Source organism: Streptomyces mauvecolor (assembly GCF_039532965.1).
Classification (GTDB): domain Bacteria; phylum Actinomycetota; class Actinomycetes; order Streptomycetales; family Streptomycetaceae; genus Streptomyces; species Streptomyces violascens.
Window position 1 is genome coordinate 111,265 of the sequence record NZ_BAAASQ010000005.1, and the last position, 112,002, is coordinate 223,266.

Annotated in this window: 104 protein-coding genes, 2 pseudogenes and 1 riboswitch (2 of these 107 cut by a window edge); of the genes and pseudogenes, 53 read left to right on the plus strand and 53 right to left on the minus strand. The window is 71.0% G+C overall.

Annotation, left to right across the window (positions count from 1 at the left end; all coding sequences use genetic code 11):
• Together ABD346_RS05975 and ABD346_RS05980 are read right to left on the minus strand one after the other, a co-directional pair.
• Positions 1-1,380, minus strand: the 5' portion of a protein-coding gene (locus ABD346_RS05975) for an alpha,alpha-trehalose-phosphate synthase (UDP-forming) (RefSeq protein WP_344372450.1). It extends 93 nt beyond the left edge of the window; only the first 1,380 of its 1,473 coding nucleotides appear in the window; the start codon lies at positions 1,378-1,380; the stop codon falls past the left edge of the window.
• A gap of 74 nt (positions 1,381-1,454) precedes the next feature.
• Positions 1,455-2,402: a glucosyl-3-phosphoglycerate synthase gene (locus tag ABD346_RS05980; protein WP_344372453.1), complete on the minus strand. Its 948-nt coding sequence runs from the start codon at positions 2,400-2,402 to the stop codon at positions 1,455-1,457.
• Positions 2,403-2,538: 136 nt separating this feature from the next.
• Positions 2,539-2,698: riboswitch (SAM riboswitch) on the plus strand.
• A 17-nt stretch (positions 2,699-2,715) separates the two neighbouring features.
• Between ABD346_RS05980 and thrC the strand changes: the two genes are divergently transcribed.
• From thrC to ABD346_RS06035, 11 genes are all read left to right on the plus strand, one after another.
• Positions 2,716-4,014 (plus strand): threonine synthase, encoded by a 1,299-nt coding sequence (gene thrC / locus ABD346_RS05985; RefSeq protein ID WP_344372455.1) that lies wholly within the window; start codon positions 2,716-2,718, stop codon positions 4,012-4,014.
• Between the two features lie 67 nt (positions 4,015-4,081).
• Complete coding sequence (locus ABD346_RS05990; protein ID WP_189965133.1) at positions 4,082-4,357, plus strand: MoaD/ThiS family protein; 276 nt, start codon at positions 4,082-4,084, stop codon at positions 4,355-4,357.
• Positions 4,358-4,780: 423 nt separating this feature from the next.
• Positions 4,781-4,984: a cold-shock protein gene (locus ABD346_RS05995; RefSeq protein ID WP_005315736.1), complete on the plus strand. Its 204-nt coding sequence runs from the start codon at positions 4,781-4,783 to the stop codon at positions 4,982-4,984.
• An 827-nt stretch (positions 4,985-5,811) separates the two neighbouring features.
• Positions 5,812-7,434: a chaperonin GroEL gene (gene groL / locus ABD346_RS06000; RefSeq protein WP_344372460.1), complete on the plus strand. Its 1,623-nt coding sequence runs from the start codon at positions 5,812-5,814 to the stop codon at positions 7,432-7,434.
• Between the two features lie 290 nt (positions 7,435-7,724).
• A complete protein-coding gene (locus ABD346_RS06005; protein ID WP_344372462.1) occupies positions 7,725-8,213 on the plus strand; it encodes a hypothetical protein in 489 nt (162 codons plus the stop codon).
• Positions 8,213-9,751, plus strand: a complete 1,539-nt coding sequence (locus ABD346_RS06010; RefSeq protein ID WP_344372465.1) for a translation initiation factor IF-2 — start codon at positions 8,213-8,215, stop codon at positions 9,749-9,751. The genes ABD346_RS06005 and ABD346_RS06010 overlap by 1 nt, the downstream gene beginning before the upstream one ends.
• Before the next feature lie 164 nt (positions 9,752-9,915).
• A complete protein-coding gene (gene mycP, locus ABD346_RS06015) occupies positions 9,916-11,091 on the plus strand; it encodes a type VII secretion-associated serine protease mycosin (protein WP_344372468.1) in 1,176 nt (391 codons plus the stop codon).
• A gap of 1 nt (position 11,092) precedes the next feature.
• Positions 11,093-11,521 (plus strand): hypothetical protein, encoded by a 429-nt coding sequence (locus ABD346_RS06020; RefSeq protein WP_344372471.1) that lies wholly within the window; start codon positions 11,093-11,095, stop codon positions 11,519-11,521.
• A 15-nt stretch (positions 11,522-11,536) separates the two neighbouring features.
• Positions 11,537-13,861 carry a hypothetical protein gene (locus tag ABD346_RS06025; protein WP_344372473.1) on the plus strand — a complete coding sequence of 775 codons (2,325 nt, stop codon included), beginning with the start codon at positions 11,537-11,539 and terminating at the stop codon, positions 13,859-13,861.
• Positions 13,858-14,862 (plus strand): hypothetical protein, encoded by a 1,005-nt coding sequence (locus tag ABD346_RS06030; RefSeq protein WP_344372476.1) that lies wholly within the window; start codon positions 13,858-13,860, stop codon positions 14,860-14,862. Before ABD346_RS06025 ends, ABD346_RS06030 begins: the two co-directional genes overlap by 4 nt.
• 296 nt (positions 14,863-15,158) lie before the next feature.
• Positions 15,159-15,905 (plus strand): DUF4097 family beta strand repeat-containing protein, encoded by a 747-nt coding sequence (locus tag ABD346_RS06035; RefSeq protein WP_344372478.1) that lies wholly within the window; start codon positions 15,159-15,161, stop codon positions 15,903-15,905.
• A gap of 113 nt (positions 15,906-16,018) precedes the next feature.
• Here ABD346_RS06035 and ABD346_RS06040 read toward each other — a convergent pair whose 3' ends face one another.
• The 5 genes from ABD346_RS06040 to ABD346_RS06060 form a co-directional block, all read right to left on the minus strand.
• Positions 16,019-16,597 (minus strand): Uma2 family endonuclease, encoded by a 579-nt coding sequence (locus ABD346_RS06040; protein WP_344372479.1) that lies wholly within the window; start codon positions 16,595-16,597, stop codon positions 16,019-16,021.
• A gap of 56 nt (positions 16,598-16,653) precedes the next feature.
• Complete coding sequence (locus ABD346_RS06045; RefSeq protein WP_344372482.1) at positions 16,654-17,502, minus strand: hypothetical protein; 849 nt, start codon at positions 17,500-17,502, stop codon at positions 16,654-16,656.
• Between the two features lie 413 nt (positions 17,503-17,915).
• Positions 17,916-18,071 (minus strand): hypothetical protein, encoded by a 156-nt coding sequence (locus ABD346_RS06050; protein ID WP_344372484.1) that lies wholly within the window; start codon positions 18,069-18,071, stop codon positions 17,916-17,918.
• Positions 18,068-18,271 carry a DUF397 domain-containing protein gene (locus tag ABD346_RS06055; protein WP_344372487.1) on the minus strand — a complete coding sequence of 68 codons (204 nt, stop codon included), beginning with the start codon at positions 18,269-18,271 and terminating at the stop codon, positions 18,068-18,070. The genes ABD346_RS06050 and ABD346_RS06055 overlap by 4 nt, the downstream gene beginning before the upstream one ends.
• Positions 18,255-19,094: a helix-turn-helix domain-containing protein gene (locus tag ABD346_RS06060; RefSeq protein ID WP_344372490.1), complete on the minus strand. Its 840-nt coding sequence runs from the start codon at positions 19,092-19,094 to the stop codon at positions 18,255-18,257. Before ABD346_RS06060 ends, ABD346_RS06055 begins: the two co-directional genes overlap by 17 nt.
• A gap of 115 nt (positions 19,095-19,209) precedes the next feature.
• Between ABD346_RS06060 and ABD346_RS06065 the strand changes: the two genes are divergently transcribed.
• A complete protein-coding gene (locus tag ABD346_RS06065; RefSeq protein WP_344372493.1) occupies positions 19,210-19,473 on the plus strand; it encodes a hypothetical protein in 264 nt (87 codons plus the stop codon).
• 359 nt (positions 19,474-19,832) lie between these two features.
• Here the strand turns inward: ABD346_RS06065 and ABD346_RS06070 are convergent, their stop codons facing one another.
• Positions 19,833-22,139, minus strand: a complete 2,307-nt coding sequence (locus ABD346_RS06070) for an LPXTG cell wall anchor domain-containing protein (RefSeq protein WP_344372495.1) — start codon at positions 22,137-22,139, stop codon at positions 19,833-19,835.
• A 203-nt stretch (positions 22,140-22,342) separates the two neighbouring features.
• On the opposite strand from ABD346_RS06070, the gene ABD346_RS06075 reads away from it, so the two are divergent.
• Positions 22,343-22,855, plus strand: a complete 513-nt coding sequence (locus tag ABD346_RS06075; RefSeq protein ID WP_344372497.1) for a hypothetical protein — start codon at positions 22,343-22,345, stop codon at positions 22,853-22,855.
• Here ABD346_RS06075 and ABD346_RS06080 read toward each other — a convergent pair.
• From ABD346_RS06080 to ABD346_RS06095, 4 genes are read right to left on the minus strand one after another with little or no spacing between them, the layout of a single operon-like run.
• Entirely contained in the window at positions 22,844-23,191 is a 348-nt protein-coding gene (locus tag ABD346_RS06080; RefSeq protein ID WP_344372500.1) for a helix-turn-helix domain-containing protein, read from the minus strand. The two genes, ABD346_RS06075 and ABD346_RS06080, sit on opposite strands and share 12 nt — an antisense overlap.
• A 51-nt stretch (positions 23,192-23,242) precedes the next feature.
• Positions 23,243-24,748, minus strand: a complete 1,506-nt coding sequence (locus tag ABD346_RS06085; RefSeq protein ID WP_344372503.1) for a PTS transporter subunit EIIC — start codon at positions 24,746-24,748, stop codon at positions 23,243-23,245.
• 37 nt (positions 24,749-24,785) lie between these two features.
• A complete protein-coding gene (gene murQ, locus ABD346_RS06090; RefSeq protein ID WP_344372505.1) occupies positions 24,786-25,715 on the minus strand; it encodes an N-acetylmuramic acid 6-phosphate etherase in 930 nt (309 codons plus the stop codon).
• Positions 25,716-25,746: 31 nt separating this feature from the next.
• A complete protein-coding gene (locus ABD346_RS06095; RefSeq protein ID WP_344372508.1) occupies positions 25,747-26,664 on the minus strand; it encodes a MurR/RpiR family transcriptional regulator in 918 nt (305 codons plus the stop codon).
• A gap of 116 nt (positions 26,665-26,780) precedes the next feature.
• Between ABD346_RS06095 and ABD346_RS06100 the strand changes: the two genes are divergently transcribed.
• The 3 genes from ABD346_RS06100 (at position 26,781) to ABD346_RS06110 (ending at position 27,881) form a co-directional block, all read left to right on the plus strand.
• On the plus strand, positions 26,781-27,140 hold the full coding sequence (locus tag ABD346_RS06100) for a hypothetical protein (protein ID WP_053724152.1): 360 nt from the start codon (positions 26,781-26,783) through the stop codon (positions 27,138-27,140).
• The gene (locus tag ABD346_RS06105; RefSeq protein WP_344372510.1) at positions 27,137-27,403 is read left to right on the plus strand and encodes a DUF4031 domain-containing protein; all 267 of its coding nucleotides are present in this window, start codon (positions 27,137-27,139) and stop codon (positions 27,401-27,403) included. The genes ABD346_RS06100 and ABD346_RS06105 overlap by 4 nt, the downstream gene beginning before the upstream one ends.
• A 274-nt stretch (positions 27,404-27,677) precedes the next feature.
• Positions 27,678-27,881, plus strand: coding sequence for a cold-shock protein (locus ABD346_RS06110; protein ID WP_053724154.1), 204 nt, complete (start codon positions 27,678-27,680; stop codon positions 27,879-27,881).
• Positions 27,882-28,086: 205 nt separating this feature from the next.
• Here the strand turns inward: ABD346_RS06110 and ABD346_RS06115 are convergent, their stop codons facing one another.
• The 3 genes from ABD346_RS06115 to ABD346_RS06125 form a co-directional block, all read right to left on the minus strand.
• On the minus strand, positions 28,087-29,292 hold the full coding sequence (locus ABD346_RS06115; protein ID WP_344372865.1) for a Cmx/CmrA family chloramphenicol efflux MFS transporter: 1,206 nt from the start codon (positions 29,290-29,292) through the stop codon (positions 28,087-28,089).
• A gap of 227 nt (positions 29,293-29,519) precedes the next feature.
• On the minus strand, positions 29,520-30,065 hold the full coding sequence (locus ABD346_RS06120; RefSeq protein WP_344372517.1) for a GNAT family N-acetyltransferase: 546 nt from the start codon (positions 30,063-30,065) through the stop codon (positions 29,520-29,522).
• Positions 30,066-30,132: 67 nt separating this feature from the next.
• On the minus strand, positions 30,133-30,768 hold the full coding sequence (locus tag ABD346_RS06125; protein WP_344372519.1) for an HD domain-containing protein: 636 nt from the start codon (positions 30,766-30,768) through the stop codon (positions 30,133-30,135).
• A gap of 215 nt (positions 30,769-30,983) precedes the next feature.
• Here ABD346_RS06125 and ABD346_RS06130 point away from each other — a divergent pair, with 215 nt between their 5' ends.
• Together ABD346_RS06130 and ABD346_RS06135 are read left to right on the plus strand one after the other, a co-directional pair.
• Positions 30,984-32,216 (plus strand): hypothetical protein, encoded by a 1,233-nt coding sequence (locus ABD346_RS06130; protein WP_344372522.1) that lies wholly within the window; start codon positions 30,984-30,986, stop codon positions 32,214-32,216.
• Positions 32,217-32,365: 149 nt separating this feature from the next.
• Positions 32,366-32,911: pseudogene (locus ABD346_RS06135) on the plus strand (sigma-70 family RNA polymerase sigma factor); the annotation flags it as partial.
• An 85-nt stretch (positions 32,912-32,996) separates the two neighbouring features.
• On the opposite strand, the gene ABD346_RS06140 reads toward ABD346_RS06135, so the two are convergent.
• Positions 32,997-35,303 carry a heavy metal translocating P-type ATPase gene (locus ABD346_RS06140; RefSeq protein ID WP_344372525.1) on the minus strand — a complete coding sequence of 769 codons (2,307 nt, stop codon included), beginning with the start codon at positions 35,301-35,303 and terminating at the stop codon, positions 32,997-32,999.
• A gap of 321 nt (positions 35,304-35,624) precedes the next feature.
• Between ABD346_RS06140 and ABD346_RS06145 the strand changes: the two genes are divergently transcribed.
• On the plus strand, positions 35,625-36,314 hold the full coding sequence (locus ABD346_RS06145) for a copper homeostasis protein CutC (RefSeq protein ID WP_344372527.1): 690 nt from the start codon (positions 35,625-35,627) through the stop codon (positions 36,312-36,314).
• Positions 36,315-36,657: 343 nt separating this feature from the next.
• On the opposite strand, the gene ABD346_RS06150 is transcribed toward ABD346_RS06145, so the two are convergent.
• Positions 36,658-37,326, minus strand: a complete 669-nt coding sequence (locus ABD346_RS06150) for an alpha/beta fold hydrolase (protein WP_344372529.1) — start codon at positions 37,324-37,326, stop codon at positions 36,658-36,660.
• Between the two features lie 345 nt (positions 37,327-37,671).
• Here ABD346_RS06150 and ABD346_RS06155 point away from each other — a divergent pair, with 345 nt between their 5' ends.
• The gene (locus tag ABD346_RS06155) at positions 37,672-38,451 is read left to right on the plus strand and encodes an oxygen-binding di-iron domain-containing protein (protein ID WP_344372532.1); all 780 of its coding nucleotides are present in this window, start codon (positions 37,672-37,674) and stop codon (positions 38,449-38,451) included.
• A 15-nt stretch (positions 38,452-38,466) separates the two neighbouring features.
• On the opposite strand, the gene ABD346_RS06160 is transcribed toward ABD346_RS06155, so the two are convergent.
• Both ABD346_RS06160 and ABD346_RS06165 read right to left on the minus strand, forming a co-directional pair.
• Positions 38,467-40,449, minus strand: a complete 1,983-nt coding sequence (locus tag ABD346_RS06160) for a HelD family protein (protein ID WP_344372535.1) — start codon at positions 40,447-40,449, stop codon at positions 38,467-38,469.
• 773 nt (positions 40,450-41,222) lie between these two features.
• On the minus strand, positions 41,223-42,122 hold the full coding sequence (locus ABD346_RS06165; protein ID WP_344372538.1) for a sigma-70 family RNA polymerase sigma factor: 900 nt from the start codon (positions 42,120-42,122) through the stop codon (positions 41,223-41,225).
• A gap of 188 nt (positions 42,123-42,310) precedes the next feature.
• On the opposite strand from ABD346_RS06165, the gene ABD346_RS06170 reads away from it, so the two are divergent.
• On the plus strand, positions 42,311-42,508 hold the full coding sequence (locus tag ABD346_RS06170; protein ID WP_344372541.1) for a hypothetical protein: 198 nt from the start codon (positions 42,311-42,313) through the stop codon (positions 42,506-42,508).
• Between the two features lie 124 nt (positions 42,509-42,632).
• On the opposite strand, the gene ABD346_RS06175 is transcribed toward ABD346_RS06170, so the two are convergent.
• The gene (locus ABD346_RS06175) at positions 42,633-44,276 is read right to left on the minus strand and encodes a DNA repair helicase XPB (RefSeq protein WP_344372544.1); all 1,644 of its coding nucleotides are present in this window, start codon (positions 44,274-44,276) and stop codon (positions 42,633-42,635) included.
• Positions 44,277-44,492: 216 nt separating this feature from the next.
• Between ABD346_RS06175 and ABD346_RS06180 the strand changes: the two genes are divergently transcribed.
• The 3 genes from ABD346_RS06180 to ABD346_RS06190 all read left to right on the plus strand — a co-directional run bounded on the left by ABD346_RS06180 (position 44,493) and on the right by ABD346_RS06190 (position 46,440).
• On the plus strand, positions 44,493-44,873 hold the full coding sequence (locus tag ABD346_RS06180) for a hypothetical protein (protein WP_344372546.1): 381 nt from the start codon (positions 44,493-44,495) through the stop codon (positions 44,871-44,873).
• Positions 44,874-44,964: 91 nt separating this feature from the next.
• A complete protein-coding gene (locus ABD346_RS06185) occupies positions 44,965-45,216 on the plus strand; it encodes a hypothetical protein (RefSeq protein ID WP_189965201.1) in 252 nt (83 codons plus the stop codon).
• Between the two features lie 24 nt (positions 45,217-45,240).
• Positions 45,241-46,440, plus strand: coding sequence for a flotillin family protein (locus ABD346_RS06190; RefSeq protein ID WP_344372551.1), 1,200 nt, complete (start codon positions 45,241-45,243; stop codon positions 46,438-46,440).
• A 550-nt stretch (positions 46,441-46,990) separates the two neighbouring features.
• Here the strand turns inward: ABD346_RS06190 and ABD346_RS06195 are convergent.
• Complete coding sequence (locus tag ABD346_RS06195) at positions 46,991-49,507, minus strand: helicase-associated domain-containing protein (protein WP_344372554.1); 2,517 nt, start codon at positions 49,505-49,507, stop codon at positions 46,991-46,993.
• Between the two features lie 122 nt (positions 49,508-49,629).
• Between ABD346_RS06195 and ABD346_RS06200 the strand changes: the two genes are divergently transcribed.
• Positions 49,630-50,640 carry a hypothetical protein gene (locus ABD346_RS06200; protein ID WP_344372557.1) on the plus strand — a complete coding sequence of 337 codons (1,011 nt, stop codon included), beginning with the start codon at positions 49,630-49,632 and terminating at the stop codon, positions 50,638-50,640.
• Between the two features lie 332 nt (positions 50,641-50,972).
• On the opposite strand, the gene ABD346_RS06205 is transcribed toward ABD346_RS06200, so the two are convergent.
• The 4 genes from ABD346_RS06205 to ABD346_RS06220 are packed head-to-tail and all read right to left on the minus strand — an operon-like array spanning position 50,973 to position 54,792.
• Positions 50,973-51,920: an ABC transporter substrate-binding protein gene (locus tag ABD346_RS06205; protein WP_344372560.1), complete on the minus strand. Its 948-nt coding sequence runs from the start codon at positions 51,918-51,920 to the stop codon at positions 50,973-50,975.
• Positions 51,917-52,729 (minus strand): ABC transporter ATP-binding protein, encoded by an 813-nt coding sequence (locus tag ABD346_RS06210; RefSeq protein WP_344372563.1) that lies wholly within the window; start codon positions 52,727-52,729, stop codon positions 51,917-51,919. The genes ABD346_RS06205 and ABD346_RS06210 overlap by 4 nt, the downstream gene beginning before the upstream one ends.
• The gene (locus tag ABD346_RS06215) at positions 52,730-53,788 is read right to left on the minus strand and encodes a FecCD family ABC transporter permease (protein WP_344372566.1); all 1,059 of its coding nucleotides are present in this window, start codon (positions 53,786-53,788) and stop codon (positions 52,730-52,732) included. It abuts the gene before it with no gap.
• Positions 53,785-54,792 carry a FecCD family ABC transporter permease gene (locus ABD346_RS06220; protein ID WP_344372569.1) on the minus strand — a complete coding sequence of 336 codons (1,008 nt, stop codon included), beginning with the start codon at positions 54,790-54,792 and terminating at the stop codon, positions 53,785-53,787. Before ABD346_RS06220 ends, ABD346_RS06215 begins: the two co-directional genes overlap by 4 nt.
• A gap of 114 nt (positions 54,793-54,906) precedes the next feature.
• Between ABD346_RS06220 and ABD346_RS06225 the strand changes: the two genes are divergently transcribed.
• Positions 54,907-55,539, plus strand: a complete 633-nt coding sequence (locus ABD346_RS06225) for an HAD family hydrolase (RefSeq protein WP_344372572.1) — start codon at positions 54,907-54,909, stop codon at positions 55,537-55,539.
• Between the two features lie 58 nt (positions 55,540-55,597).
• On the opposite strand, the gene ABD346_RS06230 is transcribed toward ABD346_RS06225, so the two are convergent.
• The gene (locus ABD346_RS06230) at positions 55,598-55,885 is read right to left on the minus strand and encodes a hypothetical protein (protein WP_344372867.1); all 288 of its coding nucleotides are present in this window, start codon (positions 55,883-55,885) and stop codon (positions 55,598-55,600) included.
• 135 nt (positions 55,886-56,020) lie between these two features.
• Between ABD346_RS06230 and ABD346_RS06235 the strand changes: the two genes are divergently transcribed.
• Positions 56,021-56,404 carry a cold-shock protein gene (locus tag ABD346_RS06235; RefSeq protein ID WP_114039113.1) on the plus strand — a complete coding sequence of 128 codons (384 nt, stop codon included), beginning with the start codon at positions 56,021-56,023 and terminating at the stop codon, positions 56,402-56,404.
• A gap of 7 nt (positions 56,405-56,411) precedes the next feature.
• On the opposite strand, the gene ABD346_RS06240 is transcribed toward ABD346_RS06235, so the two are convergent.
• The 4 genes from ABD346_RS06240 to ABD346_RS06255 form a co-directional block, all read right to left on the minus strand.
• Positions 56,412-57,269: a 1,4-dihydroxy-6-naphtoate synthase gene (locus tag ABD346_RS06240; RefSeq protein WP_344372576.1), complete on the minus strand. Its 858-nt coding sequence runs from the start codon at positions 57,267-57,269 to the stop codon at positions 56,412-56,414.
• On the minus strand, positions 57,259-57,966 hold the full coding sequence (locus tag ABD346_RS06245; RefSeq protein ID WP_344372580.1) for a futalosine hydrolase: 708 nt from the start codon (positions 57,964-57,966) through the stop codon (positions 57,259-57,261). Before ABD346_RS06245 ends, ABD346_RS06240 begins: the two co-directional genes overlap by 11 nt.
• 17 nt (positions 57,967-57,983) lie before the next feature.
• Entirely contained in the window at positions 57,984-58,478 is a 495-nt protein-coding gene (locus ABD346_RS06250) for a DUF2771 domain-containing protein (RefSeq protein WP_344372582.1), read from the minus strand.
• Between the two features lie 89 nt (positions 58,479-58,567).
• On the minus strand, positions 58,568-59,923 hold the full coding sequence (locus ABD346_RS06255; protein ID WP_344372584.1) for an MFS transporter: 1,356 nt from the start codon (positions 59,921-59,923) through the stop codon (positions 58,568-58,570).
• A 338-nt stretch (positions 59,924-60,261) separates the two neighbouring features.
• Here ABD346_RS06255 and ABD346_RS06260 point away from each other — a divergent pair, with 338 nt between their 5' ends.
• Both ABD346_RS06260 and ABD346_RS06265 read left to right on the plus strand, forming a co-directional pair.
• On the plus strand, positions 60,262-61,176 hold the full coding sequence (locus ABD346_RS06260) for a DUF3027 domain-containing protein (protein WP_344372587.1): 915 nt from the start codon (positions 60,262-60,264) through the stop codon (positions 61,174-61,176).
• 883 nt (positions 61,177-62,059) lie between these two features.
• The gene (locus tag ABD346_RS06265) at positions 62,060-65,161 is read left to right on the plus strand and encodes a sacsin N-terminal ATP-binding-like domain-containing protein (protein WP_344372870.1); all 3,102 of its coding nucleotides are present in this window, start codon (positions 62,060-62,062) and stop codon (positions 65,159-65,161) included.
• 54 nt (positions 65,162-65,215) lie between these two features.
• On the opposite strand, the gene ABD346_RS06270 is transcribed toward ABD346_RS06265, so the two are convergent.
• Positions 65,216-67,633 (minus strand): cation-translocating P-type ATPase, encoded by a 2,418-nt coding sequence (locus ABD346_RS06270; protein ID WP_344372590.1) that lies wholly within the window; start codon positions 67,631-67,633, stop codon positions 65,216-65,218.
• A gap of 106 nt (positions 67,634-67,739) precedes the next feature.
• Positions 67,740-68,030 carry a DUF2530 domain-containing protein gene (locus tag ABD346_RS06275; protein WP_344372593.1) on the minus strand — a complete coding sequence of 97 codons (291 nt, stop codon included), beginning with the start codon at positions 68,028-68,030 and terminating at the stop codon, positions 67,740-67,742.
• A 204-nt stretch (positions 68,031-68,234) separates the two neighbouring features.
• Between ABD346_RS06275 and ABD346_RS06280 the strand changes: the two genes are divergently transcribed.
• Complete coding sequence (locus ABD346_RS06280) at positions 68,235-69,689, plus strand: NCS2 family permease (protein ID WP_344372596.1); 1,455 nt, start codon at positions 68,235-68,237, stop codon at positions 69,687-69,689.
• Positions 69,690-69,792: 103 nt separating this feature from the next.
• Here the strand turns inward: ABD346_RS06280 and ABD346_RS06285 are convergent, their stop codons facing one another.
• Positions 69,793-69,975 (minus strand): ribbon-helix-helix protein, CopG family, encoded by a 183-nt coding sequence (locus tag ABD346_RS06285; RefSeq protein ID WP_053724844.1) that lies wholly within the window; start codon positions 69,973-69,975, stop codon positions 69,793-69,795.
• A gap of 157 nt (positions 69,976-70,132) precedes the next feature.
• Between ABD346_RS06285 and ABD346_RS06290 the strand changes: the two genes are divergently transcribed.
• Positions 70,133-70,576: a MarR family winged helix-turn-helix transcriptional regulator gene (locus ABD346_RS06290; protein WP_053724836.1), complete on the plus strand. Its 444-nt coding sequence runs from the start codon at positions 70,133-70,135 to the stop codon at positions 70,574-70,576.
• A 28-nt stretch (positions 70,577-70,604) separates the two neighbouring features.
• Positions 70,605-71,942, plus strand: coding sequence for an MFS transporter (locus tag ABD346_RS06295; protein ID WP_344372600.1), 1,338 nt, complete (start codon positions 70,605-70,607; stop codon positions 71,940-71,942).
• 65 nt (positions 71,943-72,007) lie between these two features.
• On the opposite strand, the gene ABD346_RS06300 is transcribed toward ABD346_RS06295, so the two are convergent.
• Positions 72,008-73,213, minus strand: coding sequence for an FG-GAP repeat domain-containing protein (locus tag ABD346_RS06300; protein ID WP_344372603.1), 1,206 nt, complete (start codon positions 73,211-73,213; stop codon positions 72,008-72,010).
• 116 nt (positions 73,214-73,329) lie between these two features.
• Here ABD346_RS06300 and thpR point away from each other — a divergent pair, with 116 nt between their 5' ends.
• Positions 73,330-73,899: an RNA 2',3'-cyclic phosphodiesterase gene (gene thpR / locus ABD346_RS06305; RefSeq protein ID WP_344372606.1), complete on the plus strand. Its 570-nt coding sequence runs from the start codon at positions 73,330-73,332 to the stop codon at positions 73,897-73,899.
• Between the two features lie 130 nt (positions 73,900-74,029).
• On the opposite strand, the gene ABD346_RS06310 is transcribed toward thpR, so the two are convergent.
• From ABD346_RS06310 to ABD346_RS06320, 3 genes are all read right to left on the minus strand, one after another.
• Positions 74,030-75,022: an aldo/keto reductase gene (locus tag ABD346_RS06310; RefSeq protein ID WP_344372609.1), complete on the minus strand. Its 993-nt coding sequence runs from the start codon at positions 75,020-75,022 to the stop codon at positions 74,030-74,032.
• Positions 75,023-75,100: 78 nt separating this feature from the next.
• Complete coding sequence (locus ABD346_RS06315; protein ID WP_344372612.1) at positions 75,101-76,108, minus strand: aldo/keto reductase; 1,008 nt, start codon at positions 76,106-76,108, stop codon at positions 75,101-75,103.
• Between the two features lie 46 nt (positions 76,109-76,154).
• Entirely contained in the window at positions 76,155-76,724 is a 570-nt protein-coding gene (locus tag ABD346_RS06320; RefSeq protein ID WP_344372615.1) for a MarR family winged helix-turn-helix transcriptional regulator, read from the minus strand.
• A 48-nt stretch (positions 76,725-76,772) separates the two neighbouring features.
• On the opposite strand from ABD346_RS06320, the gene ABD346_RS06325 reads away from it, so the two are divergent.
• Entirely contained in the window at positions 76,773-77,288 is a 516-nt protein-coding gene (locus ABD346_RS06325; RefSeq protein ID WP_344372618.1) for a carboxymuconolactone decarboxylase family protein, read from the plus strand.
• A gap of 25 nt (positions 77,289-77,313) precedes the next feature.
• Here ABD346_RS06325 and ABD346_RS06330 read toward each other — a convergent pair whose 3' ends face one another.
• Entirely contained in the window at positions 77,314-77,976 is a 663-nt protein-coding gene (locus tag ABD346_RS06330) for a DUF4232 domain-containing protein (protein ID WP_344372620.1), read from the minus strand.
• Between the two features lie 168 nt (positions 77,977-78,144).
• Positions 78,145-78,957 (minus strand): NAD(P)H-binding protein, encoded by an 813-nt coding sequence (locus tag ABD346_RS06335; RefSeq protein ID WP_344372623.1) that lies wholly within the window; start codon positions 78,955-78,957, stop codon positions 78,145-78,147.
• Between the two features lie 83 nt (positions 78,958-79,040).
• On the opposite strand from ABD346_RS06335, the gene ABD346_RS06340 reads away from it, so the two are divergent.
• The 3 genes and pseudogenes from ABD346_RS06340 (at position 79,041) to ABD346_RS06350 (ending at position 82,815) form a co-directional block, all read left to right on the plus strand.
• A complete protein-coding gene (locus tag ABD346_RS06340) occupies positions 79,041-79,457 on the plus strand; it encodes a winged helix-turn-helix transcriptional regulator (protein ID WP_344372626.1) in 417 nt (138 codons plus the stop codon).
• Positions 79,457-80,560: pseudogene (locus ABD346_RS06345) on the plus strand (DUF2786 domain-containing protein); the annotation flags it as partial. The gene ABD346_RS06340 and the pseudogene ABD346_RS06345, both read left to right, overlap by 1 nt.
• 194 nt (positions 80,561-80,754) lie before the next feature.
• Positions 80,755-82,815, plus strand: coding sequence for an FUSC family protein (locus tag ABD346_RS06350; protein ID WP_344372632.1), 2,061 nt, complete (start codon positions 80,755-80,757; stop codon positions 82,813-82,815).
• A 23-nt stretch (positions 82,816-82,838) separates the two neighbouring features.
• Here the strand turns inward: ABD346_RS06350 and ABD346_RS06355 are convergent, their stop codons facing one another.
• The gene (locus ABD346_RS06355) at positions 82,839-83,321 is read right to left on the minus strand and encodes a hypothetical protein (RefSeq protein ID WP_344372635.1); all 483 of its coding nucleotides are present in this window, start codon (positions 83,319-83,321) and stop codon (positions 82,839-82,841) included.
• A gap of 297 nt (positions 83,322-83,618) precedes the next feature.
• Between ABD346_RS06355 and ABD346_RS06360 the strand changes: the two genes are divergently transcribed.
• Positions 83,619-83,858, plus strand: a complete 240-nt coding sequence (locus ABD346_RS06360; RefSeq protein WP_114039138.1) for a DUF397 domain-containing protein — start codon at positions 83,619-83,621, stop codon at positions 83,856-83,858.
• Between the two features lie 167 nt (positions 83,859-84,025).
• On the opposite strand, the gene ABD346_RS06365 is transcribed toward ABD346_RS06360, so the two are convergent.
• Positions 84,026-84,526, minus strand: a complete 501-nt coding sequence (locus ABD346_RS06365; RefSeq protein ID WP_344372639.1) for an ATP-binding protein — start codon at positions 84,524-84,526, stop codon at positions 84,026-84,028.
• A gap of 292 nt (positions 84,527-84,818) precedes the next feature.
• On the opposite strand from ABD346_RS06365, the gene ABD346_RS06370 reads away from it, so the two are divergent.
• From ABD346_RS06370 to ABD346_RS06395, 6 genes are all read left to right on the plus strand, one after another.
• Positions 84,819-85,718, plus strand: a complete 900-nt coding sequence (locus ABD346_RS06370; protein ID WP_344372641.1) for a helix-turn-helix domain-containing protein — start codon at positions 84,819-84,821, stop codon at positions 85,716-85,718.
• Positions 85,719-85,799: 81 nt separating this feature from the next.
• Complete coding sequence (locus ABD346_RS06375; protein WP_344372643.1) at positions 85,800-87,257, plus strand: aldehyde dehydrogenase family protein; 1,458 nt, start codon at positions 85,800-85,802, stop codon at positions 87,255-87,257.
• A gap of 198 nt (positions 87,258-87,455) precedes the next feature.
• Positions 87,456-87,992: a DinB family protein gene (locus ABD346_RS06380; protein WP_344372646.1), complete on the plus strand. Its 537-nt coding sequence runs from the start codon at positions 87,456-87,458 to the stop codon at positions 87,990-87,992.
• 97 nt (positions 87,993-88,089) lie between these two features.
• Positions 88,090-88,731, plus strand: coding sequence for a PadR family transcriptional regulator (locus tag ABD346_RS06385; RefSeq protein WP_344372649.1), 642 nt, complete (start codon positions 88,090-88,092; stop codon positions 88,729-88,731).
• A gap of 123 nt (positions 88,732-88,854) precedes the next feature.
• Positions 88,855-89,832: an ATP-binding cassette domain-containing protein gene (locus ABD346_RS06390; RefSeq protein WP_344372652.1), complete on the plus strand. Its 978-nt coding sequence runs from the start codon at positions 88,855-88,857 to the stop codon at positions 89,830-89,832.
• 35 nt (positions 89,833-89,867) lie between these two features.
• Positions 89,868-90,608: an ABC transporter permease gene (locus ABD346_RS06395; RefSeq protein ID WP_344372872.1), complete on the plus strand. Its 741-nt coding sequence runs from the start codon at positions 89,868-89,870 to the stop codon at positions 90,606-90,608.
• Between the two features lie 297 nt (positions 90,609-90,905).
• Here the strand turns inward: ABD346_RS06395 and gad are convergent, their stop codons facing one another.
• Together gad and ABD346_RS06405 are read right to left on the minus strand one after the other, a co-directional pair.
• The gene (gene gad / locus ABD346_RS06400) at positions 90,906-92,336 is read right to left on the minus strand and encodes a glutamate decarboxylase (protein ID WP_344372655.1); all 1,431 of its coding nucleotides are present in this window, start codon (positions 92,334-92,336) and stop codon (positions 90,906-90,908) included.
• 50 nt (positions 92,337-92,386) lie between these two features.
• Positions 92,387-92,752, minus strand: coding sequence for a YbjQ family protein (locus ABD346_RS06405; RefSeq protein ID WP_344372658.1), 366 nt, complete (start codon positions 92,750-92,752; stop codon positions 92,387-92,389).
• Positions 92,753-92,889: 137 nt separating this feature from the next.
• Here ABD346_RS06405 and ABD346_RS06410 point away from each other — a divergent pair, with 137 nt between their 5' ends.
• Positions 92,890-93,573, plus strand: a complete 684-nt coding sequence (locus ABD346_RS06410; protein ID WP_344372660.1) for a DedA family protein — start codon at positions 92,890-92,892, stop codon at positions 93,571-93,573.
• Positions 93,574-93,588: 15 nt separating this feature from the next.
• Here the strand turns inward: ABD346_RS06410 and ABD346_RS06415 are convergent, their stop codons facing one another.
• Together ABD346_RS06415 and ABD346_RS06420 are read right to left on the minus strand one after the other, a co-directional pair.
• Positions 93,589-95,238 carry a threonine/serine exporter family protein gene (locus tag ABD346_RS06415; protein ID WP_381224827.1) on the minus strand — a complete coding sequence of 550 codons (1,650 nt, stop codon included), beginning with the start codon at positions 95,236-95,238 and terminating at the stop codon, positions 93,589-93,591.
• A 128-nt stretch (positions 95,239-95,366) separates the two neighbouring features.
• Positions 95,367-95,861 (minus strand): inorganic diphosphatase, encoded by a 495-nt coding sequence (locus ABD346_RS06420; protein WP_053731216.1) that lies wholly within the window; start codon positions 95,859-95,861, stop codon positions 95,367-95,369.
• Between the two features lie 133 nt (positions 95,862-95,994).
• On the opposite strand from ABD346_RS06420, the gene dacB reads away from it, so the two are divergent.
• The 6 genes from dacB (at position 95,995) to folE (ending at position 103,435) form a co-directional block, all read left to right on the plus strand.
• Positions 95,995-97,395 carry a D-alanyl-D-alanine carboxypeptidase/D-alanyl-D-alanine endopeptidase gene (gene dacB / locus ABD346_RS06425; RefSeq protein ID WP_344372666.1) on the plus strand — a complete coding sequence of 467 codons (1,401 nt, stop codon included), beginning with the start codon at positions 95,995-95,997 and terminating at the stop codon, positions 97,393-97,395.
• Between the two features lie 49 nt (positions 97,396-97,444).
• Positions 97,445-98,584: a zinc-dependent metalloprotease gene (locus tag ABD346_RS06430; RefSeq protein ID WP_344372669.1), complete on the plus strand. Its 1,140-nt coding sequence runs from the start codon at positions 97,445-97,447 to the stop codon at positions 98,582-98,584.
• Positions 98,585-98,801: 217 nt separating this feature from the next.
• The gene (gene tilS, locus ABD346_RS06435; protein ID WP_344372672.1) at positions 98,802-99,872 is read left to right on the plus strand and encodes a tRNA lysidine(34) synthetase TilS; all 1,071 of its coding nucleotides are present in this window, start codon (positions 98,802-98,804) and stop codon (positions 99,870-99,872) included.
• 75 nt (positions 99,873-99,947) lie between these two features.
• Entirely contained in the window at positions 99,948-100,487 is a 540-nt protein-coding gene (gene hpt, locus ABD346_RS06440) for a hypoxanthine phosphoribosyltransferase (protein ID WP_053731222.1), read from the plus strand.
• A gap of 203 nt (positions 100,488-100,690) precedes the next feature.
• Positions 100,691-102,715 carry an ATP-dependent zinc metalloprotease FtsH gene (ftsH, locus tag ABD346_RS06445; RefSeq protein WP_344372675.1) on the plus strand — a complete coding sequence of 675 codons (2,025 nt, stop codon included), beginning with the start codon at positions 100,691-100,693 and terminating at the stop codon, positions 102,713-102,715.
• A gap of 114 nt (positions 102,716-102,829) precedes the next feature.
• Positions 102,830-103,435 (plus strand): GTP cyclohydrolase I FolE, encoded by a 606-nt coding sequence (folE, locus tag ABD346_RS06450; protein WP_344372678.1) that lies wholly within the window; start codon positions 102,830-102,832, stop codon positions 103,433-103,435.
• Positions 103,436-103,582: 147 nt separating this feature from the next.
• Here folE and ABD346_RS06455 read toward each other — a convergent pair whose 3' ends face one another.
• The 6 genes from ABD346_RS06455 to ABD346_RS06480 all read right to left on the minus strand — a co-directional run bounded on the left by ABD346_RS06455 (position 103,583) and on the right by ABD346_RS06480 (position 107,106).
• Positions 103,583-104,062, minus strand: coding sequence for a DUF3180 domain-containing protein (locus tag ABD346_RS06455; RefSeq protein WP_344372681.1), 480 nt, complete (start codon positions 104,060-104,062; stop codon positions 103,583-103,585).
• 49 nt (positions 104,063-104,111) lie between these two features.
• On the minus strand, positions 104,112-104,726 hold the full coding sequence (gene folK, locus ABD346_RS06460; protein WP_344372684.1) for a 2-amino-4-hydroxy-6-hydroxymethyldihydropteridine diphosphokinase: 615 nt from the start codon (positions 104,724-104,726) through the stop codon (positions 104,112-104,114).
• Positions 104,723-105,082 (minus strand): dihydroneopterin aldolase, encoded by a 360-nt coding sequence (folB, locus tag ABD346_RS06465; RefSeq protein ID WP_053731208.1) that lies wholly within the window; start codon positions 105,080-105,082, stop codon positions 104,723-104,725. The genes folK and folB overlap by 4 nt, the downstream gene beginning before the upstream one ends.
• A gap of 230 nt (positions 105,083-105,312) precedes the next feature.
• Positions 105,313-105,774 carry a nuclear transport factor 2 family protein gene (locus ABD346_RS06470; RefSeq protein ID WP_344372687.1) on the minus strand — a complete coding sequence of 154 codons (462 nt, stop codon included), beginning with the start codon at positions 105,772-105,774 and terminating at the stop codon, positions 105,313-105,315.
• Positions 105,771-106,631 (minus strand): dihydropteroate synthase, encoded by an 861-nt coding sequence (gene folP, locus ABD346_RS06475; protein WP_344372690.1) that lies wholly within the window; start codon positions 106,629-106,631, stop codon positions 105,771-105,773. The genes ABD346_RS06470 and folP overlap by 4 nt, the downstream gene beginning before the upstream one ends.
• Positions 106,632-106,647: 16 nt before the next feature.
• Positions 106,648-107,106 carry a MarR family winged helix-turn-helix transcriptional regulator gene (locus ABD346_RS06480; RefSeq protein WP_381224814.1) on the minus strand — a complete coding sequence of 153 codons (459 nt, stop codon included), beginning with the start codon at positions 107,104-107,106 and terminating at the stop codon, positions 106,648-106,650.
• A 130-nt stretch (positions 107,107-107,236) separates the two neighbouring features.
• On the opposite strand from ABD346_RS06480, the gene ABD346_RS06485 reads away from it, so the two are divergent.
• Positions 107,237-108,712: an MFS transporter gene (locus ABD346_RS06485; protein ID WP_344372693.1), complete on the plus strand. Its 1,476-nt coding sequence runs from the start codon at positions 107,237-107,239 to the stop codon at positions 108,710-108,712.
• A gap of 170 nt (positions 108,713-108,882) precedes the next feature.
• Here ABD346_RS06485 and ABD346_RS06490 read toward each other — a convergent pair whose 3' ends face one another.
• Positions 108,883-110,724: a phosphatidylglycerol lysyltransferase domain-containing protein gene (locus ABD346_RS06490; protein WP_344372696.1), complete on the minus strand. Its 1,842-nt coding sequence runs from the start codon at positions 110,722-110,724 to the stop codon at positions 108,883-108,885.
• Positions 110,725-110,874: 150 nt separating this feature from the next.
• Here ABD346_RS06490 and ABD346_RS06495 point away from each other — a divergent pair, with 150 nt between their 5' ends.
• Entirely contained in the window at positions 110,875-111,987 is a 1,113-nt protein-coding gene (locus tag ABD346_RS06495) for an alpha/beta hydrolase (protein ID WP_344372699.1), read from the plus strand.
• Here ABD346_RS06495 and ABD346_RS06500 read toward each other — a convergent pair.
• On the minus strand, positions 111,974-112,002 hold the 3' end of the coding sequence (locus ABD346_RS06500) for an ABC transporter ATP-binding protein (protein ID WP_344372702.1). It continues 1,117 nt past the right edge of the window; only the last 29 of its 1,146 coding nucleotides appear in the window; its start codon lies beyond the right edge, outside the window — the gene reads right to left on this strand; the stop codon is at positions 111,974-111,976. The two genes, ABD346_RS06495 and ABD346_RS06500, sit on opposite strands and share 14 nt — an antisense overlap.

The window sequence follows — 112,002 nt, forward strand, 5'->3', positions numbered from 1 at the left end:
CTCCTCCTCCGCCATGCTCAGCCCCGCGTGCAACGCGGCAGCCGTCCCCGTGATGTCGTACGGGTTCACGACGATCGCGTCCTCCCCGAGCTCCGCGACCGCCCCCGCCTCCCGCGACAGCACTAGCGCGCACCCCGAGTCGGACACCACCGGAACCTCCTTGGCGACGAGGTTCATGCCGTCCCGGACGGGGTTGACGAGGGCGACGTCCGCGAGCCGGTAAGCGGCGAGCGACCGGGCGAAGTCGTCCTGGACGTGAAGGACGACAGGAGTCCAACCCGGCACGCCGTAAACGGAGTTGATCTCGGCAGCCACCCTCCCCACCTCCTCCGTGTACTCCCGGTACACGGCCAGATCCTGCCGGGAGGGATACGCGAAGGCCACGTGCACGACCCGCTCCCGCCACTCCGGGTGCGTGTCCAGCAAATGCCGGTAAGCCAGCAGCCCCCGCACGATGTTCTTGGACAGCTCCGTGCGGTCGACCCGCACGATGGTCCGCCGGCCCTCCCCGATCTGCTCGCGCAGGGCGGCCATCCGCTCCTCGACATCGGCCTCGTGCGCCCGCCGCCGCAGGAAGTCGCCGTCCGCGCCGAGCGGATGCACGGCGAGGTCGGTCTCGCGAGCGGCCCGCTCCCCACCCGTCCCGTGCCGGAAGAAAACCCGTTCCTCCCCGCCGGGCGAGCCGACCCACTCGCCCTCGTCCGCCCCCAGCACCCCCGAAACCGACTCCGCGAACGCGGAGGCCCACCGCCAGGTGAGGAACCCCAGCCGGTCCGCCCCCAGCATTCCCCGCAGCAGCTGCCGCGCGATGTCGTCCGGCAGCATCCGGAAGTAGTCCACCGGCGCCCACGGCGTGTGCGAGAAGTGGGCGATGCGCAGATCGGGGCGGAGCGAGCGGAGCATCCCCGGCACAAGAGCGAGGTGGTAGTCCTGCACCAGGACGCGCGCCCCGTCCGCTGCCTCCACCGCGAGCGCCTCCGCGAAGGCGCGGTTGTACGCCTCGTACGACGCCCACTGCCGCCGGAACTCCGCGTCGAAGACCGGCTCAAGGGGTGTCTGGTACAGCATGTGCTGGACGAACCACAGCACCGAGTTCGCGATGCCGTTGTACGCGTCGGAGAAGACGGCCGGGTCGATGTCCAGCATCCGGACGCCCGTCTCACCCACGCCGCGCCGCACCGCCTCGCGGTCACCCTCGCCCAGCGCCGCGCACACCCACACCGACTCCACGTCGGAGCCGATCGCGCTCAATCCGGAGACGAGCCCGCCCCCGCCCCGCTTCGATTCGAGGGACCCGTCCTCCTTCAGCGCGTACGAGACGGGGCCGCGATTCGACGCGACGAGTACCTGGGCCCTGGGGGCGGCGTGCGCGGTGACCATGTTGCGGAACCTAGCCCGCCCCGCAACCCCTCAAACACGCGTACGCCCGCCCCCGGGAGCGGGATCCGGCCGTCCTACGCCGCCCGGTGCACCGCGTACTCCTCGATGTCCCGCATGGGCGGCCGCTCCTCGGTGTCCACGGCGTACGTGTGCGGCACGAAGCCGTGCTCACCGCGCTCGAACTGGGTCAGCTCGGGCCGTACGAGATGGCCCCGGGACAGCCTCAGCTGCGCGGTGCGGTAGATCGCGGCGGCCATCCGGCCGAGCGCCTGCCCGTCCTGGTGGCGGTGCTTGCGTACGCCCACGTCGACCTGCGCCAGCGCGTCGAGCCCCACCGTGTGCAGCGCGTCGACGAGCAGCGCGAGCTCCACCCCGTACCCGACGGGGAACGGCAGCCGTTCCAGGAGCGAGCGCCTGGCCGCGTACTCGCCGCCCAACGGCTGGACGATTCCGGCCAGTTGGGGCCAGTGGAGATTGAGCAGCGGCCTCGCCACCAGCTCGGTGACCCGACCCCCCTGGCCCGCTGTCCCGCCGAAGGGGCGGTCGTACATCGCCTTGACGAAGTCCACGTCCGGGTCGGTCAGGAGCGGCCCGACGATCCCGGAGACGAATCCCGCGTCGAAGTCCTTCAGGTCCGCGTCGATGAAGCACACGACGTCGCCGCTGGTCACGAGCAGCGAGCGCCACAGCACCTCGCCCTTGCCGGGCAGCGCGGGTATGCGGGGCAGGATCGCGTCCCGGTGGACGACCCGGGCGCCGGCCTTCGCCGCGACCTCGGCCGTACGGTCGCCGGACCCGGAGTCGATCACCACGAGCTCGTCGACCAGGGGCACCGCATCGGTCATCAGCTCGCGCCGGATCGCGGCCACGATGTCACCGACGGTGGCCTCCTCGTCGAGGGCGGGCAGCACGACACTGACGGTCGTACCCGTGCGCTGTTTCGCGGCCAGGATCCGCTCGACCGGCCGCTCCGTCGCGGACCAGGAACGCCTGCTCAGCCAGCGCTCCACCTCTTCCAGCACGGTTCCTGGCCTCCTCATGTGATCCATCTCGCGGTTCGGACGACTATCTCAACCGTCCCGGCCTTCGGTTACAGTCTTGAACAACGCGGATGACCGTCGCATGTCGGGGGTCGTCGTCACGCTGACAATCGAATACCGCTCATCCAGAGGGGCAGAGGGAAACGGCCCGTTGAAGCCCCGGCAACCCTCCAGTCGGTTCTCGTCGATCGTTTTCACCGATCCAAGACACGAGGCCACCGGCTAGGGAAGGTGCCAAATCCGTCTCATGGCGATGTTCGCCATGAGGAAGATGAGGAGAAAGGGCCTCCCCTCCATGTCTGCACAGACTGTCGAAAACCGTACCTCTGCCGGCCGTGCCGTTGATCTCGGTCCGGCGTCCGGGCTTTCCTGCCGCGAGTGCGGCCAGCGTTTCGAACTTGGCCCGATCTTCGCCTGTGAACTGTGTTTCGGACCGCTCGAAGTGGCTTATGACCTGCCGCTCGGCGACCCCGAGGCGCTGCGCAAGCAGATCGAGGCGGGTCCCGAGAACATCTGGCGTTACGCGCCGCTGCTGCCCGTCCCCGCCGACGTGGCCGACAAGCCGAACCTGAACCCGGGCTTCACCAAGCTCGTCAAGGCCGAGAACCTGGCGCGCGAGCTGGGCGTCGAGCCCGGCAAGCTGTTCGTCAAGGACGATTCCGGCAACCCGACGCACTCCTTCAAGGACCGCGTCGTGGCGCAGGCCCTGGAGGCCGCGCGCGCCTTCGGCTTCACCACGCTCTCCTGCTCCTCCACCGGAAACCTGGCGGGCGCGGTCGGCGCCGCCGCCGCGCGGGCCGGCTTCCGCTCCTGCGTGTTCATCCCGCACGACCTGGAGCAGGGCAAGGTCGTCATGGCCGCGGTGTACGGCGGCGAGCTCGTCGGCATCGAGGGCAACTACGACGACGTGAACCGCTTCTGCTCCGAGCTCATCGGCGACCCGCTGGGCGAGGGCTGGGGCTTCGTCAACGTCAACCTGCGGCCGTACTACGGCGAGGGTTCCAAGACGCTGGCGTACGAGATCTGCGAGCAGCTCGGCTGGCAGCTGCCGGACCAGCTGGTCATCCCGATCGCCTCGGGCTCCCAGCTCACGAAGATCGACAAGGGCCTCCAGGAGCTCATCAAGCTCGGCCTCGTCGAGGACAAGCCGTACAAGATCTTCGGCGCGCAGGCCGAGGGCTGCTCCCCGGTGTCGACCGCCTTCAAGGCCGGTCACGACGTCGTACGCCCCCAGAAGCCGGACACCATCGCCAAGTCGCTCGCGATCGGCAACCCGGCGGACGGTCCGTACGTCCTGGACATCGCGCGCCGCACCGGCGGCGCGGTGGAGGACGTGAACGACGAGCAGATCGTCGACGCGATCAAGCTCCTCGCCCGGACCGAGGGCATCTTCGCGGAGACCGCGGGCGGCGTGACGGTCGGCGTCACCAAGAAGCTCATCGAGGCCGGTCTGATCGACCCGTCGCTCACCACGGTCGTGCTCAACACCGGTGACGGGCTCAAGACCCTGGACGCGGTGGCCGCCACGTCCCAGGCGACCGCGACCATCCGCCCGAGCCTGGACGCCTTCCGCGAAGCCGGCCTCGCCCACTGAGGCGCTGCCGCACGGGAGCCTCGCCCACTGAGCCACCGCCGACCTGAACGACTAGGAGCACCGAACCATGAGCGTGAACGTCCGCATCCCCACGATTCTCCGCACCTACACCGGCGGCCAGGCCGAGGTCGCCGCCGAGGGCGCCACCCTCGCCGAGGTCATCGCCGACCTGGAGAAGAACCACACCGGCATCGCCGCGCGCGTCCTGGACGACCAGGGCAAGCTGCGCCGCTTCGTCAACGTGTACGTCAACGACGACGACGTGCGCTTCGAGCAGGGCCTCCAGACGGCCACCCCGGAAGGCGCGGGCGTCTCGATCATTCCCGCGGTGGCGGGCGGCTGACGGACGGATCGTTCGCCTTCGCCCGTACCCAGAGCTGAACTTTGAGTTGCCCCCTCCGCGCAAGAAGCGGAGGGGGCAATTCAGCATGGTTGAGCGGGGTACAGTTGGGGAAGCGCCTTCGCTTCGAGTGCCAAGTGCATATGAGAACGCGACAACATGAGGTCAAAGTGTGTGTGTCCTTTGTTCCTTAAGTGCGCTTTGCCCGGCCCGACTTGCCCCGGAATGTTGAATTCACGGCATTCCGCTCTCGGCGGGTGCCCGGAATTCTCGTCCGATTGACCTGTTGCAGAGGGCAGTTGGGCAGATACATTCAGCCGCGGTCGACGCGTTCCGGCGCACACCCTCTCCTGTCGGAGGGTGGAGGTCTGACCCGGGTCCGCGAAGTGTGGTCCCGTGCAAGGGCCAGTAATAGGGGAGTTAGGCATGGCTCAGGGCACCGTCAAGTGGTTCAACGCGGAGAAGGGGTACGGCTTCATCGCGGTCGACGGTGGTGCGGATGTTTTCGTCCACTACAGCGCGATCCAGATGGACGGTTACCGCACCCTTGAAGAAGGTCAGCGAGTCGAGTTCGAGATCTCGCAGGGCCAGAAGGGTCCGCAGGCGGACATGGTCAAGCTCGCCGTCTGATCTCGGCGCGATCGGCCACCGACGCACTCACGCATGAAGGGGGCTGCCCAAAAGGGTGGCCCCCTTCACGCGTTCCTAAGCCCTCCCATGCACCGGGGCTCGGCCCCGGACCCCGTTCACGCCGGAGGCCGTTCCCCCTCTCCCTCAAGGCCTTAAGGGCAAGGGGGAACCCCTGTGACGGGCTGGAATTGCCCCCTGCCGGGGCCGCCCCTGCGAGAGGCAACGCTGCTGGGGGCGCGGGGAACGGCGCGCCCAGCCACGTACGACCCGCGGTGGAGATCGGGTTTGAGGGGCGCGGGGAACTGCGCGAGCACTACGCACGGCCTGCACGTCGAGGGGGGTTTAGGGGCGCGGGGAACTGCGCGAGCAACCACGTACGACCCGCGGTGGAGATCGGGTTTGAGGGGCGCGGGGAACTGCGCGAGCAATACCCACGGTCCGCAGGCCGAAAACGGGGTCAGGGGCGCGGGTCTGCGACATTCGCGGGCTCCGCCGCGTGGGCGCGGCAAGCCACGCACGGCCCGCGGACGAAACGGACAGCCTCCGCAGGAGCCGGGGTGTGGGGGCGGAGCCCCCGCCGCCCCCGGGAGACCGGGCGGCACCGGTAAGTGGAGGCGCCCGGTTCAAGAGACTCGCTTGCACTCGCAGGTGCCGAGTGCTAATCATTGGGCTTAGCACTCTCCCAGTGAGAGTGACAGAACTTGGATCGGGTCAGTGAGGCCCGCAGCCCGCGTGGGGCAAGGAACCACAAGGGCCGCAGGCCGTCCGTCGCGGGCGCCGGCGCGATCCACGAAGAACGCCACCCCTGTCCGGGAGGACCACTTCACATGGCCAAGATCATCGCGTTCGACGAGGAGGCACGGCGCGGTCTCGAGCGCGGGATGAACCAGCTCGCCGACGCCGTCAAGGTCACCCTCGGCCCCAAGGGCCGCAACGTCGTCCTCGAGAAGAAGTGGGGCGCCCCCACGATCACCAACGATGGTGTTTCCATCGCCAAGGAGATCGAGCTCGAGGACCCGTACGAGAAGATCGGCGCCGAGCTGGTCAAGGAAGTCGCCAAGAAGACGGACGACGTCGCCGGTGACGGTACGACCACCGCGACCGTCCTGGCCCAGGCCCTGGTGCGCGAGGGTCTGCGCAACGTGGCCGCCGGCGCCAATCCGATGGCCCTGAAGCGCGGCATCGAGAAGGCCGTCGAGGCCGTCTCCGCCGCCCTCCTGGAGCAGGCGAAGGATGTCGAGACCAAGGAGCAGATCGCTTCGACGGCCTCCATCTCCGCCGCCGACACCCAGATCGGCGAGCTCATCGCCGAGGCCATGGACAAGGTCGGCAAGGAAGGCGTCATCACCGTCGAGGAGTCGCAGACCTTCGGTCTTGAGCTTGAGCTCACCGAGGGCATGCGCTTCGACAAGGGCTACATCTCGGCGTACTTCGCGACCGACATGGAGCGCATGGAGGCGGCCCTGGATGACCCGTACATCCTGATCGTCAACTCCAAGATCTCCTCCGTGAAGGACCTGCTCCCGCTCCTGGAGAAGGTCATGCAGTCGGGCAAGCCGCTGCTGATCATCGCCGAGGACGTCGAGGGCGAGGCCCTGTCGACCCTGGTCGTCAACAAGATCCGTGGCACCTTCAAGTCCGTCGCCGTCAAGGCCCCGGGCTTCGGTGACCGCCGCAAGGCCATGCTCGGTGACATCGCCATCCTCACGGGCGGCACGGTCATCTCCGAGGAGGTCGGCCTCAAGCTGGAGAACGCCGGTCTCGACCTGCTCGGCCGCGCCCGCAAGGTCGTCATCACCAAGGACGAGACGACGATCGTCGACGGTGCCGGTGACAGCGACCAGGTCCAGGGCCGCGTCAACCAGATCCGCGCCGAGATCGAGAACAGCGACTCGGACTACGACCGCGAGAAGCTCCAGGAGCGCCTCGCCAAGCTCGCCGGCGGCGTGGCCGTCATCAAGGCGGGCGCGGCCACCGAGGTCGAGCTCAAGGAGCGCAAGCACCGCATCGAGGACGCCGTTCGCAACGCGAAGGCGGCCGTCGAGGAGGGCATCGTCGCCGGTGGTGGCGTGGCCCTGCTCCAGGCCTCCGCGGTGTTCGAGAAGCTGGAGCTCGAGGGTGACGAGGCGACCGGCGCCAACGCCGTGAAGCTCGCCCTTGAGGCCCCGCTGAAGCAGATCGCCGTCAACGGTGGTCTCGAGGGTGGCGTCGTCGTGGAGAAGGTGCGCAACCTGGCCGTCGGCCACGGTCTGAACGCCGCCACGGGCGAGTACGTCGACATGATCGCCGAAGGCATCATCGACCCGGCGAAGGTGACGCGCTCTGCCCTGCAGAACGCCGCCTCCATCGCCGCGCTGTTCCTGACCACCGAAGCCGTCATCGCCGACAAGCCGGAGAAGGCCGCTGCGGCCGCTCCGGGCGGCATGCCGGGCGGTGACATGGACTTCTGAGCCCCGGCTCAGTAGCTCCTGGCTGTACGCCGAGGGCGGCATCCCCATCGTGGGGGTGCCGCCCTCGGTCGTTTTTCCGAACCAGACCGCGAGCGAGCAGTTCCGTCGATCCGCAGCCCACATTGGCCTGTTTGCGCCGCACTTTGCGAGGGGACGCCTGGGAACCGCAACTACCGATAGTTAGAGTTGCGTTGCAGGTGAGAACAGTGCTGTACGGGGAGGGTGTTTTGCCACCAAACGGGGGTGGGGCGGCGTCGGAGTCGCCGTCTTGGCCGTTCAACGCGCTCGCTGTGGCGCAGGCGGCCGCGGGGGACGTGGTCACCGAGCTGACGTCGTTCACGACGTTCCAGCAGCGCGTGGATGAGCTGATCCGGAACCTCAAGGGCTCTCCGGCCGGACCGGGCGAGGTGGGCCAAGAGCGGCTGGCCCGCGACCAGTTCGGGGGCGGGGGCGGCGCGTTCGCCGAAGCCTCGGGTCTGTTCACCTCGTACGAGACGGTGATCGCCGAGCTGGAGAGTCTGTCCAGGTTGCTGTCGGACTCCATCGAGGGCATGGGCATCGCGGTGCTGGCTTCGCACAAGGGCTACCAGAACATCGACGCGGAGATCCGCCAGCGCATGGCGGCGATCGCCGTGGAGACCAAGAAGCACTACGGCGGCGATTACGACCCCGGGCACGCCAAGCCGGAGACTCATCCGGGAAGCGGTGCGAACCAGCCGAGTCAGCCGGACAAGCCGAGCCAGTCGCCGTCGGGCGGCGACGCCGGAGGGACGATCTGATGGGCGGCAAGGGGAACGCCGGTGGCAGCACGCCGTTCGAGGGCATGAGCCACGAAGCCATGCTGGCCTGGCTGGACCAGGCCAACAGCGGCACCGTGCAGGGGGCCGCCGACCGGCTGGCGGCGGCGGCCAAGGAGATCCGGAAGATCGCGGACGACCTGAAGGTCCGCCCGCAGTGGGTGGAGTGGAAGGGCGCGGGCGCGGACGCGTTCCGCACCTGGAGCGCGGACCTGGCCAACGCCACGCTGAGGCTGGGCGACTTCAGCGAGGGCTCGTCGACATGGCTGGGCCACGCCTCCGACGCGATCGCATTGGCCCAGGTCGCCATCCCCCGCGACAAGGGGGGCGCGCAAGGGAACCTGGACGCGGCCCAGAAAGCGCACAACGACCCGGACGCGGCGGCGATAAGCAAGAAGTCGGCGGCCGAGCTGGCGGCGCTGGAAGCGGACAAGGAGAAGGTGCGGCAGGAGGCCGTCGCGCAGATGCGGAAGCTGGGGCAGGCGTACCAGCAGTCTGCGACGCAGATGAATGGCTTGGAGCGGCCTAAGTTTCCGCCGCCGCCGCAGGCGATTGCGCCGGAAAACTACGATTCGAAGAGCACCGGCAGAGGCAGGCCGAATTCCAGCGATGCGGCTGGGGATGCCTCTTCAACTGGCCGCGCCGCCCCGAGGCACCCGGCGCAAACCCAAGCTTCCGCTTACGGCAGCCCCGACCCGACGCCCCATTCGAGCAACCCCTTGCCAGGGCATCCCGCATTGGGGGACGCCCAGCAGCCCGCGAAGCTGGACATCGACTCCGTGGCCACGTTGCCGCAGACAGCACAGACACCGACCCCTGTCGGGAGCGTGCCGAGCCAGCCTCCGACCAACAGCGGTGACTTGTCGGTAGTACGTATGCCGCCGTCGGCTTTCGGTGGAGGGCTGAGCGTGCCTCCGGGCCCGACGGGCCCGGGGCGGTCTACGGCCGGGGAAGGTCCTCTGCTGCAGCCTGGACAGAATGCGTCTGGGCGCAGCCCCATTCGCATGCCGGACAGCAGCCCCGGGATCACCGGCGGTCGTCCTATGCCCGCACCCGTGGGTCGATCGGGTGGCGGCATCCCCAAGGGAACCGTCGTGGGGGCCGGCGAAGCGGCAGGCCATGGCGCAGCAGGGCCCGTCACGGGAGCCAGTCCCGCCGGGCAGGTGGCTGGTCGGCCGGGAGCGGCATTTGGCCAACCCGGAACGGCGTCTGGCAGGCCGGGAACGGCTCCTGGCCGGCGTTTCCCGTCCGCGAGCGGCGGGGTGAGCGGCGGCAGTGCGCAGCAGCCGGGGCGGCGGGGCGCTACCTCTTCCACGTCGGCAGGTGCCGGTGCGGAGCGAGGAGGCATCTCGGGCGGGAGGCCGGTTGGTGCGACTCCGGGCGGCGCCCGTGGTGGCAAGGCACCCGGGGACTCCCAAAAGGCGCGCCCACGGCGTGAGGGGGCCGCCGGCTACCTCATTGAGGACGAAGAGACGTGGCAGCAGGGCGCCGGGCGCGCCGTGCCGCCGGTCATCGACTAGTGCGTTCGGGAAAGGCGCGAGGGAAACCCATGCCAAGGAGCAGTGTTCGACGCAGGCGCGGATCCGCTGCGGTATCGGCGTTGTGCGGCGTGTTGCTGGTGGGAGCGACTGCTGCACCGGCCTTGGCGAATTCACCGCGCGAGGACGAATGGTTCCTCGATGCCATGAAGGCCGAGGAGATGTGGCGGACCAGCACGGGCAAAGGCATCACTGTCGCTGTGATCGACACAGGCGTTGACCCGACCAATGCCGATCTGCGCGGGCAGGTCCTGCCGGGCAAGGACTTCGCACAAGATCAGCCGGGTGACGAACACACCGACTACGACGGACACGGCACCAGCATGGCTGGGCTCATTGCGGGAACGGGGGCGTCCCACGGCGGAAGGGGTGCTTTCGGCCTGGCCCCAGGCACAAAGATTCTCCCGATTCGCATGCCGAAGGCGGGGACTGCCGCCAACCAGGCCGAAGGTGACAAGCGGTTCCATACGATTGCTCCCCAGGCGATCCGCTACGCAGCCGACCAGAACGCGAAAGTCATCAATCTCTCCCTGGGGAGAAGCGAAGGTTCACCACAGCTGACCGCAGCAGTGAAGTACGCCTTGGACAAGGGTGCGTTGGTCTTCGCCGCCGTGGGTAACAGCGGCAATGTCGGCAATGAGGTCGAGTACCCGGCCGCTACACCAGGCGTGGTCGGCGTATCGGCGGTGGGCAAAGACCTTCGCAAGACCGCTGAGTCCGAATACGGTCCCCAGGTGGACCTGGCCGCACCTGGCGACGACATGGTGCACGCCTGCATGAGCGAGACCGGCCTGTGCACATCACACGGCACAAGCGACGCCACCGCCCTAGCCTCCGCCTCCGCCGCCCTGATCTGGTCCAAGCACCCAACCTGGACCAACAACCAGGTCCTGCGCGTCATGCTCAACACAGTCGGTGCCCCCACAGACGGCGCCAAGCGGAACGATTCGATCGGCTACGGGATCGTCCGCCCCCGCGTCGCCCTGGAGAACCCCGGCGACCCCGGCCCCGCCGACGTATACCCCCTGCCCGATCTCACCCCGCCAGCTGCGCCCCCCGCGTCAAAGCCCAAGGGGAGCTCCACCGAGAGCCCCGCCGGGCACGAGGCGCCCCCGGCGGCAGAGGCCGGCGAAAGCAAGGCATCAACGTACGCCTTGCCCCTGGGAATTGGTGCCTTGGCACTCACTGGCATGCTCCTCGGCCTCTGGTTCCTTCGCGCCCGTAACCGCCGAGCGGCAGCCGCCCGGGCTCAAGTAGCCGCACAGAACCAGGGGTTGGGGTGGCCGGGGCATGAAGGCAGCGATCGTACGAGGAGCTTCTGAGATGGCATGGGATGAGTGGGAGCAGTTGAAAACCGACGCGGTGGTGCGGCGTCAGAATCAGATGCGGCTGGACGGTGCGGGCGGTGGCGCAACCGGCGGCGCGGACGATCTGAGGACGAATGGCTCGGGGAAAGCGGCGGCGGTCAAGGCGTTACGGGGGGACATACGACACGGGACGGACAAGGCCGGCCGTCATACCGAAGAGGGCTCGGCATCGGTGGCCCGGGCGTTCTCGGGCTGGGCATTCGGTTCTGCGTTGGGGGACGCGCAGAACGAATGGGAGCAGCAGGTGGAGAACTTGAAGGGCCGCCTGGCATCTGATCAGGCGGCGCTGGAGCAGACCAAGCAGGACTTCAAGGACATCGACCACGGAGTGAAGAGCCAGGTCGCGCAGATACACACCGAGCCTGTCCCTCGGCACGAGGTCTAGGAGACGGGGACGAGCATGCTCACATATCAGGATGTGGTCACTGCCCGCATAGGTGCGCTGACGGATCTTGCCCAGGGCTGGGACGACATGGCCGACCAGTTCACCAGACCGGAGAGTCTGTACAAGGCCCAGGTGGAAGGCGTCGCGAAGGACGGGGGCTGGGTCGGCGAAAGCGCCGAAGCGGCCTCGGCGCAGTTTGCCGCGACGCGGAAGCAGTTCGCCGATGCCCAGGTGGAGGCGCGCGCGATCTCTTCTATTCTGCGGGACGCGTACGGGCAGTTCGCCCAGCGGATCAGCCACGTGCGGGATCTCGTCGAACAGGCCCAGAAGAACGGGATGCACGTCAACAACCAGGGTCAGGCGGTCTACAACCCTGACAAGTTGAGCCCGTACAGGACGGACTATGACGAGACCGTCAAGAAGGGGAAGGCAGCCGCGGAGACCTGGACGCAGAGCATCAAGGATGCGGTCAGGGCGGTCGACGACGCCGACCAGGGCGTCAGCCTGGCCCTTCGTGAAGCCGCGGGCGTCAAAGACTTCTTCCAGAGGGTGGCGGACGGTGCTCTGGGGCTTGGCCACACCTTCAACGGGGCCGCGGTCGGCGACATCGAGGTGTACGAGGCGCGCGAGGCCAAAACGTACGCGGACCAAGTTTTGGCCGGTGACAAACTCGAAGGCGACGATCTGAAGGAGTGGCAGCGCCTGATGCGCGACAACTCCGGTGACAAGGTCTTCAGCCAGACATTCCTCGACTCCCTCGGCGCGGACAAGGCCTTCAAGCTCACCAACAAGATCGACGATCTGGCGTACTTTAACGACACGAAGAACAAGGACGCCTACCTGCAGATCAACGGAGGCATATCCGACTCGCTGGCGACCGCCACCCGTGTCCCGGACTTCAAGGACATGAACGGCAAGCACCTGATCTTCGGGTCACAGGGGTACTACGACGCTTTCAACGGCTGGCTGAGGACCGACGACGCCCAGTTCTATATCAAGTGGCGCAACGACCTGCGGGAGCACGGCGCTGACGAGTACGACCTCAAGGCGGCCGGGGACAGAGTCAACACGATCGCCAAGGGGCACGGTCAGCAGGTACGCGGTTACCAGAGCCTGGCCACGCTGATGCAGCAGGGGCACGGCTACTCCCCGCAGTTCCTCTCCGACGTCACCGACGACATGATTGCCACGGAGAAGGACCACGCGAACGTCTGGGACCTGTACGGCGGCGGCTTCAGCGGCAAAAACGACGGCTGGTTCGCCAACGACCCGGTTGACGGTGTGCTGGGCATCATGGGCCGTGATGCGGAGGCGTCCACCGGCTATCTCGACCCGCACGCCGGTGGCACCAACGACCGTCTCCACTACCTGCTCCACGAACGAGACTGGAACGTCGTCAACACCACTGAGTGGCAGGGTGAGCGAGAAATGAACGCTCCTGATGCTGCCGACGGAGATAACCGTGTGGGGCTCGGTGCCGCGATCGAGGCCGGAAGCACCGGCCACGCCGCCGGTGACACATCCCAGCAGAGCGACGGAAAACACAGCGATGCCGAAGCACGCATCATGCAGCAAACAGTGAACGTCCTCGACCAGGACTCAAACGGCGACAGCATCCCCGCCAACCTGCGTGACCCGATCGCCCGAGCCCTGGTGGACTATGCCCCGGACACCCACAACACCCTGACGCACGATCCCCGTTACAGATATGACGAAGGAGGCTCTGTCTTCCAGGACGCCAATGGCGGCCACCTCAACGTCGCCCAGGGCTCCCTGACCCGCGTGCTGCGGGGGGTCTCTGACAACCCGCAGAATTTTGCCCACCTCTACGACGCCGAGCGCGCCCAGTCCGCCCAAGCGCTGTATGGGGCCGAAGCGACGGACAGCAACAACAAGGACTGGGAGAACCGCGTTGCCGACGTGGGCATGGGAGCCGGCGTCTTCAATGCCATCGGCGCCGACGTCATCCTCGACGACCGCGACGCACACAAGGCGTGGATCGACGACGTGGCCCGGTACTCCTACCACGCGGTCGGCGCACCCCTGACGATCATCCCCGTCGTCGGAGACGTGGCACAGCGGGCGGTGGACGGCGCTACCTATGAATGGTCCAAGGATGTGAAGGCGGAAGCAGACCAGATTGCCAATGCCAAGGTAGCCGCGGATATGGGGGCCAAATCGCAAGGAGCCCTCGGCATGGTCCAACAGTGGGAGACGACGCGTGGCATGGACTATACGAAAGACTCTCGCGCCATCTATCTGCAGGATCAAATGAACTTGCACTACGGCTCAGCACGCAACCAAGCCCTCGCCGACCTGCACCGAGGGATGTCCTCATGAAGAAGCCCGTCATCGCTGCTGCAGCGGCAGCTGCCGTTCTCGTGGCCGGAGGCGGCATTGTCTACGCCACCGGAACCTACGACGACTGGCGTGACGCACGTGCGCTGGACGACGCGTGCCGAGGCCTGGTCGACGCCTCCGAGGTGCAAAGGGCACTGGGCGCGGACCGAGTGAGCGGCAAGGGTACCGGCGGTGCGGGGTGCTTGGCCTACGACCCCGGTGGCACCCATGCCTTCGTGGCGATATCCGTTCAGCGTGGCCGGGACGCAGAGTGGATCAAGAACAACACGGGCTTGTTCCTCACCAAGCGCCCCGCCGAGATGCTGGTTCCCGTGGGCAAGGGCTGGCCGGCAGCGGTGTCCGCGGGAAGCGATACAAAGCCGTACGCCACCGCCTTTCTGCCCTGCGGGAAGGGAGCGGACGATGATCTGGTACTCAACCTGACAGCTAGCCGGGCCCCCTCGACCCGCAGTGTGCAGGAAGACCGCGACGGAATGGCCGTCTTGGTCACCCGAGCCCTCAGTGCTGCGGCGAAGGATCAGGGGTGTGCACAGCCCGACGCCTCGAAGGTGCAGGGCGCCTTGGCCGACGCGTTCACCGACCTGAAGAAGGACGGAGCCGCGTCGGGCACGTGCCAGGGCATCAGCGCGCCCTCGTACGAGTCAGCGGCGGACGCCGCGGCGCCGATCGAGCAATGTCTCTTGGCCGACGCCGCGGGCGTCCCGACATTCCGCCTCGCCGCCTACTACGGTCCGTACACGAACGCCCCTCGTCGCAACCCTTGGCGCAACCCGTACGACTACGTCGGCGCCAGAGGCACCAACGACGGCAAGTTCTGGATCACCGCGTCATGCCCCACCGGCACAGCGCTGTACACGCTGGAACCTCTCGTCCCCCATGGCTCAGTCGGTGCCTCCGAGCGCCAGGCACTCTCTTCCTTCGCCGCGCGGTCAGCGAAGCGACATGGCTGCAGCAGCCCCAATGAGTTGCCTTCAATCTGAAAGTAGAGGCGGAGTTCACGACCTGCTGCCTGGGCCTGCGCGCCGGTGTCCGGCTCTGCGGCCGTGTGGCATAGCGCCCGGTAGTGCTGCCTCGACGTTATCCGACTCCGTTCCGAGCCCGTTCTGCGCTGTTCCGAACCCTGGAGGTACGGAGAATACGAAGGTCAAGGTAGTGCTGGCACCATGGTGCGGCGCATGCGGGATGGGCATCATTTGTGATGAGAGGGGGGCTGGGACCGCCCCAACTGGCAAGCAAATGACGTACGTGACGCAAGACGCAAAATCGGGGGGGTTCCATGAGCACCACACGACTGCGGATCCGCACCATCGCGGCCGTGAGCCTCACCACCCTTGCGGTCGGCGCGCTGGGCGCGTGCGGGCCGCTGGACGACAAGACGTTCAAGGACGACGCGACCGTCAAGGACAAGATCACCGCAGTACGGATCGACGGTAACTCGGACGGCTTCCGCATACGCGGTAAGCGGGGCCTCACCAAGGCGGCCGTGCACCGAGAGGTGAACTACCGGGGCAAGTCCAAGCCGGACGGCACTACATACCACGTCGAGAACGGCGTGCTGGTACTGGAGGGCTGCTCCGGCCACTGCTCGGTGGACTACACGGTGGATGTGCCCGCCGGTATCCCGGTCACGGGCTCGACCGAAGCGGGCGCGCTGAGCCTGTCGTCGGTCGGCGAGGTGAAGGTGTCCACGACCGACGGCGGGGTGAAGGTGCACGACGCGACGGGCCCGGTCGACATCCGCACTACCAACGGCTCGATCGACGCCAACGGCCTGAAGGGCACGGCCACTACAGCCCGGGCGTCCAACGGCTCGATCTCCCTGACTCCGGCCACGGTGCAGAACGTCACGGCGCAGACCACCAACGGCAGCATCACGGTGACCGCCCCGTCCGCCCAGTACCAGGTCGCGGCCCAGACCCAGAACGGCCACAAGAAGCTCGGCATACCCGATACCGCGTCCGCTGCCCACCACTTGAACCTGACCACGAGCAACGGCGACATATCCGTGAAGTCCGCCAAGTAGACAGTTCGATAGGGGACTTGTAGTCCTGGGAGTGGCTTGCGGGAGACGCGTCGTGAGCGAAACTTCCTGGCTTCGGCGTGATGGTGACCTCGGCGGCATGAACCGCTAGGGCTCTAGAACGCGTAGTCCTTGAGCTTCTCGGTTTCCAGGGGGATGTTCACCGGGTCGGGTAGTTGGACGGTCGCGCCGTAGGGGTGGGAGGTGGTCTGCGTGTACGTGCCGTCGTGCGGGTCGCTGTGGACGACTAGGGCGTTGGCATCCCGGTCGACAAGGAGGTAGACGGGGATACCCGCCTGGGCGTAGCCGTCGCGCTTTTCGATGCGGTCGCGGCGGTCGGTGCCGGAGTCGGGGGAGGTGACCTCCACGGTCATGAGGACGCCGACTGGATCTGCCCATTCGCCCAGGCCGGCGAAATGGCCCACCGGTCCGAGTGAGCCGTCCGGCTTGGCGCGGCCATTGCGGTACGCCCCGACCTTCAGGCCCTGCTCGGGGTGCAGGTCCAGGTCAGGGCGGTGCAGCATGCACTGTCGGAGCAGCCACATGAAGATCGTGACGTGGTCGCCGTCCGGCACGGGCTTGACCTCTAGCTTTCCGTTGACGAACTCAAGCGTCACCGTCTCGGGCGCGTGGCGAGCGAGCTCCTCGAAGTCCTCGACGGACATCTGGGGATGCTCGGCAGTGCTGGGGGTCATGGCGTTGCCTCCTCCCCTACATCGTGCCCCGCCACGCGCACGGATGGGCTGCATGGTCATGCGGGAGCCCTCTCGGGGCGTCGGCTCGCTGCTGCGCGGGCCTCGGCGGCGTGGGCGCGGACCTTTTCGGAAGGGAGGGTGGAGACGGTCGGGCGGGGTTCGGGTTCGCCTCGGCACGGGCCGCACTCGCCGCCCGGCAGGGCCTCCGGGCGGCCCGGGGCGCCGCACTTCACGCACTCCAGGATGCGCAACGCCGGGCGTACCGGCGCGGCACGCTCCGGGGGCAGCTTGGCGACAAGGCGGGTCCGGGTGATCGCGGCCGCGCTGTACACCGGGGTCGGGAGGCCGGTCGTCAGGGCGCGCAGTACGTCCTGCTCCGTCGCGCCGCGCTCGAACCACGGCATCACCAGCGGCTCCAGGTCCGAGCAGTCCCGTGCCGAGAGGGAGAGCGCCGGTGCGGTACGTCCCAGGGCGGCGAGCAGTATGAACGCCCGGCTCCGGGTGGGGGGTTGAGTCGATGAGGGGGAGATCTCGGGTGCCGGTGCGGGCGGCGGCGGTTCATCGGCTACACACCCCCGGGTGAATTCCGCCCACCACGCGTCGTCCCTCGCCGTGCGCGAGAACCACGTACGGGTCACCCAGCGTGCACTGTCCGAGCCGAGCAGGTGCTCCCGGCCTCGGCGCAAGTGACCTGCGCCTACGAGGCGTTGCAGCGCGGTTCGCAAGGCGCACTGGCCGTACGGCAGCACCTTGGCCAGCGTTTTCACGGAGATGTCCGCGCCTTCCGGCAGCCGGTCGACGTACGCGGCGACGGCGGCCTCAAGGGGCGGAAGGTGCGAGAAGTCGTTGTTCGTGCGGGCCAGTTGGCCGGGTACGCACCGCTTTCCGTAGCCCGGGTTCGCCATGGGATGCGGGTCTGGGTGCGCGGCGGGGGGCGCGCTATTAAAGTGGCTGTCAGCCATCGGATCGGTCCTGACGATCTAGGTGGTCACATCGCCGGATCGCTGGAATCGATCTTGGCGACGGCCCCCGGAGGTGTTTGCGCGCCCCGGGGGCTATTTGTTGCCTTGGACGCTAGAGGGTCGTCACCCTCCGTCGCAAGTCGAACGCGGAAAGTGTGCATTCTCTGCACTGCTCGCTCAACTGGCCGGGAGGGAGGGCGGGTTGAGGCCCTCCGCCCATTCAATTTCAAGCACGGCTCGGCGTTCGATGCGTGAGCTTCGAGCCGTATGCGATGCCCTGCCTTGGCCGCATATTGCCGATGTTTTCGCCAGGCAGCCGAAGAGCCCGGGGCTTGAGCGCCCGGGCCCTTCAGCCTTCAGTGCGACGACCCCATCACGACGAGGCCAATGAGTACCCCGATGACCGTGACCACGATCAGCGCGCGGCCCACCGGGTTCGCGGGGTTGTACTCGTACCGGTTGGTGCCCAACCTGCTCTTGCGGAAGACGGGCTCGTCGTCCCGCCCCCTCACGCCTGTACGTCTTTGATGAACGCGGACCAGGCGGCGGCCGGGAAGACGAGAACGGGTCCGTCCGGGTTCTTCGAGTCCCGTACGGGGACGATGTGGGGCACGTCGTCGCGGACTTCGAGGCAGTTGCCGCCCTCTCCGCCGCTGTAGCTGGACTTGTGCCAACTCGCCTTGCTCAGGTCGTACTCAGGGCTGATCTTCATGGGCGTAATCCTCTGCCACTGATTCGATCAGGGCCAGGGATTCGGACGGTGACAGTGCGCTGGCCCCCACCAAATCGTAGGTCAGTTCGTGTCGGGCGACGGTGGCCGGATCGTCTTCCAGCCGCCCGGTGCCCAGGCCGTCGATGAACGCCAGAGAGGGAGCGTCGGTAAAGGCCATCAGCTTGAGGGCGCCGCTCATTGCCGCATGGGCTCCCGCGTCGAAGCGCAGCACCTGCACGATGATCCGGTGGCGGAAGCCAAGGGCGGCCACATGAGCCAGAGCTTCCGCCATAACTGCCTTACCTCCCACGCTCCGCCGTAGTACGGACTCGTCAAGTACCGCCCACATCAGGGGTGTTGTTGGATCGTCGAGGAGTCGAGTGCGCTCTAGGCGAGTGGCCACCAAGTCGTCGATAACGCTCTCCGTCGCGGTGGGCCGGTGGGCGCGGAAGACGGCACGCGCATACGACTCGGTCTGAAGGAGGCCCGGGATGAGAGAGGGCGCGTACTCGCGGATCTCGGTCGCCACCGCCTCCGCCTCCGCCGCCTCGGCGAAGTGGTCCGGGTACTTGGACTTCGCGGCGGCTACGCAGTTGCGGGTGAAGAAGCCCTCCGTGCCGAGGATCTGGTCGATCTGGCGGGCGTATTCGAGGTGCATGCGGCGGGTGCCCGATTCGAGCTGGCCGATGAAGGAGCCGGAGACGAAGAGGGGCTGGCCGAGTTCGTCCTGGGTGAGGCCGGACTTTTCCCGGGCGAAGCGGAGTTCGGCGCCGAGGAAGGCGCGAGGGGAGGAGGACGGGTCGAGGTCCTTGGGGCCTGGCATGGGCAACTCCCTGGACATGCGGGGTTGTTGGGTCGCCGTCTGTAGTCAGGCTAGCTGGATTCGGCCACGCTGGGTAAGGAAAGTAGGACACTCGGTTTGCAGGAGGGCAAGGCAGATGGCGCTGACGGCTGTGGAGAGGGTGCGGGCGACGGAGGAGGCGGTGGAGCAGCTGCGGGAGGAGCTGGCGCGGGCCGGGGTGGTGCTGCCGTCGCTGCGGATCGACCCGCTGACCTGCGCGGGGCACGTGCTGTTCCCGCTGGTGGACCTGGGGCGGTGCAACCTGGACATGGCGCTGCGGCTGGTGGCGGTGCTGTCCGGGGCGTACGGGCCTGAAGGGGCGCGGATGGGTGGGGGTACTGCGTCGGGGCTGAGCAACTGATCGCCCGCCGGGCTGGGGTGGCCCCTGGGGCTCCGCCCCAGACCGCCGATGGCCCCTCCCCGCCCCTTCCCGAGACCCGCCGGGGGCGGGATGTCCGGGTGCGGACCGGTGGCTGCCGAGGCTCCGCCCCGGACCCCGTTCGCGCCTCAACGGCGCTCGTCCTCGAACTCCCCCAAGGCCTCAAGGGCCAGGGGGACCCCCGTGACGGGCTGGGAATGCCCGTACCGCATGCCGCCAGGGGCGCGACCTTGCGATACCGGGTTCCGCGCGGGGGCGCGGGGGGACTGCGCGATCAGCCATGGTGTACCCGCAGCCGAATGCCCAGCCCCCCGCGCCCCCAGGGCTAAGCACCCTCAGGGTCACGCCCCGCCGGAGGCCCTGCGGCGGCGCCGGAGCCACACCAGTCCCGCGCCTGCTCCAAGCAGAGCCAGGGCCGCGCCGGCCACCGTGGCGATCTGGGTGCCCGTGTTGGCCAGGCCCCCGCTCGCGTGGTCACCGCCGGACGGCACCCCGGTGGGGCCGGGGTTCGGGGTGTGGGTGGCCGGGGGAGTCGAGGGCTGGCCGGGGTGGGTCGGCGTGGGGGTCGGGGTCGGGGTCGTACCGCCGCCCGTGCCGGTGTGCGCGGCGGTGTTGCCGCCGAGCGCGAGCAGGGCCTTGTTCTCGGCGTCGTCCGTCATCGCCTTGACGGAGATGTCGGTCGTACGCGGCAGGTTCTTGTGCTCAGTGGTGAACTTGGCCTGGGTGACGTTCTGCTTGGGAGACTTGGAGAAGTCGACGCCGCCCATGACGCAGGTGCCGGGGCGGCCGGCCTTCTCGCAGGGGTAGCTGTAGTCGCCCTGGGTGAAGGACTTCACGTAGTCCTTGTACGTCTGCTCGGGCGTCCAGGACGCGTTCTTGCCGCGCAGCGGCCAGTCGGAGACCTTGTTGCTGTTGATGATCGCGTGGTAGTCCGTCGGCGACTTGGCGTCCTGCTGGCGGATCCACTCGGCCGCGACCCGCGCGTTGTAGACGGCGCGCAGGTCGGCGTACTTGCCGTCGGAGTTCACCTTCTTCTCGATGTCCGGCACGATCATCGCGTCCATGAGCTCCTGGACGCGCTTGTGCTGGGCCTCGGTGAGGTTGCAACTGCCGTTGGGGCTCGGCGTCTTGAAGTCCTGCGGGACGGAGTTGACCTTGAGCGGGGCGTCGAGGATGTAGAGCCCGCCGTTCTGCTCGCGGACCTCGGCCGGCTTGGGGACGATCCAGTTCCGTACGCCGTGGGTGCAGGGGATGTGCTCGGCGGTGAGCTTGTCCCAGAGCTGCTTGCCGACGCCCGTACGCGGGTCCATGTCCTTGGCGTAGTCGTGCTTCATCTCCAGGTCGGCCTGGAGCAGCACGCGTCCCGCGTCGGTCTTGCCGAACGTCCTGTCCATGATCTTGTCGGGCTGGTCCGGGTTGAGGTTGACCCAGAACTTCTCGGGCGTCAGGGCGAGCCAGGTGAAGAAGGAGTCCGAGATCAGCTCGGCCTTCTGCTGACCGCCGTAGCCGAGGCCGGACGACTCGTCGACCTTGTTCGCGGAGAACGAGTAGTTGAGGCCCTGGCCCTTGACCGGCTTGCCGACGTAGCGGAGTTCGAGCGTGGAGAAGTCGACCCCGCCGGGGCCGCGCACGCGCATGCCCTCCGGGTCGGCGGCCCGGATGCGGTCCATCTGGCGCTTCATGTCGGCCGGGGTCGGCGGCGACTGCCGGATGACGTCGGAGCCGCGCCCGATGCTCTTCGCGGTGTCCTGCGCGGTGTACTTGCCGGGCTGGAACTCGGGCTCCGGCGTGGAGACGTGCTCGTACGTCGTGACCCGGCCCTGCCCGCCGAGCTTCTTGAGCCCGTCGGTGAACTTGACGGTGTCCTCGGACTGCGGCTGGCCGAATGCGTACCGCAGCTTGTAGTCCTTGTACTTCGGGTCCTTCAGGAACGCGCGGTCCTTCGGCGCCTGCTCGGTGTCATGGTTGCCACCGGACTTGATCTCGACGACTTCCTTGGTCTTGTGGTTGACCGCGTCGAAGCGCCGTGTGTAGGACTTGCCGGTCTCCGGGTCGGTGACCTCGAAGGTCTCCTCGCAGATCCAGTCGGGACCGATCAGTCCGAGGTCTTTGACGATCTTGCCGTGGAAGGCCTCGCCGCGCGGCTGGCGCCCGTACACCTCGATGTAGGCCTCGTTGAGCCAGTTGCCGAAGCCGCCGTACTTGGTGTCGGTGTTGCCGTTGCGCTTCAGGTAGTCCTTGTACGTCGCGTAGACCCGGTCGGGGGTGCCTTCCGGGTAGTCCTTGTACGGCTTGTCGAGCTTGTCGAGGATCTTGTCGCGGGCGGCGGGGTCGTCGGGCAGGGTGAGGCCGTCCATGGCCGCGCGCTGGTTGGGGAACCCGTAGGAGTCCCAGTCGGTCTCGGGCCGCACGGCGTCGCCCTTGGCCCAGGGCAGCTTGCCCGGGTCCGTGGGCTTGCCCTTGAGCTTGAACATCTGCTCGCAGGGCATCGCCTTGACCGCCGCGTCGGCGGTGCCCTGGAGCTGCGGCAGGCCGCTGACGGAGAGGATGCCGACGGTGGCGAGAGCGACCGCGGCGCGCGCCCAGAGGCGGTGCCGGCGCGTAGATGTGGATATCGAAGACGTCGTACGGAACATCGGATGGTTCACGCGAACGTGTCTTTCCCCGGGAGCCCAGGAGAGGTGGGCGTGGAGCGTGCGGCGACACCAGGGGCCCCCGTGCTCAATGGCGTCGCGCAGCACCACACGCTAGCCCTCCCGCGTCACAGGAGCCCCACAGTTTTCCGGCCTCCCAAACTCCCAACTCTCCATCTCCACAAGCCGTTTACACCACTCCCGTACCCTCGTTGCCCATGAGTGGACATCAGTGGACGGACCATCCCCGGCTGAGGGCGTGGCTGTCGGAGCAGGAGGCGGCGTTCGCGGAATGGGCGGAGTCGCACCCGGGCACCTGGGACTTCTCGACGCCCTCGGTCGACGCCCTGGAACGGGCGGTGCGGGCGGACTTCGCGTCGTGCGAGTGGGAGGACGTACGGGCCGCCCAGCACACCCCGAGGGTGACCGCGCCGGCGTGGTACCTGGGCGAGGTGTGCGTACGGGCGGGCGCGGTGTGGAAGCTGAACCCGGCGGCGCCGACGGACCCGGACACGTGGGAGGGCCCCTTCGTGGGCGTCCCGGACGACCCGATGGAGGACCCGGACCACGAGGACCTCTACGAGGGCGAGGACTACCGCCCGGCGGCGGTCCCGGTGGCCGAGCTCCGGGGGATGTTCCTGAAGAGCCCCCCGTGGCGGCTGCGGGATGTGGTGGGGGAGTTCGAGGAGTGGGGGCGGGACGGGGCCTCAACCCCCTTGCTAGGGAGCTGACTTGTCACCTCGGCGGGGTCGGGCCGCAGGGTGGGGACTGAAGGTGATCTGTTCCGACTCCGCGTCCATCGCGATGTTCAGCGACGCGTTCAGGCCCACTGCCAGGCGGCGCAGCAGGGGGAGGGTCGGGAACGAGGCTGCGCTTTCGATGCGGGCGATCTTCGCCTGGGAGAGGCCCGCGCGTTCGGCCACCTCCGCCTGGGACAGGCCCAGTTCTGTGCGGCGGTCCAGGACTGCCTTCGCGAACGACACCGTCAGGCGGAACCTCGCCACCTTGGGGGCGTACCCCTTGGTGAGTGCGGTCTCCTGGGCCCGGTTCCCTCGGGCGTGGTCCATGGCGCGTCCCCCTCTTTGCCTTCGCCGCACGTCAGTTGGGCTGGTGCCAGCTTATGAGCGGGCCGGTTCCATCGCCTTGGGGGTGGCGGGCTCCGTCGGGGCCGGCGCCGCGTTCAGGTCCGTCAGCGACTGGCGCGTGAAGCCGAAGTAGTACGTGGCCAGGAAGCCCACCACGTAACCCGTCAGCAGGCCGCCCGCGTAGATCGCGGCCGTCGTGCCCAGGCCGTGGTTGCCCTGGAGCAGGGGGAACAGGGCCCAGCCCGACGGGCCGATCGCCGTCGAGCCCACCTTGTCGCCCAGCATCGAGAACAGGCCCACGAACGCTCCGCCCGCCGCCCCGCCCACGCACGCCGTGACGAACGGGCGGCCCAAGGGGAGCGAAACCCCGTAGATGAGGGGTTCGCCCACGCCCAGGAAGCCCGCCGGAAGGGCTGATTTGATCGTGGTGCGGAGGGATTCGTTCTTCTTCGCGCGGAGGTACACCGCAACCGCGCAGCCCACCTGGCCCGCGCCAGCCATAGCCAGGATCGGGAGCAGCACCGTGTAGCCCTGCTGCTCGATCAGCGTCGTGTGGATCGGGATCAGCGCCTGGTGCAGGCCCAGCATCACCAGCGGCAGGAACAGGCCGCCCAGGACCAGACCCGCGAACGCGCCCGTGTTGTCCAGGAGCCAGTTCGCACCGTGGCCGATGCCCGTCGAGACCTCACCCGCCAGGAACATCAGGCCGTAAAGAGTGACCAGGCCTGAGATCAGTACCGTCAGGGTGGGGGTGACCAGGACGTCCAACGCTTCCGGAACCCTTCCCCAAGCTCTCGACTTCGCTCGACCAGGGGAGACCCCATTCCTGCACCACCTCTCCACGTATACGGCCAGGAGCGCCGCCCCCAGGGCGCCCAGCACGCCGCCCTGGCCCGGTGCCAGCGTCTGGCCGAAGACCGTGATCTTCGCTACCCCCGCGAACACGATGATCGACGCCACGGCCCCGCCCAGGATCGGCGTGCCCCCGAACTCCTTCGCCGTGTTGAAGCCCACGAACACCGCGATCAGCGCCATGAAGCCCGACGCGATGGCGGCGAGCGCGGGGGTCACGCCCGTCAGCCAGCCCAGGTTCACCAGCAGGCCGTTCAGGCCCGCGATGATGCCGCAGCCGATCAGCGCCGGGATCAGCGGGACGAAGATGTTCGCGATCCGGCGGAGGAAGAGCTTGAACGGGGTGGCGTTCCGCTGCTTGCGGGCTGCCTTCAGTTCGGCGCCGCGGTCTGCCCACTCATCTGCTGTGAGCGGGAGTTGGGAGGTTTCCTCCGTCACCAGGGCCTCGAACTCCGGGGCCACCCTCGCCACCGTTCCCGGGCCCAGGACGATCTGGTACGTGTCGTCCTCGACCACGCCCAGCACTGCCGGCAGCGCCTTCAACGCCTCGTCCTGGACCAGCGCGCGGTCCTTGAGGACGAGCCTGAGGCGGGTCATGCAGTGGGCGATCGAGTCGACGTTCCGGGCACCGCCGACGAGCGGGAGGATCGCGGCGGCTGTGGCGCGGTTCTTGTTCTCTGGTGCCATGGTGCTGGTGCCTTGCTGTGCGGAGCTGTCAGCGGGATCAGGGGGCTGCGTGCAGGGCCGTGCGCAGGTGTCCCCGGCTCTCGTCGAGGAGGCGGGCCGCCGTGCCGCCCTCCACGCCGCCGAGGATGACCAGGATCGCGTTCTTCACCTCGCCGTCCGTCGCGGCGAGCGCGGCCTCGATCTCGGCGTCGTCCGCGCCGGTCGCGAGCGCCACGATGCGGCGCGAGCGGGCGCGCAGCTTCTCGTTGGAGGCCCGTACGTCGACCATCAGGTTCCCGTAGGTCTTGCCGAGCCGGATCATGGTGATCGTCGAGATCATGTTGAGCACCAGCTTCTGGGCCGTGCCCGACTTCAGGCGGGTCGAGCCGGTCAGCAGCTCCGGGCCCACCACGACCTCGATGCCGTGCTCGGCCGCCGCCGCGAGCGCGCTGCCCGCGTTGCAGGACAGGCCGATCGTGAGGGCGCCCACGCGCCGGGCGTGCTCGACCGCGCCGATCGCGTACGGGGTGCGGCCCGAGGCCGAGATGCCGACGACGGTGTCGAGGTGCGTCAGGTGCAGGGCGTCCAGGTCCTCCGCCGCCAGCAGCTTGGAGTCCTCGGCGCCTTCGATCGCCTTGACCATCGCGGACGGGCCGCCCGCGATCAGGCCGACGACCTCGGACGGGTCGGTGTTGAACGTCGGAGGGCACTCGCTCGCGTCGAGGACGCCGAGCCGCCCGGCCGTGCCCGCGCCCGCGTAGATCAGCCGGCCGCCCTGCGACATCCGTGCGGCCGTGGCGTCGATCGCCGCCGCGATGTCGGGCAGTTGCTCGGCCACGGCCGCGGGGACCGTGGCGTCCTCGCTGTTCATGATCCGGGCGATCTCGGCGGTCGGCAGCCGGTCGATCTCCGCGAGATCGGGCCGGAACGCCTCGGTGGTGAGGGTGGCGAGCTCGGCGCGGAGTTCGGCGTAGTCCTGGGTGGTCATGGCGTGGGCGGCTCTTTCTCTGCGTACGGCGCTAGCGGGTGCGGGGGTTGTGGCGGTGGACGAGTGCCTCGTACGACGCAGACAGGGCCGGAGCCGCCGTCTCGTACGTGCGCTGGGCGATGCCGATGAACAGGCAGTCCACGACGAGGAGCTGACTCGTACGGGACGACATGGCCGCCGGGCGCAGTTCGCTCTCGCGGGCCGTGGAGGTGGTCAGGACGTGGTCGGCGTACTGCGAGATCGGGCCGTCCGGGCGGCCGGTGATCGCGATCGTGGTGGCGCCGTGGTCGAAGGCGACCCGCAGCGGCTCGATGACGTCGCCGGTGGAGCCCGAGTGGGTGATCGCGACCGCCGCGTCGCCGGAGCGCAGCTGCACGGCGTTGGTGACGGCGAGGTGCGGGTCGGTGTGGGCGTGTGCGATGAGGCCGATGCGCAGGAGCTTCTGCGCGAGGTCCTGGCCGACGAGCGAGGAGGCGCCGACGCCGTAGATGTCGATGCGCCGGGCGCCCGCCAACGCGCCGACCGCTGCGCCGAGCTGGACGGTGTCGAGGGCGGCCGCGGTGTCGGCGAGGGTCTGCTGCTCGTCGTAGGCCAGCTTCGCGACGACGTCCGCGATCGGGTCGTCGACGGCTATGTCGGCGGTGACGGCCGGGGCCCGCCCCGACTGCTGCTGGGCGGCGAGCCCGGCGAGCGCGAGGCGCAGGTCGCGGTAGCCGGGGTAGCCGAGCAGGCGGGCGGTGCGCACCACGGTGGCCTCGCTGGTGCCGGTGAGCTCGGCGAGGCCGGTGACCGTGAGGGCCGCGCAGCCGGCCGGGTCCCCGGCGACGGCTTCGGCGACCCGCTGCATGGAGCGGGTCATGGACGGCGCGAGCGTGCGCACCTTGGCCGCGAGGGCCGCCGGTGCGGGCGGGGCGCCGCCGCTGAAACTTTCCTTCACGTCATTGGTCACTCTTGAAAGATATTTTCGGCTTCTTCTCCGGTCAACCCCCCTTTGGTCCCGTCACCGCCCGGCTCTTGGTCCCGCTGCCCGCAGCTCCGGGCGCGGCCGGGGTGACAATGGAGGGCATGGACGACGTACAACCTCTGGAGCAAGCCCTGCACGCCGCCCGCGCCCTGGTCCTGGCGGATCTGGCGGCGCGCGACGTGGCGCACGCGGACGTCGTCTCGCTGGTCGAGGACGCGGTCACTCACCGGCGCTGGTGGGTCGAGCAGTGGCCCGAGGGCACGGAGTACGTCGCGGGGCTCGTCGCCCAGGACGTACAGGACGCGCTCCTGGAGCGGTACGGGCGCTGGCCGCTGTGCCCGGTGTGCGACGCGGGCGATCCGCACGCCCTGGACGTGGAGCCGGAGCTCGGGCCCGATCCGCACTGGGTGTGCGGCAAGGCGGGCGTCGTGGTGGCCCCGGTCGGCGGTCTCGGCGGATGACGCTGTACATCGACCCGCCGACCTGGCCGGGTCATGGCCGCATGTGGTCGCACCTGGTCAGCGACGTCTCGTACGAGGAACTGCACGCGTTCGCGGCGTCCATCGGCTGCCCGCCGCGAGCCTTCGAACGTGATCACTACGACGTGCCCGCGGACCGGTACGACGACGCGGTGCGGGCGGGCGCGGTCGTGATCGGCTCGAAGGAGCTCGTACGCCGCCTCACGCAGGCAGGGCTGCGGCGGCCGAAAGGGCGCCCGGCCTGAGGCCGCACCCCGGGGCGGGGGGCCCGGAGGGCGTCCGGGCCCGGGCCCGAGGAACACTCTCTGGCGGGATCTTGTCGCCGGTTCGGCTGCGGCCCGTAGCCAGACGACTGCGGATCGGCTAACTTCCTTGCCAGTAGTCGTGGTTCCGAAGTCTCAACGCCCGCGGTTTACGCCGTGGGCGTTTGCTGTGCAGCAATGTCCGAGGACCAGGGCGATCACCTCACCCAGGGGTACTGACAAGCCAGTACCCCGCGATCCTCGACAGGGGAAACACATGGCAACCGGCACCGTGAAGTGGTTCAACGCGGAAAAGGGCTTCGGCTTCATCGCGCAGGACGGCGGCGGCCCGGACGTTTTCGTCCACTACTCCGCGATCAACTCCACCGGCTTCCGTGAGCTGCAGGAGAACCAGCAGGTCAACTTCGACGTCACCCAGGGCCCGAAGGGCCCGCAGGCGGAGAACGTCACCCCCGCCTAAGCGCTCCGCGGGAAGTTGAGTGAGTCGGCCGCGGCCCGTCTGCGGCCGGTCGCGCAGTTCCCCACCCCTTGAGGGCGCCGTGCAGCGCGGCGGACTTCGCCCAAACGCCCAGCCGTGACCGAGTGACCTCGGTCTGATGGGCCGGGCGAGCAACGAAGCGCCCCGCACCCGAGGAATCGGGCGCGGGGCGCTTCGCGTGTACGGGTCAGACCTCCACGCGGGCCGCCGCGAGGGTGTGGTCCGCCGAACGGGCCACCACGCGGGAGCGGGACCGGTGCAGGCGCAGGGAGGCGGCGACCAGGGCGAGGGCGAGGACCGTCATCGCGGCGCCCGCCCAGGCGGTGGCGGCGAAGCCCAGGTTCGCGCTGATCACGAGGCCGCCGAGCCAGGGGCCGGCGGTGTTGCCCAGGTTGAACGAGGACGTCGTGGTCGCGCCGGCCAGCGTCGGGGCGGCGCCGCCCACGTTGAACATGCGGGCGTTGAGCGCGGGGGCCGTGTAGAACGCCGAGAGGCCGATCAGGAATGACAGGGTGATCGCGACGGCGGGCGTCGAGGCGAACAGCGCGAGCGCGACCAGGAACACCGTCGAGGCGGTGATGCCGCTGAGCAGCACCCCGAAGAGGTGCGCGTCGGCGACCCGGCCGCCGATCGTCGTACCGATCAGCGCACCCACGCCGAAGAGGCCGAGCACGGCCGGGACCCAGCCCGCGTCCACGTGCGCCACGTCCGTGAGGAGCGGCTTGAGGTAGCTGAACGCGCAGAACACGCCACCCGCGGCGAGCGCGGTGACCGCGACGGAGAGCAGCACCTGCGGGTCGCGGTAGATCCGCAGCTCGCGGCTGAGCCGGGGCTTCTCGGTGGGCAGCGGGATGCGCGGGATCCGCGTCATGATGCCGACCAGCGCGATCGCGGAGGCGGCGCCGACCGCCCAGAACGCGGCCCGCCAGCCGAGGCCGTCGCCGAGCAGCGCGCCGAGCGGCACACCCAGGACGTTCGCGATCGACAGGCCGCCGATCATGACGGCCATCGCGCGGGCCCGCGCGTTCACCGGGACCATCGCGATGGCGACCGCGGCGCCGACCGCCCAGAATCCGGCGCAGGCCAGCGCGGACACGACGCGCGAGGCGAAGAGCAGCGCGTAGTTCGGGGCGAGCGCGCCCGCGACCTGGCCCAGGCCGAAGACGGTGATCAGCGCGATCAGGGTGGTGCGGCGCGGCAGCCGCAGCGTGGCCACCGCGAGCAGCGGGGCGCCCACCACCATGCCGATGGCGAACGCCGAGATCAGCAGGCCCGCCTGCGGAATCGACACGCTCATGTCGTCCGCGATGGCCGGGAGCAGACCCGTGAGCATGAACTCGCTCGTGCCGAGCGCGAAGACGGACAGGCCCAGGATGTAGACCGCGAGCGGCATGCGTTTCGCCGCGGAGGCGGAGCCGGAGGAGTTCGCCGGAGCGGAGCCGGAGAGGCTTTCTGCGGGGGGAGTGGGGGCGGGCACGGGCGTGGGTATGGGCTCGGCGGGCATATCGGGTGCCAACGCGGGTGGCCGGTTCTGTATTCCCGTTCCGTAATTCCCCGGGGCCCTGGGGCCGTGGGGTGGCAGGGCCCGCCGATCCCGGCTCCGGTCAGTCCCGGCTCCGGTCAGTCCCGGTTCTGCTCGAAGCGGTTCGGTTCGAAGCGGTTCCGCTCGAAGAGGTGCTGGGCCTCGCGGCCGCCTATCGGGCGCGGGGTGTCGCCGATACGGCGGAAGCCCGCCCGTTCCAGGACGCGCTGTGAGGCGGTGTTGTCCTCGTCGGTCGTGGCGTACACCGTCTCGACGTCGGGCTGCGCCAGGGCCCAGGCGGTCAGCGCCCTGACGGACTCGGTCGCGTACCCCTGGCCCCGTGCGGACTCCGCGAGGTCGTAGCCGATCTCGACGCGGCCGTCCTCCGGCGGGCCGTGGAAGCCGATGCCGCCGATGGCGCGGTCGTCCTCGGTCCGGACCATGACGTACGCGCCCCAGCCGTCGCGGTGCCGGCCGGTCTCCATGCCCGCCAGCATCTTCCCGGCGGCGAAGCGGCTGCCCTCGTGGGGGCCGCCGGGGGCCCACTCCCAGCCGCCGTCGCCGCCGTCCTGGAGCTCTGCGGCCGATGCGCGGGTCAGCTCGTGAAGGGCGAGGCGGTCGGCCTGGACTGTCACGGGGAGCACGCGGGTTACCTGCTTTCCGGTGGGAGTTGCGGGGTGGGATCGGAGCTGTGGCCGATTATGCGGCCGGTCATGTGGTGAGCAGGGTCAGTTCCGCCTCAAGGTTCTCCCGGGCCGGAGCCTCCCATGCGCGCTCTCCGTGCGGGGTGCGGAACAGCCGCGGCAGGGCGAGCAGTTGGGTCAGCACCTCGGCGCGACCGGCCCGGAACGCCTCGTCCGGCACGAAGGCGTACTCCTCGCGTACGGCGGCGGCGTACGCGGCGTAGGCCTCCGGGGCGGCGGCGAGGATCGCGAGGTCGGCGTCGCACAGGACCGCGCCGTTGCCGTCGCCGTCCTCGGGGGCGTGGGTGACGGTCAGGCGCACGAGGCGGGCCACCTCCGCGGTGTCCTGTCGGCTCAACCCGGCCTCGGAGAGGGCGCGTTCGGCCAGGCGGGCGGAGCGCTCCTCGTTCTCGGAGCGGTCCGGAAGGTACACGGCGTCGTGGAACCACGCGGCCAGGCGCACCAGTTCGGGGCTGTCCGCGTACTGCTCCAGTTCGTCGATGTGGTCCAGGACCGCCTGGAGGTGGGCGGTGTTGTGGTAGCGGCGGTGGGGTTCCGCCCAGCGGGCCAGGAGGGCGTCGGCGTACGGCTCCGGCTGTGCGGCGGGGGCGGCCGCGCGCAGGGCGCTGTGCAAGCGGGCGCGGAGGGCGTCGGTTTCGGGCATGCGGCCGAGGGTATCGGGGGCCGGTTCTCCCATCCTTCGGTTCATCAGGTGCCGGTGGGCGCCCGGGCACAGAGACGGCGATCCGCCGAATGGTGATCACACAGATGCCGCATCCAAGTGGCGCGGAGGGGCCCACCACCAGGTAATGGCAACAACTGGTAACTCAGTGCACAGGTGGGCCAAAGGTAAACGCACCCGTCCCCATGGAGCCGAGCATGACGACCCCTTCTTCGTCACCCCTACCCGAACCGCCGGGCATACCGCCCCTCCCCTCGGCCGACCCGTATCCGCAGGCCGGGTACGCGGGACGCGTCGCGGAACCCCCTCCGTCCCCGCCCCCGCCGGCGGAAGACGTGCCGCCGCCCGTGCCGGCCGAGGAGACGCCCCCGTCCCCGCCGGCCGAGGACGCCCGGCCCGTCCCCGGCAAGCGCGGGTCCGCGTACTCCAGCCCGGTCGACGGCCTGGTGCATGCCGCCGTCGCCGACCGGCCGTTGGAGGAGGTCGTCCAGCTCATCACGCTCCTGGAGCAGTCGCCGGAGTACGCGCGGGCCACGATCGATGCGCTCCACGCGGTCGGCATGGACCGCTCGGTGGAGGACATCTCCCGGCTGGTCGCGCTGCTTACGCGGCCGCCGCGCAGCCCCGACAGCGCCGACGAGGCCATCCGCGCCGCGGCCGAATACCGGCCCGTCGAGGAGGTCACCCGGCTGATGTCGCTGCTGCACCGGTCTCCGCTGGAGCGGCACTGCGGAGAGGAGGCGATCCGGACGGCCGCGACCAACAGGCCCGTCGAGGACCTCGTGCAGCTGATCGGCCACCTGGCCCAGGAGAAGCACGTGGAGGTCCCGATGCCCGGGCTGGAGGCACCGGCCCCGGGCTCGGCACCGGACGAACCGGACTCCGCCCTGTTGTTCGTGGACCCCCCTGCGGGCCTCCCCATGGTTGCCCAGGGCACACCCGCCGACGCCTTCGTCCCGGCCGCCGAACGGCGCGGCCGTGTGCAGGCGCAGGGCAGCAGCACTCCTCGCGCGTGGCCGAGGTGGCTGACGTCCGCGGCGCTCATCGTGTGCAGCCTGGCCTACCTCCCGCTGCACCGGGGCGGCGCGTCGTTCGGCGCCTCCGCCCTCGACCTGGGTGTGTCGGCCGTGTGCTTCCTGCTGGGGGTGGCGCTGGCCTTCACCGGATCGCCGGTGGTGCTCGCCCTCGGTGTGCTGGTGCCGTCCGCGCTGGCCTCCGTACAGCTGCTGGAGGGCCAGTTCCATTCGCGGACCCTCTCCAGTGCTCTGGAGATCACCGCCGCGCCGTCCTGGGCCGCCGGTGTCGCGGCCGCGATCGCCGTGCTGCCGGCCCTGATGGCCGTGCTCGCCTACATCGCGTCCGTACAGCCGGAACGTCATTCCCAGAACGAGCCCCGACCCGTGGTGGAGGCGAAGCAGCCGGTCGGATGACAGCACTCCCCGTACAAGCGACTCGGGCGGGCGCCTCACCGTGAGGCGACCGCCGGCGTCGTGTCCCGCCGGACCCGTGTCACATCCGCCGACGCCGGAGCGTCAGCGGTGTGACGGATCGAGCGGGTTGCGACGAGGGGATGCGGGCCATGGACGGGCAGGAATATCTGGCGGAGCGGTTCGAGTCGCACCGGGGGCAGCTGCGTTCGGTGGCCCATCGGATGCTCGGGTCGCTCCACGAGGCCGATGCCGCCGTGCAGGAAGCCTGGTTGCGGCTCAGCCGGTCGGACACCCAGGGGGTGGCCGATCCGCGGGGCTGGCTCACCGTCGTCGTCGGCCGGGTCTGCCTCGACATGCTGCGCGGCCGGGCCTCCCGCCGTGAGGAACCGCTCGGGCTGCGCGTGCCCGACCCCGTCGTCGGCGGCGCGGACGACCCCGGCCCCGAGGGCGACGTACTGCTCGCCGATTCGGTGGGTCTGGCCCTGCTCGTCGTGCTGGAGACGCTGGGCCCGGCCGAGCGGCTGGCCTTCGTCCTGCACGACCTCTTCGCCGTTCCCTTCGACGAGATCGCTCCCGTCATCGGGCGTACTCCGGCCGCGGCCCGCGAGTTGGCCTCCCGCGCCCGGCGCCGGGTCCAGGGCGGCGCCCCGGCCCCCGACACCGGCCTCGCGGGCCGTCGCGCGGTGGTCGAGGCTCCCCCGAGCTCTTGAGGAGCAGGGGGTACGGGCCCCACTGACGGCCCGAGTGCCGTGCCGGCGGTCAGCGACCGAGTGCCGGTGATCAGTGGTCCGCGGCCTTGAAGCGCCTCAGACGCAGCGAGTTGCCCACCACGAACACCGACGAGAACGCCATCGCCGCGCCCGCGATCATCGGGTTCAGCAGGCCGGCCGCCGCCAGGGGCAGGGCGGCCACGTTGTAGGCGAAGGCCCAGAACAGGTTCGACTTGATCGTGCCAAGCGTCTTGCGGGAGAGCCGGATCGCGTCCGCCGCCGCCCGCAGGTCGCCCCGTACGAGGGTGAGGTCGCCGGCCTCGATGGCGGCGTCCGTGCCCGTGCCCATCGCGAGGCCGAGGTCGGCCTGGGCGAGGGCGGCCGCGTCGTTGACGCCGTCACCGACCATGGCCACCGAACGGCCCTCCGCCTGGAGGGACTTGACGACGTCGACCTTGTCCTCGGGCATGACCTCCGCGTACACGGTCTCGATGCCGACCTCCGCCGCGACCGCCTCGGCGACCGCCCGGTTGTCGCCGGTCAGCAGGATCGGGGTCAGGCCGAGGGCGCGCAGACGGCGGATCGCCTCGGGGCTGGTCTCCTTGACCGCGTCGGCGACTTCGAGGACCGCGCGGGCCTCGCCGTCCCAGGCGACCGCGATGGCGGTACGTCCCGCGGTCTCGGCCTCCGCCTTGGCCCGCTTCAGGGCCGGGGTGAGCTCCATGGCCCTTCCCCAAGCTCTCAACTCCGTTCGAGCAGGGGAGACCCCAATTCCCAGCAGCTTCTCGCGGCCCACGAGCACCGCGTGACCGTCGACGACGCCCTGGACGCCGAGGCCGGGGATGTTGGCGAAGTCCTCGGGGACCGGCAGCGTGCCGACCTCGGAGGCCGCTCCGTCGGCGACGGCGCGGGCGACGGGGTGCTCGGAGGAGTGCTCCAACGCCCCTGCCAGGCGCAGGACTTCGGCCCTTTCGGTGCCGTCGGCGGTGTGGACGGCGAGGAGAGTCATGCGGCCCGTGGTCACGGTGCCGGTCTTGTCCAGGACGATCGTGTCGACCTTGCGCGTGGTCTCCAGGACCTCCGGGCCCTTGATCAGGATGCCGAGCTGGGCGCCCCGCCCCGTACCGACCATGAGGGCGGTCGGAGTGGCGAGGCCGAGGGCGCACGGGCAGGCGATGATCAGGACGGCCACGGCGGCCGTGAACGCGGCGGTGAGGCCGGAGCCGGTGGCGAGCCAGAAGCCGAGGGTGGCGAGCGCGAGGCCGATGACGACCGGGACGAAGACGCCGGAGATCCGGTCGGCGAGGCGCTGGGCGGCGGCCTTGCCGTTCTGGGCGTCCTCGACGAGCTTGGCCATCCGGGCGAGCTGGGTGTCGGCGCCGACGCGGGAGGCCTCGACGACGAGGCGGCCGCCCGCGTTCAGGGTGGCGCCGGTGACGGCGTCGCCGGGGGCGACCTCGACCGGGACGGACTCGCCGGTGAGCATGGAGGCGTCGACGGCGGAGGTCCCCTCGACCACCACACCATCGGTGGCGATCTTCTCGCCGGGCCGGACCAGGAAGCGGTCGCCGACCTTCAACTCGCCGGTGGGGACGGTCTGTTCACGGCCGTCGGCGCGCAGCACGGTCACGTCCTTGGCGCCCAGTTCCAGCAGGGCCTTCAGGGCCGCGCCCGCCTTGCGCTTGGAACGGGCCTCGAAGTAGCGCCCGGCGAGGATGAAGGCGGTGACCCCGGCGGCGGCCTCCAGGTAGATGTTGCCCGCGCCGTCCGAGCGGCCGATGGTCAGCTCGAAGGGGTGGGTCATGCCCGGCATGCCGGCCGTGCCGAAGAACAGCGCCCACACGGACCAGAGGAACGCGGCCGAGGTGCCGAGCGAGATCAGCGTGTCCATGGTCGCCGCGCCGTGCCGGGCGTTGGTCCACGCGGCCCGGTGGAAGGGCCAGGCGGCGTACGTCACGACCGGCGCGGCCAGGGTGAGGGACAGCCACTGCCAGTACTGGAACTGGAGGGCCGGGACCATCGACATAGCGATCACCGGCACGGCGAGGACGACCGCGGTGAGCAGCCGCTGCCGCAGCGGCAGCAGCTCGTCGTCACGGGCGGTGCCCTGGGTTTCGGTTTCGGCTTCGGCCTCGGTCCGTACGGGCGGGGGTTCCTGGGCGGTGTAGCCGGTGGCCTCGACGGTGGCGATGAGATCGGCGACGGACACGTCCTCGCTGAAGGTGACCTTGGCCTTCTCGGTGGCGTAGTTGACGGTGGCCTCGACGCCGTCCATGCGGTTGAGCTTCTTCTCGATCCGGGCGGCGCAGGAGGCGCAGGTCATGCCACCGATGGCGAGCTCGACGGCGGCGGGGGTGGTGATGGGGGTGGTCGGCATGGCGGGGGCTCCTTGGGGTGGGTGCGGGGGTGCTGGTCGGCGGGTGCTCGGGGCCGGGTGGGGGCTGATACCCCCTGGGGGTATTTCGATGTCCCCCATGTATACCCCCAGGGCGTATGGGATGCAAGAGGCCGGTGCGGAGTCGGCGCGGGGTCGGCGTGATACCCCCCACGGGTATGGCGGGCCCCACCGATCGCGGCGGAAAGGTCCGTACGGCCGCGTTTACCGTCCACGTGGGCGGGCATTTCGCGGCGTAGGCTGGTCAATGGACTAGACCTATTTGGGCCGAGCCGGGCCCGGGTTACGGAGGAATGGGGTCAGATGAGCAACCGTGCACTGCTTGAGGTGATCGCGCTCGACGCGGAGGACGCCGTCGCGGCCCAGGCCGGCGGGGCGGACCGTCTGGAGCTGGTCACCGACATGGCGGCCGACGGGCTGACCCCGCCCGTGGAGACCTTCGCGGCGATCCGCGCTGCCGTCGACATCCCGCTGCGGGTGATGCTGCGGGCGGCGGACGGGTTCGCGGCGGGGGACGTCTCCGCGCTCGTACGGTCCGCGGAGGCGCTGCGGGCGGAGGGGGCGGAGGAATTCGTCCTCGGCTTCCTCGACGAGACCGGGGGGCCGGACATGGCTGCCGTACGGGCCCTGGCCTCCGCCCTCTCCGGATGCCGCTGGACCTTCCACCGGGCCATCGACCGGGCCGCCTCCCGGGACGCCCTCCGCAAGGAGCTCTCGGGGGTGCCGGGCCTCGACACGTACCTGACCGCGGGGTCGGCGCTGGGGGTGGACGACGGGCTGCCCGTCCTCCTGGCGGAAGCGGCGCGCCGGGACGAGCCGGGGTACGAGCCCCGGATCCTCGTGGGGGGCGGGCTGCGGCTGTCCCACCTGCCGGTGCTGCGGGCGGCGGGGATCGACGCGGTGCACATCGGCGGGGCGTCGCGTCCTGGCGGGTGGGGGTCGCCGGTGTCCGCGGGGGCGGTTGCGGAGTGGCGGGCGGCGCTGGACGCGTAGCGGGGCGGGGGTGGGCCGCACCTCCCGGTGCGGGGTGGTGGGGCCCGGCCGTCCTGGGGCCGAGCCCCCGCCCCCTCTCCCACCCGTGACCGGGGGTGGCCCGGCCCCCCTGGGGCTCCGCCCCAGACCCCGGGGGGTTCGCCCACCCACCCGCCCGTGACGGGGGTGGAGAGGGCTGAGCCCTGGGGGCTGCGCCCCAGACCCCCGCGGGGTTCGCCCACCCGCCCGCAAGAACAAAACCGGCCCTCAGCTCACCCTCTCTCCCGCCGCCTGGGGCGACTTCGTCGCGTACGCGGGCGAGTGGGGCTGACGTACCGCGAGGCGCGAACTCCGGCCGCCGCTCTCAAGGGGTGAGCAGCAGCGAGGCGACCGCCTCCGGGGCCTCGTGCATGGCGTCATGCCCGGTCGGGAGGTCGTGGACCTGCCATTCGGGATCGGCTTGGAGGCGGGTGCGGAGTTCGGTGAACGGGGTCCGGTCCTCCCACCCCGAGCAGTAGACGAACTCCCTACGGGGGACCTGGGCGTGCCGGCCCGTGAGGCGGACCTCCTGCAGGAACGAAGCGAGGGGGTGGGGACGGCGGCGGGGATCGCCGCCGTCCGGCGGTCGGACGGCGTAGCCGGTGGCCGCGGCACCGGCGGCGAACGCCTCCCGGTAGGGCTCGGTCGTCAACGACCAGCACGATTCGCCGTCGCGCGGTACGTAGGCATCGAGATGGACGAGTCGTGAGACCCGGCCCTCGGCGCGATCGGCCGCGGCGGCGATCACCATTCCGCCGTAGCTGTGGCCGACCAGAGTGACGTCGGTGAGGTGGTCGCGGTCGAGGAGCCGCAGTACGTCGTCGGCATGCGTGTCGAGGTTGGCGGTCGCGACCGTCGCGATGCCGTCGTCCGACCGCAGACCGGTCAGGGTCAGGGCGTGAACGGTATGACCAGCACGTTCAAGGAGCGGAACCACCGCCTCGAACGACCAGGAACCGTGCCATCCTCCGGGCACGAGCACGAACGTCGCCATGCGTTTCTCCATCCCTCTCAAGTCGCGGCATCGAGGCAGGCCGCCCCGGTGCAGGGTGGTCCGTCGGGCGGTCTGCGCGACCGAGGGCCACTCGGCACGGAGGAAAGTGTCACCAGGGCACCCTGTGGCTTGCCACCGCTACGATGCCAACCGATGCCTGTTCGCCGCCAACCTCGTCGGAGCGTCGGTGTGACGTCACATGTGTGGCCGTCCGGCGAGCGCTCGCGCAGTTCCTCGCACCCCTGTGGGGCGCCCCCGCCGCAGGGCTCCCGGTGTCGGCCGCCGGTCACCCCGGTGGGCCGCACCGCTCGCCGGGGCGTGGTGGGGCGCGTACCGTTCGAAGGCATGGAGACGCGTTTGGACGAGGTCGCCGACGGGATCTACCGGATCTCCACGTTCATTCCCGAGGTGGCCCCACCTGCCGGGTTCACGTTCAACCAGTTCCTCGTGGACGCCGAGGAGCCGCTGCTCTTCCATACGGGGATGCGGCAGCTCTTCCCGCTCGTTTCGGAGGCGGTCGCCCGGGTCGTGCCCGTCGAGTCCCTGCGGTGGATCACGTTCGGGCATGTGGAGTCGGACGAATGCGGGGCGATGAACGAATTCCTCGCGGCGGCCCCGCACGCCCAGGTCGCCCACGGGCTCCTCGGCTGCCTCGTCTCGCTCAACGACCTCGCCGACCGCCCGCCCCGGCCGATGGCGCACGGCGAGACGCTCGACCTGGGCGGCAAGCAGGTGCGCCGACGGCTGCGCCACCTCAACACGCCCCATGTGCCGCACAATTGGGAAGCCCGGGTGCTCTTCGAGGAGACCACCCGCACGCTGTTCTGCGGCGACCTCCTCACCCAGGTCGGCAACGGCCCCGCCGTCACCGGCGACGACCTGACCGACCAGGCCCTGAACGCGGAGGCCGCCTTCCGGCAGACCTCCTGCCTCACCGCCGCCGCGCAGACGCTCCGCTCCCTGGCCGACCTGGAGCCGACGACGCTGGCCGTGATGCACGGCTCCTCGTTCCACGGCGACGGCGGCGCCGCGCTGCGCGCCCTCGCCGACGGCCTTGAGGAACGCTTCAGCCCCGAGACCGAGTTCGCCTCGCGGCCCAGCGTGCTGGAAGGCCCGCCTGCCTGATCCGGCCGCCCCGCGTCACCCGGCCAGCTGCCGCGGCAGCGGGGCCGTGTGGACGACGGTCAGGCCCGAGACCGCCCGGGTCAGGGCCACGTACAGGCGGCGCAGGCCCGTGCGCTCGTCCGGTTCGCCGTCCACGACCGCCGCCGGCTCGTCCAGTACCACGTAGTCGTACTCCAGGCCCTTCGCCAGCGAGGCCGGGACCAGGGTCAGCCGGGACTCGGCCGTCGTCTCCTCGCCCGGGTCCAGATAGGGGAGGCCCGCCGCCTCAAGTGCCGCCGCCAGTACGGGGATACGGGCATCCGCCGCGATCAGGCCGATCGAGCCCTCGTGCGCCAGGGACTCCACGCAAGCCGCCACCACATCCGCGTCCAGGCCGGTCGACTCGCGCGATTCCCGTACGTCGAGCGAGCCCGGCGTCTCACGTACCGACTCCACCGCCGCCAGGCCGGGGGAGATCGACGGCAACAGCTTCGAGGCGTACGTGATGACCTCGCGCGGCACGCGGAAACCGGCCGTCAGCTCCTCGATCACCGCCTCGCCCTTGCCGAGATGACGCAATGCCTCTGCCCAACTCGCCGTCGCCCAGGGCGTGGTGCCCTGCGCGAGGTCGCCGAGCACCGTCGCCGAACCGGTCGTGCAACGGCGGCCCACCGCGCGGTACTGCATGGGGGAGAGGTCCTGTGCCTCGTCGAGTACGACATGGCCCAGCGAGTGGGTGCGGGCCACCAGGTCGCTCGCCTCGTCGATGAGGACCGCGTCCGCCGCCGTCCACTTCGCCGACTTCACGCTGCGGGCGGGCTTGGGGAAGAGAATGGTTTTCTGCTCCTCGGCCGTCAGGATGCCTTCGGCGTGTTCCGCCAGGAAGTCCGGGTCGTTGAGGAGGCGCAGGACCAGCTTCGCCGGGTCGACCGGGGGCCAGATCTCCTTCACGGCCGCCTTCACCGCCGTGTTCCGGGCCACCGCGTCCTGGACCCGGTCGTCGGGGGCTTCGCCCGCCTGCTCCATCCGTACGAGAACCGTGTGCGCGATCCGCTGCGGCAGGGCCTCGCGGGCGGCGCCGTAACGGATGTCCCGGTCCCTCAACTCCTCGACGATCTCGGCGAGTTCGTACGCCGGTACTCGCCAGCGGCGCGAGCCCCGTACGACTACGAGCGGCTCGGTGGGGGGCGTGACGTGTGACCACACGGCTCTGCGGAGCACCTCGGCCATGCGGGCGTCGCCCTTGACGACGGCCGACTCGGCCTCGTCGGTCCCGCGCACCTCGACGCCCGCCGTCACGAGGTCGTCGACCGTCGCCTGCTTCACCTCCAACTCGCCAAGCGCCGGGAGGACTTGCTCGATGTAGTGCAGGAACGACTTGTTCGGGCCGATGACCAGGGTGCCGGTGCGGGCGAGGCGCTCACGGTGGGCGTAGAGCAGGTACGCGACCCGGTGCAGGCCGACGGCGGTCTTTCCCGTGCCCGGACCGCCCTGCACACACACGCTGCCGCTCAGGCCGGACCGTACGATCTCGTCCTGCTCGGGCTGGATCGTGGCGACGATGTCGCGCATCGGGCCGACTCGGGGGCGCTCGATTTCCGCCTGGAGGAGCTTGCTGGTGGTGGCTGCCTCGGTGGGGTCGGTGAGGTGCTCGTCCTCGTACGCCGTCAGGTCGCCGCCCGTGTAGCCGAAGCGGCGGCGCAGCCCGATGTCCATCGGGTCCTTCTTCGAGGCGCGGTAGAACGGCTGCGAGACGGGGGCGCGCCAGTCGATGACCATCGGGTCGCCGTCTGCGTCGTGGACGTGCCGGCGGCCGATGTAGAACTGCTCTCCCTCGGCCCCTTCGGCCAGGTCGGCGCCGGGGGCGTGCAGGTAGTTCAGGCGGCCGAAGAAGAGGGGGGTGTGGGAGAGGTCCGCGAGGGCCTTGATGCGGTCGTCGATCTGGCGCTGGAGGACGGCGGCGTTGACCCAGTTCGCGGTGACGTCCTTGATGTCGAGGTTCTCGACGTCTTCGCGCATCGCGCGGAGGGCTGCGCGGGAGTTGGCGAGGTGGGTGCGTTCGTGGTGCAGGGGGTTCTGGTGGTTCTGGGGGTCTTGGGTTTTTCGGGGGGCGGGGGGTTCTGGGTCGTGCGTCTGCACGGGGTGCCTCCGGCGGTTTGGCGGAGGGGGGATTTTAGGTGGGGCGGGGGGTGGGGGGCCAATGGTTTTCCCCCCACCCCGCCCCTTCCCGAGACCCTCCGGGGGTGACGTGGGGGAGGGAAGGCCGTCTCCCGGGGGCTGCGCCCCCAGCCCCCCGCTCCGGGGCTCCGCCCCGGCCCCCGTTCGCGCCTGAAGGACGCTCGTCCTCAACCTTCCCCAAGGCCTTAAGGGCCAGGGGGACCCCCATGACGGGCTGAGAATGGGCTGGTGTCCGTGGTCGCCTGGCGGGCTGGGGGTGGGTGCTGCGGTTTGTGGTCGCTGGACGGGCTGGGGGTGGGCTGATGCACGTGTCTGCCGGACGGCTCGGAGCGGGTTGCGGTTCCTGTTCGCCGGATGGGCTGAAGATGCCGGTGTGCCCGGAACCAACCCCGCTGGGGGCGCGGGGAACTGCGCGACCAGCCATCTACGGTCCGCAGCCGAACGACCAACCACCACCGGCGGGAGCCGCACGCCCCCACCCACCCCCGGAGGGTCTCGGGAAGGGGCGGGGAGGGGCCTCCCGGGGTCCGGGGCGGAGCCCCGGCGCACCCCGCCGAACCTGCACCCGGCCCCGGCGCACCCCGCCCCGCCGCAGCCCCCGGGGTGGGGGCTGATCACGCCGGCAAGAACGACACGTCCAGGTCCGCCATCCGCTCCGGGTCCGCCAGGATGTTCATTTCCGTGATCCGGCCGTCCGCCCCCAGCGTGAAGGACAGGAGCGAGATGGCCCGGCCGTCCTTCGCCGCCACGATGCCCGGCATTCCATTGACCAGCACCGGCTGGTTGAGCGCCGCGAACTTCCGGAAGCTGTAGGCCTGTTCGGCCACCACCCTCGCCCCCCGCACCAGCTTCGTCGCCGGCAGCGAACCCGCGTCCGCCCGCAGCAGCACGTCCGGGTCCAGGAGCGCGAGGAGGGCCTCGAAGTCGCCGCCCCGGGCCGCTGAGATGAAGGCGTCGACCACCTCGCGCTGGCGGGCCCGGTCCGTCGAAGGCGACGGGGACTGGCCCTGGACCCTCCGCCGCGCCCGGCTCGCCAGCTGGCGCGTCGCCGCCGGCGTCCTGTCCACGACCGGCGCGATGTCCTCGAACGGCACCGCGAACATGTCGTGGAGGACGAAGGAGAGGCGTTCGGCGGGGGACAAGGTCTCCAGGACCACCATCAGCGCCAGGCCCACCGAGTCCGCGAGCAGCACCTCCTGCTCCGGGTCCACCACGTCCACCGAGCCCACGATCGGGTCCGGTACGTGGACGTACTCGTACTCCTCCACGTCCAGCGCGGCCTCGCGCCGGGTGCTTCGCGAGCGCAGCATGTTCAGGCAGATGCGGCCCACGATCGTGGTCAGCCAGCCGCCCAGGTTGTCGACCCCGCTGCTGTCCGCGCGGCTGGCCCGCAGCCAGCCCTCCTGGACGGCGTCCTCGGCCTCGCTCAGCGAACCGAGCATCCGGTACGCCACCGCACGCAGATGCCCCCGGTGCTCCTCGAAGCGCTGCGCGAGGTATTCGTCGTCGTCCATGTCCCGTCGTTCCTCCGTCGTGTGGTGGCACTGCTCTGACAAGGGGGAGGGCGCGGATGTGACAGGTGGGTGGAGATCGCCGCTCATACCCGTAGGGGACGGGGTCGCACCAGAGGACTACGCGGGGGGTGAGGAGGCTCAGCCCCGGGAGCGATGTGCCTGGGTTGTCCGGAATCCATCATGGATACATGAGTGCAGCGACCTTCACCCCAGCCCCCTCCGCCCGCCCCGGCACCCCCAAGGGCGCCACAGCCTCCGGCGCCGCCCCTCACCGTAACCACATGATCGGCAACGCGGTCCGTGCCGCCAAGGTCCTCGCCGGTGCCGCGTTCAGCGTCGTCGTCATGGGTGAGTACGCGGAGGAGGCCGGCGTTCACCGCAAGTAAGCGCCGGTGACTTCCTCGGGTGCCCCGTTCAATCGAGCCCTGCTCTTCGGCAGACCAACCCGGCGACGCTCGCCTGCCTCGCACTCTGGGACCTCTCCCGGCCGACGGGCGCCTTCGCCAACTCTCAGCTGCCTGCCAGGAGTTCGTCCGCGTCCATGATCCGGTAGGCGTAGCCCTGCTCGGCCAGGAAGCGCTGGCGGTGGGCCGCGAAGTCCTGGTCGATGGTGTCGCGGGCGACCACCGAGTAGAAGTGGGCCTGGTGGCCGTCCGCCTTCGGGCGCAGGACCCGGCCCAGGCGCTGAGCCTCCTCCTGGCGTGAGCCGAACGTGCCCGACACCTGGATGGCGACGGTCGCCTCCGGCAGGTCGATCGAGAAGTTGGCGACCTTGGACACGACGAGAACGGAGATCTCCCCCTCCCTGAACGCGCCGAACAGCTTCTCGCGCTGGGCGTTGGTGGTCTCGCCCTTGATCACGGGCGCGTTCAAGTGCTCGCCCAGCTCGTCCAGTTGGTCGATGTACTGGCCGATGACGAGGATCTGCTGGCCCGCGAACTTCCGTACCAGCGCCTCCGTGACCTTCCGCTTCGTCGCGGTCGTCGCGCAGAAGCGGTACTTCTCCTCGGTCTCGGCGGTCGCGTACGCGAGGCGCTCGGAGTCCGTGAGATTGACGCGGACCTCGACGCAGTCGGCGGGCGCGATGTAGCCCTGCGCCTCGATCTCCTTCCACGGGGCGTCGAAGCGCTTCGGCCCGATCAGCGAGAACACGTCCGACTCGCGGCCGTCCTCACGCACCAGCGTGGCCGTCAGCCCGAGCCGCCGCCGAGCCTGCAGATCGGCGGTGAACTTGAAGACCGGCGCGGGCAGCAGGTGCACCTCGTCGTAGACGATCAGGCCCCAGTCCCGCGAGTCGAACAGCTCCAGGTGCGCGTACACGCCCTTACGGCGGGTGGTGAGCACCTGGTACGTCGCGATCGTGACCGGGCGGATCTCCTTCTTCGTGCCGCTGTACTCGCCGATCTCGTCCTCGGTCAGGCTGGTGCGCTTCACCAGCTCGTGCTTCCACTGGCGGGCCGAGACGGTGTTGGTGACCAGGATCAGCGTGGTCGCCTTCGCCTCGGCCATCGCACCGGCCCCGACCAGCGTCTTTCCCGCTCCGCAGGGCAGCACGACGACACCGCTGCCGCCGTGCCAGAAGCCCTCGACGGCCTGCTTCTGGTACGGGCGCAACGCCCAGCCGTCCTCGGCGAGCTCGATCGGGTGGGCCTCGCCGTCGACGTACCCGGCGAGGTCCTCGGCCGGCCAGCCCAGCTTCAGGAGGGTCTGCTTGATCTGGCCGCGTTCGGAGGGGTGCACGGCGACCGTGTCCGCGTCGATGCGGGCGCCGACCAGCGGGGTGACCTTCTTGGAGCGCAGGATCTCTTCGAGTACGGGCCGGTCGGTCGAGGTCAGGACGAGGCCGTGGACGGGGTGCTTGCTCAGGGTGAGGCGGCCGTAGCGGGCCATCGTCTCGGCGATGTCGACGAGCAGGGTGTGCGGGACGGGGTAGCGCGAGTACTCCACCAGCGCGTCGACGACCTGCTCCGCGTCGTGCCCGGCGGCCCGCGCGTTCCACAGGCCCAGCGGGGTCACGCGGTAGGTGTGGATGTGCTCGGGGGCCCGCTCCAGCTCCGCGAAGGGCGCGATGGCGCGACGGCAGGCGTCGGCCTGCTCGTGGTCGACCTCCAGGAGCAGGGTCTTGTCGCTCTGGACGATGAGTGGTCCGGTCACCTGGGGCATGTCCCTTCCGACGGGTGGCCCGCCGGGCAGGGCGGGCAAACTTCCAGTCTGCCGCATCGGCGGCCCTGGCGGGCTCCCGTACGCGGGGGTGCCCGGTGCCGGCGGTGAGTACGGGGCCCGGGGGTGAGTACTGCGGGCTCGGGGATGAGTACCGGATGAGTATGCGGACGGTGCCGGTGGGGCGGGGGCGGCGGGTGGGATGGGGGCATGACGACGCAGTGGAACCCCTTCGCGTACCAGCAGGATCCGACCCGGCGCTGGGCCCCGGCCGGCGGGCCGGACGCCCGGTGGTGGGTGGCGCCTGCCGTGTGCACGCTGGCGCTGATGCTGTCGGCGTGGCTGGACCTCTCGGTGCTGTCCGGGATCGGGTCCACTCCGGACGCGGCCGCGCCGATCTACACGCTGCCGGTTGCGCTGGTCGGCGCGAGCTGGCTGCTTCCGCACCGGCGGGGTCTGCGGGGCGCGCGGATCGGTCTGGCGGCCTCGGGCGTGGGCGTGGCCCTCATGGCCTCGAAGGTCCTGGCCATGGGCCTGATGTTCCTGTTCCTGTTCGTCGCCCTGCTCTGCGGGTGGAATTACGAGGGGTAGGTCCCGCACAAGGCGGCCCGAGGATAGGCGGCTGATCCCGGCAGGTCTAAGGTCTGGAATCCAGGACCAGAACGATGGGGGGCACCAGGCCGTGGATCAGGACGATGCCGTCATCGGCTGCCCCGGAGTGCTGCTCGTCGCCACCCGTGGAACCGCCGGACCCGGCGAGGTCGTGGTGAGCGTACGAGGCGGTACGGAGGCCTTCCTCGCCTGGTCGGAGGAACCCCTGCCGAAGGGGGCGACCGTGCTCGTGATCGGATCCCGTGGCACCCGCCAGGTGGACGTCATCGAGTGGGCCGATCCGTTGGACGCGTTGGGCGGCTTCTCCGCCGACGCCGGCTAAGAGTCGTTTCTAAGGAGACAAAGGATGTTCGGTTACCGGGTGCCCGCCCCCGACGAGGCGATGCTGATCTCGGGTGGCAGGCGCGGTCTCGGGGGTGCCCCCTTCCGCGTAGTGACCGGCCACGGCAAGTTCGTCCTGCCGATTTTCCGCAAGACCCGCTTCCTCACGCTGTCGATGTGCGAGGCCGAGGTCACCGAGACCTGTGTGACCAAGCAGGGCATCGCGCTGCACGTGCGCGCGGTCATCGCGTTCAAGGTCGGCAACGACACCGAGTCCATCGTGAACGCGGGTCAGCGCTTCCTGTCCGACCAGGACCAGATGTCCGTCCTGACCGGCCGGATCTTCGCCGGTCACCTGCGGTCCATCATCGGCTCGATGACCGTCGAGGAGATCGTCACTGAGCGGCAGAAGCTCGCGGCGGAGGTCCTGGAGACCTCGAAGACCGAGATGGCGAAGATCGGCCTGATCGTCGACTCGCTGCAGATCCAGTCCATCGACGACGGCGACGTCGGTTACATCGACGCGATGTCCGCGCCGCACAAGGCCGCCATCCAGCGGGCCGCGCAGGTCGCCCAGGCGCAGGCCACGCAGGCCTCGGTCGAGGCCGAGCAGGTCGCGGCGCGCAACCAGGCGGAGTACGCGCGGCAGACCGCGGTCGTGAAGGCGGAGTACTCGGCGGAGGTCGACCGGGCGCAGGCCCACGCGGCCCAGGCCGGTCCGCTCGCGCAGGCCCACGCCCAGCAGGAGGTGCTCCTCGCGCAGACCGAACTGGCCCAGCGCGCCGCCGAGCTCCGCCAGCAGCAGCTCGTCGCCGAGATCGTCAAGCCGGCCCAGGCCGAGGCCGAGCGCATCAAGGTGCTCGCGATCGCCGAGGCCGAGCGGATGAAGATCCAGGCGGAGGCCGCGGCGTCGTACGACCGGGTCGCGCTCGACCGGATGCTGATCGACCAGCTGCCGCAGATCGTGAAGGAGGCGGCGGGGGGTCTCGCGGGGGCGAACGTCAATGTGCTGAACGGGGCGGACGGGCTCGGCGAGATCGCGGCGGGTCTGGTGGGCCAGGGTCTGACGATCCTGGACTCCGTCCGGCAGAACCTGAGCGGGTCCGGCGACCCGCGCCCGGACTCCAAGGCCGGGGCCCAGCTGTCCCTGCCGGGTCTGCTCTCCGGCAAGGCCGAGCCGTCCCGCCCGGAGGGCAAGGGGGACGGGCCGGTCGACATCGACTAGGCCCTTGCCCCTGGGGGCTGCCGCCGGTTGCGGTTCGGGTGCGGGGCGTTCGCGCTGGGCGCGCGGTTTTCCCCACCCCGCCCCTTCCCGAAACCCGCCGGGGGACGACGATTCGGCTGCGGACCGTGCGTGGTTGCTCGCGCAGTTCCCCGCGCCCCTTGGGCGGGGTGTGGTGCGGGCTTTCTGGGGTTGCCCCGAGTCCCCTGGCGGCTGTTGGTCTGCGGGCCGGTGGGGGTTGCTTGCGCCGGTCCCCGCGCCCCTCAAACCCGCCTTCGGCCTCAGGCCGTGGGTGGCTGGTCGCGCAGTTCCCCGCGCCCCTGGCAGTACGGTGCCGGCCCGCATCGGGGCATTTCAGCCTGTCATGGGGGTCCCCCCTGGCCCTTAAGGCCTTGGGGGAGTTTGAGGACGAGCGGCCTTCAGGCGCGAGACGGGGTCTGGGGCGGAGCCCCAGGAAACCTGGCTTTCACCCTTTCCCACCCCCGGAGGGTTTCGGGGAGGGGTGGGGTGGGGCGGCCTCCGGGGTCTGGGGCGGAGCCCCAGGGCAGGGGGGCTACGCCGGGTCGTCGGCCAGTTCTGCGACGCCCGTGATGCGGTGCAGCGGATACGTGCGGACCTCGTCCGCCGTGTGGTCGTACGCGGTGACGAAGCCCCCTTCGACCCGCACCGGCGCGATCACCCGCTGGCTCGCCGTCCCCTCCGCGTTCACATAGCCGATCCACAGCGCCGAGCCCGTCATCGCCGCCGCCTGCACCGTCGCCAGGGTTTCCGCGGGGGACGTGCGCGGCAGGGAGCCGTCGGTCCGCGCCGCCGTCTCCGGCGACTTGTGGACGACCGTCGCCGCCGTGTCCCCCGCCCGGATCGCCCGTACCGCCGCGTCGAGGAGCGTCCCGTCCGGCAGGGGCGGTCCGTCCGGGACCGGGACCGGCGCCGCGCGGCGCGGGGTGCGGCGGGAGTCGGCGCGGGTGATCAGGACATCGCCCTCGGCGGACTCGGCGGCCGGCGCGTACCCCATCGCGCGCAGCCCGTCGAGCAGCGCGGCCGGCTCGGCCGTGGTGGCCAGGACGGTCGGGGCGAGGCGGCGGAGCCGCAGGGGCTGGCTGCGCTTGTCGGCGAGGATCTCGCCCAGCATCGCCTCGTCGTCGCAGCGTACGTACGCCGAAGCGGCGCCCACCCGGAGGTGGCCGTGTCGGCGGGCCACGTCGTCGATGAGGTAGCTGAGCGGCTGCGGCACCGGCGTACGGCTGTGGTCGGTGAGGAAAGCCTGCAGGTCGGAGGCGGTCTGGCCGGCGTCAAGGGCGCGGCGCACCGAGCCCGCGGTGAAGCGGTAGACGGTGGCGCCGCCCTTGGACTCGATGTCGGCGAGCACCCCCAGCATTGCCGCGAGCGGACGCCTGAGCGGGCCGGGCGCGACCGCCGTCAGGTCCGCCTGGAGCAGCACGTGGTCGACGGGCTCGGGCAGGTGCGGGGCCAGCGCCTTCGCGGCGAGCAGACCGAGCGCCTCGCGTTCGACGGCGCCGGAGGCGGGGGCGAGGAGGGCGCGGCCGTGCGTGGTCAGCGCGCCCCGGCCGGTCACGCCCAGCAACTCGGCCTCGGACAGCGTCCATTGGGCCAGGTGCGAGCGCAGGTCCTCGGGGCCGCTGCGGGCCGGGCGCTCCCAGCGCAGGCGGGCGAGCAGCGACTCGGGGTCCGGCGAGGTGGCCTCGGGCAGGGTGGTGAGCAGGGTCAGGACGCGGTGGCGGACCTCGGGCGCGGGCGAGCGGTCGAGGTCGGGGCCGAGCGCCGCGAGGGTGCGGCCCTTGGCGTCCTGCTCGCCGACGAGCCCGGCGGTACGGGTCGCGGCCAGCCAGGCCACCGCGAGCCGGGCCCACCTTTCGGCGGGCGGCAGCTCCAGCCAGTCGTCGTACTCGGGGGTCGGCGCATAGCGCTCGTCCGCCTCGCCGTCGGACGCCAACAGGCCTGCTGCGTAAGCGAGTTCGAGCCAGAACGCGGCGACCGGCTCGGGTGCGTCCAGGGCGGTGGCGGTGCGCTTGAGGTCCCGTACGGACAGGCCTCCGGCGCGCAGCACGGCGGGGCCGCCCTCGTTCCACTCGGCGAGCAGGTCCTCGACGGTGGTCAGCGCCATGAACGCCTGGCCCGCGGCGGTCGCGTCCACAACCTGTGGACGGTATTCGCGCAGCGGCGCGACGGCGGGCGGCACCGGCTCGGTGGTGCGGTGCGCGCGCCCGGCGCGCAGATGCAGGGCGACCTCGCGCGGCAGCACCAGGGTGCGCGCGGACGCCGGAAGGAGCAGGCCGTGGTCGCGCAGCCAGCGCACCGGGGGCGGCGGATCGGCGGACACCTCGCCGTACGGCGGGCCCCACACCAGGCGGTCGAGGACCGTGAGCGCCTCGGACGGCGCGGAGTCGAGCAGCTCCGCCATCCTCGTGCGGTCGGTGAACAGCGAGGTCAGCGCGGCGACCGCGGACACCGGGTCGTGCGTGGCCGGCAGCCCGGCGGCCTGGAGGATCTCCTGGACGCGGCCCGGCGACATCCCCGCGGTCGCCTCGGCGACGGTCGGGCCGAGGCCGGTCGGGGAGGGGTGCGTGGGGGAGGGGGCGAGCAGTTCGCGGGCGGTGCGCACCAGGCGCAGCCGGTCGTCGCCGCCCCAGACCAGGGCCTGTTCGCGCAGCGCGGCGAGCGCGCCGGGCAGCGCGACCTCGATCTCCGGATCGCCGTCGTCCCCGGCGAGCAGGCTGCGTACGGCGTCGTACGGGGCCGGGTCCGGGGCCACGGCCAGGACCTGGGCGGTCTGCAGGGCGAACTTGTCCAGCCGTTCCAGGGCCCGTACGACCGAGGCGCGGGTGCCGGCGCGGGTGGCCAGCTGGGTGAGGTCGCCCGGTACGGGGCTGAGCAGGTCGGGGCGGGTGCGCAGCAGCGCGGCGAGGGACTCGTCGGGGCGGGAGCGCAGGGCCTCGGCGAGGGTGCGGGGTGCCGTGGCGGCGGTGCGGGGCGCCGCGGCAGCCCTGTTCGTCGCGCCGGTCGTTCCTTCGGGCACGTGCGCCTCCTGATTGCGCTCGCCGGTCCCCATCCGCCCCACGGTAGCCCGTGCGCGCTACCGTCAGGACCCAGAGCCGGTGTCCGAAACGCGACCGGACCGGCGGACGCGGCCATCGGATGGCCGCGGGCGGGGTCCGCGGAGGGGAAACGGGCGTGGGGATCGAGAGCGACCAGCTGGTCTACGACTACCTGAGCCGGGTCGGCGACCTGGCCCAGCAGCGGCAACTGCCCTCCGGGGACCGGATGCGCCTGGTGTCGTCGCTGCGCAACGAGATCGACAAGCAGCGGGCGAAGTACGGGAGCGAGACGCCGGCGACGGTACGGCGTGTTCTCGGGCGGTTCGGGACGCCGGAGGAGGTCGTGGAGCGGGCCGTGTCCGGGCCGGGTTCCGGTTCCGGTGCGCCGTACGTTCCGGAGGCGGCGCCGGATGTGGCCGTGCCGGTGCAGCGGGACCGGCTGTTCCCGGGGCGGGGCAAACGCGTACCCCGTCCCCGTCCGCGCGAGGCGGACGAGGCGCCTCCCACGCTGCCGGCGCCGCCGCACCTCGCGGGCATGGACGAGCTCGGCGCGCAGGGCGACGAACCCGACTGGTGGCGGGTCGAGCCGGGCCCGCCGGCGGGCGGCACGGGCGACTTGGTGGCGGGGTTCGTGGGCGGGGTGGAGATCCCGGAGCTTCTGAAGCCGCCGGGGGAGGGCGAGGAGGAGCCGGCCGAGCCGGCCGAGGCGGCGCATGAGGACGTCGAGGCCGACGACCTGGTCGAAGACGCTCCGGTACGGCGGCGGGGCCTGCGCCTGCGCCGCCCTGCCGCGGAGGTACGGCCCGGCCTGACGAACCCCCTCCTGCTCCTCGCGGCGGCGCTGCTGGTGGCGGGCGCGCTGTTCGGCCTGTGGCTGGCACTGGGGGCGGGCTGGCTCCTGGCGTACGCGTCCCGCAGGCTGAGCCGGGCGGAGTCGAAGTGGGCGGTCCTGGGCATGCCGGGCCTGACCCTGCTCGGCGGCCTGATCTGGCTCTGGGGCCGCCAGGACGGCCGCTGGGGCGACCCGATCGCGCAGGGTGAGATGGGTGCGGCCCTGACGGGCATGTGGCCGTGGCTGATCAGGGTGGCGGCGGTGTCGTCGGCGGTGTTCTTGGTCTGGCGCTCGCAACGGGCCGGCCGGGGCTGACCGGCTTTCCCCCGTCCCGTCCGAGCGGAGTGCGCCGGGGCTCCGCCCCGGACTCCATGGGCCCCTCCCCACCTCTTCCCGCTGTAACACTCTGCGGCTCCGCCGCGTGGCCCCCGGGGGACGATGATTCGGCTGCTGACCGTGCGTGGTTGCGCGTGCGGTTCCCCGCGCCCCGACAGGATCGGTGCCGGCCGTACCAGGGCATTTCAGCCCGTCATGGGGGTCCCCCTGACCCTTGAGGCCTTGGGGGAGATCGAGGACGAGCGCCGTTGAGGCGCGCACGGGGTCTGGGGCGGAGCCACAGGCGGCCCTGGGGCACGAGTGGCCCGGCCCTACCGCGGGAGCATTTCCCCCAGCTGCCGCAGGATCGCCCCCGCCGCCCCGTATCCGATCCCCTGGATCCACAGCTGGTCGTCCACCGCGTGCGCCCGCCCCGCGCGCACCGCGGGCAGGTTCTTCCACAGCGCGCTGCCCAGCGTCTGCGTCGCCTTCGCCTTCGCCGGGTCGCCGTACGTCGTGTGGAAGATGACGTCGGCGTCCGCGAGGTCGATCCGCTCGGGGCTCACGTCGTACGAGAAGCCGTCCTTCGCCTTGTCGACGACGGCGGGCCGCCCGAGGCCCACGTCGGCGAGGATCGTCGCGATGTAGTTCTTGCGGCCGTAGATGCGGATGTCCGCGCCCTCGACGAAGCGGACGACGTTGACCTTCAGCGCCGCCGCCTTGGCCGGCCCGCCGAGCTGCGACGTCAACTCCCGTACGTGTGCGCCGTATTCGTCGGTGATGCCTTTCGCCTCGGCCGCCTTGCCCAGTGCCAGGGCGTGAAGCTGGAAGTTCTGCTTCCACGGGTAGCCCGTGGTCTCCGACATCACCGTCGGCGCGATCTTCGACAGCTCCGCGTACTTGTCGCCGTGCCGCACCTTGCTGGTCAGGATCAGATCGGGCCTGAGCGCCGCGACGGACTCCAGGCCGGGGCTCATCACCGCGCCGACGTCCTTGATCCCGGCCACCTTGTCCTGGGGGAGGTAGTCGAGGAACCCGGAGGCCGCGTCGGCGTGCGTCGCGCCCACCGGCTTCACGCCCAGGGTGATCGCCGAGTCGAGTTCCGCCGTGTCCAGGACGACGACCCGCCGAGGGTTCTCCTTGACCCGGACGTCCCCCATCGCTGTCTTGATGAGGTGTGAACCACCGCTCGCGGCAGGGGAGTTGGACCCGCCCGAGGAGCATGCCGTTGCCGTCAGGGCCAGCGCGCCCGCCAGTGCGGCGCGGCGAGGGAGCGTCATCGGGGAATCCTCTCCAAAGGGGGCGAGTAGGGGGCGCCGGGCACCACCAGCGGCGAGCCCGTCACCGGGTCCGGGACCACCACCGAGTCCAGGCCGAACACCTCGCGCACGAGATCCGCCGTCACCACGTCCTCGGGGCGGCCCTCGGCGACGATCCGCCCCGCCTTCATCGCCACGAGGTGGTCGGCGTACCGCGCGGCCTGGTTGAGATCGTGCAGCACCATCACCACCGTACGGCCCCGCTCGTGGTTCAACTGCCGTACCAGGTCCATTACTTCGACCTGGTGGGAGATGTCCAGATAGGTGGTCGGTTCGTCGAGGAGGAGTACGTCGGTCTCCTGGGCGAGGGCCATCGCGATCCACACGCGCTGGCGCTGGCCGCCGGAGAGCTCGTCGACCGGGCGGTCGGCGAGCGCCGTCACATCCGTGCGGTCCATCGCGTCCGTGACCGCCCGCTCGTCCGCCTCCGACCACTGCTGCCACCAGTGCTGATGCGGCTGGCGCCCGCGCGAGACCAGGTCGGCCACCGTGATCGCCTCGGGCGCGACGGGCGACTGCGGGAGCAGCCCGATGGACTGGGCGATCTTCCTGGTGGGGATGCGCGCCAGCTCCGTACCGTCGAGCAGCACCGCGCCGCCGCGCGGCTTCAGGAGCCGTCCGAGCGCCCGCAGCGTCGTGGACTTGCCGCACGCGTTCGGGCCGACGATGACGCTCACCCGCCCGTCCGGCACGGCGAGGTCGAGGCCGTGCACGACCGTGCGGTCCTCGTAGGCGAGGGTCAGCTCGCGGGCGGTCAGCCGGCTGGTCATCTACTTTCCTCCAGTCGTACGGCTGCGCACGATCAGCCAGATCAGGTACGGGGCGCCGATCACCGCGGTGAGCACACCCACCGGCAGCTCGGTCGGCGAGAACAGCTTGCGGGCGAGCAGATCGGCCAGGACGACGATGACCGCGCCCGTCAACGCCGAGCAGAACAAGGGTATTTGGGCCGTCCGCGTCATGCGGCGGGCGATCTGCGGGGCGAGCAGCGCGACGAAGTCGACCGGCCCCGCCGCGCCCGTCGCCACCGAGGCGAGGACCACGCCGATGACGACCAGGCCGAGCCGCACCCTGCCGAGCCGCACGCCGAGCGCGGTCGCGGTGTCGTCGTCGAGGGAGACCGTGCGCTGCGCGCGGGCCGCCCACAGCACGGCGGGCACGAGCGCGAGCAGCACCCAGGCGAGCGGCGCCGCCTCCTCCCAGCCGCGCCCGTTGAGCGAGCCCGTCATCCAGATCTGCGCCTGCTGGGCGACCAGGTAGTCGCCCTTGGTCATGAACAGCGTGGTGATCGAGCGGAGCGCGATCGCGAAGCCGATGCCGATCAGGACGAAGCGCGTCGCGTGCAGCCCGCCCCGCCAGGCGAAGAGGTACACGAGGGCGGCCGCCAGGACCCCGCCGACGACGGACAGGTAGGGCAGCACGGTGTACGAGGTGACGCCGAACGTCATCGCGCCGACCGTCAGCGCCGAGGCGCCCTGGCTGATGCCGATGATGTCGGGGCTCGCCAGCGGGTTGCGCGCGACGGTCTGGATCAGCCCGCCCGCGATGCCGAACGCGGCGCCGACCATGAGCCCGACCACCATGCGGGGCAGCCGCAGTGTGCCGACGACGAGCTCGGCGTACGAGTCCTGGCCGGTCAGCACCTTGAGCACGTCACCGGGCGCCACGAAGCTCTCGCCCACGCAGAGATAGGCGACGCAGATCGCGGCGAGGAGGCCGAGGAGCGAGGCCGCGACCACCGCGGCCCTGCGGTGCAGGAGGAAGGCCGCGCGTCCTGCCCGTACGACGGTGTAGCCCGCGGGGCGGACAGGCGTGGTGATGGTGCTCATGCCGGGACCGCCTTCCTGCGGACCAGCGTCACCAGGAACGGCACGCCGATCAGGGCGGTCATCACGCCCGCCGGGATCTCGCTCGGCGGGAACACGATCCGGCCGATGGTGTCGGCGACCAGGAGCATCACCGGGCCCACCAGGGCCGCCATCGGCAGCACCCAGCGGTGGTCGCTGCCCACGATCGCGCGGGCGATGTGCGGGATCGCGAGACCGATGAAGGCGATCGGCCCGGCCGCCGCCACCCCGACGCCGGTCAGCACGGTCGCGCCGATGCCGCCCAGGACGCGTACCGTCGCGACGTTCTGGCCGAGTCCCTTCGCCACGTCCTCGCCGAGCGCCAGCGCGTCCAGGCCGCGCGCGACCCAGGCCACGAGCACGGCGCCGACGAGCAGGAACGGCCAGATCTGGTGCGCGACTTGGGCGTCCCGCCCGGCCAGGGAGCCGACCTGCCAGAAGCGGAACTCGTCGAGCGCCGCGGCCTTCGTGGTGAGCACGCCCATCGTCACGGACACGAGCAGCGCGTTGATCGCGGCGCCGCTCAGCGCGAGCTTCACCGGGGTCGCACCGCCGCGCCCGCTGGAGGCGATCGCGTACACGACGACGGAGGCGATGGCCGCGCCCGCGAACGCGAACCACACGTACCCGGTCAGCGTGTGCACGCCGAGGAACGCGATCGCCAGGACCACCCCGACCGAGGCGCCCTGGCTGATGCCGAGGATGCCGGGGTCGGCGATGGGGTTGCGGGTGATGCCCTGAAGCACCGTGCCCGCGACGGCGAGGGCGGCGCCGACCATCAGGCCGATCAGAGTGCGCGGCACCCGCAGTTCGCGGACGACCTCGGCGTTGGGGGTGTGCGCGCCGCCGAACAGCGCGTCCAGGACCTCCGACGGCGGGATCTGGCGCGCGCCGACGGCGAGCGAGAGCAGGACGGCGACCAGGAGCGCCGCGACGGCCGCCGCCGTCGCGAGCACGCGTCTGGTCCGGCGGGGTGCGGCTGGCATAGGGCGGCCCATCACAGGTCGGAAATCGGTGAGGCTTCAGGTCGGGATTTGGTAAGGCTTGGCTAACTACGGCCGTCAGTCTAAGGGCCCGGCCGCCCCGCCCACCTGGGCACAATGGCCTTCATGCCCATAGACGCGCCCACGGTCGGCTTCGACCTCGACATGACCCTGATCGACTCCCGGCCCGGCATCCGCGCCGTCTACCAGGAGCTTTCCGCCACGACCGGGACGTACATCGACGCCGACCAGTGCGTCAGCAGGCTCGGGCCGCCGCTCGACTGGGAGCTGCGGCACTGGTTCCCCGAGGAGCTCATCGCCGAGATGGTCCTCAAATACCGTGAGATCTACCCCACACGCGCGATCCTGCCCACGCCCGCGATGCCGGGAGCCGCCGACGCGATCCGCGCGGTGCAGGAGCTCGGCGGCCGGGCCGTCGTCGTCACCGCCAAGAACGCGCCCCAGGCGCGGCTGCACCTCGACCACCTGGGCATCACACCGGACGAGGTCGTCGGCGGGCTGTGGGCCGAGGGCAAGGCGACCGCGCTGCGCGAGCACGGCGCCGCTGTGTACGTCGGCGATCACCTCGGGGACGTGCTCGGCGCTCGCGCCGCGGGCGCCCTCTCCGTCGCGGTGCCGACCGGGCCGATCGGCGCGGACGAGCTGCGCGAGGCCGGCGCCGACGTCGTCCTCGACGATCTGACGTCATTTCCGGCCTGGTTGAAGGGTTACGCCGCCGAACGCGCTTGACAGCGGGGCCTCGTACTTGCGTACGGGACCGGCCGGTTCAGGTGAGCTGCGGGCGGGGTCAGACGCGGGCCTGGCGGCGCTGCTCCGCGATGGTGCGCAGCACGCCCGCCCCCGCGATCAGGAAGCCGACGCCCATCAGCATGCACACGAGATAGGCGAACGACGGGAAGCGGGCGGTGTGCAGGAACAGCGGCGCCACGGTGACCAGTGTGGCGAGCGCGCCGACGAAGAACACGACGACGCCGATGCGAACCAGCCGATCACCGGTGGTGGGGGCGTCGCGGTCGGTCCTGGCCTGGGTTTCGGTACTCACCCCGCCAGGGTAGTTCCCTGCTCGTAAGGACAGGCCGGGACGTCTTGTCAGCAGCCCCTGGACCATTAGCCTTGGTGTCGGCGGGTCGGAAGGCGACCCGCTGTCGTGCTATCCAGAGCCGTTTTCGGCGCCCCGCACACAACGACGAGTACGAGGACGAGGACAGACGTGCCTACCGGCAAGGTCAAGTGGTTCAACAGCGAGAAGGGCTTCGGCTTTCTCTCCCGGGACGACGGCGGCGACGTCTTCGTCCACTCCTCCGTGCTCCCCGCCGGGGTCGACGCACTCAAGCCCGGACAGCGCGTCGAGTTCGGCGTCGTCGCCGGGCAGCGCGGTGACCAGGCCCTTTCCGTCACGGTCCTCGACCCGGCCCCCTCGGTGGCAGCGGCCCAGCGCCGCAAGCCCGACGAACTGGCCTCCATCGTGCAGGACCTGACGACGCTCCTTGAGAACATCACGCCGATGCTGGAGAAGGGGCGCTACCCCGACAAGGCGGCCGGCAAGAAGATCGCGGGCCTGCTGCGCGCGGTGGCCGACCAGCTGGACGTCTAGTCCCGGTTCAGTCCCGCACGAATTCCAGCGCATCGCGGCCGAGGGGCGGTACGAGCCCCTCGGCCGCGGCGCGTGTCAGGAGGCCGCGCACCGCGGCGTAGCCGTCCTCGCCGAGGTCGGCGGTGAACTCGTTGACGTAGAGCCCGATGTGCCGCTCGGCCACGGCCGGGTCCATCTCCTGGGCGTGCTCCAGTACGTAGGGCCTCGACGCCTCGGGGTCGTCCCAGGCGAGCCGCACGGAGGTGCGGGCCGACTCGGCGAGCAGCCGCAGCGTGTCCTCGCCGAGCGAGCGCTTGGCGATGATCGCGCCGAGCGGGATGGGCAGACCGGTCGTCGACTCCCAGTGCCGGCCCATGTCGGCGAGGCAGTGCAGGCCGTAGTTCTGGTACGTGAACCGGGCTTCGTGGATGACGAGTCCGGCGTCGACCTTGCCGTCGCGCACCGCGGGCATGATCTCGTGGAACGGCATGACGACGACCTCGCCGACCCCGCCCGGCAGGACATCCGCCGCCCACAGCCGGAACAGCAGGTACGCCGTCGACTTCTCGCTCGGCACGGCGACCGTTTTGCCGGTGAGGTCCACTCCGGCTTCCCTGGTGAGGACGAGCGGGCCGCAGCCCCGGCCGAGCGCGCCGCCGCACGGCAGCAGCGCGTACTCCTCAAGGACCCATGGCAGCACCGCGTACGACACCTTGAGTACGTCGAACTCGCCGCGCTCGGCCATGCCGTTGGTGATGTCGATGTCGGCGAACGTCACGTCGAGTCCGGGCGCGCCGGGCACCCGGCCGTGCGCCCAGGCGTCGAAGACGAAGGTGTCGTTCGGGCAGGGAGAGTAGGCGATCTTCAGCGACGGTTCAGTGCTCATGTGATGTCCAACTCTCCAGTACGGGCGGGAGCTTCCCGAATGCGTCGGTGAGGGCGGCGAGCGCGTCGCCGATCCGCCAGGCCGAACGGTCGCGCGGGCCGACCTCGTTGGAGATCGCGCGGATTTCGAGGGTGGGCAGGCCGTACTGGTCGGCGGCCTCGGCGACACCGAAGCCCTCCATCGCCTCGGCGGCGGCCGAGGGGTGGCGGGCCAGGAGTTCGGCGGCGCGCCCGGCGGTGCCGGTGGCGGTGGTGACGGTGAGGACCACGCCCGTGACGGCGCCGAGGGCCCGGGAGACGTCCTCGCGGAGGGCGGGCGGGGCGCCCAACCGGTCGCGGCCGAAGCCCAGTTCGGGCAGCGGGACGAAGCCGTCGGGGGAGTCGGCGCCCAGGTCGGCGGCGATGAGCTCCGATGCGACGACGAGCGAGCCGAGCGGCGCGACGCCGGGGAAGCCGCCGCCGATCCCGGCCGACACGACCAGGCCGTACGGGGCGCGGGCGAGGGCCTTGGCGGTGCCGGCCGCGGCCGCCGCGGGGCCCACCCCGGCAGGCAGTACGTCGATGCTGTGGCCGCCGCGGCGGAAACGGGCCGGCCGCTCGGGCGGTTGTGCGCCGGGCGATGCGTATCCGGCGTGGGCGAGACCGGCGGCGACGGCATCCGCCTCCGCCGCCACCGCGGTCACGACCAGCACACGCATCAGGCGGGGCCCGGCCGTCAGGAGTTGGTGCGCTTGAGCGTGAAGCTCCAGACCGACTCGGGCTTGTTGTCCTGGTCGACCTGAATGATGCTGACCTTCTTCTCCTTCGGCGCGGCACCCTGCCCGCCGGTCGAGAAGACGTCGGCGCCGGGGAAGCTCCGGTAGGTCTGGGCGGACGGCTCGGTGATCGGGCTGCCGTCGAGCAGCGCGATCCACTTGCTGCCGTCCTCGACGACCTTGGGGTCGACGCCGAGGCGCAGGGTCGAGCCGGGCGCGTAGTTGATCGACTTGGCGTCCTTGACGCCGCTGAGGCAGCTGGTGAGCTTGGCCTCGGCGAGCGGCTTGCCGTCGCCGCGGCAGGACGCCTCGGTGCTGACGGAGTGCGTGCCGACCGTCACGGTCGCGAGAGGCGTCGGCTTGTCGCAGGCGGAGAGGACGAGGAGTCCGGCGGAGGCAGCGGCGAGTGCGAGGCCGGCCCGGCGGGTCCTACCGGAAGTGAACGCAACGGTCATGAAGCGAAGGCTATCGGTCGCCCCCGGCCAAGCCGCGCGGGGGTGCGGCGTGCCGCGTCGTCCGTCGCCGTACATCCGTCGTCCGTCGCTCATGCCACCCGCGGATGCGGGGTGCCGCGCCGGGCCGCGCCGAGCAGGCCCCGTACCGAGACGGCCGCTCCGAGGGCCAGCAGGGCCGCGGCCACCGACATGCCGAGGATGCCGTTCAGCGGCAGCGCTATGCCGATCGCGCCGCCGAGCACCCAGGCCACCTGGAGCAGCGTCTCCGAGCGGGCGAACGCGGACGTACGGACCTCTTCCGGTACGTCGCGCTGGATCATCGCGTCCAGGGACAGTTTGGCGAGCGCCTGGGTGAACCCGGCCGTCGCGCCGAGCACGGCGACCATCAGGCCGCTGAAGAACGCCGCCGACAGGACGGCAGCTCCCAGCGCGATGGTCAGCATGGTCACGATCAGCACCTCGGGCCCGCGGGCCCGCAGCAACGAGCCGACCGCCGTGCCCAGCGCGTTGCCGACGCCCGCCGAGACGCCGACGATGCCGAGCGAGACGGCCGCGCTCTGCCCGGACAGGGGGTGTTCGCGCAGCAGGAACGCCAGGAAGAAGATCAGGAACCCGGAGAGCGCGCGCAGCGCGGCATTGGCGTACAGACCGTTCAGGACGGACACGCCGACCGTACGCAGGCTGGGCTTGCGGCCGCTGCGGTCGGAGAGCTGCGCCCTGGCCTCGCCCTTCGCCGAGTCGACCTTGTGGGGCAGCGTGAACGCCAGGAACGTACCGCCGACGAAGATGCAGAACGCCCCGTAGAGCGGCCACTGGGGCCCGATGCGGGAGAGCCCGGCGCCGATCGGGGCGGCGATGCCGGTGGCGAGCAGGCCGGCCAGCGTGACCCGCGAATTGGCCTTCACCAGGGAGAAGCGGGGTGGCAGCAGGCGCGGCACCACGGCGCTCCTGACCACGCCGTATGCCTTGGACGCGACCAGCACGCCGAGGGCCGCGGGATAGAGCTCCAGGCCGCCGGTGGCGACCGCGCCGGACATCGTCAGGGCGAGCAGCGCGCGGGCCAGCATCGCGCCGGCCATCGCGGCGCGCCGGCCGTGCGGCATCCGGTCGAGCAGCGGGCCGATCACCGGCGCCAGGAGAGTGAACGGCGCCATCGTGATCGCGAGGTAGAGGGCGACCCGGCCGCGCGCCTGGTCGGTCGGCACGGAGAAGAACACGGTCGAGGCGAGCGCCACGGTGATCATCACGTCGCCGGCGCCGTTCACCGCGTGCAACTCGATCAGTTTGCCGAGCCCCGACTCACCGGCGCCGTGCGCGTGGGTCGCTTTTCTGATCGAACGGACCGTTCCGGTGATCGGCAGATGCAGGGCGCGGCCCACCGTCCGGCCTGCCTTGCGCAGGCGGCCGGCGGTGTCCGAGGACCCTGACGACCTTGCGGTTGCCACCCCGCCATAGTGCCCCAAGCCCGTCCGACCCGAACCAGGATTCGGACGCGCAGGTGGGCCGGGGGCCACGAAGGGGGTAGCGTGACAGGCGCGCCGCCCGCGGCTGCCCAAGGCCGCGCGCCTCTCCGCGATCCCGCAGAATGGATCGCAGAAGGTGCGCCTCCACGCTCATACGGAGCAAGGGGGGTCCCCTTGGTCAGTGAAACTGGACAGCCGCTGGGCAGTTGATCGCCCGGGCGCGGACGTTGACGCGGCCCCCTGGTCCGCTCCGCCCGCCGCCCGTACGCATTCGGCTCCCCGGCGCACCCGTGAGACGGCGTAGGAGAGAAGCGAGACCTGTGAGTGCTGCGACGACGCGAAGCCGTACCCCTGACCGCCTGTGCGCCGAGGCGGTCGACCTAGCCCGCGAGGCGGCGGAGGAAGCCGCCGCACCCGGTGTGGTCGGCGAGCATGTGGCCCTGGTTTCGGAGGGCGACCGGGTCGTCACGCACCTCTTCGAGTGCAAGGAGCTCGGCTACCGGGGCTGGCGCTGGGCGGTGACCGTCGCCCGGGCGTCGCGCGCCAAGCTGGTCACCCTGGACGAGACGGTTCTGCTGCCCGGTCCGGACGCGCTGCAGGCACCGGAGTGGGTGCCGTGGAGCGAGCGCCTCCGGCCGGGCGACATGGGCCCCGGCGACCTGCTGCCCACCGAGGCCGACGACCTGCGCCTGGAGCCCGGGTACTCCGGCGAGGACGCACCGCCGCCGAACTCCGTGGTCTCCGAGGAGATGGCCGAGCGCGTCGACGCGGAGGACGCCGAGCTGTCCGACCTGGAGGCTCCGGCGGCCACCGCGCGCGGCTCCATCGCGGCCGTCGCCGAGGAACTCGGCATGCGGCGGGTGCGGGTCCTCTCCCGCTACGGGCTGCACACGGCGGCCGACCGGTGGGAGGAGTCCTTCGGCGGCAAGACCGCGATGGCCCAGGCGGCGCCGGCCTCGTGCGTGTCGTGCGCGTTCCTCGTCCCGATCGCGGGATCGCTCTCCCAGGCGTTCGGGATCTGCGCCAACGAATTCGGTCCTGCGGACGGGCGTGTCGTGGCCCTGGACTACGGCTGCGGTGGGCACTCCGAGGCGGCGGTCATGCCGAAGCCGCCCCGTCCGGCGCCGCCGGTCCTGGACACGGTGGCCCCCGACGTCCTGGCCCTGCGGCCCCCGCGTGAGGGCTCCGTCCCGGACACCGCCCCGGACGCGACGGAGGATCTGGGCCACTCGTAGGGGGCCCATCGGGGGTGTCCGGGCTCCGCCCGCACCCCCGAAATGCCTGGGGCTGCGCCCCCTGCACCCCGGGGATGTTCGCCCACCCGCAGCCCGGGGTTGCCGGGCCCGGGCCCCTGGGGGCGCTGGCCCACCTGCCCGCCCGTGACGGGGGTGGAGAGGGCTGAGCCCTGGGGCTGCGCCCCAGACCCCGGGGAGTTTGCCCACCCGCCCGCCCGTGCGAGGGGTTGAGAAGGCTGAGCCCTGGGGCTGCGCGCCAGTCCCCGGCGGGGGCTCTGCCCCCTGCGCCCCCAGGGGAGTTCGTCCGCCCTCCCCCAGGCTCTTAGGGAGCAGGGGTCCCATCCCGTGACGGGGGTTGGCTGGTTCGGCTCCTGGGGCTGCGCCCCAGACCCCCGGTGGGGACTGCGTCCCCTGCCCCCCCTTTTTCGGGGCTCCGCCCCGGACCCCGTTCGCGCCTGAAGGGCGCTCGTCCTCAATCGCCGGACGGGCTTGTGGTGGGCTGGCCTCCGTGATGGCCGGGCAATCCGGGCATGTCCGCATGGTCACCCCGCCAAGTCCGACGCTGTCAGGGGCGCGGGGAACTGCGCGATCAGCCATCCACGGTCCGCAGCCGAATGGCCACGCATCACACCGGCCCCCCGGAGGCCAGGCGGCGGAGCCGCGGAGTGTCACAGCGGGAAGGGGTGGGGAGGGGCCGCCGGGGTCTGGGACGGAGCACCGGCGCACCCCGCCGAACCGCAACCCCGCCCCCGGAGGGACGCACCCGGGCACGGGCGGGGCGGGGGGAATTGAGGGACCGCGGGCGGCGCGCGGTACCTTCGGCCCGCAGCCCCGGCACCCGCGGGGGCAGGACAGAGCGGAGTACGGCGTGATCGTCAAGGCGATGGCGGCCGAAGGGGCCGACCCCTTCGGGACGGCGCGGCTGCGGCGCGGGGTCCTGAACGCCTGGGGCGCGGGCCCGGCCAGATTCCGCGAGGACGCCAACGCCGAGGAGGACCTCGCGCTCGGCGGCTACCGAGACCGCCTCGTCGTGGAGCTCGCCCAGAACGCCGCCGACGCAGCCGCCCGGGCGCGTACCACCGGCCGGCTCCGGCTGACCCTGCACCCTGCCACCCACGACACCCCCGCCCTGCTGGCCGCCGCCAACACCGGCGCGCCCCTGGACGCGCTCGGCGTCGAGTCGCTGTCCACGCTGCGCGCCAGCGCCAAGCGCGCCGACACCGAGGTGGCCGTGGGCCGGTTCGGCGTCGGGTTCGCCGCGGTGCTCGCCGTCAGCGACGAGCCCGCCGTGGTGGGACGTACCGGCGGCGTGCGTTGGTCGCTCGCCGAGGCCCGGGAACTGGCCGCCGACGCCGCCCGCGTCAGCCCCGGCCTGGGCGACGAACTGCGCCGCCGCGACGGGCACGTACCGCTGCTGAGGCTGCCGCTGCCCGCCGAGGGCGCCGCCCCCGAGGGCTACGACACCGTCGTGGTGCTCCCGCTGCGCGACGGCACCGCCGAGGATCTCGTACGCCGCCTCCTCGACGGCATCGACGACGCCCTCCTCCTCACCCTCCCCGGCCTGACCGAGATCGTCGTCGAAACCCCGGACGGGACACGGGTGTTGCGGCGCTCCGTGCCCGACGACGGCGACGGCTACGTGCATATTGACGACACTCGCGACGAGGGCACTCATCGCTGGCGGGTCGTCAGTCATCACGGGGCCATCACCCCGGACCTGCTCGCCGACCGGCCCGTCGAGGAGCGGCTGCGGCCGCACTGGACGGTGACCTGGGCGGTCCCGGTCGACGAGGACGGCGCGCCCGCACGGCCCCGTACCACGGCCGTGGTGCACGCGCCCACCCCCACCGACGAGCCGCTCGGCATCCCCGCGCTGCTCATCGCCTCGTTCCCGCTCGACACCGCGCGCCGCCATCCCGCGCCCGGCCCGCTCACCGACTTCCTGGTGGGGCGCGCGGCCGACGCGTACGCCGAACTCCTCGGCGCCTGGCGGCCGGTGTCGACCGGCACCGTCGACCTGGTGCCCGGCCCGCTCGGCCGGGGCGAGCTGGACGGCGCCCTGCGCGCGGCGGTCCTGGAACGGCTGCCCCGCGTCGCGTTCCTGGCGCCCGCCGCGCCCACCGAGGAACTCGTCGCGCTGCGCCCGTTCGAGGCGGAGGTCGTCGAGGGCGCGGGCGCCGACACGGTGCGCGTCCTCGCCGAAGTCCTGCCCACCCTGCTGCCCGCCGGTCTCGAACGCCGTCCGGAACTGCGCACGTTGGAGGTCGGGCGGCTGCCGCTCGGCGACGCCATCGAGCGGATCGCCGGGGCCGAGCGGGCCCCCGAGTGGTGGTACCGGCTGTACGACACGCTCGCCGGGGTCGACCCCGACCGGCTTTCCGGGCTCCCCGTGCCGCTCGCGGGCGGCCGCACCGTGATCGGCCCCCGCCAGATCCTGCTGCCGCTCTCCGACACCCCCGCCGACCTCGGCCGCCTCGGTCTGAAGGTCGCCCACCCGGACGCCGCCCACCCCCTGCTCGAAAAGCTCGGCGCGCTGCCCGCGACCCCGCGCGCCGTTCTGACGACCCCTCAGGTGCGGGCGGCCGTCGCCGGGTCGCTCGACAGCGGCGAGATCTGGGACGAGGACGCCCTCGACGCGGACGAACTCGCCGACACCGTACTGACGTTGGTGCGCGAGGCGAATCTCTCGCCCGGAGACGAACCCTGGCTCGGCGCGCTCGCCCTGCCCGACGAGGACGGTGAACTCGCCCCCGCCGGCGAACTCGTCCTGCCCGGATCGCCCTTCGCCGCCGTCATCCGCGAGGGTGAACTTGCCGAGGTCGACCGGGAGTTGGCGGACCGCTGGGGAGAGCAGCCGCTCACGGCGTGCGGGGTGTCGGCGACCTTCGCCCTCGTACGCGCCACCGATGTCGTCCTGGACCCGGACGAACTGGAGCCTCGCGACGGCGACTTCGCCGAACCGGACGACGCGGGCCTCCTGGACGCGGTGGACGTCTGGTGCGAAGACGCCCTGGACCGCCTGCCGGACTCGCCCGTGCCCCCGGTCGCCACGGAGATCGTCGCGGTCCGGGACCTGGACCTGGTGGACGACGACTGCTGGCCGCAGGCCCTCGCCCTGCTGGCCCGGCCGCCGCTGCGCGACGCGCTGATCCAGCCGGTGCGCGTCCTGCTGCCCGACGGCACGACCGAATCCGTCCGCCCCTACACCGCCTGGTGGCTGCGCGATCACCCGGTGCTCGGCGGCCGCCGCCCCGCCGGCCTGCGCGCGGCGGGCTCCGACCCGCTGCTTGCCGGGCTGTACGAGTCCGCGGACGCGACGGGCTTCGACGACGCGCAGGTCCTGCGGGCGCTGGGGGTACGCACGTCGGTGCCGGCGCTGCTCGACGAGCCGGGGGGCGCGGCGGAGCTGCTCGGCCGCCTGTCCGACGAGACACGCCCGGTGTCCGGGTCCCAGCTCCACGCCCTGTACACGGCGTTGGCGGACCTGGACCCCGAGCAGGTGACGTTGCCGGACGAGCTGCGGGTGGTGGTGGACGGGGAGGTGCGGGTGGTCGACGCATCGGAGGCTGTGGTCGCGGACGCACCGGACTTGCTGCCGCTCGCTGCCGGCCGGGCCCTGCTGCCGGTCGCTCCGGCCCGCGCGGCCGAGCTCGCGGAGCTGCTCCAGGTGGGGCGGCTGAGCGAGCTGGGGTCGGCGGAGGTGACGTCGACGGGCGTCGAGCACGAGGTGCCGGAGGCGGTCCGGGCCTTGCTGGGCCCGTCCACGCCCGCGACGTACGTCGAGCACGAGGAACTCCTGGCGGGCGGTGTGGAACTGGACTGGCGCCGACCGGCCGACGGGGTGGTCCACGCGGCGACCCTGGAGGGCGTGGCAGCGGGCCTCGCCTGGGCGGCGGGCCAGTGGCCTCGCCGCTTCGAGGTGGCCGCGCTGTTGGAGGACCCCTCCAGGACGGAGGAACTGGCCCGGGACCGCTGGTTCGACTAGACACCCTGGACGGACCCGCCCACCCCTCGCAGGGGAGGGCGGGCGGGCCGGCCCCTAGTCGGGCCAGCGGCGTACGACCCAGCGCCATGCCAGTTCCAGCACTCCCGACGCCACCACCGCGATGCCGACGGCGGTCCACGGCATCACCGCCCCCACCAGCTTCAGCGCGAAGAAGTGCTGCAGCCACGGCACCGCGAGCACCAGCAGGAACGCCGCGCCCATGGCCACCACGAGCGCGATCCGCCACCACGTGTACGGGCGGGCGATGATCGCCAGGACCCACATCGAGACCAGGAACAGCGTCAGGGTCGTGACGCTCGTTTCCGCGTCCAGTTCGCCCGGGCCCGTGTAGTACGCCCGCGCGATCATGTACGTCACGAACGTGGCCACCGCCGCGATGACCCCGCTGGGGATCGCGTACCGCATCACCCTGCGCACGAAGTGCGGTTTGGCGCGCTCCTTGTTGGGGGCCAGGGCCAGGAAGAACGCCGGGATGCCGATCGTGAACGTCGAGAGAAGGGTCAAGTGGCGCGGCAGGAACGGGTATTCCACCTGCGAGCACACCACGAACACCGCGAGCAGGACCGAGTACACCGTCTTCGTCAGGAACAGCGTCGCCACCCGCGTGATGTTGCCGATCACCCGCCGGCCCTCCGCCACCACCGACGGCAGGGTGGAGAAGCTGTTGTTGAGCAGCACGATCTGGGCCACCGCTCGCGTCGCCTCCGAGCCCGAGCCCATGCTCACGCCGATGTCCGCGTCCTTGAGGGCCAGGACGTCGTTCACGCCGTCGCCGGTCATCGCCACCGTGTGGCCCCGGGACTGGAGGGCCGCCACCATGTCGCGCTTCTGCTGCGGGGTGACCCGGCCGAAGACCGCGTTGGAGTCGAGGACGTCGGCCATCTCGGCCTGGTCGGCGGGGAGCCGGCGGGCGTCGACCGTATTGGCCGCGCCGGGCAGGCCGAGCTTTCCGGCCACCGCGCCCACCGACACCGCGTTGTCGCCGGAGATGACCTTGGCCTGGACGTTCTGTTCCTCGAAGTAGCGCAGGGTGTCGGACGCGTCGGGCCGCAGCCGCTGTTCGAGGACGACAAGCGCGCTGGCCTTGGCGTCGGAGGCGATCTCGGGGTCGTCGAGCTCGCGGGAGGCACGGGCGAGCAGCAGGACGCGCAGGCCCTTCTCGTTCAGCGTGTCGATCTCCGCAAGCGCCGGGTCGCCCGGCTTCAGGAGTACGTCGGGCGCGCCCAGCAGCCAGGTGCTGTTCTCGCCGTCTCCCTCGCTGAAGGCGGCGCCGCTGTACTTGCGGGCGGAGGAGAACGGCAGCGACTCGGTGCAGCGCCACACCTCGCTGTCCGGATAGGCGTCGATGATCGCCTGGAGGGAGGCGTTCGGGCGCGGGTCGGACTCGCCGAGCGCGCCGAGCACTTTGCGTACGTACGCCTCGTCCGAGCCGTTCAGGGGGCGCAGCTCCGTGACGTCCATGCCGCCCTCGGTGAGCGTGCCCGTCTTGTCGAGGCACACCACGTCGACGCGGGCCAGGCCCTCGATCGCGGGCAGTTCCTGCACCAGGCACTGCTGGCGGCCGAGCCGGATGACGCCGATCGCGAAGGCGACCGACGTCAGCAGCACGAGGCCTTCCGGGATCATCGGGACGATGCCGCCGACGGTGCGGGCGACGGAGTCCTTGAAGTTGTTGTCCTTGACCACGAGCTGGCTGATGACCAGGCCGAGCGCGGTCGGGATCATCATCCAGGTGACGTACTTGAGGATGGTGGAGATGCCACTGCGCAGCTCGGAGTGGACGAGGGTGAACCGGCTCGCCTCCTCGGCGAGTTGAGCCGCGTACGCCTCGCGGCCGACCTTGGTGGCGGTGAACGCGCCGCCGCCCGCGACCACGAAGGCGCCCGACATCATCTTGTCGCCGGGCTTCTTCAGGACCGGGTCGGCCTCGCCGGTCAGGAGGGATTCGTCGACCTCCAGGCCGTCCGCCTCGACCGCCTCGCCGTCCACCACGATCTTGTCGCCGGGCCCGAGTTCGATGACGTCGCCGAGCACGATCTCGGAGGTGGAGATCTCGGCGGCCCGCCCGTCGCGCCGCACCGTGGGCTTCGCCTCGCCGATGACCGCGAGCCCGTCCAGGGTCTTCTTGGCGCGCATCTCCTGGATGATGCCGATGCCGGTGTTGGCGATGATCACGAAGCCGAAGAGGCTGTCCTGGATGGGCGCGACGACCAGCATGATCGCCCAGAGCACGCCGATGATCGCGTTGAACCGGGTGAAGACGTTGCCGCGGACGATCTCCGCGGTGGACCGGCTGCTGCGGACCGGAACGTCGTTGACCTCGCCGCGCGCCACCCGCTCGGCGACCTCGGCCGACGTCAGCCCACCGGCCCGCCCCGCCGGCGCGGGACACTTCATGGGATGGACGGGGTCGAGCTCCGCCCCGGCGTCGATATTGGCGCGCTGCGTCATGATTTCGACGGTACGGGGGGAATGGCCGCTTCACCTGCCGGGACGGCCGAACATCCGACCCTGGTAGGAGGCGAATGGTCCTCTGGCGGTACGCAGGGCCCGGGAGTTACTGACTTTCGGCCCTTGTGTCCCGCTCGGCGTCGGCCGCCTGTTGTGCGGCGTGCCGCTTGATCGCCGCGTCGCGGCCGCGGACGTACCAGATGCCGATGAGGCCGAGGCCGCCGCCGGCCAGGCACGTCCATACCCACCACAGGTGGCCGTGGTCGTCGAACCAGCCGTAGAAGGGGAGCTGGACGAGGAAGAGGACGAACCAGAGGATCGTGCCGCCGGTGATGGTGGCGACCACGGGGCCCTCAAGGGGCTCCGGCGCCTCGTGCTTCGGTGTCCACTTCGCCATGCGATCAGTGTAGGGCGCGGCTATTCCCGGGAATCCGGCCTGCGGGCGGCCCAGTCGGCCCTTGGGTCTACGCGCGGAGATGGTGATCTTCGCCTTATGTATTCATACTGAAACGGCTTACGGCTGACTCATTCTGTTCGTTAAAACGTCCAAAGAAGTTCGGGTACGTGCCGTTTCCCCGCCCCTTCACGACTGAGGTTCCGCATGCCCCCCTCGGCCCCCGACAAGGTCGACGCCGCAGCTCAGCCGCCGGCACCCGCCCAGCCGACCAACGGCCTGGACCGCTACTTCAAGATCTCCGAGCGGGGCTCCACCATCGCCCGTGAGATCCGTGGCGGATTCGCGACCTTCTTCGCGATGGCGTACATCATCGTGCTGAACCCGATCATTCTCGGCAGCGCGAAGGACATGTACGGTCACCAGCTCAACAGCGGGCAGCTGGTCACCGCGACCGTGCTCACGGCGGCCTTCACCACGCTGCTCATGGGCGTCATCGGCAATGTGCCGATCGCGCTCGCGGCGGGGCTCGGCGTCAACACCGTGGTCGCGCTCCAGCTGGCGCCCCGGATGAGCTGGCCCGATGCCATGGGCATGGTCGTCCTGGCCGGCTTCGTGGTGATGCTCCTGGTCGCCACCGGGCTGCGCGAGCGTGTCATGAACGCGGTGCCGCTAGGCCTGCGCAAGGGCATCGCGATCGGCATCGGCCTGTTCATCATGCTGATCGGCCTGGTCGACTCCGGCTTCGTCTCGCGCATCCCGGACGCCGCGCACACCACCGTGCCGCTCGAACTCGGCGGCAACGGGCACCTGCTCGGCTGGCCGGTCCTGGTCTTCGTCCTCGGCGTGCTGCTCACGCTCGCGCTGATGGTCCGCAAGGTGCCGGGCGCGATCCTGATCTCCATCGTGGCGATGACGATCCTCGCGATGATCATCAATGCGGTGGCCAAGGTGCCGTCCTGGGGCCTGACCACCCCGAAGTGGCCGGGCAACCCCGTCGACACCCCGGACTTCGGGCTCGTCGGCCAGGTCAGCCTCTTCGGCGGGTTCTCCAGGGTCGGCGTCCTGACCGGCGTCCTGTTCGTCTTCACCGTGCTGCTCTCGTGCTTCTTCGACGCGATGGGCACGATCATGGGCGTCAGCGACGAGGCGGGCCTGACCGACTCCCAGGGCAACATGCCCGGCATGAACCGGGTCCTGTTCGTCGACGGCATCGCGGTCGCGGCGGGCGGCGCGTCGTCCTCGTCCGCCACCACCTGCTTCGTGGAGTCCACGGCGGGCGTCGGCGAGGGGGCGCGGACCGGCTTCGCGAACGTGGTCACGGGCGGGCTCTTCACCGTCTCCCTCTTCCTGACCCCGCTCGCCACGATGGTGCCCTCCCAGGCCGCCACTCCCGCGCTGCTCGCGGTCGGCTTCCTGATCCTGTCCGCCTCGATCAAGGAGATCGACTGGGCGGACTGGACGATCGCCATCCCGGCCTTCGTGACGATGCTGATGATGCCGTTCACGTACTCGATCACCAACGGCATCGGCATGGGCTTCATCACGTTCACGGTGCTGCGGCTGGTGGCCGGGCGGGCCCGCGAGATCCCGGTCGCGATGTACATCGTCTCGGCGGTGTTCGCCTTCTACTACCTGATGCCGGCGCTGGGCCTGACGTAACCCCCCGGGGCTGTGCGACCAGCCGCGCACGGCCCGCACCCGACAGCGAACCGGGTTTCAAGGGGCGGGAGGGCTGCGCGGAACGGCTGTCGGCGCGGTGCGGCTACGCCGCCCCGTAGAACCGCTCCGTCTCGTCCACCGCCGCGTTGAAGCGTTCGTCGAAGTCGTCGCGTATGAGCGTCCGGACCACATAGTCCTGGACGCTCATTCCGCGTTTCGCGGCATGGTGCCTGAGCCGTTCGAGCAGCTCACCGTCTATCCGCAGGCTGAGCACGCTGGTCCCCATGGAGCGAGGGTCGCCGCCCGCAGGGGCCGCGCGCGTCACTTTCCGCAGGCGTCTCACTCGTTCGGGTGAAGTGTGGCGCGATGGCGCCGGTGTGGCGCTGGACACCTGGGCTTAACCCAGTGGTATTTAGCCAGAGTAATGAGTTATGCTAACGAACATGTCTGACCTGTCCCACGGCAGCGGCGAGGACGCCGCCGCCGTGAACTCCCTGCGCTCGGCCGTCATGCGTCTTGGCCGGCGCCTCAAGCACCAGCGCGTCGACGAATCGCTCAGCCCGACCGAGATGTCGGTGCTCGGCACCCTGGCCCGCTGCGGCTCGGCCACCCCCGGTGAGCTGGCCCGCAAAGAGCACGTACAGCCGCCGTCGATGACCCGAATCGTCGCCCTGCTTGAGGCGAAGGGCCTGGTCAGGCTGGAGCCGCATCCCGACGACCGCCGACAGAAGGTGGTCAGCCAGACCGAAGAGGCCGAGGCGATGCTCGAAGAGAGCCGCCGAAAGCGCAACGCCTGGCTGGCTTCCCTCGCGGAAGGCCTGGACGAGGACGAATGGGCGAAGCTGCGCGCGGCCGCCCCGGTCCTGGAGAAGCTCGCACACCTGTAAACGCGCATCGCTAGGAGGCGAACACTTTTTGAGTACGGGACCCGGATCACCATCCGCCCCCGCACCTACCCCCACCTACAACAAGCGCGGCGGGGGGACGTTCTCCTCGCTCGCGGTACGCAATTACCGGCTGTTCTTCTCCGGCGCCATCGTGTCCAACATCGGCACCTGGATGGCCCGGATCACCCAGGACTGGCTGGTCCTGACGATCACCGGCTCCTCCGTGGCGGTGGGCATCACCACCGCCATGCAGTTCCTGCCGATGCTCCTGTTCGGCCTGTACGGCGGCGTCATAGCCGACCGCTTCGCCAAGCGGAACATCCTGTTCGTCACGCAGGCGGCGATGGGCCTCGGCGGCCTCTTCCTCGCCGTGATGACCCTGTCAGGACACGTCCAGGTGTGGCACGTCTACCTGACGGCCTTCTTCACCGGCCTGGTCACCGTCGTCGACAACCCGACCCGGCAGTCGTTCGTCTCCGAGATGGTCGGGCCCGACCGGGTGCGCAACGCGGTCAGCCTCAACTCGGCGAACTTCCAGTCCGCCCGGCTCGTCGGCCCCGCCGTCGCGGGCGCCGTCATGGCGGCCGTCGGACCCGGCTGGGCGTTCCTCGCCAACGGCCTGTCCTTCACCGCCCCGCTGATCATGCTGACGCTGATGCGGACCAAGGAGCTCCAGCCGACCCGCCTCGCCCCGCGCGGCAAGGGCCAGCTGAAGGAAGGCCTCGCGTACGTCTCCGAACGGCCCGAGCTGATCTGGCCGATCGTGCTCGTCGGCTTCGTCGGCACCTTCGGGTTCAACTTCCCGATCTGGCTGAGCGCGTTCGCCTCCGACGTCTTCCACGGCGACTCCGGCATGTACGGCCTGTTCAACAGCCTGATGGCGATCGGCTCGCTGATCGGCGCGCTGCTCGCGGCCCGGCGGTCCTCCACGCGCCTGCGGATGCTGGCGCTCGCGGCCGGACTGTTCGCGGTGCTCGAACTCGTCGCCGCCGGAGCCCCCGACCTCGGCGTGTTCATGGCGCTGCTCATCCCGGTCGGCATCCTCGGCCTGACGGTGAACGTGACCGCCAACGCCTCGGTGCAGATGGCCACCGACCCCGAGATGCGGGGCCGCGTGATGAGCCTGTTCATGATGGTCTTCACCGGCGGCACCCCGCTGGGCGGCCCGCTCTTCGGCTGGCTGACCGACGTCTACGGCGTCCGCGTCAGCCTCGCGCTCGGCGGCCTCATCTGCGGTGCGGCGGCGATCGGCGTCGGCCTGATGCTGGCCCGCGCGGCCAACCTGCGCCTGAAGGTCGACGTACGGCCCGGCCACCGGCACCTCGCATTCGTCCCGAGGAATCCGGCCCTGGTGACGGCCGCCTGACGGCACGCGGAACGTGAACGGCCCGGCCCCCGCATGCGGGGGCCGGGCCGTTTCCCGTACCGGGTTCAGAAGATGTCGCTCCTCGCCCAGTTCCAGTCCTCGCGCCCCTCACCCAGGGTGCCCTTGCCCGTGCCCGGGTACGTCGTGAGCTCGCGGTCCGACTTGGCGAGGAGGTCGGGCGCGTTCCAGGCGAGGTCGTCAAGGACGTCGCCGACGCACAGCAGCGTCGGGTACTTCTCCCAGCCCCCGCTGCCGATCAGGACCCGCCGGCCGAACCCGCCGTGCCCGTTGCCGGGGTAGCGCCACAGCCTGCCCGTCGTGTCGCTGGCGACGACGTCACCGTGCCCGTCGCCGTCGAGGTCGCCCGTGGCGGTGAACGTCAGGGCCGAGCCCCAGCCGGCGCCGAGGCTCTCGCGCCGGCCGAAGCCGCCGTGGCCGTTGCCCGGGTACAGCCAGGCGTGCCCGGACGTGTCGAGGGCCATGAGGTCGCCATGGCCGTCGCCGTCGAGGTCGCCCACCGGCGCGAAGCGGCGCATGCCGGACCAGCCGGCACCCACGCGCGTGCGCTTGCCGAGGCGCCCGTCACCCTTGCCGGGGTACAGCCACAGCACGCCGGCCCTGTCCCGGGCGAGCAGGTCCTCCTTGCCGTCTCCGGTGAGGTCGCCGTGCCGGGCCAGCGTCATGCCGTTCCAGCCGCGGCCGAGGTAGGTGCCGTTCCCGTTGCCGTCCAGGAAGTAGAGGCTGCCGTTCCAGTTGCGCTGGAGGAGGTCGGCCTGGCCGTCGCCGTTGAGGTCGCCGAAGGGCAGCGCCTTCGCGTCCTCGCCGTCGCCGGAGTTCCAGTCGGAGTACTCCTTGCCCGACTGGCACTCGCGCAGCGTCCGCCCCCAGCGGAACGAGCTGTTCTCGTCCTTGCGGGGCTTCGCGCCGTGCGGCGGGACGGGCTTGGGCGGGGTGCCTATGCCCGGGGCGCGCACGTACATGTCGCGGCCCGGGTCCAGGTACTGGAACTCCGCCGGGCTCCACATGCACGAGAAATCCCCGCCCGAGCGGTTGTAGACGGCCGGCGCCTCGTCGTCCCACGGCTCGGCGGAGGCCTGCGGGCCCGCGTACGCGTCCATCGGAGCCTGGTTGTCGGCATGGTCGAAGACGCAGAACTTGCCCACCGGACAGTGGTCGAAGCCCACGGAGGCGTCGGCCGGGGCGACCGCGGTCGCGGTGAACCCCACGACGGCGGCAGCCGTCGCCAAAGCGGTGCGGATGGTCGGCCGCATGGATGAATTCCCCCCAGGGAAGCCGGGGCCGGGGCCCCGCAGAAACGAGCGACGGGATCCTACGCCCGCCCCTTCGGCGGCTCCGCACAGGGGCCCGATCTTGGTTGACTGTCCCCATGCGCCTCTTCGCCGCCGTACTCCCCCCAGCGTCGGCCATCGACGAACTCGGCCGCGCGGTGAGGCAGTTGGAGCACCTGCCCGGCGCGCAGGGGCTGCGCTGGACCGGGCGCGAAGGCTGGCACCTCACCCTCGCGTTCATGGGCGAGACCGACGAGGCGGTCCTGGCCGAGCTGCACGAGCGGCTGCGCAGGGCGGCTCGCCGCACCGACCCGTTCACACTGCGGCTGCACGGCGGCGGCCGCTTCGACGGGCGCGCCCTGTGGACCGGCGTCGCGGGCGGCCTCGACCAGCTGCGGCTGCTCGCCGAACGCGCGGACGCCGCCGCCCGCCGCTCCGGCATCCCGATGGACCAGCACCGCCGCTATGTGCCGCACCTCACCCTGGCGCGGTCCCGGGCGCCGATGGACCTGAAGCCGTACGTCGAAAGACTCGCCGCGTTCGAGGGCGGCCCGTGGCAGGTCGGCGAGTTGGCGCTGATCCGCAGCACCCTGCCGGGCGGCGGCACCCCCGGCGAGCGCCCCCGCTACGAGGCGGTCGCCCGCTGGCCGCTCGGCGGAGACGGTTAGGCTCAAGGGGTGGACCCGAAGACCAGGAACCGGATCATGGCCGGTGTGCTCGTGCTGATGTTCGTCGTCGTGGCGGTGGCGGCCGCCGTCGGCTGACCGCCCCGCCACGATCCCGTCCGGCTCGTACGGCCTACCAGGCGAAGGCCTCCGGGGACGGCCCGGGGCCCGGGAAGATGTCGTCGAGCGCGGTCAGGAACTCCTGCGGCAGGTCGAGTTCGACCGCCCGCAGCGGCGCGTCCAGCTGGCCGGCCGTGCGCGGCCCGACGATCGGACCCGCGACGCCCGGCCGGGTGAGCAGCCACGCCAGCGCCACCTCGGCGGGGTCGAGGTCGTGCTTGGCGACGAGCTCCTCGTACGCCTGGACCTGCTCCCGCACGCCCGGCTTCGCGAGGGTCTGGACCGCGATGCCGCCCTGGGAACGCGAACCCGAGCCCTCGCGCTCCTTGCGCAGGATGCCGCCGAGCATGCCGCCGTGCAGTGGCGACCAGGGGATGACCCCGAGCCCGTAGTCCACCGCCGCCGGGATGACCTCCATCTCGGCGCGGCGTTCGGCGAGGTTGTAGAGGCACTGCTCGCTGACGAGGCCGAGGCGGCCGTGCCGGGCGGCGGTCTCGTTGGCCTGGGCGATCTTGTATCCGGGGAAGTTGGACGAGCCGGCGTACAGGATCTTGCCCTGGGTGATCAGGACGTCGATGGCCTGCCAGATCTCCTCGAAGGGGGTCAGGCGGTCGATGTGGTGGAACTGGTAGATGTCGATGTGGTCGGTGCCGAGGCGCTTGAGCGATGCCTCCACCGAGCGGCGGATGTTGACCGCGGACAGCTTGTGGTGGTTGGGCCAGGGCTCGTCGACGCCCATGTTGGCGTAGAGCTTGGTGGCGAGGACGGTCTTGTCGCGCCGCCCGCCGCCCTTCGCGAACCAGCTGCCGATGATCTCCTCGGTACGGCCTTTGTTCTCGCCCCAGCCATACGCGTTGGCCGTGTCGAAGAAGTTGATGCCCGCGCCGAGCGCGGCATCCATGATCGCGTGGCTTGCGCCTTCGTCGGTCTGCGGTCCGAAGTTCATCGTCCCCAGGACGATCCTGCTCACCTGGAGACCCGTGCGTCCGAGCTGCGTGTACTTCATGGGAATCAAGCCAACGTCTTCGAGCGCGCTCAAGGCAAGGGGCCGGGCCGGGACTTCCCGGCCCCTTGGCGTACGCGACTACCAGGCGAAGGCCTCCGGGGAGGGGCCGGGGCCCGGGAAGATCTCGTCGAGCGCGCCGAGCAGCTCCTCGCTCAGCTCCAACTCCACGGCGCGCAGCGCCGATTCGAGGTGGGCGGGGGTGCGCGGGCCGACGATGGGGCCGGTCACGCCGGGCCGGGTGAGCAGCCAGGCCAGTGCCACCTCGCCGGGGTCGAGGTCGTGCTTGGCGAGCAGGTCCTCGTACGCCTGGATCTGCGCCCGCACGGCCGGGTCGGCCAGGCCCGCCGCCGAGCGGCCGCCCTTGGTGCGCGACCCGGCACCCTCGCGCTCCTTGCGCAGCGCGCCGCCGAGCAGGCCCTGGTGCAGCGGGGACCAGGGGATGACGCCGAGGCCGTACTCCTGGGCGGCCGGGATGATCTCCATTTCGGCGCGGCGTTCGGCGAGGTTGTAGAGGCACTGTTCGCTGACGAGGCCGAGGCGGCCGGTGCGGGCGGCGGTCTCGTTGGCCTGGGCGATCTTGTAGCCGGGGAAGTTGGACGTGCCCGCGTACAGGATCTTGCCCTGGGTGATCAGGACGTCGATCGCCTGCCAGATCTCCTCGAACGGGGTCGACCGGTCGACGTGGTGGAACTGGTAGATGTCGATGTGGTCGGTGCCGAGGCGCTTGAGCGAAGCCTCCACCGAGCGGCGGATGTTGACCGCCGACAGCTTGCTGTGGTTGGGCCAGGAGGGGGTGCTCCACTCCTTGCCCTGCGTCATGTCGCCGTACATCTTGGTGGCGAGGACGACCTTGTCGCGCCGGTCGCCGCCCTTCGCGAACCAGGAGCCGAGGATCTTCTCGGTGAGCCCCTTCTCCTCGTCCACGCCATAGATGTCAGCGGTGTCGAAGAAGTTGATGCCCGCGTCCAGGGCGGCGTCCATGATCGCGTGGCTGCCGGCCTCGTCGGTCAGCGGTCCGAAGTTCATCGTGCCGAGGACGAGACGGCTGACCTGGAGCCCGGTGCGTCCGAGCTGTGTGTACTTCATGGGGCCATCAAAGCGTGTTCGTGTGTGCTCAAGGCAAGGGTTCCGTTCAACTGCCCAGCCAGCTGGACGCGTCGAGGCGGAAGGCCTCCGGGGGTACGGCGGTGCGCAGCGAGGCTTCGAGCTCGCGCAGCCGGTCGCGGCCCAGCGTGTCGGCCCAACTCGCCCGCAGGTCGTCGAAGATGGCCGCCGACCGGGCGAGTGCGTCCAGGCCGTGCGGGGTGAGCCGGACCAGTTTGCGGCGGGCGTCGCCGGGGTCGTCGGCGCGCTCCGCGTAGCCGAGGGCGATGAGGCGGTCGACGGTCTTGCCGGCCGCCTGCTTCGAGACGCCGAGCCGCCGCCCGATCTCGCTGGCGGTCGACCCGGGCAGGCCGATGGCCTGGAGGGCGAAGCCGTGCGCGGGCCGGATGTCCGGGTGCCCCTGGCGCGCGAGCTCGGCGTGCAGCCGGTCGATGAGCGAGCGGAACCCGGCGAACAGGAGCAGCGGGAGCTCGTATCCGGGCGCGTCGGGGTGGCCCGCAGGCTCGGGGGCGGCGTTGTGCGCACCTCGATCCGCGCGGGAGCCGTTGCGCGAATCGACAACCTGGTTTACCTTTTTTTCGTCAACCACGTTGTCCATTCTAGGGCCCGGGTCCGATCCGGGCCGTACGGAAAGCGGAGTCGCGCCATGTCCCTGTTCACCGAGCACACCCTGGAATCGGCCCCGGCCGCCTCGCGCAAGTCGATGGAGGCGACCATCCGCCACCTGGGCCGGCTCACCCCGCCGGTCGCCCGGCTCGCCGGCTCCCCGCACCTTCTGGACGGCTTCCTCAAGCTGACGGGGATCTTCGAGCAGACCACCATGGCGCCGGTGGCGCGCGAGATCGTCGTCATGACGGTCGCCGTCCGCAACGAGTGCCACGTGTGCGTGGCCATGCACACCGGCAAGCTGCGCGAACTGGGCGCCGACGAGGGCCTGGTGACCGCCCTGCACGAGCGGCGCCCCCTCGCCGACCCCGAACTCGATGCCGTACGCCGCTTCACGCTGGCGGTCCTGGCGACGGCGGGCGGCGTCGAGGACGAGGCCGTCAAGGACTTCCTGTCGTACGGATACACCGAGCAGAACGCCCTCGAAGTGGTCCTCGGCATCGGCGCCTACACGCTGTCCACCTTCGCCAACCGCCTCACGGGCGCGGGCCTGTGAGGCATCAACCGGCCGTGGGTGTCCGCTACTTGGAGCCGACCGGGCTGATGTAGGTGCCCGGGTGGGTGGCCCCGTCCTGGAGCAGGACCGAGGAGAAGGTCCAGGGCAGGGTGTGCGAGTGGGTCTCGTTCGGCGGGGTGATCACGATGTGCTTGGGCTTGAACTCCTGCCCGTCGCCCTTGCTGTACGGCAGATAGAAGATGTTGAAGGTGGTCGTGGCGTTCGGCCGTACCGTGACCGTCTTGGGGGTCTCCGCGGTCCCGCGGGTGAGCGACCACTTGGTCGGGCCACCGACCAGGTCGACCCCCGGATAGCCCTTCATCGCGCAGGGCTTGGCGCCCTTGTTGGTCAGCGTGATGGTCACGGCGCCCTGGGAACCCTGCGACTGGGCGCCGCTGCCCGGGGCGACGGCGAAGGCGAGCTGGGAGGTCAGGCAGTGGTCGCCGCCGGTTCCGGCGCCGGTCCCCGCGTTCGTACCGCCGCCGACGCTGCCGCCGGAGGGGGCCATGGTGCGGCCGCCGTCCGCGCCGGGGGAGCTCGATCCGGTGCCGGTGCTGTTCGAGGCGGCGTTGCCCGGGGTGTCGGTGGCGACCTTGCCGGAGCCTCCGTCGTCGCTGCCGCAGGAGGTCAGGGTCAGGCCGGCGGCGATGACGGCGATCGCGGCCAGGGGGGCGGTACGCAGGCGCAACACGGCGGTCCTTTCGGTCGTTGTCCGTTCGGATGCCCAGCGGGCCCGGTCCCAAGCGGAACTCGGGACACGCTGTGGACGTTCCGCACCGCCAGACGGTTTCATCGCGCCCCCGTGATCATGGAGGCGGCGCGCCGAAAGTTGTCCACAGGCTGTGGGTGGGCGGACCTACGCCTGCTCGCGCACGGCCGCCGCGTACACCTCGATCGCGGGCTTCGGGGCGCGGCCGAGCAGGCGGCGCAGCTCGCCGGTGCCGGTCGCGCCGAGGAAGCCGTGCGCGATGGCCGAGTACGTGCCGACCAGCATCGGCACCTGGAAGGGCTCGGCGCCGGACGCGGCGAGGGCCGCCCGGGCTCCGGCGAGCGTGCCGGGTTCGTACGCGGTGGAGGTGGCGGCGGCCAACTCGGCGCCGCCCAGAGCGTGTTCGCCGACCAGCTCGTACGTCCGGCCGGAGTGGGCCGCCGGGTCCAGGGCGACCCGGGCCGCGACCTCGGCGAGGTCCTCGCGGGCGACCGCCGCGAGCCGGCCGGTGCCGAGCGGGGCGGTGATGCGGCCGTCCGCGCCGGGCGCGGCGAGGTGGGCGAGCAGCTCGGCGTACAGGCCGTTGCGCAGCACCGTCCAGCTCAGCGCGGACGCGCGCAGCCGGCGCTCGGTCCAGCGGTGGGCGAGCGCGTAGGGGAGGTGATCGCCGGGGGCGGCCAGGCTGGTGTAGACGACGTGGCGCACGCCCGCCCGCTCGGCGGCCGAGATCGCGGCCTCGTGGCGGGCGACGACCGTGTCGTCCTCGCCGTACCCGGCCGACACGAGCAGCAGGGTGTCGACGCCCGCGAAGGCCCCCGGGAGGGAGGCGGGGTCGTCGAAGTCGGTGCGGCGGGCGCCGGGCAGGGCCGCGCGGGTGCCGGTGAGTACGTCGTCGCGGCCGGCCAGGCGCTCGGCGATCAGGCCGCCGAGCCCGCCGGATGCCCCCGTGATGAGCAGCATGGAAGCTCCCCCGTTTCGTTGTCGCGTTCGTTTGCTGGGACGATCGTGATCGACAGCGGGCGGATCGGTAAGGAGGCACTTTCATGTCAGTGGGGCACACCGCGGTAACCACCCCGGCCCCGGCCGAGCCGGTCATCAGCTGCGAGACGCCGCAGGAGGAGTGCGGGGTGCGCGACGTGCTCGACCGCCTCGGCGACAAGTGGTCGGTGTACGTGGTGGTCGAACTCGCGGCGGGCGTGCACCGCTTCCGCCAACTGCAGAGGGCCGTGCCCGGCATCTCCCAGCGCATGCTGACCCTCACCCTGCGCCGTCTGGAGCGCGACGGGCTGGTGAAGCGGACCGTGTATCCGACGGTGCCGGCCCAGGTCGAGTACGAGCTCACCGCGATGGGCCACAGCATGACGCACCTGATCAAGGCGCTCGCGGACTGGTCGATCGACCACCGCGGCGCGATCGCGGACGCCCGGCGGTCCTGGGACGCGGAACACGAGGCGCCCTGATGGAGGCCGTCGACCGCGCGTTCGCCGCGGCGCTGTACATCGAGGGCGACGCGGCCCTCGACACCGGCGCCTCCCTGCTCGCCGCCGCACCGGATGCCGATGCCGAACTCGCCCTGCGCGGGCGGGAGTTCGTGCGCCGCGCCTGGGACCGGGGCTGGCAGCCCGCCGATGTCGTACGGATCGTACGGCGTGACCTGGACGAGCCGCACGTACGCATCCTGAGCGGGCTGATCCGCGGCGAGCTCGGGCGCTACGAGCGGCTGCCCGCGCGGTGGCAGGGGCAGCTGGACGAGCTGCCCGGCGAGGCGTGGCGAGCCGACCGCTTCTCGTACGCCACCGCCGTCCTCGAGCTCTACCGGCTGCTGCTCGCACTGCCCGCCATCGAGCCGGCCGGGCCCGCCCCGGGGGCATCCGTGCTCGGGCCGCCCGTGCACGGCGAACCCAAGATGCTGGGCCGCATCCGGGCGCTGCTCGCCAAGGCGGAGGCGACCGGGTTCCCCGAGGAGGCGGAGGCGCTCTCCGCCAAGGCGCAGGAGCTGATGGCGCGGCACAGCGTGGACGAGGCGCTGCTCGCGGGGCGCGGGCCGGGCGACGAGGTGCCGGGGGCCTGCCGGATCGGGGTGGACGCGCCGTACGAGACGGCCAAGGCGATCCTGCTCGACGCGGTCGCGTCCGCCAACCACTGCCGGGCGGTGTGGAACGCGGAGCTCGGCTTCTCGACGGTGGTGGGCTTCGAGGCGGACCTGGAGGCGGTGGAGCTCCTGTACACCTCGCTCCTGGTCCAGGGCACGGCGGCGATGACGAAGGCGGAGGCCGCGCAGCGGGCGGGCGGACGCAAGCGCACGAAGACGTTCCGCCAGTCCTTCCTGCTCGCCTACGCGGGCCGGCTCGGCGACCTGCTCGCGGCGACCGCCCGCGACGTGGAGGCGGAATTCGGCAGCTCGCTCCTTCCGGTCCTGGCGACGCGGGCGGTGGCGGTCGCGGGGCGGGCGGAGGAGATGTTCCCGCGGACGGTGTCGACGCGGGTGCGGGGCGTCTTTGACGAGTCGGGGTGGCGGGACGGCCGCGCGGCGGCGGACCGAGCGCACCGGGCTTCGCCCCGCTCCCGGGAACTCCGCCCACCCGCCCACCCGCAGCCCGGGGTTGCCGGGCCCGGGCCCCTGGGGCGCTGGCCCACCCGCCCGCCCGTGCGAGGGGTTGAGGGGGCGGAGCCCCGGCGCACCCCGCCGAACCGCAACCCCGGCCCCGGCGGGGTCGAAATGCCGGGGTCGTCCTGCTTCCCTATACCCTCGGGGGCATGAGCTGGCTTCGGGCGCTGAGAGAGACCGCCCGCTCGGGGCTGACGGTCGAGCGGCGGCGGCTCGAACCGCTCGTCGCGCTGCGCGGAGCCGCAGGGCTCGCCATCGTCGTCGGCATCAGCCTCACCCTCTTCGGCCCCTCCGTCGCCGCGAGCTCCGCGTTCGGCGCGTTCCAGGGCGCCATCGCCACGTACCAGCGCAGCTGGCGCCCGAGGCCCGTACTCGCCCTCGCCTCGGGGCTCTCGCTCGCGATCTCCACCTTTCTCGGTTACCTCATCGGCACGCACTCCGCGTTCTTCATCCTCCTGCTCGCGCTGTGGACGTTCCTGTCCGGGCTCGCCTGGGCCGTCGGCCCGACCGTCGGGGTCATCGCATCGTCCAACGTCGCGATCATGCTGGTCACCGTCACCCTGCCGAGCTCGCTCGTCGACGCCGCCGGACACGCCGGGATGATCGCGTTCGGCGGGGTCGTCCAGGCCGCCCTCGTCGTCCTGTTCCCGATCCGCAGATGGGGCGCCCAGCGCGACGCGCTCGCCGACGCCCTTGCCGCGGAGGCCGACTACGCGCGCCGGCTGCGGCACGACCCCGTCGCCCCCTTCGACCCGCAGCCCCTGATGACCGCCCGGCTCGCCGCCGCCGTCACCCCCCGCGAGGCCCGCCGCCGCCCCGCCGAACTGCACGGCGCCCGCGGCGTCGCCGAGCGGATCCGGCCGGTGCTCGCCTCGCTCGCCGACCCCGCGCTCGGCGTGCCCGCGGAGGGCGAGGAACGCCACCGGGTACGGGAGTTGCTGGCCGCCGCGGGCACCGTCCTCGACGCCGCCGCCCGGGCCATCCGGCACGGCGAGGCCCCCGTCATCCCGCCCGCCGCCGAGGCCGCGCTCGCCACCCCCGACACCGGCGCCATCCTCACCGGCCCCGCCCGCCGCGCCGCCGCCCGGCTCACCGCACTGCTCGCGGACGTCGTCGAAACCGCCCGGGGCAGCGGCACCGGCGCAGGCGCGGAACCCCTGCTGCGCCCCACCCTGCCCCGCCTGATCCCGCTCGCCCTGCGCACCATGCGCGACGAACTGGGCCGCCGCCGCTCCCCGGTGTTCCGGCACGCGGTACGGGTCTGCGCGGTGGCGACCGCGGGCTATCTGCTCGGCCACGTCCTGCCGTTCGGCCACGGCTACTGGGCCCCGATGGCCTCCGTGATGGTCATGCGCCCCGACTTCTCGCTCACGTACGCCCGCGCGGTCGCCCGCTTCGGCGGCACCCTCGTCGGCGTCGCGCTCGCCACCGCCATCGTCCAGCTCACCCACCCCGACACCGGCCTGTCCGCCGCCATCGCGGTGACCTGCGCGTTCCTGGCGTACCTCCTGATGCGTACGGGCTATGCCGTGCTGAGCGGCTGCGTCTCCGCGTACGTCGTGTTCCTGCTCGGCATGGGCGGCCTCCAGTGGACCCAGACCGTGCCCGACCGGGTGTTCCTGACGCTGATCGGCGGCGCCCTCGCGATGATCTCGTACGCCGTCTACCCGGCCTGGGAGACGCCGCGTCTGCGCACCCGGCTCGCCGACTGGCTGGCCGCGAACGGCCGTTACGCCTCCGCCGTCGTCGCCCACTACGCCGACCCGGGGCGCGCCTCCGGCGAGATCCGCCAGGCGCTCCTTGACACGCGCGCGGCCCGCATCGCCTGGCAGGAGGCGCTCGACAAGGCCACCCACGAGCCGGTGCGGCACCGGGGCCTTTCGCGTTCGGCGGCCGAGGAAGCCGCCCACGCGCTCAGCCAGTTGGGGCGTACGGCCATGCTGATGGAGGCGCATCTCCCGGACCGGGACGCGGTGCCGGTACCGGCCGCCGCGAAGCTCGCCGAGGCGCTGCGGGAGGCCACCGAGCAGGGCGCGAAGGCGGTGCGCGAGCGGCGCGTGCCGCGGTGGGAGGGGGTCGAGCAGGCCCTGGCCGCCTGGGACGGAGAGGGCGTGCCCGACCGCGTGGTGCGCCGGGGCGCCGGCCTGGTCGTGCACTGCCTCGACGACCTGACCGACGCCCTGACGGTGCCCAACTCGCCCAAACCATAGGAGAGTTGGGCGCCTGTTCGGTGTTACGGAGTCGGGAGGCCGGCCGTCGGGAGGCCTGCGGTGGGGAGGCCGGTCGGCAGCTTCCCCTTCGTGCCGCGGGTGAAGGTCTCCTTCTTGAAGTCCGCCCAGTCGACCTCAAGGGTGTCGTTGGTGAGCTTCAGCATGCCGTTCGAGCGCTCCTTGTAGCCCTTGTTGCACTCGTTCATCTTGATCATCGCCATGCCGCCCGCGTCGTCGAACTTGCCGACGCAGAAGTGGCTCCCGGTGAGGGACACGGTCTTCTGGGAGGTGAAGACGAGGATGACGTCCTTGTCTGCGTCCGCGACCCATGCACCGGTGAGGTCTTCGAACCTCACCGTGCCGGTGCCACCCGAGGCGGGCGCGGAGGCCCCGGCGTCCGACGCCGCCGGGTCGGCCTTCTTGGCGCCGCTGCCGCAGCCGGTCAGGACGAGGGCGGCCGAGAGTCCGGCCGCGGCGAGTCCGGCGGTGCGTATGTGCCTGTGCACGGTGTGTCTTCCCCCTGTGAACGGTGTCTGGGACCGCGTCAAGCTACCAGCCGTGCAGCGCCGCACAGGTCTGAACCAGCGGGCCCTCATCTGCGTCTCCTACTGAGGGGCGTACAGGCACGCGACGGCGGCCGCGCCCCGGCGGACCCGCACGAGCGCTCGGGCGCGGAAGTAGGTGTAACCGCCCGGGCACCCCGCGTGCACGTGCATCTTCCCATGCAGGCGCACATGAACACAGCTATGATCCGGGGCAGTTGACCATTCACAGTTGCACGTCTGCACATCCCGGGAGCGACCTTGCACCACGCGTACAACGGCATGGCGGCAGCGGAGCTTCAGGGTGTCGCGTGGCAGAAGAGCCGGCACAGCAACTCGCAGGGATCCTGCGTCGAATTCGCCAAACTGCCCGGCGGAGGGGTGGCGGTACGCAACTCACGCCACCCGGACGGGCCTGCCCTCGTCTACACCAGGGCGGAGATAGAGGCGATGCTGCTCGGCATCAAGGACGGCGAGTTCGACCATCTGATAGCCGACTGAGGGTCGCGGCCGACAGACGGCAGCCCGCCGGTGATCACTCACCCATGACGGCTCACCCATGACGACTCATGGATGGCGACTCGCGGATGGCCACTCACAGCCGTCGGCTGGCGGACGGCCGCTGACGGACGGCCGCTGACAGGCGGCCGACTCTGAAATCTGTCAGCTCACTCCGCCGGTGCCAGCCGGAACAGCGCCCATACGACCTTGCCGCTGATCGCTCCCGACAGCGGGTGCCAGCCCCAGCTGTCGGCGAAGGACTCGACCAGGAACAGGCCGCGGCCGGACTCCGCGCCGAAGTCGTCGCTCGCGCGCTCGACGGGGCTCTCGTTGCTGGGGTCGCGTACCGCGCACACCAGCCGGCTCGTCCAGCGCATGAGATGGAGCCGCACCGGCACCTCGGTCTCGCGCGGGGTGTCGGCCGGCAGGGCGTGCCGCAGCGCGTTGGTGACGAGTTCCGAGACGACCAGGGCGACATCGTCGAAGCACTCGCCGAGGCCCCACTGCGTGAGCGTCGACCTGGTGAACTTCCGGGCCCCGCGCACCGCTTCGTAACGGGCGGGCAGCGCACAGGACGCGGAACCGGCCACGGTCGAGGGGTCGATGGGGGGAAGCGCCTGCCTTAAGGGCTCAAAAGGCTCCAGCATGGTCGATCCATTCGTCCCCATGCGAGGCACTCCCGTGGTTCGCGGCCGTGGCGGTACAGGACGCAAGCGACTAGACGCAGTTGAGCACGCAGGTGCGCGGGGACCATGGTTCCGAATGCTTCGGCCCGATGCAAGGGCAGATGCACGTGCACGCGACCGACCTGTCCCCGCCCGTGCCGTTTCTTGCTCATTTCTTCCTCGGAAGTTCCTCAGGCCGATTTCACTCCTTGACCATTTCCGTAATCACGCGGGTACGGGGTGAAGCGTTTTGATGGCAGACTGCCCACCACCACTGGATGGGGAGGACGGCGAAGTGACCGCAGGGGAGGCATGGGGATCCCCCCGGCCGAGCGCAGTCGAGGCCGGCGGAGGTTCGGTGGTCCGGCGCATTCTGCTGGGCTCTCAGCTCAGGCGCCTGCGCGAGTCGCGCGGCATCACGCGGGAAGCAGCCGGCTATTCGATCCGGGCGTCCGAGTCCAAGATCAGTCGTATGGAGTTGGGGCGGGTGAGCTTCAAGGCCAGGGATGTCGAGGACCTGCTCACGCTCTACGGCGTCGGCGACGAGTCGGAGCGCATGTCGCTGCTCAGCCTCGCCAAGGAGGCCAACATCGCGGGCTGGTGGCACAGTTTCGGCGATGTGCTGCCCGGCTGGTTCCAGACATATATCGGTCTGGAGGGCGCGGCCTCGCTGATCCGCATCTACGAAGTCCAGTTCGTGCACGGCCTGTTGCAGACCGAGGCGTACGCCCACGCGGTGGTCTCGCGGGGTATGCAGGGCGCGCCCGCGGCCGAGGTCGACAAGCGCGTCGCGCTGCGTCTCGAGCGGCAGAAGGCCCTGGTGTCCGAGCGGGCTCCCCAGTTCCATGCCGTTCTCGACGAGGCCGCACTGCGTCGGCCCTACGGCGAACGGGACGTGATGCGGGGGCAGTTGAAGCATCTCATCGAGATGTCGGAGCAGCCCAACATCAACCTTCAGATCATGCCGTTCAGCTTCGGCGGGCACGCGGGGGAGAGCGGCGCCTTCACGATGCTGCGGTTCCCCGAGTCGGACCTGTCGGACATCGTGTATCTCGAACAGCTCACCTCCGCACTGTATTTGGACAAGGCGGAAGAGGTCGCGCAGTACGAACGGGCGATGGCCCGGCTCCAGCAGGACAGCCCGGGCCCGGAGGAAAGCCGCGATCTTCTGCGCGGACTCCTTCAACTCAGCTGACTCATCAGTAGGATGACGTCACATCAGGCCAGTGACGCGGTTGACCGCGCGGAGCCGGCGGACACAGCAGTAGGGGATGGCATGTCCTTCTTCACCGACCTCGCCCACCAGTTCATAGCCGGCCAGTGGCGCACCGGCAGCGGGTCGTGGGACATCATCGACTTCGATCCGTACAACGGGGAGAAGCTCGCCACCATCACCGTCGCCACCGTCGAAGAGGTCGACGAGGCCTATCGTGCGGCCGAGCGCGCCCAGCGAGAATGGGCCGAGACCAATCCGTACACCCGCAGACTCGTCTTCGAGCGCGCCCTGCGCATCACCGAGGAGCGCGAGGCGGAGATCGTCGAGGCGATCACCACCGAGCTCGGCGGCACGCGGCTGAAAGCGGTGTACGAGGTTCATCTCGCCAAGGAATTCCTGCGCGAGGCGATCCAGCTGGCGCTGCGCCCCGAGGGCCGGATCCTGCCGTCGCCGGTCGACGGCAAGGAGAACCGCGTCTACCGCCTCCCGGTCGGCGTGATCGGGGTGATCAGCCCGTTCAACTTCCCGTTCCTGGTCACCATCAAGTCCATAGCCCCCGCACTGGCGTTGGGCAACGCGGTCGTCATCAAGCCGAACCAGAACGCACCGGTCGTCGGCGGCGGGCTCATAGCGAAGATATTCAAGGACGCGGGGCTGCCCGCCGGGCTCCTGAACGTCCTGGTCACCGACATCGCCGAGATAGGCGACGCGCTGATAGAGCACCCCGTCCCCAAGGTGATCTCGTTCGCGGGCTCGGACCGCACCGGGCGCCACGTCGCCTCGGTCGCCGGCAGCCATTTCAAGCGCGTCATCCTGGAGTTGAGCGGCAACAGCGCCCTGGTCGTCCTCGACGACGCCGACCTCGACTACGCGGTGGACGCGGCGGTTTTCAGCCGCTTCGTCTACCAGGGCCAGGTCTGCATGGCCGCCAACCGGATCCTGGTCGACCGCTCGATCCTGGAGGAGTTCACCGGCAAGTTCCTCGCCAAGGTGACCTCGCTCAGAACGGGGGATCCGGCCGACCCCGCCACCGACATCGGCCCGGTCATCAACAACTTCCAGGCAGAAGCGCTGACTTCACTGGTCGACCAGGCCCTGGCCGAGGGTGCGACCGCGCTCGTACGGGGCCGCACGCGCGGGAACCTGGTGGAGCCCACCGTACTCACCGGACTGCCCGCCGACTCTCCCGTACTGCGCCAGGAGATCTTCGGCCCGGTCGCCCTGCTCATCCCGTTCGACGGGGAGGAAGAGGCCGTACGCATGGCGAACGACAGCCCGTACGGACTCAGCGGCGCCGTGCACACCGCCAATGTGGAGCGCGGGGTGCGGTTCGCCAAGCGGATCGACACCGGGATGATGCACGTCAACGACTCGACGATCCAGGACGAGCCGCTGGTCGCCTTCGGCGGCGAGAAGTACTCGGGGCTCGGGCGGCTGAACGGCGACTCGACGGTCGAGGCGTTCACCACCCAGAAGTGGATCTCGGTCCAGCACGAGCGCAGCCCGTTCCCCTTCTGACAGACATCGGCGGGCGGCTGACAGAGGGCAGAGGGCAGCCGACAGTGGACACCTGGCAGAGGACAGCCGACAGCCGACAGTCGGCAGCTGACAGAGGACAGAATCTGACCTCTTTCCTTCGTAACGTGTTTCTTGTCAGCCGGCCGGTACAGCAGGCCGGTACACCGGATGCAGCACCCGAACGAAGGCGGTCGGATCATGCCCACTCACGTTCCCGCAGAGGCGCACGGCGACGAGCGCGGCGCTCTCCTCAGCTTCGTGGAAGCCCAGCGCGGCGGGCTGCGCCGCGCCGTCCTCGGCCTCACCGAGGAGCAGGCCACCAGCCGCCCGAGCGCCAGCGAGCTCTCCCTCGGCGGATTGATCAAGCACGTCGCCGAGACCGAACTGAACTGGCTCCGGATGGCGCAGCAGCGTCCCAACGAGAAGCAGCGGGACCAGTCGAACTGGCACGAGAGCTTCCAGCTCATGGGCGACGAGACCACCGCGGGCATGCTGGTCTTCTGGGGCGAAGTGGCCGCCGAGACCGAGGAGTTCATCCGCAAGGTCCCCTCGCTCGACGACACCTTCCCGCTGCCGCCCGCCCCGTGGTTCCCGAAGGACGGCCAGGTCTCGATGCGCTGGCTGATGATGCACCTCGTCGAGGAGACGGCCCGGCACGCCGGGCACGCGGACATCATCCGTGAGTCGATCGACGGCAAGACGGCGTTCGAGCTGGTGGATCTCGCGAACGGCTGAGCCGGGGTGCGGCCGGCCGTCACGGCGGAGGTTACGAGCCGCTGTGACGGCCGAGGTCGCAGGCAGCCGCGAGAGGTGAAGCCATAGGCTTGCGGCCATGTCAAGCATCCGTCTCCTCGTCCTCGGCGCGGTACGTCAGCACGGCCGGGCGCACGGCTATCAGGTGCGCAACGACCTGGAGTACTGGGGCGCCCACGAGTGGTCCAACGCCAAGCCCGGCTCGATCTACCACGCGCTCAAGCAGATGGCGAAGCAGGGCGTCCTCCTCGCCCATGAGGTGGCGCCCAGCACGGTCGGCGGGCCGCCGCGCACGGAGTACGAGCTGACGGACGCGGGCCGCGAGGAGTTCTTCCGGCTGCTGCGCGAGGCGCTCGCCTCGTACGACCAGAAGATGGACGTGCTGTCGGCGGCGCTCGGCTTCATGGTGGACCTGCCGCGTGCGGAGGCGGTCGCCCTGCTGCGCGACCGGCTGGACAAGCTGGCGGGCTGGCGTGCCTCGGCGACGGAGTACTACACGCCGGAGGAGGGCCCGGGGCAGCTCGGCCACATCGGCGAAATCATGAACATGTGGGTCCACTCCGCGGATGCCGAGGCGGAGTGGACCCGCGGCCTGATCGCCCGGATCGAGGGCGGGGCGTACGTCTTCGCGGGCGAGGGCGAGCCGTTCGTCGGAGTCCTGGCCGACGGTGAGGAGAACCCGTTCGCGACGGGCGAGCGGGATCCCCGGAACTCTCTCTAGTCAAGTTTGACGAGCCGGAGGAAGGCGGTTACCTTCGACTGTGTAGTCAAGTTTGATTACCTCGCGGGAGTCGCCGAATGCGCGACATCTGCTGCATCGCGAGAGCTGGTGAAGGAGAAGAGATTGCCGGACGCGGATGTGAACGGAAACTCGATCCTCGTGGAGGACGTGGGCAAGCGGTACGGGGCGAAGCGGGTGCTCGACGGGCTCGACCTGGCCGTGCGGCGCGGCACGGTGCACGCGGTGCTCGGACCCAACGGGGCCGGCAAGACCACGGCTGTACGGATCATGACCACGCTGCTGCGTCCCGACGCGGGCCGGGTGCTGGTCGCGGGCCACGACGTACGGCGTGAGGCGGGCGAGGTGCGGCGGCGGATCGGGCTGCTCGGGCAGCACGCGGCCGTCGACGAGGAGCTGGGAGGGCGGCAGAACCTGGAGATGTTCGGCCGGCTCCACCATCTCGGGGCGCGCCGGGCGGGGGAGCGGGCCGATGAACTCCTCGCCCGTTTCGGCCTGGCCGACACCGGGCGCAAGGCGGTCAGGCAGTACAGCGGGGGCATGCGCAGGCGGCTCGACCTGGCGGCGTCGCTCATCACCGACCCGGAGGTGCTGTTCCTGGACGAGCCCACGACCGGGCTCGATCCGCGCGGCCGGGCGGAGGTGTGGGAGGCGGTTCGCTCGCTGGTGGGCGGTGGCACGACGGTCCTGCTGACCACGCAGTACCTGGAGGAGGCCGACCAGCTGGCCGACCGGATCTCCCTGGTCGACGGCGGCAGGGTGGCCGCCGAGGGCACGGCGGACGAGCTGAAGGCGACGGTGGGCTCGGACCGCATCGAGGTGGTGATGCGAGACCCCTCCCGACTGGCGGACGCGGTACGGGTGCTGGGGCTGCCCGGAGTGGCCGTGGACCGGGACCGCCGCTTGCTGAGCGCGCCGGTCGCGGACCGGATGGGGGTGCTGGTCGACGTCGTACGGGAACTGTCGGCGGCGGGTATCGAGGCGGAGGACATCGCGGTGCGCAGGCCGACGCTGGACGAGGTGTTCCTGTCCCTGACGCAGGGTGGGTCTCCTGCGGAGAGCGAGCGGGGGGTGGCGGTGTGAGCGCGGTCGGCTGGGTGGTCGCGGACTCCTGGACCATGACACGGCGCGAGCTGGCGCACTGGGCGCGGCAGCCGGTGCAGGTGGTGGTCGGGCTGGTCTTCCCCGTGATGCTGCTGCTGGTGTTCGGCTATCTGATCGGCGGCGGTCGAGGCGTGTCCGGCCCGTACGTCGACTTCCTGGTCCCGGGGATGCTGGCGCTGACCATGGCGTTCGGGCTCGAAGGCACGATGCTGGCGGTGACGCAGGACCTCAACAAGGGGGTGGTCGACCGGTTCCGCTCGATGCCGATGGTGTCGGGGACGGTGCTGGTCGGGCGGGCGGTGGCGGACATGCTGCAGTCGGCGGCGGGGCTGGTCGTGCTGATCGGCGTGGGGTACGCGATGGGGTGGCGGCCGGGAGGGGGCGCTGGGTTCCTCGCGGCTGTGGGGCTCCTGTTGTTGTTCCGCTTCGCCATGCTCTGGGTCGGGATTCACCTGGCGATGGTGGCCGGGCGGCCGGAGTTGGTGCAGGCGGTGCAGATCCTGGTGTGGCCGGTCGGCTTCCTGTCCAACGCGTTTGCCGTGCCGGCGTCGATGCCGGGGTGGCTGGGGACGGTCGTGGAATGGAACCCGCTGTCCGCGACGGCTACGGCGGTGCGGGAGCTGTGGGGTGCGGGGGCGGGGGGTTCGTCCTGGGCGGCCGACCACGCGGGGGTGTTGGCGGTGGGGTGGCCGGTGGTGCTGGTGGGGTTGTTTCTGCCCCTGGCGGTGGGGCGGTTCGGGAGGCTGAAGGGGTAGGGGGCCGCGGCCCCGCCCGTGCCCGGTGCCCGGCCGGGGCGGGGCGGGGGTGCGGTTTGGCGGGGTGTGCCGGTGCTCCGCCCCGGCACACCCCGATGGCCCCTCCCCGCCCCTTCCCGCTGTGACACTCTGCGGCTCCGCCGCCTGGCCTCCGGGGGGCCGGTGTGATGCGTGGTCATTCGGCTACGAGCCGCGGGTGGCCGGTCGCGCAGTTCCCCGCGCCCCTGGCAGGGTCGATCCCGGCCGGCACCGGCATCTTCAGCCCGTCCGAACGGGGCCGGGGCGTAGCCCCAGGCCCTAGTGGTGGAAGGCTGTCGCCACTGATTCGTCCCGGCCCAGTGGGCCGGGCTGCCGACGGAGTTCCGGCAGCAACCGGCCCAGGTCCTCGAGGAGCAGCGCCCCCAGGTCCGAGGAGAACCCGTTGCGGCACACCACCCTCAGCACCGACAGGTCCTCCCGGTTCGCCGGGAAGGTGTACGCCGGCACCAGCCAGCCCCGCTCGCGAAGACGCCGCGACACGTCGAACACGTCGTACCGGTGCACCTCCGGCGCCGTCGTGAAGGCGAACACGGGCAACTCGTTGCCGCGCGTGAGGAGCCGGAAGTCCCCGAGCGCCTCGATCCGTTCCGCGAGCGTCCGCGCGACGTCCCGCGTGGTCTGCTGCACCGCCCGGTAGCCCTCGCGCCCGAGCCGCAGGAACGTGTAGTACTGCGCCACCACCTGCGCCCCCGGCCGGGAGAAGTTGAGCGCGAAGGTCGGCATGTCGCCGCCGAGGTAGTTCACCCGGAAGACCAGTTCCTCGGGCAGCTCCGCCGCCGTGCGCCACAGCGCCCAGCCCACCCCCGGGTAGACGAGCCCGTACTTGTGCCCGGAGGTGTTGATCGAGGACACCCGGGGCAGCCGGAAGTCCCACACCAGGTCCTCGTCGACGAAGGGCGCGACCATCGCCCCGGACGCCCCGTCGACGTGCACCGGGATGTCCAGACCCGTACGCTCCTGCACATCGTCGAGCGCCGCGCACAGCGCGCCGATCGGCTCGTACGACCCGTCGAAGGTCGAGCCGAGCACCCCGACGACGCCGATCGTGTTTTCGTCGCAGAGCGCGGCCGCGGCCCCGGGGTCGAGGTGGAAGCGGTTGCCCTCCATGGGGACCTGCCGCGCCTCGACCTCCCAGAAGTTGCAGAATTTCTCCCAGCACACCTGCACGTTCACGCCCATGACGAGGTTCGGGCGGGCCTCGCGCGAGGGGTAGCGGTCGGCGTTCTTCTGCGCCCAGCGCCGCTTGAGCGCCATCCCCGCCAGCATGCACGCCTCGCTCGACCCCGTCGTCGAGCAGCCGACCGCCGTGTTCGGGTCCGGCGCGTGCCACAGGTCCGCGAGCATGGCCACGCACCGCCGCTCCAGCTCGGCGGTGCGCGGGTACTCGTCCTTGTCGATCATGTTCTTGTCCCGGCACTCCGCCATCAGCACCCCGGCCTGCGGCTCCATCCAGGTGGTGACGAACGTCGCCAGGTTGAGCCGGGCGTTCCCGTCGAGCATCAGCTCGTCGTGGACCAGCTGGTACGCGGTCGACGGGGCCATCGGCCGGTCGGGGAGCCGGTGCCGCGGCGGCGCGGAGGTCATCGAGCCGACCGGGTCGGCCTCCCCGTAGAAGGGGTTCAGCGCGAGCCGTCCGTACTCCTTCTCGTCGGTGTGCTCCTTCTCGCTGCCGCCGCGGTGCAGTGCCATGAACTGTCAACGTCCTTTCGGGGGAGGGGAGTTGATGCGGTGGAGCGTGCTCAGTTACGGGTCAGGACCACCGCGGTTCCGTACGCGCAGACCTCCGTACCCACGTCCGCCGCCTCGGTCACGTCGAACCGCATCATCAGGACCGCGTTCGCGCCGCGTGCCTTCGCCTGCGCCACGAGCCGTTCCATCGCCTGGTTCCGCGTCTCGACCAGCGTCTTGGTCAGGCCCTTCAGCTCGCCGCCGATCATGGACTTGAGGCCGGCGCCGATCTGGCTGCCCAGGTGCCGGGAACGGACGGTGAGGCCGAAGACCTCCCCGATGACCTGTTGCACGGTGTGGCCGGGTACGTCGTTGGTGGTCACCACCAGTACGTCCGACTGCGGGCCCTGTCCGCCGCCGTAGTCCTCGATGCCCATGTGGTTTCCCCTTCGGTAGCCCTTGTCGGCCCTACCCAGCCTGCCCCTGGAACCACGGGTTCGCGCGTTACGTTGATAACTTTGGCTGCCGACGGCAGACAGCCCGCCCGATACCCACACCCAGGAGCCCGGTACCCGTGACTTCCCTTGCCCTCGGGCCGAGCTGGCTGGACCCCGACTATCTGCTCCAGACCTTCGGCCTGGCCGGCCTGCTGATCATCGTGTTCGCCGAGTCGGGGCTGCTGATCGGCTTCTTCCTGCCGGGCGACTCGCTCCTGTTCACCACGGGTCTCCTGGTCACCACCGGCAAGCTGGACACCCCGCTGTGGCTGGTGTGTGTCCTTGTCGTGCTCGCCGCGGTTCTCGGTGACCAGGTGGGTTACCTCTTCGGCAAGAAGGTGGGGCCGTCCCTCTTCAGCCGGCCCGACTCCAAGCTCTTCAAGCAGGAGAACGTCGAGAAGGCCCACGAATTCTTCGAGAAGTACGGCCCGAAGTCGCTGGTCCTCGCCCGCTTCGTGCCGATCGTGCGCACCTTCACGCCGATCATCGCGGGCGTCAGCGGCATGAACTACCGCTCGTTCGTCACGTTCAACGTCATCGGCGGCACCCTGTGGGGCGCGGGCGTCACGCTGCTCGGCGCGGCCCTGGGCAACGTCGACTTCGTCCACAAGCACATCGAGCTGATCCTGGTCGCGATCGTGCTGGTCTCGGTCGTCCCGATCGCCATCGAGTTCCTGCGGGCCCGCTCCAAGGCGAAGAAGAACCCGCAGGCGGCAGACGGCCAGGCGCCGCCGCGCGGCGGTCGCCACGCCAAGCGCTGACCCCGCTCCGGGAGCCTAGAACCCGCGCGTGCGCTTCGCTGCCGCGCGGCCCGCGCCCGGGGCCCGCAGGAACAGGCGGGCGATCTCGTTGCCCAGGTTCACGCCGATCGCGATGGCCAGGGCCAGCGCCGCCGCCTTGGCGAGCGAGGCGATGCCCTGGTCCGTGTGCTTCTGGGCGATCGAGAGGACCCCGAAGTACATGGCGCTACCGGGCAGCAGCGGGCCGATCGCGGCGGTGACGTACAGCAGTGCCGAGGTGTTCCAGTACCGCGAGAGCAGCTGGCCGAAGAGGCCGACGAGGCCGGCCGCGACCGCCGTCGCCATGATCGGCGAACCCTTCGCGGTGACTGCGATCGCGGCGTAGATGACCCAGGCGACCGCGCCGTTGGCGGCCACGATCAGCACGGTGGAACGATCCTGCTGGAGCAGGACCGCGAAGGTCAGGCAGAGCACGAACGACGCCAGGATCTGGACGACCGGGCGGTCGATGGGCTTGAACGTGCCCTCCGGGTTGAGCTGGGCGTGGATCTGGAGCCCGCCGTACAGCACGGTCAGGACGCCGGCGACGATCGCGACGAAGAAGTACCCGACTTCGAGCAGCCGCGCGGAGGCGGTGACGTAGAAGCCGGTCAGGCCGTCCTGGACGGCCGCCACCAGGGCCCGCCCGGGGATCAGCGCGAACAGGCCACCGGTGATCACCGCGGACGGACTGAGGTCCCACTGGAGCAGGCTGAGCGCGACGCCCATCGCGGCGGGCGGCATCGCGGCCACCACGAACTGGTAGAACTCCGGCAGCCCGCGCGCCGCGCACAGCCAGGCGAGCCGGTCGCCCAGGACCGCGCCGACCGCCGCCACCAGGAACACCGCGACGCCGCCGCCGAGCAGCACGGAGGCCGCTCCGGCCAGCAGGCCGCAGGCGGTGGTCAGGACCCAGCCCGGGTAGGGGTGGCGGTTTCGCCGTATCTCGGCGAGGCGCCGGTAGGCCTCCTCCAGGGAGACCTCGTGCTCCTCGGTGGTCATGTCCGTGACGAGCCGGTGCACCGCCGCCAGGCGCGTGTAGTCGGTGCCGCGGCGGCGCACCGTGCGGTTGGCGGTCACCGGGTCGTCCACCAGGGACGGCTGATGCGTGATGGCCAGCATGGTGAAGGTGACCGTCGGCTCGCAGCGGTCCAGGCCGTAGCTGCGGCAGATCGCGAACATCGCGGCCTCGACGTCCTCGGCGCCCTCGCCGCCGGAGAGCAGCAGCTCGCCGATACGCAGCGTCAGGTCGAGCACGCGGGGCACGGCGGGGCCGGTGTCGTCGTGCTTCTGGATCGGCTCGGCCACCGGCCGGTCGCCCACCGGCATCCGCAGCATGGTGCGCATCCGGTCCTGCCAGGGCGCGTCCTTGGACAGCCGCACCAGGGGCAGGCCCGCCGTGGTGATCAGGGCGTTCGGGGTGTCACGGGCGCTGTAGGCGCTCGGTGTGGCGAACGCGGAGGCCGGCTGGTCGGCGGGCGCCTCCACGACCGGGGCGGCGAGCCCCGCGGGCAGCGCGAACTCGGAGGTGGGCGATTCCTCTTCGGGCACCTGCGGCTGCTCCACGCCCTCGGGGGGCGCGAAGGCGCTGCGTGCCTCGTCGGACTGCGGCTTGCGGTCGTCCACCGCGTCGTGCTGCTCGGCCACCACTGGTCCCGTGCCTCCCTCCGGCCGCTTGGGTGCGTGTGCCCAGTATGTGGTCGGTCATGAGCCGATACGACAGCGGGCGGCGCACCGTGAAGGTGCACCGCCCGCTGTTCACGGAGGAGCGCGCGTCAGTGCGCGCCGCCCTGCGCCTCGAGGCGCTTGTAGGAGGCCTCGACCTCGGCCTCGGCCTCGACGCGGCCGACCCAGTTGGCGCCCTCGACGGACTTGCCGGGCTCCAGGTCCTTGTAGACCTCGAAGAAGTGCTGGATCTCCAGGCGGTCGAACTCGGAGACGTGGTGGATGTCGCGCAGGTGCTCCACGCGCGGGTCGGACGCCGGGACGCACAGCAGCTTGTCGTCGCCGCCGGCCTCGTCGGTCATCCGGAACATGCCGATCGCGCGGCACTTGATGACGCAGCCGGGGAACGTCGGCTCGTCCAGCAGGACCAGCGCGTCCAGCGGGTCGCCGTCCTCGCCGAGGGTGTCCTCGACGAAGCCGTAGTCGGCCGGGTAGCTGGTCGAGGTGAAGAGTCGACGGTCCAGGCGGATCCGGCCGGTCTCGTGGTCGACCTCGTACTTGTTCCGCGACCCCTTCGGGATCTCGATGGTGACGTCGAACTCCACGGGTGGCTCTCCTCCATGATCAGCACATGCATCGGACGGGTGCTGCGTCGATGCCATGTTCGCGGCAGGACGCAGTTCTGGTGATTAAGTGTCCCTCACGCAGGTGTGTGATCGCGAAAGGGGCTGGTCCTCGGTGCCGGGACCCAAGACATGGCAGCTCACAGCGGGTGCGGCGGCGGTCGGCCTGGCACTTTCGGCCGGGGCCGTGGCCCTCGCCGGACCGTGGGACTCAGGCCAGCGTACGGCCGAGCGTGACCGGGCCGCATCGTGGGCCGGCCGGGGTGGCGCACATCACGGGCCCCCCAAGGATCCGGAACTTCCGGCTCCGGCGCCGAGTGCGCCCAGCGTGCTCGCGGCCCTCGGCGCCCCGGCCGCGGCCCCCGTCCAGGCGGCCCTTCCTTCCGACCTGGGCCGGCTGCTCGCCGACCCGGCGCTCGGGCAGAACCCGGCGGCCTCGGTCCTGGACACGGCCACCGGGCGGGTGCTGTACGCCGTCCGGGCGGACGCGGCCATGACGCCGGCGTCCACCGTGAAGATCGCCACCGCGACCGCTGTGCTCAGCGCGCTCCCGGCCGACCACCGCTTCGCGACCAGGGTGGTGGCCCCGCCCGGCTCCGCCGCGCTCACCCTGGTCGGCGGCGGCGACCCCACCCTGGACAAGGCGCGCCTGGCCGCCCTGGCCGACGACACGGCCCGCGCGCTGCGGGCGCGCTCGCTCGGCACCGTACAACTGGCGTACGACACCTCGCTGTTCAGCGGCCCCGAGGTGCATCCGATCGGGCCGAACGAGAACCTCGCGCCGGTCGTCGCGCTGATGACCGACGAGGGGCGTACGGACAGCTCCGACAGCGGGCCCGCGGCGCGCACCTCCGATCCGGCGGGCGACACCGCGCGGGCCTTCGCCGAGCTGCTGCGGGCCCGCGGGGTGCAGGTGGACGGTCCGGCGTCCGCCGCCGCGCCCGCCGGTGCCAAGCCGGTGGCGAGCACGCTGTCCGCGCCGCTGCCCGAGATCGTCGAGCGGATGCTGACCAACAGCGACAACGACATCGCCGAGGCCCTGAACCGCGCGACCGCGATCGCCACCGGCAGGCCCGCGAGCTTCGACGGCGGCGCCGAGGCCGTGCCCGCGCAGCTCGCCAGACTCCAGCTCCCCTTGAACGGGGCCGTGTTCGCGGACGGCAGCGGCCTGAACCGGGTCGACAAGGTGACCCCGGACCTGCTCACCCGGCTGCTCGCCAAGGCCGCCGACCCTGCCCGGCCCGAGCTGCGCCCGATCCTGACCGGCCTGCCCGTCGCCGGCTTCACCGGCACCCTCAGCGGCCGTTACGACACCGCCTCCGCGGCGACCGGCCTGGTCCGCGCGAAGACCGGCACGCTCAGCGGCGCGGGGGTCAACACCCTGGCCGGGACGGTCGTGGACGCGAGCGGCCACCTCCTCGCGTTCGCGTTCCTGTCGACGGGCACGCCGGGCGCCGACCCGGCCCCCGTACAGAAGGCGCTCGACCGGCTCGCCACCCGGCTCACGGCGCACTGAGCGGCGCCAACCGGGTTCCCTTCAGGGGCCGACAACGTACGGTTGACGCATGACTGGCATCGGCGGTGCAGGTACCTCTGGGATGGTCGACTGGAACCTCGCGGTCGCGACCGCGACCCGACTGGTGCGGCCGGGCCCCGACGTGAGCCGCGACGAGGCACGCGAGATCGTCGCCGAGCTCCGCCGGCACGCCAAGGCCGCCGAGGAGCACGTACGGGCGTTCACCCGGATGATCCCGGAGGGCGCCGAGCCCGAGGACACCCCGGTCCTGGTCGTCGACCGGGCCGGCTGGGTGCGGGCCAACGTCGCGGGCTTCCGCGAGGTCCTGCGCCCGCTCCTCGACAAGATGCAGGAACGGCGCGGGAACATGCCCGGCGGGGCCGTGCTCGGCGCGGTCGGCGGCAAGGTCACCGGCGTCGAGCTGGGCATGCTCCTGAGCTTCCTGTCCTCGCGGGTCCTCGGCCAGTACGAGACGTTCGCGCCCGCGACCCGCGACCTCCCGGCGGCGCCCGGCGGCGGGGGCCGGCTGCTCCTCGTGGCGCCCAACATCGTGCACGTCGAGCGCGAACTCGACGTCGCCCCGCACGACTTCCGGCTCTGGGTGTGCCTCCACGAGGAGACCCACCGCACCCAGTTCACGGCCGTGCCCTGGCTGCGCGACCACCTGGAGGGCGAGATCCAGTCATTCCTCGGCGAGACCGAGGTCGACCCGATGACGGTCCTGGAGCGGCTGCGCGAGGCCGCCCAGTCGCTGGCCGGGGGCCGTCCCGAGGGCGAGGAGGGCGAGGAGGGGCGCTCGCTCGTGGAGCTGGTGCAGACCCCGGCCCAGCGCGAGATCCTCGGCCGGCTCACCGCCGTCATGTCGCTGCTCGAAGGCCACGCGGACTACGTCATGGACGGAGTCGGGCCGCAGGTCGTGCCCTCGGTGACCGAGATCCGCGAGAAGTTCAAGGAGCGCAGGGCCAAGGGGGCCTCCCGGCTCGACATGGCGCTGCGCAAGCTGCTCGGCCTCGACGCCAAGCTGCGCCAGTACCGCGACGGCGAGCGCTTCGTGCGGGCCGTGGTGGACGAGGTCGGCATGGACGGCTTCAATCGGGTGTGGACATCGCCGAACACGCTCCCCACCAAGGCCGAGATCGCCAACCCGGCGGACTGGGTCGCGCGCGTGCACCGCAAGGCGGAGTCCTGAGCGAAAAGCCGCCGGTAGGCGGGTGTCAACGCGGGAATCACCCATCCGAGGGACCGTGAGGCATGGGTAGGCGTGCAATGCTCGGGTAACGGCTCTGTTCTGTCACCATCTACGCACTCTGTGTGACTGAACGTCCCTCCTGCTCCCCCGCTCCCTCTGATTCCCCCCGCTTCCTCTCCGCACCAGAGGCACCCCCCAACACCGAAGGGCACCGGACATGGGTCCCCATCCTGCGGTCGCAGCGATACGCCTGGCGGTTCGCCGCGTACTCCACGACGTACTGAACGAACACTCCCGCGACCATGAGAGCGCCGCTGCCGCCGTGAGCGCGGGAGCCTGTGCCGGTTCCGGGACCGGCCTGCTCACCGCGCCGCCCGCGCCCCTCGTGCTCGTGGCCTGCTCCGGCGGCGCCGACTCCATGGCGCTCGCCTCCGCCCTCGCCTTCGAATCCCGCAAGCTCTCGCTGCGTGCCGGCGGCATCACCGTCGACCACGGCCTGCAGCACGGCTCCGACCTTCGGGCCGCCGAGGTCGTGTCCCGCATGACGGGCCTGGGCCTGGAGCCCGCCGAGGCCGTCGCCGTCCACGTGGGCCGCGAGGGAGGCCCCGAGGCCGCCGCCCGGGACGCCCGCTATGCCGCCCTGGACGCCGCAGCCGTACGCCACGGCGCCGCCGCGATCCTGCTCGGCCACACCCGCGACGACCAGGCCGAGACCGTGCTGCTCGGCCTCGCCCGCGGCTCCGGCACCCGCTCCCTGTCCGGCATGGCCGCCGTCTCGGGGGCGGCGGGCCGCTACCGGCGCCCCTTCCTCGAGATCGACCGCCAGACCGCCCGCAAGGCCTGCATGGTGCAGGCGCTGCCCGTCTGGGACGACCCGCACAACGCCGACCCCGCCTACACCCGCTCCCGGCTGCGCCAGGAGGGCCTGCCCGCCCTGGAGAAGGCGCTGGGCAAGGGCGTCGTCGAGGCGCTCGCCCGCACCGCCCAGCTCTCCCGTGACGACGCCGACGCCCTGGACGCCTGGGCCCTCCAGGCGGACGCGACCGTACGGGACGACGCGGGGCTGCTCGAATGCGCGAAGCTCTACGCGCTGCCGCCCGCCGTGCGCCGCCGCATCGTGCGCCGGGAGGTCATCGAGGCGGGCGCGCCCGCCGGTTCGCTCTTCGCCCGTCATGTGGAGGAGGTCGACAAGCTGATCACCAGCTGGCGCGGCCAGCGGGCCATCAATCTCCCCGGCCGCGTCGTGGCTCGTCGCCAGGGTGGCAGACTGGTCATTCGGCAGAGCTGAGACCACGCACGTCACTCGGCTCGCGTACGGACAACAGAACCCCCCAAGAAAGCGGCCCGGGTGAACGAGAAGGACATGGGCACCGACCTCCAGTCGGTGCTCATCACCAAGGAAGAGATCGACGCGAAGCTGGCGGAGCTGGCCGGGAAGATCGACGCGGAGTACGCGGGCAAGGACCTGCTCATCGTCGGAGTCCTCAAGGGCGCCGTCATGGTCATGGCGGATCTGGCCCGCGCGCTGTCCACCCCGGTCACCATGGACTGGATGGCCGTCTCCTCGTACGGTGCGGGCACCCAGTCCTCCGGCGTCGTGCGGATCCTCAAGGACCTCGACACCGACATCAAGGGCAAGCACGTCCTGATCGTCGAAGACATCATCGACTCGGGCCTGACCCTGTCGTGGCTCCTTTCCAACCTCGGATCTCGCGAGCCCGCCTCCCTCGAGGTCTGCACGCTGCTCCGTAAGCCGGATGCCGCAAAGGTCGCGATCGACGTGAAGTGGATCGGCTTCGACATTCCCAATGAATTCGTCGTGGGGTACGGCCTCGACTATGCCGAGAAGTACCGCAATCTCCCCTTTGTCGGGACGCTCGCGCCACACGTGTACGGCGGCTGACGCAACCCGGCCCGTTCGGGGAACCACAGCCCTCCTCCCGCCGTTGGAGCAGGGGAAGGGGCCCTTTGTCAGCCGTACCGTGCGACCACGGGTGACAATGCTGGGGTACCGTCCGAAGAACAGTCTTTACACACAGTCTTAGTCATACTCACAGCAGCATTTACCTACGGGCAGGAGGGACGGGGCGTTCTCGCTCCGTATGGATGGACGTGAAGCGATACTTCCGTGGGCCGGTCATGTGGATCGTGCTGGCCGTCCTCGCCGTGGTCGTGTTGATGCAGGTCGTCGGCTCGTCGGGCGGCTACAAGACGGTCGACACATCCGATGTCGTTCAGGCGATCAACAACAAGCAGGTCGAACAGGCCAAGATCACCACTGGTGACAGCCAGGTCATCAAGATCGACCTGAAGGACGGCCAGAAGGTCAAGGGCAGCAGCAAGGTTCAGGCCAACTACATCGGCGACGCCCAGGCGACCGACATGGCCACCCAGCTGCAGACCGGCGTGAAGGGCGGTGACATCCCGAAGGGATACACCGTCTCGCCCGACAAGCAGAACCCGTTCCTCGGGATCCTGCTGTCCCTGCTCCCCTTCGTCCTCATCGTCGTGGTCTTCCTGTTCCTGATGAACCAGATGCAGGGCGGCGGCTCCCGAGTCATGAACTTCGGGAAGTCCAAGGCCAAGCTCATCACCAAGGACACCCCGAAGACGACCTTCGCCGACGTGGCGGGGTCCGACGAGGCCGTCGAGGAGCTCCACGAGATCAAGGAGTTCCTCCAGGAGCCGGCGAAGTTCCAGGCCGTCGGCGCCAAGATCCCCAAGGGCGTGCTGCTGTACGGCCCGCCCGGTACGGGCAAGACGCTGCTCGCCCGTGCGGTCGCGGGTGAGGCCGGTGTCCCGTTCTACTCGATCTCCGGCTCCGACTTCGTCGAGATGTTCGTCGGTGTCGGCGCCTCGCGTGTCCGCGACCTCTTCGAGCAGGCCAAGGCGAACGCCCCGGCGATCGTCTTCGTCGACGAGATCGACGCCGTGGGCCGGCACCGTGGCGCAGGCCTCGGCGGCGGTCACGACGAGCGCGAGCAGACCCTCAACCAGCTGCTCGTCGAGATGGACGGCTTCGACGTGAAGGGCGGCGTCATCCTGATCGCCGCCACGAACCGGCCCGACATCCTCGACCCGGCGCTGCTGCGCCCCGGCCGTTTCGACCGCCAGATCGCGGTCGACCGCCCGGACATGCAGGGCCGTCTGGAGATCCTCAAGGTCCACCAGAAGGGCAAGCCGGTCGCTCCGGACGTCGACCTGTCGGCCGTCGCGCGGCGCACCCCGGGCTTCACCGGCGCGGACCTGGCGAACGTGCTGAACGAAGCGGCGCTCCTGACGGCGCGCAGCGACCGGAAGCTGGTCGACAACAACGCGCTCGACGAGGCGATCGACCGCGTCGTGGCGGGTCCGCAGAAGCGGACGCGGATCATGTCCGAGAAGGAAAAGAAGATCACCGCGTACCACGAGGGCGGTCACGCCCTGGTCGCCGCGGCCTCCCCCAACTCGGACCCGGTCCACAAGATCACGATCCTGTCGCGCGGCCGGGCCCTGGGTTACACCATGGTCCTGCCGGACGAGGACAAGTACTCGACCACGCGCAACGAGATGCTCGACCAGCTGGCGTACATGCTGGGCGGGCGCGCGGCCGAGGAGCTCGTCTTCCACGACCCGACGACGGGCGCGGCCAACGACATCGAGAAGGCCACGGCCACCGCCCGCGCGATGGTCACGCAGTACGGCATGACCGAGCGTCTGGGCGCGATCAAGTTCGGTGGCGACAACACCGAGCCGTTCCTCGGCCGTGAGATGGCGCACCAGCGCGACTACTCGGAAGAGGTCGCGGCGCTCGTCGACGAAGAGGTCAAGAAGCTCATCGAGACGGCGCACAACGAGGCCTGGGAGATCCTGGTCGAGAACCGCGACATCCTCGACAACCTGGTCCTGCAGCTCCTGGAGAAGGAGACGCTGGGCAAGGAGCAGATCGCCGAGGTCTTCTCGGGCATCGTCAAGCGCCCGGCCCGGCCGGCCTGGACCGGCTCCTCGCGGCGTACGCCGTCGACGAGGCCGCCGGTGCTCTCGCCCAAGGAGCTGGCGCTCACCAACGGTGCCGCCGCCAACAACGGCTCCGTGCCGATGGACAAGTCCACGGAGGCCGTCCCGGCCCCCGAGGACCGTCCCGAGAGCTGAGCACCGGGCCGCACCGGCCCCGGAATGCATGCCGCGCCCCCCAGGTTTTAGCCTGTGGGGGCGCGGGTGTTTTCCGGCCACGCGTATGAACGACAGTCGAGGAACGAGGCACAGATGACCGACCCGGTGACGCTGGACGGCGAGGCGCAGATCGGCGAGTTCGACGAGAAGCGGGCCGAGGATGCGGTGCGCGAGCTCCTCATAGCAGTCGGCGAGAACCCGGACCGCGAGGGCCTCCAGGAGACGCCGGCGCGCGTGGCGCGGGCCTACCGGGAGATCCTGGCGGGCCTGCGTCAGGAGCCCGAGGACGTGCTGACGACGACGTTCGACCTGGGGCACGACGAGATGGTCCTGGTGAAGGACATCGAGATCGTTTCTCTCTGCGAGCACCATCTGCTGCCGTTCCACGGGGTGGCCCACGTCGGCTACATCCCGGCCGAGTCCGGCAAGATCACAGGTTTGTCGAAGCTGGCCCGGCTTGTCGATGTGTTCGCCCGTCGCCCGCAGGTGCAGGAACGCCTGACCACTCAGATCGCTGATTCGCTGATGCGCATCCTCGAAGCCCGCGGGGCCATCGTGGTGATCGAAGCCGAGCACATGTGCATGTCGGTACGCGGTATCCGCAAGCCGGGCGCGAAGACGACGACGTCGGCGGTGCGCGGCCAGCTCCGCGACCCCGCGACGCGCAGCGAGGCGATGAGCCTGATCATGGCTCGCTGACATCCGCTGATCGTCCGCCGGTCATCTGCTGCCTTGTGCGCCCGACTCGCGTACAGGGGCTGCCTGTTGAGGGATCTTGCGCAACGGCCCCGGCCGCCTGCTCGGCAGGTGGCCGGGGCCGTTGCGTTCAGCCTGTGTGACGGAGTGTCAGGTGGCCGGGGCCTTGTTGTCGTCCTCGTCCTCCGGGAGTTTGCAGATGCGCTCCAGGAACAGGGCGGCCGCCACGACTCCGATGCCGGCCAGGACCGAGAAGCCGGCGTAGATCGCCTGGTCGCGGCGGGCCGGCACGTCGAGATAGCTGAGCAGATAGACGCCCGTGCCGCCGTACATCCCGCACACCAGGGCCGCGACCAGCGCGCTGGCCTGGCCGAAGACCACCGCGCGGGCGGCCATCAGCGGCTCGACGCCCTTGGCCTCGGGGCGGCGCTCGCGCTGGGCGCGCAGCCGGGAGCGGATGGACAGGGCGGTGGCGAGCAGGATGACCGCGATCACCCCGAGCACGATGGGCGCCGCGATCGGCACGCTCGGCAGCGTGGACACGGAGTCCCACAGCCGGGCGGCCGCCCAGGAGAGCACCCCGGCGACGACGAACAGACCGGCCAGCACGCCCAGGCGCAATTGCTTCACGGAGTAGTGCCCTTCGGGTCTTGGGAGGTCGACCTCAGAAGCGTAACGACTACTCGGGCAGCCGGAGTTCCAGATCGGCGCGCGGCAGTACACCGTCGCGGCCGACGGCGCTCAGCAGGTCGGCGACCGAGCCGTGTCCGGGCAGCTGGGCCTCGGGCTCCACGTCGTGCCAGGGGGCGAGCACGAAGGCCCGCTGGTGGGCGCGCGGGTGGGGGAGGGTCAGGACCGGGTCGTCGGAGACGACGTCGGCGTAGGCAACGATGTCCACGTCGATGGTGCGCGGGCCCCAGCGCTCGTCGCGGACCCGGTCGAAGGCCTCCTCGATGGCGTGGCCGCGCTCCAGGAGCGAGGCCGGCGGCAGGGTGGTCTTCACGACGACGACCGCGTTGAAGTACGAGGGCTGGGAGCCCGCCTCGACGCCCCAGGGCTCGGTCTCGTACACCGGCGAGACGGCCTTGACGCGCAGGCCGGGGGTGTCCTCCAGGGCGTCGATGGCACCCTGCAGCGTCTCCAGGCGGTTGCCCAGGTTCGAGCCGAGGGCGATGACCGCGCGGCGCGGGTTGGAGAGCGTCACGTCGGCCGCGTCCACCTGCTCGACCACGGAGGCGGGCACCGGCTGTACGGTCGGGTCGCTCTGGGCGGCCCCGTGCGAAGACACGCTCATACTCGGCTCCGGGTGATCGTGATGGTCACGTCGTCGAACGGGACGGTGATCGGCGCGTCGGGCTTGTGGACGACCACCTCCACCTCCTGGACGCCTTCGTGCTTGAGGCACTGCTGGGCGATCCGCTCGGCGAGCGTCTCGATCAGGTCGACGGGCTCGCCCTGGACGACGTCCACGACTTCTTCCGCCACCACGCCGTAGTGCACGGTCTTCGCCAGGTCGTCGTCCGCCGCCGCGAGGCGGGTGTCGAGGCCGAGCACCAGGTCCACGATGAAGGTCTGGCCCTCCTCGCGTTCCCGGGGGAAGACGCCATGGTGCCCACGGGCCTTGAGGCCGCGCAGCGCGACACGATCCACGCGAATCACTCCTGCTGTCGTTGGTCAGACGGACATGCGGCCGCGTGCGGGCGGCACGGTGCCCACAATCGAATCTACCTGCGGGCACTGACAGTGCTCGCCCACGGGGGCTATGGACAGAACCGGACAGGCCTGGTAGCCGCCCCTACCCGATGGCCCCGGATTCAATCCTGCAAAGCCCCCGATCGTGCCCGGATTCAGTCCTGCGAGGCCCGCAATCGTCCCCGGAATCAGTCCCCTTCCGGCTCTTCGTCGCCCGATTCGGCGAGCACCGGCGAGCCGTGGTGGGACCAGAGCTGCCAGCCCTGGGATGTGCGGCGGAACACATTGGTGGCGACCACGAGCTGGCCGACGAGCGGGCCCAGCTCGCCGCTCTCCTCGGCGGGGCCGCCGCTGAGGATGTTCTCGGTGCAGGTGACGAGCGCGGTGTCACCGAGGATGACGACCTTCACATCGGTCAGGAAGAACTGGATGTACTCGGTGTTCGCCATGATCAGCGCGTACGAGCGGAGCACCTCGCCGCGCCCCGAGAGCACCGGCCAGCCCGGGTGGACGCAGGAGATCCCGGTGTCGCCGGCCTCGGTGGCATCCAGCCAGAGCTCGGACAGCTCGTCGAAGTCGCCGCGCTCCAGCGTCTCGTAGAACGCGGTGTTGGCGCGCTCGACCGCTTCGCTCTCGGTCCGCCGGCTCACCGGGCTCCCTCGACGGCGCGCGCCACGCGAACGGCGTCGGCGGTGGCCCGCACCTCGTGGACGCGGACCGCCCAGGCGCCCTCGTGGGCGGCGATGGCGGAGACGGCGGCGGTGGCCGCGTCGCGCTCGCGGGCGGGCGGCGGGGCGCCCTCGTCGCCCGCCAGGACGTGGCCCAGGAACCGCTTGCGGGAGGCGGCGACCAGGACGGGGCGGCCAAGGGCGCGCAGCTCGGCGAGGTGGGCGACCAGGGCGAGGTCGTGCCCGGCCTGCTTGGCGAAGCCGAGACCGGGGTCGATGACGAGGCGCTCGGGGGCGATGCCGCCCTCGATGACGGCCTCCATGCGGACGCGGAGTTCCGCGACGACCTCGCCGACCACGTCCTCGTACACCGCGCGGCTGTTCATGTCCTGGCTGAAGCCGCGCCAGTGCATGACGACGAAGGGGGCGCCGGTGGCGGCGACGGCGGGGATCATCGCGGGGTCGGCGAGCCCGCCGCTGACGTCGTTGACCAGCACCGCGCCGGCGGCGATCGCCTGTTCGGCGACGCGGGCGCGCATGGTGTCGACGGAGACGGTGACGCCCTCGGCGGTCAGGCCCCGGACGACGGGGATGACGCGGCGCAGCTCTTCGGTCTCGTCCACGCGGGAGGCGCCGGGGCGGGTCGACTCGCCGCCGACGTCGACGAGGTCGGCGCCCTCGGCCACCAGGTCGAGGCCGTGCTTGACGGCGTTGGAGGTGTCGAACCACCGGCCGCCGTCGGAGAAGGAGTCGGGCGTCACATTGACCACGCCCATGACCGCGCAGCGGTCCCATTCGGGCAGGCCTTCGACGGACCCCCGCCCGTTCAACGTACTCATACGTCAAGCGTAGGCGTCAGCCCGGCGTTCCCGGACCACGCTCGGGGGTGGCGAAAAGGCGCTGGAGGAGATCGTGCAGGGCGACCCGGTCGGCGTCGGGCAGCGCGTCGAGGGCGCCGTGGGTGGCCAGCATGCCGGTGCGGATGGTCTCCACGGTGCGGATGCCCTCGTCGGTCAGGACCACGTTCTTGACGCGGCGGTCGGTGGGGCTGGGCTCGCGTCGCACCAGGGTGCGGGCCTCCAGGCGGTCGATGATCCCGGTCACGTTGGAGGCGTCGCAGTGCAGCGTGGTGGCGAGCGAGCGCATGGAGGCGGGGCCCCGGCGCAGCACGGTCAGGGTCTTGGCCTGGCTGGAGGTGAGGCCCTCGTCGGCGGCGGCCGACGTGAAGTCGCCGTAGAAGCCGGCCAGGGAGTCCCAGATGGCGTCCATGAGCGTGGCGTTGCTGACGGCGGTCGGGCGGCTGGTTCCAGGCATGCCGTCCACTGTACCCGCGATTCGAGCGAAACTTGACTACCTCAACCTTTGATGTTTACCTTCATTAAGTTGCTTGAGGTAATCAAGCTTCCTCGACTCAAGTACCTACTCCTGCCGTACGGAAGAAAAAGTGACCACTAACCAACGCCCCAGCGGCGGTACAGGGCTCGTCCTGGTGCTCGGCCTCGCCGCCATGGTCGTCTCGATGATGCAGACCCTGGTCGTGCCGATCCTCGGGATCATCCAGAACGACCTCGGCACCACCACCTCGGGCGTCAGCTGGGTCACCACCGCGACCCTGCTCTCGGCGGCCGTCTTCACCCCGCTGCTCGGCCGCTTCGGCGACATGCACGGCAAGAAGCCGACGCTGATCGGCGTGCTCGTCGTCATGGTCGCGGGCTCCGTGCTCGCCGCCACCACCAGCTCGCTGGTGCTGCTGATCATCGGCCGGGTGCTCCAGGGCGCGGCCACCGCGATCTTCCCGCTGGCCCTTTCCGTACTGCGCGAGGAGATCCCGCCGCAGAAGCTGCACGGCGCGATGGCGCTGGTCAGCGGCACGCTCGCGTTCGGCAGCGGGCTCGCGCTCGTCGGCGCCGGCCTGCTCACGCAGGGCTCGCACCCCGACTACCACCGGGTGTTCTGGCTCGCCGTGATCCTCGCGGTCGTCGCCCTGATCGCGGTCATCGCGGTCGTGCCGGCCTCCCGTACGAAGACGGGCGGGCGCACCGACTGGTTCGGCGCGGCCACCCTGGCCGCCTTCCTGGTGCTGCTCCTGCTGCCCATCTCGCAGGGCCACGAGTGGGGCTGGTCCTCCGGCCGTACGATCGGGCTCTTCGTCGGCGCCGTCGTGATGGCCGGGGTCTGGGTCCTGGTCGAGCGCAAGGTCGCCGAGCCCATGGTGGACATGCGGATGTTCGCGCACCGGCCGGTGCTCTTCACCAACCTGGCCGGGCTGCTGCTCGGCTTCGCGATGTTCTCGCAGTTCATCGGCGTCTCGTACCTGGTGCAGATGCCGGACAAGCTGACCGGCTACGGCTTCTCCGCCTCGGTGCTCCGCGCCTCCGTCGAGTACCTGCTGCCGACCACGCTCGTCTCCCTGATCGCCGCGCCGCTGGGCGGGCAGCTGGTCGGACGGATCGGCGCGCGCTTCACGCTCGCGGCGGGTGCGGCCTTCGGTGTGCTCGGCTTCGCCTGGCTGACCGGGGCGCACGACTCCACGGCGTCCGTGATCCTCGCGGGCATGCTGATCGGTGCCGCGATCAGCTTCGGGTACGCGGCGATGCCGGCGCTCATCGTGGCGAGCGTCCCGCACCACCAGACGGGGATCGCGAACGGGATCAACTCGATCTCGCGCTCGGTGGGCTCCGCGATCGCCAGCGCGGTGATCACCTCGCTGCTCGCCTCGAAGGTGATCTCCGGCCTGCCGGCCGGGGTGCCGCCGCTGCCGGCGGAATCGCAGTTCACGCTGAGCTTCGCGCTGGCCGGGATCGCGTTCGTGCTGGTCGTGGGGGTGGCTCTGGTGGGCCTGTCCTCCGACCGGTCGCGGTCGCGGCGCGTGACGGCCTCGTCGGCGGACGCACAGGAGCCGGAGCTGGAGCGGGCCTGAGGTCTCGGGGGCGGGGGCGGAGCCCCAGCGGCTCTCGCCCGCGCCCCGGGCCACCCCACCCGGCGGCCCGGGGCACCGGTGCCCCGGCCCCCCGGGGGGGGGCAACGCAGAACCCCGGTCCCCAGCCCCCGCAGAGGGGCCCGGAACCGGGGTTCGGGAGGGGGGCGGTGCTACGCCGCGCTTACCTCGCGCTCTGCCGGGGGCACGTGCGCGCACGCCCGCTCCCGTCGCGCCGCCCGCGTGAGGCGGGCCAGCGGGCCCGGAAGGCCCAGGTTCACGAAGCCCTCCGCCTGCATCACGGCGAAGCCGATGCGAGGGAGGTCGGCGTGGGCGCGGTAGACCATGAAGCGCGGCTCCCACCGCGGCTGGAACTTCGCGTTGAACTTGTACAGCGACTCGATCTGGAACCAGCGGGAGAGGAAGACCAGGAGGCCGCGCCACATCCGCAGGACCGGACCCGCGCCGATCTTCTCGCCGCGGGCGAGGGCCGAGCGGAACATCGCGAAGTTCAGCGAGACCTGGCGTACGCCGATCTTCTCGCAGGCCTGGAGCGACGCCACGATCAGGAGCTCGTTCATGCCGGGGTCGGCCGAGCGGTCGCGGCGCATCATCTCCAGCGACATTCCGTCCTTGCCCCAGGGCACGAAGTGCAGGATGGCCTTCAGGTCGCCGTAGGGGGAGGGCGCCGCGCCCTCGTCGTCCGCCTTGTGGGCCGTGGCGATCACGCAGTCGCCGTCGTTCGGGTCGCCGATCCGGCCGAGCGCCATCGAGAAGCCGCGCTCGGTGTCGGTGCCGCGCCAGTCCTCGGCGGCCCGGCGAATGCGCTCCAGCTCCCCGTCGGACAGGTCACGAACGCGCCGTACGCGGGTTTCGTAGCCATTGCGCTCGATGCGCTTGACCATCTGGCGTACGTTCCGCATGGCGCGTCCGGCGAGGGAGAAATCCGCGACGTCCACCACCGCCTCGTCGCCCAGCTCCAGGGCGTCGAGCCCGGTCTCGCGGGTCCAGACCTCGCCGCCGGTCTCCGAGCAGCCGACGACCGCCGGGGTCCAGGAGTGCGCCTTGGCCTCGTCCATGAAGCGCTCGATGGCGCCGGGCCAGGCCTCGACGTCGCCGATCGGGTCGCCCGAGGCGAGCATCACACCGGAGACCACGCGGTAGGTGACGGCCGCCTTGCCGCTGGGCGAGAAGACGACGGCCTTGTCGCGGCGCAGCGCGAAGTGGCCCAGCGAGTCGCGGGCGCCGTGCCTGGCGAGCAGCTCGCGGAGCTTGTGCTCGTCGTCCTGGGTGAGGCGGGCGGCCGGGTGCTCGGGCCGGAACGCCAGGTAGATCGTGGTGACCGCGGTGAGCAGGCCGAGCGCGCCGAGCGAGTAGCCGACCGTCCAGCTGGTCCTGCCCTGGTACTCGACCGGGCCCTCGAAGCCGAAGAGGCCGAACATCACGTGCTGGATGCGGTCCACGATGCTCGGGTTGCCGACCGTGCGGTTGGGGTGGACGCTCACGATGACCAGGCCCAGGCCCAGCGAGCCCGCTCCCATCAGGAAGAAGTTCGCCACCGCCTTCCAGCGGCTGCGCGGGTCGGGCAGCGCGGTGAACTCGCTCCGGTGGCGGATGAGCAGCGTGAGAAGTACCAATGAGATCAGCACCCCGACGACGGAGTGCCGGTACCAGAACTGGGCCACCGCCCCGATGGGCAGCAGCACCACGGCGGCCCGCCAGGCTCGCCGCTTGCGGCGCTTCAGGCCGTGCGCGAGGAGCAGCAGCAGGATGCCGGCGCAGAGCGCCACGGCCGCCGCGAAGGGGCCGAAGGTGCCCGGCAGCACCTCGCTGACGGTGTGGAACCGACTGTGCCGGACGCGATCGAAGACTCCGGCCGCGACGTCCAGGAGGCCCACGATCGTGCAGGCCGTACCGACCAGCTTGGGAACCGACTCGGGGCGCGGCCCGCGGAGGACCTTTCGTACACGAGTCGGAACCGATCCGTTTTTGTCCCCATCTATCCTGACAGACATCGCTTCCCGTGACTCCGCGAGAGATTCAGTTGGCCGGGGGACGGCGTCCGCACCGTCCAGCCGGACAATTTGCGCCCTCTAGGACGGGACTTCAGGGGGGCGGGTTCCCTCGGTCTCAGGAAAATCTCAGCCAGAAAGTTTCATCGACTCATGGGTCTCACGAGCAACAAGGTCCTGGCACTCGCCGTGTTCCTGGCGGTGGTGCTGTTCGCGGTCACCATCTGGTTGTGGCCGCGCCTGGCGCGGCGCAGCTGGAAGGCCGTGACGGGCCGCATCGGCCTGCTGCTCGCGACCCAGCTGGCGATCTTCGCGTCGGTCGGTCTGGCCGCCAACAATTCGTTCCTGTTCTACGGGTCCTGGGCGGACCTGTTCGGGCAGGAGCAGGACATGGGCAAGGTCGTCGACCACTCGGCGGGCGGCAAGAACATCCAGGTCGTCGCCAAGCAGAAGCCGGACACCCCGGGCGCCGGCAAGCCGCAGCTGGGCGGCGAGATCCAGAAGATCGTGCTGGCCGGGGAGAAGTCGAAGATAACGAGCCCGGCCTACGTCTATCTGCCCCCCGAGTACTTCCAGAAGGCGTACGAGAACAAGACCTTCCCGGCCTCGATCGTGCTGACCGGCTACCCGGGCACCGCCGAGAACCTGCTCAAGGGCCTCAGGTACCCGAAGACGGCCTGGGCGCAGGCCAAGCAGAAGAAGATGCAGCCGATGATCCTGATCATGATGCGGCCGACGGTGGCGGGCCAGCGCGACACCGAGTGCGTGGACATACCGGGCGGCCCGCAGACCGAGACCTTCTTCGCGAAGGACGTGCCGGGCGCGATCTCCGCGAACTACCGGGTCGGCGCCAAGCCGCAGAACTGGGGCTTCATCGGCAACTCGACCGGCGGCTACTGCGCCCTGAAGATCGGCATGCACCACCCCGAGCAGTTCGCGGCGAGCGCCGGCCTCTCGGCGTACTACAAGGCGGCGGACGACCCGACGACCGGCGACCTCTTCCACGGCAACAAGCACGAGGAGAACCGCGCCAACCTGCTGTGGAGCCTCGACCACCTCAAGCCCGGCAAGTCGTCCTTCCTGGTCACGAGCTCGCTGTCGGGAGAGGAGAACTTCAAGCCGACCCAGGCCTTCATCAAGAAGGTCAAGGCGCCCGGACGCGTCTCCTCGATCACCCTCGACAGCGGCGGCCACAACTTCAACACCTGGCGCCGCGAGATCCCGCCGACCCTGGAGTGGATCAGCGGCCGGCTCAGCGCGAGCTGACCGACTCGACCTTCA

Bases quoted from the DNA above. Each gene is read 5' to 3' on its own strand.
- thrC (WP_344372455.1), top strand. From the start codon at position 2,716: ATGTCTGCACAGACTGTCGAAAACCGTACCTCTGCCGGCCGTGCCGTT.
- ABD346_RS05990 (WP_189965133.1), top strand. From the start codon at position 4,082: ATGAGCGTGAACGTCCGCATCCCCACGATTCTCCGCACCTACACCGGC.
- ABD346_RS05995 (WP_005315736.1), top strand. From the start codon at position 4,781: ATGGCTCAGGGCACCGTCAAGTGGTTCAACGCGGAGAAGGGGTACGGC.
- groL (WP_344372460.1), top strand. From the start codon at position 5,812: ATGGCCAAGATCATCGCGTTCGACGAGGAGGCACGGCGCGGTCTCGAG.
- ABD346_RS06010 (WP_344372465.1), top strand. From the start codon at position 8,213: ATGGGCGGCAAGGGGAACGCCGGTGGCAGCACGCCGTTCGAGGGCATG.
- mycP (WP_344372468.1), top strand. From the start codon at position 9,916: ATGAAGGCCGAGGAGATGTGGCGGACCAGCACGGGCAAAGGCATCACT.
- ABD346_RS06020 (WP_344372471.1), top strand. From the start codon at position 11,093: ATGGCATGGGATGAGTGGGAGCAGTTGAAAACCGACGCGGTGGTGCGG.
- ABD346_RS06025 (WP_344372473.1), top strand. From the start codon at position 11,537: ATGCTCACATATCAGGATGTGGTCACTGCCCGCATAGGTGCGCTGACG.
- ABD346_RS06030 (WP_344372476.1), top strand. From the start codon at position 13,858: ATGAAGAAGCCCGTCATCGCTGCTGCAGCGGCAGCTGCCGTTCTCGTG.
- ABD346_RS06035 (WP_344372478.1), top strand. From the start codon at position 15,159: ATGAGCACCACACGACTGCGGATCCGCACCATCGCGGCCGTGAGCCTC.
- ABD346_RS06040 (WP_344372479.1), bottom strand. From the start codon at position 16,597: ATGACCCCCAGCACTGCCGAGCATCCCCAGATGTCCGTCGAGGACTTC.
- ABD346_RS06045 (WP_344372482.1), bottom strand. From the start codon at position 17,502: ATGGCGAACCCGGGCTACGGAAAGCGGTGCGTACCCGGCCAACTGGCC.
- ABD346_RS06055 (WP_344372487.1), bottom strand. From the start codon at position 18,271: ATGAAGATCAGCCCTGAGTACGACCTGAGCAAGGCGAGTTGGCACAAG.
- ABD346_RS06060 (WP_344372490.1), bottom strand. From the start codon at position 19,094: ATGCCAGGCCCCAAGGACCTCGACCCGTCCTCCTCCCCTCGCGCCTTC.
- ABD346_RS06065 (WP_344372493.1), top strand. From the start codon at position 19,210: ATGGCGCTGACGGCTGTGGAGAGGGTGCGGGCGACGGAGGAGGCGGTG.
- ABD346_RS06075 (WP_344372497.1), top strand. From the start codon at position 22,343: ATGAGTGGACATCAGTGGACGGACCATCCCCGGCTGAGGGCGTGGCTG.
- ABD346_RS06080 (WP_344372500.1), bottom strand. From the start codon at position 23,191: ATGGACCACGCCCGAGGGAACCGGGCCCAGGAGACCGCACTCACCAAG.
- ABD346_RS06085 (WP_344372503.1), bottom strand. From the start codon at position 24,748: ATGGCACCAGAGAACAAGAACCGCGCCACAGCCGCCGCGATCCTCCCG.
- murQ (WP_344372505.1), bottom strand. From the start codon at position 25,715: ATGACCACCCAGGACTACGCCGAACTCCGCGCCGAGCTCGCCACCCTC.
- ABD346_RS06100 (WP_053724152.1), top strand. From the start codon at position 26,781: ATGGACGACGTACAACCTCTGGAGCAAGCCCTGCACGCCGCCCGCGCC.
- ABD346_RS06105 (WP_344372510.1), top strand. From the start codon at position 27,137: ATGACGCTGTACATCGACCCGCCGACCTGGCCGGGTCATGGCCGCATG.
- ABD346_RS06110 (WP_053724154.1), top strand. From the start codon at position 27,678: ATGGCAACCGGCACCGTGAAGTGGTTCAACGCGGAAAAGGGCTTCGGC.
- ABD346_RS06115 (WP_344372865.1), bottom strand. From the start codon at position 29,292: ATGCCGCTCGCGGTCTACATCCTGGGCCTGTCCGTCTTCGCGCTCGGC.
- ABD346_RS06125 (WP_344372519.1), bottom strand. From the start codon at position 30,768: ATGCCCGAAACCGACGCCCTCCGCGCCCGCTTGCACAGCGCCCTGCGC.
- ABD346_RS06130 (WP_344372522.1), top strand. From the start codon at position 30,984: ATGACGACCCCTTCTTCGTCACCCCTACCCGAACCGCCGGGCATACCG.
- ABD346_RS06140 (WP_344372525.1), bottom strand. From the start codon at position 35,303: ATGCCGACCACCCCCATCACCACCCCCGCCGCCGTCGAGCTCGCCATC.
- ABD346_RS06145 (WP_344372527.1), top strand. From the start codon at position 35,625: ATGAGCAACCGTGCACTGCTTGAGGTGATCGCGCTCGACGCGGAGGAC.
- ABD346_RS06150 (WP_344372529.1), bottom strand. From the start codon at position 37,326: ATGGCGACGTTCGTGCTCGTGCCCGGAGGATGGCACGGTTCCTGGTCG.
- ABD346_RS06155 (WP_344372532.1), top strand. From the start codon at position 37,672: ATGGAGACGCGTTTGGACGAGGTCGCCGACGGGATCTACCGGATCTCC.
- ABD346_RS06160 (WP_344372535.1), bottom strand. From the start codon at position 40,449: ATGCGCGAAGACGTCGAGAACCTCGACATCAAGGACGTCACCGCGAAC.
- ABD346_RS06165 (WP_344372538.1), bottom strand. From the start codon at position 42,122: ATGGACGACGACGAATACCTCGCGCAGCGCTTCGAGGAGCACCGGGGG.
- ABD346_RS06170 (WP_344372541.1), top strand. From the start codon at position 42,311: ATGAGTGCAGCGACCTTCACCCCAGCCCCCTCCGCCCGCCCCGGCACC.
- ABD346_RS06180 (WP_344372546.1), top strand. From the start codon at position 44,493: ATGACGACGCAGTGGAACCCCTTCGCGTACCAGCAGGATCCGACCCGG.
- ABD346_RS06190 (WP_344372551.1), top strand. From the start codon at position 45,241: ATGTTCGGTTACCGGGTGCCCGCCCCCGACGAGGCGATGCTGATCTCG.
- ABD346_RS06195 (WP_344372554.1), bottom strand. From the start codon at position 49,507: ATGGGGACCGGCGAGCGCAATCAGGAGGCGCACGTGCCCGAAGGAACG.
- ABD346_RS06205 (WP_344372560.1), bottom strand. From the start codon at position 51,920: ATGACGCTCCCTCGCCGCGCCGCACTGGCGGGCGCGCTGGCCCTGACG.
- ABD346_RS06210 (WP_344372563.1), bottom strand. From the start codon at position 52,729: ATGACCAGCCGGCTGACCGCCCGCGAGCTGACCCTCGCCTACGAGGAC.
- ABD346_RS06215 (WP_344372566.1), bottom strand. From the start codon at position 53,788: ATGAGCACCATCACCACGCCTGTCCGCCCCGCGGGCTACACCGTCGTA.
- ABD346_RS06220 (WP_344372569.1), bottom strand. From the start codon at position 54,792: ATGCCAGCCGCACCCCGCCGGACCAGACGCGTGCTCGCGACGGCGGCG.
- ABD346_RS06225 (WP_344372572.1), top strand. From the start codon at position 54,907: ATGGCCTTCATGCCCATAGACGCGCCCACGGTCGGCTTCGACCTCGAC.
- ABD346_RS06240 (WP_344372576.1), bottom strand. From the start codon at position 57,269: ATGAGCACTGAACCGTCGCTGAAGATCGCCTACTCTCCCTGCCCGAAC.
- ABD346_RS06245 (WP_344372580.1), bottom strand. From the start codon at position 57,966: ATGCGTGTGCTGGTCGTGACCGCGGTGGCGGCGGAGGCGGATGCCGTC.
- ABD346_RS06250 (WP_344372582.1), bottom strand. From the start codon at position 58,478: ATGACCGTTGCGTTCACTTCCGGTAGGACCCGCCGGGCCGGCCTCGCA.
- ABD346_RS06265 (WP_344372870.1), top strand. From the start codon at position 62,060: ATGGCGGCCGAAGGGGCCGACCCCTTCGGGACGGCGCGGCTGCGGCGC.
- ABD346_RS06270 (WP_344372590.1), bottom strand. From the start codon at position 67,633: ATGACGCAGCGCGCCAATATCGACGCCGGGGCGGAGCTCGACCCCGTC.
- ABD346_RS06275 (WP_344372593.1), bottom strand. From the start codon at position 68,030: ATGGCGAAGTGGACACCGAAGCACGAGGCGCCGGAGCCCCTTGAGGGC.
- ABD346_RS06280 (WP_344372596.1), top strand. From the start codon at position 68,235: ATGCCCCCCTCGGCCCCCGACAAGGTCGACGCCGCAGCTCAGCCGCCG.
- ABD346_RS06285 (WP_053724844.1), bottom strand. From the start codon at position 69,975: ATGGGGACCAGCGTGCTCAGCCTGCGGATAGACGGTGAGCTGCTCGAA.
- ABD346_RS06290 (WP_053724836.1), top strand. From the start codon at position 70,133: ATGTCTGACCTGTCCCACGGCAGCGGCGAGGACGCCGCCGCCGTGAAC.
- ABD346_RS06300 (WP_344372603.1), bottom strand. From the start codon at position 73,213: ATGCGGCCGACCATCCGCACCGCTTTGGCGACGGCTGCCGCCGTCGTG.
- thpR (WP_344372606.1), top strand. From the start codon at position 73,330: ATGCGCCTCTTCGCCGCCGTACTCCCCCCAGCGTCGGCCATCGACGAA.
- ABD346_RS06310 (WP_344372609.1), bottom strand. From the start codon at position 75,022: ATGAAGTACACGCAGCTCGGACGCACGGGTCTCCAGGTGAGCAGGATC.
- ABD346_RS06315 (WP_344372612.1), bottom strand. From the start codon at position 76,108: ATGAAGTACACACAGCTCGGACGCACCGGGCTCCAGGTCAGCCGTCTC.
- ABD346_RS06320 (WP_344372615.1), bottom strand. From the start codon at position 76,724: ATGGACAACGTGGTTGACGAAAAAAAGGTAAACCAGGTTGTCGATTCG.
- ABD346_RS06325 (WP_344372618.1), top strand. From the start codon at position 76,773: ATGTCCCTGTTCACCGAGCACACCCTGGAATCGGCCCCGGCCGCCTCG.
- ABD346_RS06335 (WP_344372623.1), bottom strand. From the start codon at position 78,957: ATGCTGCTCATCACGGGGGCATCCGGCGGGCTCGGCGGCCTGATCGCC.
- ABD346_RS06340 (WP_344372626.1), top strand. From the start codon at position 79,041: ATGTCAGTGGGGCACACCGCGGTAACCACCCCGGCCCCGGCCGAGCCG.
- ABD346_RS06350 (WP_344372632.1), top strand. From the start codon at position 80,755: ATGAGCTGGCTTCGGGCGCTGAGAGAGACCGCCCGCTCGGGGCTGACG.
- ABD346_RS06365 (WP_344372639.1), bottom strand. From the start codon at position 84,526: ATGGGGACGAATGGATCGACCATGCTGGAGCCTTTTGAGCCCTTAAGG.
- ABD346_RS06375 (WP_344372643.1), top strand. From the start codon at position 85,800: ATGTCCTTCTTCACCGACCTCGCCCACCAGTTCATAGCCGGCCAGTGG.
- ABD346_RS06380 (WP_344372646.1), top strand. From the start codon at position 87,456: ATGCCCACTCACGTTCCCGCAGAGGCGCACGGCGACGAGCGCGGCGCT.
- ABD346_RS06385 (WP_344372649.1), top strand. From the start codon at position 88,090: ATGTCAAGCATCCGTCTCCTCGTCCTCGGCGCGGTACGTCAGCACGGC.
- ABD346_RS06395 (WP_344372872.1), top strand. From the start codon at position 89,868: ATGACACGGCGCGAGCTGGCGCACTGGGCGCGGCAGCCGGTGCAGGTG.
- gad (WP_344372655.1), bottom strand. From the start codon at position 92,336: ATGGCACTGCACCGCGGCGGCAGCGAGAAGGAGCACACCGACGAGAAG.
- ABD346_RS06405 (WP_344372658.1), bottom strand. From the start codon at position 92,752: ATGGGCATCGAGGACTACGGCGGCGGACAGGGCCCGCAGTCGGACGTA.
- ABD346_RS06430 (WP_344372669.1), top strand. From the start codon at position 97,445: ATGACTGGCATCGGCGGTGCAGGTACCTCTGGGATGGTCGACTGGAAC.
- tilS (WP_344372672.1), top strand. From the start codon at position 98,802: ATGGGTCCCCATCCTGCGGTCGCAGCGATACGCCTGGCGGTTCGCCGC.
- hpt (WP_053731222.1), top strand. From the start codon at position 99,948: ATGGGCACCGACCTCCAGTCGGTGCTCATCACCAAGGAAGAGATCGAC.
- ftsH (WP_344372675.1), top strand. From the start codon at position 100,691: ATGGACGTGAAGCGATACTTCCGTGGGCCGGTCATGTGGATCGTGCTG.
- folE (WP_344372678.1), top strand. From the start codon at position 102,830: ATGACCGACCCGGTGACGCTGGACGGCGAGGCGCAGATCGGCGAGTTC.
- folK (WP_344372684.1), bottom strand. From the start codon at position 104,726: ATGAGCGTGTCTTCGCACGGGGCCGCCCAGAGCGACCCGACCGTACAG.
- folP (WP_344372690.1), bottom strand. From the start codon at position 106,631: ATGAGTACGTTGAACGGGCGGGGGTCCGTCGAAGGCCTGCCCGAATGG.
- ABD346_RS06480 (WP_381224814.1), bottom strand. From the start codon at position 107,106: ATGCCTGGAACCAGCCGCCCGACCGCCGTCAGCAACGCCACGCTCATG.
- ABD346_RS06490 (WP_344372696.1), bottom strand. From the start codon at position 110,724: ATGTCTGTCAGGATAGATGGGGACAAAAACGGATCGGTTCCGACTCGT.
- ABD346_RS06495 (WP_344372699.1), top strand. From the start codon at position 110,875: ATGGGTCTCACGAGCAACAAGGTCCTGGCACTCGCCGTGTTCCTGGCG.